This is a genomic window from Anaerococcus obesiensis (assembly GCF_016599815.1).
GTDB classification, from domain to species: Bacteria; Bacillota; Clostridia; order Tissierellales; family Peptoniphilaceae; genus Anaerococcus; species Anaerococcus vaginalis.
This window is the reverse complement of sequence record NZ_CP067016.1, coordinates 1,730,145-1,845,487: the sequence shown is the minus strand read 5'-3', so window position 1 is coordinate 1,845,487 and position 115,343 is coordinate 1,730,145. Positions and strand designations below refer to the sequence as shown.

Annotated in this window: 111 protein-coding genes, 4 tRNA genes, 2 other RNA genes, 2 pseudogenes and 2 riboswitches (1 of these 121 only partly in view); of the genes and pseudogenes, 92 read left to right on the top strand and 27 right to left on the bottom strand. The window is 27.6% G+C overall.

The window, feature by feature from the left end; genetic code table 11:
- Both dnaJ and mtaB read left to right on the top strand, forming a co-directional pair.
- On the top strand, nucleotides 1–967 hold the 3' portion of the coding sequence (gene dnaJ / locus I6H46_RS09305; RefSeq protein ID WP_019117484.1) for a molecular chaperone DnaJ. 146 nt of this gene lie to the left of the window's left edge; 967 of the gene's 1,113 nt are visible here — the last part of the coding sequence; its start codon lies off the left edge, out of view; the stop codon is at nucleotides 965–967.
- Nucleotides 967–2,265 (top strand): tRNA (N(6)-L-threonylcarbamoyladenosine(37)-C(2))-methylthiotransferase MtaB, encoded by a 1,299-nt coding sequence (gene mtaB / locus I6H46_RS09300; protein ID WP_019117485.1) that lies wholly within the window; start codon nucleotides 967–969, stop codon nucleotides 2,263–2,265. Before dnaJ ends, mtaB begins: the two co-directional genes overlap by 1 nt.
- 63 nt (nucleotides 2,266–2,328) lie before the next feature.
- Here the strand turns inward: mtaB and I6H46_RS09295 are convergent.
- Nucleotides 2,329–2,404: transfer RNA gene (locus tag I6H46_RS09295), tRNA-Thr, on the bottom strand.
- A 95-nt stretch (nucleotides 2,405–2,499) separates the two neighbouring features.
- Between I6H46_RS09295 and I6H46_RS09290 the strand changes: the two genes are divergently transcribed.
- Nucleotides 2,500–3,672 (top strand): hypothetical protein, encoded by a 1,173-nt coding sequence (locus I6H46_RS09290; RefSeq protein WP_019117486.1) that lies wholly within the window; start codon nucleotides 2,500–2,502, stop codon nucleotides 3,670–3,672.
- Between the two features lie 93 nt (nucleotides 3,673–3,765).
- Here the strand turns inward: I6H46_RS09290 and I6H46_RS09285 are convergent, their stop codons facing one another.
- On the bottom strand, nucleotides 3,766–4,194 hold the full coding sequence (locus I6H46_RS09285) for a DUF5301 domain-containing protein (RefSeq protein WP_234287356.1): 429 nt from the start codon (nucleotides 4,192–4,194) through the stop codon (nucleotides 3,766–3,768).
- Nucleotides 4,195–4,513: 319 nt separating this feature from the next.
- Here I6H46_RS09285 and I6H46_RS09280 point away from each other — a divergent pair, with 319 nt between their 5' ends.
- The 16 genes from I6H46_RS09280 to I6H46_RS09205 all read left to right on the top strand — a co-directional run bounded on the left by I6H46_RS09280 (nucleotide 4,514) and on the right by I6H46_RS09205 (nucleotide 21,011).
- Complete coding sequence (locus tag I6H46_RS09280) at nucleotides 4,514–6,604, top strand: Tex-like N-terminal domain-containing protein (RefSeq protein ID WP_019117488.1); 2,091 nt, start codon at nucleotides 4,514–4,516, stop codon at nucleotides 6,602–6,604.
- Nucleotides 6,605–7,096 (top strand): PTS sugar transporter subunit IIA, encoded by a 492-nt coding sequence (locus I6H46_RS09275; protein ID WP_200225860.1) that lies wholly within the window; start codon nucleotides 6,605–6,607, stop codon nucleotides 7,094–7,096. It abuts the gene before it with no gap.
- 63 nt (nucleotides 7,097–7,159) lie between these two features.
- Nucleotides 7,160–8,878: a proline--tRNA ligase gene (locus tag I6H46_RS09270; RefSeq protein ID WP_019117490.1), complete on the top strand. Its 1,719-nt coding sequence runs from the start codon at nucleotides 7,160–7,162 to the stop codon at nucleotides 8,876–8,878.
- Nucleotides 8,869–9,168, top strand: a complete 300-nt coding sequence (locus I6H46_RS09265; RefSeq protein WP_004839036.1) for a thioredoxin family protein — start codon at nucleotides 8,869–8,871, stop codon at nucleotides 9,166–9,168. Before I6H46_RS09270 ends, I6H46_RS09265 begins: the two co-directional genes overlap by 10 nt.
- A gap of 9 nt (nucleotides 9,169–9,177) precedes the next feature.
- On the top strand, nucleotides 9,178–10,047 hold the full coding sequence (gene fba, locus I6H46_RS09260; protein WP_019117491.1) for a class II fructose-1,6-bisphosphate aldolase: 870 nt from the start codon (nucleotides 9,178–9,180) through the stop codon (nucleotides 10,045–10,047).
- Nucleotides 10,048–10,099: 52 nt separating this feature from the next.
- Nucleotides 10,100–11,455 carry a transcription termination factor Rho gene (rho, locus tag I6H46_RS09255; RefSeq protein WP_004839032.1) on the top strand — a complete coding sequence of 452 codons (1,356 nt, stop codon included), beginning with the start codon at nucleotides 10,100–10,102 and terminating at the stop codon, nucleotides 11,453–11,455.
- A 58-nt stretch (nucleotides 11,456–11,513) separates the two neighbouring features.
- Nucleotides 11,514–12,104, top strand: coding sequence for a TVP38/TMEM64 family protein (locus I6H46_RS09250; RefSeq protein WP_004839031.1), 591 nt, complete (start codon nucleotides 11,514–11,516; stop codon nucleotides 12,102–12,104).
- A 64-nt stretch (nucleotides 12,105–12,168) separates the two neighbouring features.
- The gene (gene rpmE, locus I6H46_RS09245; RefSeq protein ID WP_004839030.1) at nucleotides 12,169–12,375 is read left to right on the top strand and encodes a 50S ribosomal protein L31; all 207 of its coding nucleotides are present in this window, start codon (nucleotides 12,169–12,171) and stop codon (nucleotides 12,373–12,375) included.
- 35 nt (nucleotides 12,376–12,410) lie between these two features.
- Complete coding sequence (prmC, locus tag I6H46_RS09240; protein ID WP_200225858.1) at nucleotides 12,411–13,202, top strand: peptide chain release factor N(5)-glutamine methyltransferase; 792 nt, start codon at nucleotides 12,411–12,413, stop codon at nucleotides 13,200–13,202.
- Between the two features lie 9 nt (nucleotides 13,203–13,211).
- A complete protein-coding gene (gene prfA / locus I6H46_RS09235) occupies nucleotides 13,212–14,285 on the top strand; it encodes a peptide chain release factor 1 (protein WP_019117493.1) in 1,074 nt (357 codons plus the stop codon).
- Nucleotides 14,286–15,290: a cation diffusion facilitator family transporter gene (locus I6H46_RS09230; RefSeq protein ID WP_019117494.1), complete on the top strand. Its 1,005-nt coding sequence runs from the start codon at nucleotides 14,286–14,288 to the stop codon at nucleotides 15,288–15,290. It abuts the gene before it with no gap.
- Nucleotides 15,262–16,299: an L-threonylcarbamoyladenylate synthase gene (locus I6H46_RS09225; protein WP_019117495.1), complete on the top strand. Its 1,038-nt coding sequence runs from the start codon at nucleotides 15,262–15,264 to the stop codon at nucleotides 16,297–16,299. The genes I6H46_RS09230 and I6H46_RS09225 overlap by 29 nt, the downstream gene beginning before the upstream one ends.
- A gap of 10 nt (nucleotides 16,300–16,309) precedes the next feature.
- Nucleotides 16,310–16,939, top strand: coding sequence for a uracil phosphoribosyltransferase (gene upp, locus I6H46_RS09220; RefSeq protein WP_019117496.1), 630 nt, complete (start codon nucleotides 16,310–16,312; stop codon nucleotides 16,937–16,939).
- Nucleotides 16,940–16,948: 9 nt separating this feature from the next.
- On the top strand, nucleotides 16,949–18,226 hold the full coding sequence (murA, locus tag I6H46_RS09215) for a UDP-N-acetylglucosamine 1-carboxyvinyltransferase (RefSeq protein WP_019117497.1): 1,278 nt from the start codon (nucleotides 16,949–16,951) through the stop codon (nucleotides 18,224–18,226).
- Between the two features lie 2 nt (nucleotides 18,227–18,228).
- Nucleotides 18,229–20,382 carry an SF1B family DNA helicase RecD2 gene (recD2, locus tag I6H46_RS09210; protein ID WP_019117498.1) on the top strand — a complete coding sequence of 718 codons (2,154 nt, stop codon included), beginning with the start codon at nucleotides 18,229–18,231 and terminating at the stop codon, nucleotides 20,380–20,382.
- The gene (locus I6H46_RS09205; RefSeq protein ID WP_070605995.1) at nucleotides 20,379–21,011 is read left to right on the top strand and encodes a ComF family protein; all 633 of its coding nucleotides are present in this window, start codon (nucleotides 20,379–20,381) and stop codon (nucleotides 21,009–21,011) included. The genes recD2 and I6H46_RS09205 overlap by 4 nt, the downstream gene beginning before the upstream one ends.
- Nucleotides 21,012–21,032: 21 nt before the next feature.
- Here the strand turns inward: I6H46_RS09205 and scfB are convergent, their stop codons facing one another.
- From scfB to I6H46_RS09190, 3 genes are all read right to left on the bottom strand, one after another.
- Complete coding sequence (gene scfB, locus I6H46_RS09200; protein WP_019117500.1) at nucleotides 21,033–22,418, bottom strand: thioether cross-link-forming SCIFF peptide maturase; 1,386 nt, start codon at nucleotides 22,416–22,418, stop codon at nucleotides 21,033–21,035.
- Between the two features lie 66 nt (nucleotides 22,419–22,484).
- On the bottom strand, nucleotides 22,485–22,634 hold the full coding sequence (scfA, locus tag I6H46_RS09195) for a six-cysteine ranthipeptide SCIFF (RefSeq protein ID WP_004817312.1): 150 nt from the start codon (nucleotides 22,632–22,634) through the stop codon (nucleotides 22,485–22,487).
- Nucleotides 22,635–22,687: 53 nt separating this feature from the next.
- Complete coding sequence (locus I6H46_RS09190) at nucleotides 22,688–24,028, bottom strand: aminotransferase class V-fold PLP-dependent enzyme (RefSeq protein ID WP_019117501.1); 1,341 nt, start codon at nucleotides 24,026–24,028, stop codon at nucleotides 22,688–22,690.
- 173 nt (nucleotides 24,029–24,201) lie between these two features.
- On the opposite strand from I6H46_RS09190, the gene I6H46_RS09185 reads away from it, so the two are divergent.
- The 13 genes from I6H46_RS09185 (at nucleotide 24,202) to nhaC (ending at nucleotide 37,814) form a co-directional block, all read left to right on the top strand.
- Nucleotides 24,202–26,763 carry an alkaline phosphatase family protein gene (locus I6H46_RS09185; protein ID WP_019117502.1) on the top strand — a complete coding sequence of 854 codons (2,562 nt, stop codon included), beginning with the start codon at nucleotides 24,202–24,204 and terminating at the stop codon, nucleotides 26,761–26,763.
- 93 nt (nucleotides 26,764–26,856) lie between these two features.
- Nucleotides 26,857–27,330 (top strand): COG2426 family protein, encoded by a 474-nt coding sequence (locus I6H46_RS09180; RefSeq protein WP_019117503.1) that lies wholly within the window; start codon nucleotides 26,857–26,859, stop codon nucleotides 27,328–27,330.
- A gap of 8 nt (nucleotides 27,331–27,338) precedes the next feature.
- The gene (locus I6H46_RS09175) at nucleotides 27,339–28,244 is read left to right on the top strand and encodes an LCP family protein (protein ID WP_019117504.1); all 906 of its coding nucleotides are present in this window, start codon (nucleotides 27,339–27,341) and stop codon (nucleotides 28,242–28,244) included.
- Between the two features lie 10 nt (nucleotides 28,245–28,254).
- Nucleotides 28,255–28,773, top strand: coding sequence for an adenine phosphoribosyltransferase (locus I6H46_RS09170; protein WP_019117505.1), 519 nt, complete (start codon nucleotides 28,255–28,257; stop codon nucleotides 28,771–28,773).
- Nucleotides 28,774–28,922: 149 nt separating this feature from the next.
- Nucleotides 28,923–29,411 carry a prolyl-tRNA synthetase associated domain-containing protein gene (locus I6H46_RS09165; protein WP_019117506.1) on the top strand — a complete coding sequence of 163 codons (489 nt, stop codon included), beginning with the start codon at nucleotides 28,923–28,925 and terminating at the stop codon, nucleotides 29,409–29,411.
- A 126-nt stretch (nucleotides 29,412–29,537) separates the two neighbouring features.
- Nucleotides 29,538–30,578 (top strand): hypothetical protein, encoded by a 1,041-nt coding sequence (locus I6H46_RS09160; RefSeq protein ID WP_019117507.1) that lies wholly within the window; start codon nucleotides 29,538–29,540, stop codon nucleotides 30,576–30,578.
- Between the two features lie 9 nt (nucleotides 30,579–30,587).
- A complete protein-coding gene (locus I6H46_RS09155; RefSeq protein WP_019117508.1) occupies nucleotides 30,588–31,070 on the top strand; it encodes a hotdog family protein in 483 nt (160 codons plus the stop codon).
- Between the two features lie 118 nt (nucleotides 31,071–31,188).
- Nucleotides 31,189–31,662: a MarR family winged helix-turn-helix transcriptional regulator gene (locus I6H46_RS09150; protein ID WP_200225856.1), complete on the top strand. Its 474-nt coding sequence runs from the start codon at nucleotides 31,189–31,191 to the stop codon at nucleotides 31,660–31,662.
- Nucleotides 31,646–32,638 carry an ABC transporter permease gene (locus I6H46_RS10160; protein ID WP_234287355.1) on the top strand — a complete coding sequence of 331 codons (993 nt, stop codon included), beginning with the start codon at nucleotides 31,646–31,648 and terminating at the stop codon, nucleotides 32,636–32,638. The genes I6H46_RS09150 and I6H46_RS10160 overlap by 17 nt, the downstream gene beginning before the upstream one ends.
- Nucleotides 32,639–32,648: 10 nt before the next feature.
- A complete protein-coding gene (locus I6H46_RS10155) occupies nucleotides 32,649–33,407 on the top strand; it encodes an ABC transporter ATP-binding protein (protein WP_325100624.1) in 759 nt (252 codons plus the stop codon).
- The gene (locus I6H46_RS09140) at nucleotides 33,400–35,433 is read left to right on the top strand and encodes an ABC transporter ATP-binding protein (protein WP_200225854.1); all 2,034 of its coding nucleotides are present in this window, start codon (nucleotides 33,400–33,402) and stop codon (nucleotides 35,431–35,433) included. Before I6H46_RS10155 ends, I6H46_RS09140 begins: the two co-directional genes overlap by 8 nt.
- 11 nt (nucleotides 35,434–35,444) lie before the next feature.
- Nucleotides 35,445–35,858, top strand: coding sequence for a DUF2871 domain-containing protein (locus I6H46_RS09135; RefSeq protein WP_019117511.1), 414 nt, complete (start codon nucleotides 35,445–35,447; stop codon nucleotides 35,856–35,858).
- A gap of 402 nt (nucleotides 35,859–36,260) precedes the next feature.
- The gene (nhaC, locus tag I6H46_RS09130) at nucleotides 36,261–37,814 is read left to right on the top strand and encodes a Na+/H+ antiporter NhaC (RefSeq protein WP_019117512.1); all 1,554 of its coding nucleotides are present in this window, start codon (nucleotides 36,261–36,263) and stop codon (nucleotides 37,812–37,814) included.
- Nucleotides 37,815–37,880: 66 nt separating this feature from the next.
- Here the strand turns inward: nhaC and I6H46_RS09125 are convergent, their stop codons facing one another.
- The 5 genes from I6H46_RS09125 to I6H46_RS09110 form a co-directional block, all read right to left on the bottom strand.
- The gene (locus I6H46_RS09125; RefSeq protein WP_019117513.1) at nucleotides 37,881–39,071 is read right to left on the bottom strand and encodes a dicarboxylate/amino acid:cation symporter; all 1,191 of its coding nucleotides are present in this window, start codon (nucleotides 39,069–39,071) and stop codon (nucleotides 37,881–37,883) included.
- A gap of 92 nt (nucleotides 39,072–39,163) precedes the next feature.
- Nucleotides 39,164–40,471 carry an ABC transporter ATP-binding protein gene (locus I6H46_RS09120; protein WP_234287354.1) on the bottom strand — a complete coding sequence of 436 codons (1,308 nt, stop codon included), beginning with the start codon at nucleotides 40,469–40,471 and terminating at the stop codon, nucleotides 39,164–39,166.
- Between the two features lie 8 nt (nucleotides 40,472–40,479).
- A complete protein-coding gene (locus I6H46_RS10150) occupies nucleotides 40,480–40,923 on the bottom strand; it encodes a hypothetical protein (protein WP_234287353.1) in 444 nt (147 codons plus the stop codon).
- A complete protein-coding gene (locus I6H46_RS09115) occupies nucleotides 40,920–42,680 on the bottom strand; it encodes an ATP-binding cassette domain-containing protein (protein ID WP_083857209.1) in 1,761 nt (586 codons plus the stop codon). Before I6H46_RS09115 ends, I6H46_RS10150 begins: the two co-directional genes overlap by 4 nt.
- Before the next feature lie 161 nt (nucleotides 42,681–42,841).
- Complete coding sequence (locus tag I6H46_RS09110; RefSeq protein ID WP_019117516.1) at nucleotides 42,842–44,389, bottom strand: NAD(P)/FAD-dependent oxidoreductase; 1,548 nt, start codon at nucleotides 44,387–44,389, stop codon at nucleotides 42,842–42,844.
- Between the two features lie 82 nt (nucleotides 44,390–44,471).
- On the opposite strand from I6H46_RS09110, the gene I6H46_RS09105 reads away from it, so the two are divergent.
- The 7 genes from I6H46_RS09105 to thiC all read left to right on the top strand — a co-directional run bounded on the left by I6H46_RS09105 (nucleotide 44,472) and on the right by thiC (nucleotide 53,072).
- The gene (locus tag I6H46_RS09105; protein ID WP_200225852.1) at nucleotides 44,472–44,933 is read left to right on the top strand and encodes a GNAT family N-acetyltransferase; all 462 of its coding nucleotides are present in this window, start codon (nucleotides 44,472–44,474) and stop codon (nucleotides 44,931–44,933) included.
- Between the two features lie 159 nt (nucleotides 44,934–45,092).
- On the top strand, nucleotides 45,093–46,505 hold the full coding sequence (locus I6H46_RS09100) for an alanine/glycine:cation symporter family protein (protein WP_019117519.1): 1,413 nt from the start codon (nucleotides 45,093–45,095) through the stop codon (nucleotides 46,503–46,505).
- Nucleotides 46,506–46,604: 99 nt separating this feature from the next.
- Nucleotides 46,605–46,774: riboswitch (Lysine riboswitch) on the top strand.
- 85 nt (nucleotides 46,775–46,859) lie between these two features.
- On the top strand, nucleotides 46,860–48,452 hold the full coding sequence (locus I6H46_RS09095; protein ID WP_019117520.1) for a Na+/H+ antiporter NhaC family protein: 1,593 nt from the start codon (nucleotides 46,860–46,862) through the stop codon (nucleotides 48,450–48,452).
- A gap of 250 nt (nucleotides 48,453–48,702) precedes the next feature.
- Entirely contained in the window at nucleotides 48,703–50,115 is a 1,413-nt protein-coding gene (locus I6H46_RS09090) for an alanine/glycine:cation symporter family protein (RefSeq protein WP_019117521.1), read from the top strand.
- Nucleotides 50,116–50,267: 152 nt separating this feature from the next.
- Nucleotides 50,268–51,224 (top strand): L-lactate dehydrogenase, encoded by a 957-nt coding sequence (locus I6H46_RS09085; protein WP_019117522.1) that lies wholly within the window; start codon nucleotides 50,268–50,270, stop codon nucleotides 51,222–51,224.
- Nucleotides 51,217–51,549 carry a hypothetical protein gene (locus I6H46_RS09080; RefSeq protein ID WP_019117523.1) on the top strand — a complete coding sequence of 111 codons (333 nt, stop codon included), beginning with the start codon at nucleotides 51,217–51,219 and terminating at the stop codon, nucleotides 51,547–51,549. The genes I6H46_RS09085 and I6H46_RS09080 overlap by 8 nt, the downstream gene beginning before the upstream one ends.
- Nucleotides 51,550–51,776: 227 nt before the next feature.
- Nucleotides 51,777–53,072 carry a phosphomethylpyrimidine synthase ThiC gene (gene thiC, locus I6H46_RS09075; protein ID WP_019117524.1) on the top strand — a complete coding sequence of 432 codons (1,296 nt, stop codon included), beginning with the start codon at nucleotides 51,777–51,779 and terminating at the stop codon, nucleotides 53,070–53,072.
- Nucleotides 53,073–53,106: 34 nt separating this feature from the next.
- Here thiC and I6H46_RS09070 read toward each other — a convergent pair whose 3' ends face one another.
- From I6H46_RS09070 to I6H46_RS09060, 3 genes are read right to left on the bottom strand one after another with little or no spacing between them, the layout of a single operon-like run.
- A complete protein-coding gene (locus I6H46_RS09070; RefSeq protein ID WP_019117525.1) occupies nucleotides 53,107–53,778 on the bottom strand; it encodes an HAD family hydrolase in 672 nt (223 codons plus the stop codon).
- Nucleotides 53,779–53,782: 4 nt separating this feature from the next.
- Nucleotides 53,783–55,666, bottom strand: coding sequence for a heavy metal translocating P-type ATPase (locus I6H46_RS09065; protein WP_200225850.1), 1,884 nt, complete (start codon nucleotides 55,664–55,666; stop codon nucleotides 53,783–53,785).
- A gap of 9 nt (nucleotides 55,667–55,675) precedes the next feature.
- Nucleotides 55,676–55,894, bottom strand: a complete 219-nt coding sequence (locus tag I6H46_RS09060; protein ID WP_004838994.1) for a hypothetical protein — start codon at nucleotides 55,892–55,894, stop codon at nucleotides 55,676–55,678.
- A gap of 147 nt (nucleotides 55,895–56,041) precedes the next feature.
- On the opposite strand from I6H46_RS09060, the gene I6H46_RS09055 reads away from it, so the two are divergent.
- Nucleotides 56,042–56,377, top strand: coding sequence for an ArsR/SmtB family transcription factor (locus I6H46_RS09055; RefSeq protein ID WP_019117527.1), 336 nt, complete (start codon nucleotides 56,042–56,044; stop codon nucleotides 56,375–56,377).
- 90 nt (nucleotides 56,378–56,467) lie between these two features.
- Here the strand turns inward: I6H46_RS09055 and ypfJ are convergent, their stop codons facing one another.
- On the bottom strand, nucleotides 56,468–57,325 hold the full coding sequence (gene ypfJ / locus I6H46_RS09050) for a KPN_02809 family neutral zinc metallopeptidase (RefSeq protein ID WP_019117528.1): 858 nt from the start codon (nucleotides 57,323–57,325) through the stop codon (nucleotides 56,468–56,470).
- A gap of 132 nt (nucleotides 57,326–57,457) precedes the next feature.
- Between ypfJ and I6H46_RS09045 the strand changes: the two genes are divergently transcribed.
- From I6H46_RS09045 to I6H46_RS08945, 21 genes and pseudogenes are all read left to right on the top strand, one after another.
- Nucleotides 57,458–58,285, top strand: coding sequence for an exodeoxyribonuclease III (locus I6H46_RS09045; protein WP_019117529.1), 828 nt, complete (start codon nucleotides 57,458–57,460; stop codon nucleotides 58,283–58,285).
- A gap of 141 nt (nucleotides 58,286–58,426) precedes the next feature.
- Nucleotides 58,427–59,323, top strand: coding sequence for a diacylglycerol/lipid kinase family protein (locus I6H46_RS09040; protein WP_200225847.1), 897 nt, complete (start codon nucleotides 58,427–58,429; stop codon nucleotides 59,321–59,323).
- Between the two features lie 185 nt (nucleotides 59,324–59,508).
- Complete coding sequence (locus I6H46_RS09035) at nucleotides 59,509–60,315, top strand: C39 family peptidase (RefSeq protein WP_019117530.1); 807 nt, start codon at nucleotides 59,509–59,511, stop codon at nucleotides 60,313–60,315.
- A gap of 11 nt (nucleotides 60,316–60,326) precedes the next feature.
- A pseudogene (locus tag I6H46_RS09030) lies at nucleotides 60,327–61,598 on the top strand (ClC family H(+)/Cl(-) exchange transporter).
- A 199-nt stretch (nucleotides 61,599–61,797) separates the two neighbouring features.
- The gene (gene brnQ / locus I6H46_RS09025) at nucleotides 61,798–63,162 is read left to right on the top strand and encodes a branched-chain amino acid transport system II carrier protein (RefSeq protein WP_200225844.1); all 1,365 of its coding nucleotides are present in this window, start codon (nucleotides 61,798–61,800) and stop codon (nucleotides 63,160–63,162) included.
- 65 nt (nucleotides 63,163–63,227) lie between these two features.
- Nucleotides 63,228–63,569: a histidine triad nucleotide-binding protein gene (locus I6H46_RS09020; RefSeq protein ID WP_019117533.1), complete on the top strand. Its 342-nt coding sequence runs from the start codon at nucleotides 63,228–63,230 to the stop codon at nucleotides 63,567–63,569.
- A 39-nt stretch (nucleotides 63,570–63,608) separates the two neighbouring features.
- Nucleotides 63,609–63,812 (top strand): 30S ribosomal protein S21, encoded by a 204-nt coding sequence (gene rpsU / locus I6H46_RS09015; protein WP_200225842.1) that lies wholly within the window; start codon nucleotides 63,609–63,611, stop codon nucleotides 63,810–63,812.
- Nucleotides 63,813–64,196: 384 nt separating this feature from the next.
- The gene (locus I6H46_RS09010; RefSeq protein ID WP_200225840.1) at nucleotides 64,197–64,448 is read left to right on the top strand and encodes a hypothetical protein; all 252 of its coding nucleotides are present in this window, start codon (nucleotides 64,197–64,199) and stop codon (nucleotides 64,446–64,448) included.
- The gene (locus I6H46_RS09005; protein WP_161600164.1) at nucleotides 64,445–64,609 is read left to right on the top strand and encodes a hypothetical protein; all 165 of its coding nucleotides are present in this window, start codon (nucleotides 64,445–64,447) and stop codon (nucleotides 64,607–64,609) included. Before I6H46_RS09010 ends, I6H46_RS09005 begins: the two co-directional genes overlap by 4 nt.
- A 236-nt stretch (nucleotides 64,610–64,845) precedes the next feature.
- Nucleotides 64,846–65,541, top strand: coding sequence for a LemA family protein (locus I6H46_RS09000; RefSeq protein ID WP_019117535.1), 696 nt, complete (start codon nucleotides 64,846–64,848; stop codon nucleotides 65,539–65,541).
- 156 nt (nucleotides 65,542–65,697) lie between these two features.
- Complete coding sequence (locus I6H46_RS08995) at nucleotides 65,698–66,732, top strand: serine hydrolase (RefSeq protein ID WP_019117536.1); 1,035 nt, start codon at nucleotides 65,698–65,700, stop codon at nucleotides 66,730–66,732.
- A gap of 148 nt (nucleotides 66,733–66,880) precedes the next feature.
- The gene (locus I6H46_RS08990) at nucleotides 66,881–67,618 is read left to right on the top strand and encodes a YwaF family protein (RefSeq protein WP_019117537.1); all 738 of its coding nucleotides are present in this window, start codon (nucleotides 66,881–66,883) and stop codon (nucleotides 67,616–67,618) included.
- Nucleotides 67,619–67,748: 130 nt separating this feature from the next.
- Nucleotides 67,749–68,414, top strand: coding sequence for an L-serine ammonia-lyase, iron-sulfur-dependent subunit beta (gene sdaAB, locus I6H46_RS08985; RefSeq protein WP_019117538.1), 666 nt, complete (start codon nucleotides 67,749–67,751; stop codon nucleotides 68,412–68,414).
- Nucleotides 68,414–69,313, top strand: a complete 900-nt coding sequence (gene sdaAA / locus I6H46_RS08980) for an L-serine ammonia-lyase, iron-sulfur-dependent, subunit alpha (protein ID WP_019117539.1) — start codon at nucleotides 68,414–68,416, stop codon at nucleotides 69,311–69,313. Before sdaAB ends, sdaAA begins: the two co-directional genes overlap by 1 nt.
- A gap of 260 nt (nucleotides 69,314–69,573) precedes the next feature.
- A complete protein-coding gene (gloB, locus tag I6H46_RS08975; RefSeq protein ID WP_019117540.1) occupies nucleotides 69,574–70,260 on the top strand; it encodes a hydroxyacylglutathione hydrolase in 687 nt (228 codons plus the stop codon).
- A 23-nt stretch (nucleotides 70,261–70,283) separates the two neighbouring features.
- A riboswitch (Fluoride riboswitch) is annotated at nucleotides 70,284–70,356 on the top strand.
- 47 nt (nucleotides 70,357–70,403) lie between these two features.
- Entirely contained in the window at nucleotides 70,404–71,594 is a 1,191-nt protein-coding gene (locus I6H46_RS08970) for a cation:proton antiporter (RefSeq protein ID WP_200225838.1), read from the top strand.
- A gap of 52 nt (nucleotides 71,595–71,646) precedes the next feature.
- On the top strand, nucleotides 71,647–72,543 hold the full coding sequence (locus tag I6H46_RS08965) for an alpha/beta fold hydrolase (protein ID WP_019117541.1): 897 nt from the start codon (nucleotides 71,647–71,649) through the stop codon (nucleotides 72,541–72,543).
- Entirely contained in the window at nucleotides 72,533–72,808 is a 276-nt protein-coding gene (locus I6H46_RS08960; protein WP_019117542.1) for a DUF1294 domain-containing protein, read from the top strand. Before I6H46_RS08965 ends, I6H46_RS08960 begins: the two co-directional genes overlap by 11 nt.
- Before the next feature lie 87 nt (nucleotides 72,809–72,895).
- A complete protein-coding gene (locus I6H46_RS08955) occupies nucleotides 72,896–73,423 on the top strand; it encodes an NUDIX hydrolase (protein ID WP_019117543.1) in 528 nt (175 codons plus the stop codon).
- A 95-nt stretch (nucleotides 73,424–73,518) separates the two neighbouring features.
- Nucleotides 73,519–74,457, top strand: a complete 939-nt coding sequence (locus I6H46_RS08950; protein ID WP_019117544.1) for an L-lactate dehydrogenase — start codon at nucleotides 73,519–73,521, stop codon at nucleotides 74,455–74,457.
- Between the two features lie 118 nt (nucleotides 74,458–74,575).
- Nucleotides 74,576–74,881, top strand: a complete 306-nt coding sequence (locus I6H46_RS08945) for a DUF4298 domain-containing protein (protein ID WP_019117545.1) — start codon at nucleotides 74,576–74,578, stop codon at nucleotides 74,879–74,881.
- Nucleotides 74,882–74,959: 78 nt separating this feature from the next.
- On the opposite strand, the gene I6H46_RS08940 is transcribed toward I6H46_RS08945, so the two are convergent.
- Both I6H46_RS08940 and I6H46_RS08935 read right to left on the bottom strand, forming a co-directional pair.
- On the bottom strand, nucleotides 74,960–75,694 hold the full coding sequence (locus I6H46_RS08940) for an ECF transporter S component (RefSeq protein ID WP_019117546.1): 735 nt from the start codon (nucleotides 75,692–75,694) through the stop codon (nucleotides 74,960–74,962).
- A gap of 176 nt (nucleotides 75,695–75,870) precedes the next feature.
- Nucleotides 75,871–75,946: transfer RNA gene (locus tag I6H46_RS08935), tRNA-Lys, on the bottom strand.
- Between the two features lie 173 nt (nucleotides 75,947–76,119).
- Between I6H46_RS08935 and I6H46_RS08930 the strand changes: the two genes are divergently transcribed.
- Entirely contained in the window at nucleotides 76,120–76,620 is a 501-nt protein-coding gene (locus tag I6H46_RS08930) for a QueT transporter family protein (RefSeq protein ID WP_019117547.1), read from the top strand.
- Nucleotides 76,621–76,687: 67 nt separating this feature from the next.
- On the opposite strand, the gene I6H46_RS08925 is transcribed toward I6H46_RS08930, so the two are convergent.
- The 3 genes from I6H46_RS08925 to I6H46_RS08915 form a co-directional block, all read right to left on the bottom strand.
- Nucleotides 76,688–77,107: an Asp23/Gls24 family envelope stress response protein gene (locus tag I6H46_RS08925; RefSeq protein WP_019117548.1), complete on the bottom strand. Its 420-nt coding sequence runs from the start codon at nucleotides 77,105–77,107 to the stop codon at nucleotides 76,688–76,690.
- A gap of 96 nt (nucleotides 77,108–77,203) precedes the next feature.
- The gene (locus tag I6H46_RS08920; RefSeq protein ID WP_004838968.1) at nucleotides 77,204–77,473 is read right to left on the bottom strand and encodes a metal-sensing transcriptional repressor; all 270 of its coding nucleotides are present in this window, start codon (nucleotides 77,471–77,473) and stop codon (nucleotides 77,204–77,206) included.
- Nucleotides 77,473–80,010: a heavy metal translocating P-type ATPase gene (locus I6H46_RS08915; protein WP_200225836.1), complete on the bottom strand. Its 2,538-nt coding sequence runs from the start codon at nucleotides 80,008–80,010 to the stop codon at nucleotides 77,473–77,475. Before I6H46_RS08915 ends, I6H46_RS08920 begins: the two co-directional genes overlap by 1 nt.
- A gap of 115 nt (nucleotides 80,011–80,125) precedes the next feature.
- Here I6H46_RS08915 and I6H46_RS08910 point away from each other — a divergent pair, with 115 nt between their 5' ends.
- Nucleotides 80,126–80,392, top strand: a complete 267-nt coding sequence (locus I6H46_RS08910; protein ID WP_019117549.1) for an acylphosphatase — start codon at nucleotides 80,126–80,128, stop codon at nucleotides 80,390–80,392.
- 47 nt (nucleotides 80,393–80,439) lie between these two features.
- Here I6H46_RS08910 and I6H46_RS08905 read toward each other — a convergent pair whose 3' ends face one another.
- The gene (locus tag I6H46_RS08905) at nucleotides 80,440–80,781 is read right to left on the bottom strand and encodes a phage holin family protein (RefSeq protein ID WP_004838965.1); all 342 of its coding nucleotides are present in this window, start codon (nucleotides 80,779–80,781) and stop codon (nucleotides 80,440–80,442) included.
- Nucleotides 80,782–80,989: 208 nt separating this feature from the next.
- On the opposite strand from I6H46_RS08905, the gene pfkB reads away from it, so the two are divergent.
- The 11 genes from pfkB (at nucleotide 80,990) to I6H46_RS08855 (ending at nucleotide 92,882) form a co-directional block, all read left to right on the top strand.
- Entirely contained in the window at nucleotides 80,990–81,904 is a 915-nt protein-coding gene (gene pfkB, locus I6H46_RS08900; RefSeq protein WP_200225834.1) for a 1-phosphofructokinase, read from the top strand.
- Nucleotides 81,905–82,012: 108 nt separating this feature from the next.
- Nucleotides 82,013–83,386, top strand: coding sequence for an aldehyde dehydrogenase family protein (locus I6H46_RS08895; RefSeq protein WP_019117551.1), 1,374 nt, complete (start codon nucleotides 82,013–82,015; stop codon nucleotides 83,384–83,386).
- Nucleotides 83,387–83,487: 101 nt separating this feature from the next.
- Nucleotides 83,488–85,161: a DNA primase gene (dnaG, locus tag I6H46_RS08890; RefSeq protein ID WP_200225832.1), complete on the top strand. Its 1,674-nt coding sequence runs from the start codon at nucleotides 83,488–83,490 to the stop codon at nucleotides 85,159–85,161.
- Nucleotides 85,162–85,187: 26 nt separating this feature from the next.
- On the top strand, nucleotides 85,188–87,032 hold the full coding sequence (gene rpoD / locus I6H46_RS08885; RefSeq protein ID WP_200225830.1) for an RNA polymerase sigma factor RpoD: 1,845 nt from the start codon (nucleotides 85,188–85,190) through the stop codon (nucleotides 87,030–87,032).
- Nucleotide 87,033: 1 nt separating this feature from the next.
- On the top strand, nucleotides 87,034–87,729 hold the full coding sequence (locus I6H46_RS08880; protein WP_200225828.1) for a tRNA (adenine(22)-N(1))-methyltransferase: 696 nt from the start codon (nucleotides 87,034–87,036) through the stop codon (nucleotides 87,727–87,729).
- Nucleotides 87,707–88,474, top strand: coding sequence for a Nif3-like dinuclear metal center hexameric protein (locus tag I6H46_RS08875; RefSeq protein ID WP_019117554.1), 768 nt, complete (start codon nucleotides 87,707–87,709; stop codon nucleotides 88,472–88,474). The genes I6H46_RS08880 and I6H46_RS08875 overlap by 23 nt, the downstream gene beginning before the upstream one ends.
- A gap of 37 nt (nucleotides 88,475–88,511) precedes the next feature.
- An RNA gene (gene rnpB / locus I6H46_RS08870) (RNase P RNA component class A) lies at nucleotides 88,512–88,846 on the top strand.
- Nucleotides 88,847–89,136: 290 nt separating this feature from the next.
- Nucleotides 89,137–89,877 carry a hypothetical protein gene (locus tag I6H46_RS10145; RefSeq protein ID WP_234287352.1) on the top strand — a complete coding sequence of 247 codons (741 nt, stop codon included), beginning with the start codon at nucleotides 89,137–89,139 and terminating at the stop codon, nucleotides 89,875–89,877.
- Between the two features lie 59 nt (nucleotides 89,878–89,936).
- Entirely contained in the window at nucleotides 89,937–90,764 is an 828-nt protein-coding gene (locus I6H46_RS10140) for a C40 family peptidase (protein ID WP_234287351.1), read from the top strand.
- Between the two features lie 48 nt (nucleotides 90,765–90,812).
- A complete protein-coding gene (locus I6H46_RS08860) occupies nucleotides 90,813–91,604 on the top strand; it encodes a bifunctional 5,10-methylenetetrahydrofolate dehydrogenase/5,10-methenyltetrahydrofolate cyclohydrolase (protein WP_019117556.1) in 792 nt (263 codons plus the stop codon).
- Nucleotides 91,605–91,679: 75 nt separating this feature from the next.
- Nucleotides 91,680–92,882, top strand: coding sequence for a carboxylate--amine ligase (locus I6H46_RS08855; RefSeq protein ID WP_019117557.1), 1,203 nt, complete (start codon nucleotides 91,680–91,682; stop codon nucleotides 92,880–92,882).
- A gap of 200 nt (nucleotides 92,883–93,082) precedes the next feature.
- Here the strand turns inward: I6H46_RS08855 and tpx are convergent, their stop codons facing one another.
- The gene (gene tpx / locus I6H46_RS08850; protein ID WP_004838955.1) at nucleotides 93,083–93,595 is read right to left on the bottom strand and encodes a thiol peroxidase; all 513 of its coding nucleotides are present in this window, start codon (nucleotides 93,593–93,595) and stop codon (nucleotides 93,083–93,085) included.
- Nucleotides 93,596–93,749: 154 nt separating this feature from the next.
- On the opposite strand from tpx, the gene I6H46_RS08845 reads away from it, so the two are divergent.
- The 7 genes from I6H46_RS08845 (at nucleotide 93,750) to uraA (ending at nucleotide 98,862) form a co-directional block, all read left to right on the top strand.
- Nucleotides 93,750–94,397: a 50S ribosomal protein L25 gene (locus I6H46_RS08845; RefSeq protein WP_019117558.1), complete on the top strand. Its 648-nt coding sequence runs from the start codon at nucleotides 93,750–93,752 to the stop codon at nucleotides 94,395–94,397.
- Between the two features lie 194 nt (nucleotides 94,398–94,591).
- A complete protein-coding gene (tmk, locus tag I6H46_RS08840) occupies nucleotides 94,592–95,221 on the top strand; it encodes a dTMP kinase (RefSeq protein WP_004838953.1) in 630 nt (209 codons plus the stop codon).
- On the top strand, nucleotides 95,218–95,547 hold the full coding sequence (locus tag I6H46_RS08835) for a cyclic-di-AMP receptor (RefSeq protein ID WP_004838952.1): 330 nt from the start codon (nucleotides 95,218–95,220) through the stop codon (nucleotides 95,545–95,547). Before tmk ends, I6H46_RS08835 begins: the two co-directional genes overlap by 4 nt.
- 1 nt (nucleotide 95,548) lies before the next feature.
- The gene (locus tag I6H46_RS08830; protein WP_019117559.1) at nucleotides 95,549–96,379 is read left to right on the top strand and encodes a DNA polymerase III subunit delta'; all 831 of its coding nucleotides are present in this window, start codon (nucleotides 95,549–95,551) and stop codon (nucleotides 96,377–96,379) included.
- On the top strand, nucleotides 96,354–97,172 hold the full coding sequence (locus I6H46_RS08825) for a PSP1 domain-containing protein (protein WP_019117560.1): 819 nt from the start codon (nucleotides 96,354–96,356) through the stop codon (nucleotides 97,170–97,172). The genes I6H46_RS08830 and I6H46_RS08825 overlap by 26 nt, the downstream gene beginning before the upstream one ends.
- Before the next feature lie 95 nt (nucleotides 97,173–97,267).
- Entirely contained in the window at nucleotides 97,268–97,444 is a 177-nt protein-coding gene (locus I6H46_RS08820; protein WP_004813856.1) for an indolepyruvate ferredoxin oxidoreductase subunit alpha, read from the top strand.
- Between the two features lie 152 nt (nucleotides 97,445–97,596).
- Complete coding sequence (gene uraA, locus I6H46_RS08815; RefSeq protein WP_019117561.1) at nucleotides 97,597–98,862, top strand: uracil permease; 1,266 nt, start codon at nucleotides 97,597–97,599, stop codon at nucleotides 98,860–98,862.
- A gap of 196 nt (nucleotides 98,863–99,058) precedes the next feature.
- On the opposite strand, the gene I6H46_RS08810 is transcribed toward uraA, so the two are convergent.
- Nucleotides 99,059–99,134 (bottom strand) — tRNA-Thr (locus I6H46_RS08810).
- A gap of 138 nt (nucleotides 99,135–99,272) precedes the next feature.
- Between I6H46_RS08810 and tuf the strand changes: the two genes are divergently transcribed.
- The 3 genes from tuf to I6H46_RS08795 all read left to right on the top strand — a co-directional run bounded on the left by tuf (nucleotide 99,273) and on the right by I6H46_RS08795 (nucleotide 102,450).
- The gene (gene tuf / locus I6H46_RS08805) at nucleotides 99,273–100,469 is read left to right on the top strand and encodes an elongation factor Tu (protein WP_200225826.1); all 1,197 of its coding nucleotides are present in this window, start codon (nucleotides 99,273–99,275) and stop codon (nucleotides 100,467–100,469) included.
- Nucleotides 100,470–100,532: 63 nt separating this feature from the next.
- A complete protein-coding gene (locus I6H46_RS08800; RefSeq protein WP_019117568.1) occupies nucleotides 100,533–101,807 on the top strand; it encodes a putative glycoside hydrolase in 1,275 nt (424 codons plus the stop codon).
- A 13-nt stretch (nucleotides 101,808–101,820) separates the two neighbouring features.
- On the top strand, nucleotides 101,821–102,450 hold the full coding sequence (locus I6H46_RS08795; protein WP_019117569.1) for a transporter associated domain-containing protein: 630 nt from the start codon (nucleotides 101,821–101,823) through the stop codon (nucleotides 102,448–102,450).
- A 33-nt stretch (nucleotides 102,451–102,483) separates the two neighbouring features.
- Here I6H46_RS08795 and I6H46_RS08790 read toward each other — a convergent pair whose 3' ends face one another.
- Nucleotides 102,484–103,329 (bottom strand): helix-turn-helix domain-containing protein, encoded by an 846-nt coding sequence (locus I6H46_RS08790; RefSeq protein ID WP_019117570.1) that lies wholly within the window; start codon nucleotides 103,327–103,329, stop codon nucleotides 102,484–102,486.
- Between the two features lie 174 nt (nucleotides 103,330–103,503).
- On the opposite strand from I6H46_RS08790, the gene I6H46_RS08785 reads away from it, so the two are divergent.
- The gene (locus I6H46_RS08785; protein WP_019117571.1) at nucleotides 103,504–105,144 is read left to right on the top strand and encodes a GlgB N-terminal domain-containing protein; all 1,641 of its coding nucleotides are present in this window, start codon (nucleotides 103,504–103,506) and stop codon (nucleotides 105,142–105,144) included.
- A 25-nt stretch (nucleotides 105,145–105,169) separates the two neighbouring features.
- On the opposite strand, the gene cbpB is transcribed toward I6H46_RS08785, so the two are convergent.
- The 3 genes from cbpB to I6H46_RS08770 form a co-directional block, all read right to left on the bottom strand.
- Nucleotides 105,170–105,637 (bottom strand): cyclic-di-AMP-binding protein CbpB, encoded by a 468-nt coding sequence (cbpB, locus tag I6H46_RS08780; RefSeq protein WP_019117572.1) that lies wholly within the window; start codon nucleotides 105,635–105,637, stop codon nucleotides 105,170–105,172.
- 64 nt (nucleotides 105,638–105,701) lie between these two features.
- An RNA gene (gene ffs / locus I6H46_RS08775) (signal recognition particle sRNA large type) lies at nucleotides 105,702–105,968 on the bottom strand.
- Nucleotides 105,968–106,058 (bottom strand) — tRNA-Ser (locus I6H46_RS08770). The genes ffs and I6H46_RS08770 overlap by 1 nt, the downstream gene beginning before the upstream one ends.
- A 106-nt stretch (nucleotides 106,059–106,164) precedes the next feature.
- Here I6H46_RS08770 and dnaX point away from each other — a divergent pair.
- From dnaX to hydF, 5 genes and pseudogenes are all read left to right on the top strand, one after another.
- Nucleotides 106,165–107,916, top strand: coding sequence for a DNA polymerase III subunit gamma/tau (dnaX, locus tag I6H46_RS08765; RefSeq protein ID WP_019117573.1), 1,752 nt, complete (start codon nucleotides 106,165–106,167; stop codon nucleotides 107,914–107,916).
- Nucleotides 107,917–107,927: 11 nt separating this feature from the next.
- Nucleotides 107,928–108,263: a YbaB/EbfC family nucleoid-associated protein gene (locus I6H46_RS08760; protein ID WP_019117574.1), complete on the top strand. Its 336-nt coding sequence runs from the start codon at nucleotides 107,928–107,930 to the stop codon at nucleotides 108,261–108,263.
- The gene (recR, locus tag I6H46_RS08755; protein WP_200225825.1) at nucleotides 108,263–108,862 is read left to right on the top strand and encodes a recombination mediator RecR; all 600 of its coding nucleotides are present in this window, start codon (nucleotides 108,263–108,265) and stop codon (nucleotides 108,860–108,862) included. The genes I6H46_RS08760 and recR overlap by 1 nt, the downstream gene beginning before the upstream one ends.
- 188 nt (nucleotides 108,863–109,050) lie before the next feature.
- Nucleotides 109,051–110,483, top strand: a pseudogene (gene hydG / locus I6H46_RS08750) ([FeFe] hydrogenase H-cluster radical SAM maturase HydG).
- Entirely contained in the window at nucleotides 110,470–111,612 is a 1,143-nt protein-coding gene (hydF, locus tag I6H46_RS08745; RefSeq protein WP_200225823.1) for a [FeFe] hydrogenase H-cluster maturation GTPase HydF, read from the top strand. Before hydG ends, hydF begins: the two are co-directional and overlap by 14 nt.
- 99 nt (nucleotides 111,613–111,711) lie before the next feature.
- Here hydF and I6H46_RS08740 read toward each other — a convergent pair whose 3' ends face one another.
- Nucleotides 111,712–113,457, bottom strand: coding sequence for an ATP-dependent helicase (locus tag I6H46_RS08740; protein WP_200225821.1), 1,746 nt, complete (start codon nucleotides 113,455–113,457; stop codon nucleotides 111,712–111,714).
- Nucleotides 113,458–113,561: 104 nt separating this feature from the next.
- On the opposite strand from I6H46_RS08740, the gene I6H46_RS08735 reads away from it, so the two are divergent.
- The gene (locus tag I6H46_RS08735) at nucleotides 113,562–114,359 is read left to right on the top strand and encodes a nitroreductase family protein (protein ID WP_019117577.1); all 798 of its coding nucleotides are present in this window, start codon (nucleotides 113,562–113,564) and stop codon (nucleotides 114,357–114,359) included.
- Between the two features lie 17 nt (nucleotides 114,360–114,376).
- Entirely contained in the window at nucleotides 114,377–115,177 is an 801-nt protein-coding gene (map, locus tag I6H46_RS08730) for a type I methionyl aminopeptidase (RefSeq protein WP_019117578.1), read from the top strand.
- Nucleotides 115,178–115,343: the final 166 nt, after the last annotated feature.

The following is a 115,343-nucleotide window of genomic DNA, read 5'->3' as shown; positions in this document are numbered from 1 at the left end:
TGAAGCTTATGAAATCTTATCTGATCCACAAAAAAAACGTCAATATGATACTTACGGAGCAGCTGCATTTGAAAATGGTGGAGCTGGCGGATTTTCTGGCGATTTTGGTGGATTTGGAGATATATTTGGGGACATATTTGGAGATATTTTTTCTCAAGGAAGAAGTCAAAATAGAAAAAGACCAAGAAAAGGTTCTGATATTCAACAAGTTGTAAAATTAACTTTCAAAGAATCAGCTTTTGGAATTTCTAAAGAAATTCAAGTAAGAAGAGAAGTTGAATGTGAAACTTGTAACGGCAAAGGTGCAAAAGATGAAAGTAAAATTAAAACTTGTCCTAAGTGTAATGGAACGGGCGTTATAAATAATATAAGTCAAACTCCATTTGGAACTGTTTCTCGCCAAACAACTTGTGATAATTGCCATGGATCTGGAGAAATAATTGAGGAAAAATGTCCAGATTGTAATGGTAGCGGTAGAAAAATTAAAAATGAAAAAATCAAAATTGATATACCATCAGGTGTTGAAAATGATTCTGTAATTAGAGTTGTTGGCAAAGGAAATGCTGGAGAAAATGGTGGTTCTTATGGAGATTTGTATATAATTTTAAAAGTTGAAGAGCACGAAATTTTTAAAAGAGATGGACTTGATATTTATTATGAGATGCCAATATCTTTTGCAACAGCAGCTTTGGGTGGAAATGTAGAAGTTCCTACTCTTACAACAACTCAAGAATATCACATCCCAGCAGGAACTCAAACAGGAAGTAAATTTAGAATTAAAAATGAAGGAATAAAATCTGATAGATATAAAAGACAAGGAGACCTTTATTTTTATGTAAAAGTTATTACTCCAACAAAATTATCCAAAGAACAAAAGGAAAAATTAAAAGAGTTTGCTGAAATATCTGGCGATGAGGTAAAAGAAGACAAGAACTTTTTTGAAAAATTAAAGGATTTGTTTGATTAATGAAAAAAACATTTAATATAAAAACTTTAGGATGTAAAGTAAACCAATATGAATCAGAGGCCATAGAAGAATTATTTAAAAAAAGAGGATTTGAAAAAAAAGAAGAAAATGCTGATATTTATGTTATAAATACTTGCACAGTAACAAATATGAGCGATAGAAAATCCAGACAAACTATTTCAAAAGCTAGAAAAGAAAACAAAGATGCAGTAATTGCAGTTATTGGTTGCTATTCACAAGTAAAGGCTGATGAAGTAAAAAAAATTGATGGCGTTGATATAATTTTGGGTTCTAGAAACAAAGAAGAAGTGGTTGACCTTTGCGAAAATTTCATTAAAAATAATAAAAAAATGGAAGATGTTGAAGAATTTTCAATAGGAGAAGCTATTGAAGATTTGGAAATTTCAAATCAAAGTGATATGACTCGAGCTTATATAAAAATCCAAGATGGTTGTAATATGTATTGCTCATATTGTTTGATTCCTTATGCAAGAGGAAATATTGCATCAAGGGATTTGGTTTCAATAATTGATGAGGCAAAAAGACTTAGGAATAATGGTTATAAGGAAATTGTCCTTACAGGAATTCATGTTGCAAGTTATGGAAAAGATTTTGATTTGGATATTTCATTAATAGATGTAATCGAACACATTGCAAAAATTGATGGGATAGAAAGAATTAGATTATCATCAATGGAGCCAAGGCATATTGATAGGGAATTTTTACAAAGAATGAAAGATACAAAAAAAGCTTGCGACCATTTTCATTTATCCCTCCAATCAGGTTCTGATGATGTTTTAAAATTAATGAATAGAAAATATACCACAAAAGTTTTTAAAGAAAAAGTAGATTTGATTAGGGAATATTTTCCAAATGCAGGACTTACAACAGATATAATTGTAGGTTTTCCAAATGAGAGCGAAAAAAATCACGAAGAAACTAAAAACTTTGTAAAAGATATTAAATTTTCAAAAACTCATCTTTTCAAATATTCAAAAAGAGATGGAACTAAGGCTGCTAGTATGAAAAATCAAGTTGATGGAAACATTAAAAAACGTAGGTCAAAGGAATTATCTGAAATTGAAAAAGAAATTTCTCATAAATTTTTAGATAAGCAAATTGGAAAAACTCTTTCAGTTTTATTTGAAACAAAAACAGAGCTTGACGGATATAGGTCAGGATATTCTACAAATTATTTAAGGGTTCACAGCAAAGACAATGTAGAAATTAATGAAATAAAAAATGTAAAAATAACTCAACGAATAGATGATTATTTGATTGGAGATATTGTAGATTAAAAATTTTAAAAGGCTATTGCAAAATTATAAAAAAATAATTTTTTGCAATAGCCTTTTTATATTTGGAGCTGGAAACAGGACTTGAACCCGCAACCTTTTGTTTACGATACAATTGCTCTACCGATTGAGCTATTCCAGCATATAAATTTATTATACGAAAATTTAAAATTTATTCAATACAGATAGATTTCAATTTTTTTTTATATTTGGTATAATTATTTCAAAGGTGGTAATATGAATAATTTAAATTATGATGGAATATATGATATTTTGAACAAAATGAATTTGCCATTAGTAATTATAGTTTTAATTTTAGGACTTGCTATTTTGTTTTTAATATCAAAAATTTTAATAAAGGCTGGTTTATTTTTATTAGTAATGACCTTTATTTTCGATTTTTTCATGAGGGTTTTGCCGATAGATATTTACCAAAATTATCCTAGCATAAAGCTTATTATAAATATATTATATGCTTTGGGATTTTTTATTTTTGCCTATAAAAATATAAAAAGAATAATGAAAAATAAGAGAAAAAAAGAACTTTTTAAAGATAAAAATCCAGTAAAAAAACAAAAGTCTGATAAAAATCCTATAAAAAGTTTTTTCGCATACACAGGCTCACTTCCATTTTTGATTATGCTTTTATTAAATGTATTTAATCCTGGAGGTGGAATTTATAAAAATATTTTACACTTACTTACAAGCCTATCTTTTTTATTTATGGTATTTACAACTTTATACAATACATATAAAAGAGTTGATACATTTAAGGGAAATACAGGCAGAATGAGGTTTGATGATTTAAATATTCCTTTTAGAAAAAATTCTCAAAACAAAAGCAAAAATTCAGATAGAAAAGTTTTGAAAAAAGAAGAAAACGAACAAGTAGAGGATGATTTAGAAAAAACTCAAACAAAAAGATTAAATTTGAAAGATATAGATAAAAAACTAAATGAAAATGTAAATGAAGAAATAAATTTATATGATTTTAGAGATAAAATGAATCAAAATGATTTGATTAATCTTATAAATGATAAAAATAGCAAACTTGTCACGATGATTTCTCTTACAAATTTGGCTGATGGAGTGAAAAAATCTTATAAATCAGACAAGTGTAAAGCTGATATTAGACAAGAAGATGAATACAAGCTTGATTTGGAATTTGAAAATTTCAATGATTATGATTATGGTAGATTTATTGATTTGCTTTTAGATTATTCAAAAAATAGGTCAAAATATAAATTTCAACTTGATTTGATTCCACAAAAAGCAAAAAATTCAAAGGTAGTATTTTATGATCCATCAAACCTATATGAGCTTGATAGGTCATTTGGAAATGAATTTCAAGGAAGAACAATTTCTATGAATTTCCCAAAATATAAAATAAATTATATAACAGAAAATTAAATTAAAGCTGGTGAAAATTATTAATCAATAATGGTTTTTGCACCAGCTTTTTTACTTTGTGAAAAATTCTATATAATAAAGGGATAATAATATTTAGAAGTCACTGTATAATAAATCTTCAATATTTACTGAAATATCTTCTTTATTATTTTCTTGGGAAATGTTATCTAACAGTAAATATAAATTATCGTTATAATTTAATTTAAAAATATCATTAAAAGCTTGTTCAAAATAAATACTATTATTTTCTTCATAAATTGAGCTTATAATAAAACCACCATCTTTAATTTTGAAAGTAACTATAATAAATTCTTCTTTATCAGGGAAATTTGAAGTACTTATCTTTTTTGTTTTTTCTGAATCTTTTATTATATTTAAAAATTTATTTATATGTGATTTTTTATAAACTTCCCTTTTCTCAACTCCTCTATCATTAATAACTCTAATAAATGTAATACTACTAATCTTATCAGGTTTAGGTGTCTTTACTTTTTCATTATTAGTTTTATATTTAAAAATCAAACTAAGACTAATAATTATAATAGCTGAAATTAATAAAAATATTTTTTACTTTTTCTTCATAATCTTTCTCCTTTTATATTTTATATTAAAAATTTGTAGTAATTTATATAGTAACCATACTGGATTAAAAGCTAATACAAAAGTTTTAAAGTTATACTACTTTCACAAATTTTAATAATTCTTAAATATTATATTCTATTTTTTCGAATTAATGACCTATTAGGGTATAGTATATTTGTATTTAAAGAAATATATTAATTAAAAAATATAGGAAATCTCCTATATTTTTGTGATTTTAGATTGAATTAGTGAGGTAATAATGGAAATATCAAAAATTCTTTCCGATGAATTGAATATTAATCAAAAAAGTATCGATGAGGTTATAAAATTATTAGATGAAGGCTCTACTGTTGCTTTCATTGCAAGATATAGAAAAGAAAAAACTGGTGGCTTAAAAGATACTGAAATTAGAGATATTGAAAGTGGACTTACAAGGCTTAGAAATTTTGAAAAAAGAAAAGAAGAAATTCTTACTTCTTTGGAAAATCAAGAAAAGCTTGATGATGAATTGAAAGAAAAAATTGAAAAGGCAAAAACTTTGACTGAGCTTGAAGATATATATGCTCCTTTTAAGAAAAAAAGAAAAACAAGAGCTGATAAGGCAAAAGAACTTGGTCTAATGGAGCTTTTGGATGAGATTTTGATGAATGCAACAAGTGAAGAAGAAGGTCTTGAACTTGCAAAAAAATACATAAAAGAAGGCATAGAGGATGAAGTCGATGCTATAAATAAATCTTTGGATATTTTGGCAGAAGATGTTGCAAATAACATTGAGGCAAAAAATATAATTAGAAGAGATGGACTTGTTAGGGCAAGAATTTTGGCAGAAAAAAAAGAAGATGAAGATTTGATTTATGAAAATTATTATGGTTTTGATGAAAAAATTAAAAATTTAAAGCCTTTTCAAATTTTAGCCTTAAATAGGGCAGAAAAAAATGGTGATTTGACTGTAAAATTAGAATTTACAGATAATTACAATCTAACTTTAATCAAAAATCTTTATAAATCCAACAATGATTATACAGAATCTTTGATAAAAAAAGCTATTGAAGATTCATACAAAAGGCTTTTAATTCCTACAATAACAACTGAAATAAAAAATAAGCTTACAGAAAATGCCGAAAATGAATCAATTAAAGTTTTTTCAAAAAATTTGAAGCCATATATTTTACAAAGACCTATCAAAGATAAAAATATAATTGGTCTTGATCCGGGTTTTAGGACAGGTTGTAAGGTTGCTGTTATTGATAAGCACGGAAAATATTTAGATCAGGCTGTAATTTATCCAGTAAAACCTCACTCTAAAGAAAAAGAATCTATTGAGATTTTAAAAAATTTAATTAGTAAATACGATGTTGATATAATTGCTTTGGGAAATGCAACCGCAAGTAGGGAAACTGAAATTGTTGTAAATAAATTATTAAAAGAAGTTGATGGTGTTTCTTATGCAATTGTAAATGAAGCAGGAGCTTCTGTTTATTCTGCATCAAAGCTTGGGGAAGAAGAATTTCCAAATCTTGATGTTACAATTAGAGGTGCAGTTTCAATGGCAAGAAGACTTCAAGATCCTATGGCAGAGCTTGTAAAAATTGATCCAAAACATTTGGGCGTTGGTCAATATCAACATGATATAAATCAAAAAAAATTAGACGATGAGCTTGAAAAAGTTGTAGAAGATAGTGTAAATGAAGTCGGGGTAAATATAAATAATGCATCTTACAAATTATTATCTTATGTTTCCGGATTAAATTTAAATCTTGCAAAAAGAATCGAAGAAGATTTTAAAAATGGTGCGATAAAAGAAAGAAAAGACTTAAAAAAAGTTAAAGGTCTTGGAGATAAAACTTATAAGATGGCAGCTGGATTTTTGAGATTTCCCGACTCTCCAAATTTTTTGGATAATACAGCAGTTCATCCAGAAAGCTACGTTATTGCAAAAAAACTTGTAGATTATAATTTGGATGAAATTGATTTAGAAAAATGTGCTGACGAACTTGAAGTTGGCGTTTTGACTTTAAAAGATATAATTGAAGAATTAAAAAAACCAGGACGTGATCCAAGAGATGAACTTCCAGAAGTTGTTACAAAAAGTGAAATTTTATCAATAGATGATTTGAATGAGGGAGATATTTTGGAAGGAACTGTAAGAAATATTACAGAGTTCGGTTGCTTTGTTGATATTGGAGTAGGAATTGATGGACTTGTTCATATATCAAATATGAGCGATAAATTTATAAAAGATCCAAATGAGATTGTTACAAATTCTGATATAATAAAAGTAAAAGTAATAGAAATTGACAAAAAAAGAGAAAGAATTGGTTTGTCAATGAAAAATTTAAAGGAGAAATAAATGTTTGATTTTTTTAAAAAGAAAAAAAAGGAAGAAAAAATCGTATCTATAGCAAGTCCTGTAAAAGGAAAAGTTGTAAAATTAGAAGAAGTGCCAGATCCAGTTTTTGCAGAAAAAATGGTAGGAGATGGATTTGCAGTAGAACCTGAAAATGGCGAAGTTTTTGCTCCGGTAAGTGGAGAAGTTACTTTACAACCAGAAGGCTACCATGCGATCGGAATAAAAACACAAGAAGGACTTGAAGTATTAGTACATTTTGGACTTGAAACTGTAGAATTAAAAGGCGAAGGCTTTACTCCTCATGTTAAAGTTGGAGATATGGTTAAAAAAGGCGATAAGGTATTGTCAGTAGATATTGAAAAAATAAAAGACAAAGTGCCTTCAATAATTACACCTTGCATTGTCGCAAATTTGGAAGAAAATATTTTATCAGAAATAAATTTTGAAGCAAATTGTGGCGAAGAAGTTCAAAAAGTTACAATCGTAGAATAATTGATTAAAAAAACTAAGTGTGATAATATTTTTAAGGATAAAAATTTAAAAAGTGGAGGATAAATGAGATTATCGAATTATTATATGCCTACATTAAGAGATGATCCTCAAGATGCAGAAACACAAAGTCATAAGCTTTTGGTAAGAGGAGCTTTTATTAGAAAAACTTCATCAGGAGTTTATTCCTACTTACCATTAGGAATGAAAGTTATAAATAAAATTGAAAATATTGTAAGAAAATCTATGGAAAAATATGATTCTATAGAAGTAAGTACATCAGTATTACAAAGTAAAGATATTTGGGAAAAATCTGGTAGATGGCAAAATTTTGGACCGGAAATGTTTAAAATAAAAGATAGACACGACAGAGAATTTTGTCTTGGACCAACTGCCGAAGAACAATTTACAAATTTGATTAAAGACGAATTAAATTCGTATAAGCAACTTCCATTAAATTTGTACCAAATAGTTTCGAAATTTAGGGATGAAAAAAGACCAAGATTTGGAATAAATAGGTCAAGAGATTTTATAATGAAAGATGCTTATTCATTTGACGTTGATATGGAAGGCTTGGAAAAATCTTACCAAAAAATGTGGGATGCTTATGTAGAAGTTTTTGATGCCCTAGGCCTTGATTATAAAATTGTTGAGGGAGATTCTGGAGCTATGGGTGGAAATATAAGCCACGAATTTATGGCACTTGCAGAAACAGGAGAAGGCGAAATTTTTTATACAGAAAATTCAAATTATGCAGCAACTGATGAATCTGCAAAATTTTTCCTAGAAATTGACGAAAATGAAAAAGAAAAGGAATTAGAATTAGTTGAAACAAAAGATGCAAAAACAATTGAAGAAGTTTCAAATTTTCTAAAAATAGATGAAAATAAATGTGCCAAAGCTGTAGATTTATTGGTAAAAGGTGAACCTGTTCTTGTTATTGTTCCAGGAGATAGGGAATTAAATATGGCAAAATTAATTTCTTATTTACAAGTTCCAGAACATGAAATAGAAATGATGGATGATGAAACAATAAGAAAAATCACAGGAGCAGAACCAGGTTTTACTGGTCCAAAAGATTTAAAAGAAGATGTGAGAGTTATTGTTGATAAGTCAATTACAAGATATAAAAATATGGTAATTGGAGCAAACAAAACTGACCATCATTATATAAATGCAAATTATAAGAGAGATTTTGATGGGGAAGTTTGCGAAGATTTGTTGACAGCAAAAGAAGGCGACTTTTCACAAGATGGAAAAGAAAAACTTCAACTTGCTCGTGGAATAGAAGTAGGAAATATTTTCCAATTGGGAACAAAATATTCCGAAAGTCTTGAGGCTTATTTCTTGGATGAAAATGGAAAACAAAAACCATTTATAATGGGCTCTTATGGAATAGGAATTACAAGATCAATTTCTGCAATTATTGAGCAACATTACGATGAAAATGGAATAATTTGGCCAACAAAAGTTGCTCCATTTGAAGCTTGGATAACTCTTGTAAACAAAAACAATGAAGAGCAAAAAGAAATAGCAGAAAAAATCTACAATAAATTATTAGATGCAGGCATTGAAGTAATGCTTGATGATAGAAAAGAAAGAGCTGGAGTTAAATTTAATGACAGAGACTTGGTTGGAGTTCCTTATAGGATTACTGTAGGAAAAGATGCAAAAGATGATATGGTAGAATTTTCAAAAAGATCTGATATGGAAAACTTAAAAATGCCAACAGATGAAGCTGTCGAAAAAATTATATCTTCAATAAAAGACGATTTATGCAAATAGTTGATTATAAAATTTCAAAAGAATTTTTAAAAAAGATATTAGTTGATAATAAAAAAATAATAGCCCTATTTCATGCAAATTGGTCAAGCTCTTCGAATTTAATGAAAAAAAACTTTTTAAAAGAAGAAGAAGACTCATATAAAAATATAAAAAAAATGATTATAGACATTGATAAAAATAGGGAATTAATCAAAAAATTGGGTATTAATCAAATACCATCTTTAGTTTCTATTACTAAAGATAGTCTAAACGAAAATGATTTTATAATAAATTCATTAAGGAGTATTTAAGGAGCAAATATGTTAGTTAATGCAAAAGAAATGTTAGATAAGGCTTATGAAAATGGTTACGGAATTGGACAATTCAATATAAATAACCTTGAATGGACAAAGGCAATACTTGAAGCTTGTGAGGAAAAAAAATCAGCAGTTATTTTGGGAGTATCAGAAGGTGCTGCAAAATATATGGGTGGATTTAATGTAGTTAGTAAAATGGTTGAAGGACTTGATAAAGATTTAAATATCACAGTACCAGTTGCTCTTCACTTAGACCACGGTTCATACGAAGGAGCTAAAAAAGCACTAGAAGCAGGTTTTACATCAATAATGTTTGATGGTTCAAGCCTACCAATAGATGAAAATATAGAAAAAACAAAAGAAATTGTTGAGTTATGTCATTCCAAAAATGTTTCTGTAGAAGCAGAAGTTGGTGGAATCGGTGGAGAAGAAGATGGAGTTGTTTCTGCAGGAGAATTAGCAGATCCTGAAGAATGTAAAAAAGTTGCATCACTTGGCATTGATTTCTTAGCAGCAGGAATTGGAAATATTCACGGAGTATATCCTGAAGATTGGCAAGGACTTAATTTTAAAAGACTTGAAGAAATCAAAGAAGCAGCTGGAAAAATTCCTCTAGTTTTACACGGAGGTACAGGAATTCCAGAAGAACAAGTTAAAAAAGCTATCGAAAGAGGAGTTTCAAAAATAAATATTAATACTGAATGCCAAATAGTATTTACAGAAGCTACAAGAAAATATTTTGAAGAAGGTAAAGATAAAGTTGGCAAGGGATTTGACCCAAGAAAAGTATTAAAACCAGGTTTTGAAGCAATCAAAGATAAGGTTAGAGAAAAAATAGAATTTTTCGAATGTGAAAATTCAGCAGAAAAATAAAAATAAAATCGGAGCCTTTTGGCTCCGTATATTTTTATTGTAAAGGAATAATATGGATATAAATATAAATGATTTAGATAAGCTAAAGTTAGATGAACTAAGAGAAATTGGAAAAAACCTTTCGATAAAATCTCTTTCATCTTACAGAAAAAATGAGCTTGTAGAAATAATTAAAGAGGCATATAGCAATAGTAAAAATTTTGAAAATAATGAAAGTTCTAGCAATGATTTAGATGATTCAAATGAAAATTTTGATCTTGGAGAAAAATTTAATTGCGAAGGACTCTTAGACCTTCACGAAGATGGTTTTGGATTTTTAAGAACTGAGCTTTATGAATCTAGCAATGATGATATATATGTTTCTCCTAAACAAGTTAAAATGTTTAGACTAAAAACAGGTGATTTTATTAAAGGAATTGCCAGAGTAAAAAAAGATAAAGATAAATTTTCTCCCTTAATTTTCGTATCAGATGTAAATGGCTTAAAGGCAGCAGATGCTTTTAATAGGTCAAATTTTGAATCACTCACACCAATATACCCAAATCAAAAATTAAAACTTGAAACAAGCAAAGATAAAATTTCTCAAAGAATAATAGATATTATTGCGCCTATAGGAAGAGGACAAAGAGGTCTTATTGTATCTCAACCAAAAGCTGGTAAGACTACTTTGATTAAGGATATTGAATATGCTCTTGAAAAAAACTTTGATGATTTAAAGATTTTGGTTTTATTGATTGATGAAAGACCAGAAGAAGTTACAGATTTTAAAAGATTTGTAAATCAATACAGGGACAAAGATAATGAGCTTACAAGAACAGAAGTTGCAGCATCAACTTTTGATAAGGCTCCTCAAAATCATATTTATATGCAAGAGATGGTTCTTGAAAGAGCAAAAAGACTTGTAGAAGATAATAAAGACGTTGTAATTTTATTAGATTCAATTACAAGGCTTGCAAGGGCTTATAATATTATGACACCACAATCAGGAAGAACTCTTTCTGGAGGTCTTGATCCTTTGGCTTTAATTGGCCCAAAGAAATTTTTTGGCGCTGCAAGAAATATTGAAAACGGTGGATCTCTTACAATTATCGCAACAGCTCTTGTCGATACGGGATCAAGAATGGATGATATGGTTTATGAAGAATTTAAGGGAACTGGTAATATGGAATTGCATCTTGATAGAAAGCTTGCCCAAAGAAGAATTTTCCCAGCCATTGATATAGAAAAATCATCAACAAGAAAAGATAATTTATTATTGAGTAACAAAGAGCTTGAGGCAGTTTATAAACTTAGAAATTCTGATATGAAAGATAAGATGGATTTCACAAATGAATTAATTAATTTAATGGCAAAATGCAAATCAAATGATGAGTTTGTAGAACTTATAAATAAAACTTACAAAAATTAGCCATAAATTTATTATATAAGTTATAATGAAGATGTAATAAATTAAGTTAGGGATTTTTATGAAAGTTAAAGCAAAAACTATAATAAATATTACAAGTATTCTTATAATTTTAATTTCTATTTACTTAGGCTATAAGGGTTATAAGCTAGGAATATTTACATCAGTTGCAAGTCTTCAAAAATTTTTGCAACAATATGGAATTTGGGCTCCACTAATTTTTATGATTTTACAAATAATCCAAATCATAATTCCAGTTATACCAGGTGGAATTACTACAGCTTTTGGAGTTGTTATGTTTGGACCTTTGTGGGGATTTGTTTATAATTATATTTCAATTTGCCTTGGTTCTATTATAGTATTTTTAATTTCTAGATTTTTTGGAAAAGAAGTTGTACTTGCAATTTTTGGCGAAGAAAATTTTAAAAAATATGATAAGTGGTTAAATCACGAAAAATATGATAAATTTTTTGCTTGGGCTATTTTACTTCCAGTAGCTCCTGATGATTTTTTGTGTTATTTTTCAGGACTTACTGATATGAAATTAATAACTTTTGTAAAAATAATTATTTTTTGTAAGCCTCCTTCAATATTTATTTATTCGATGGGACTTGTTTTGGGAATCAAAACAATATTTAAAAGTTTTGCTTGAAAGATAAATATTCCTATGGTATAATCATTATTGCTTATTGAAAGAGACAAGAAGAGGTGTTTATATGAAAAAAGAACTACATCCAGAATACCACCAAGCAAAAGTTACTTGCACATCATGTGGTAATGAATTCACTGTTGGTTCAACAGAAGAAGAAATCAAAGTTGAAGTATGTTCACAATGCCATCCATTCTATACAGGAAAACAAAGATTTTCTGACCGTGGTGGTAATGTAGAAAAATTCAATAAAAAATATGGAAGAAATAAATAAGGTTAGGTTTCTAACCTTATTTTTTATATGTATTTATGAAAATTAAAGATATTTTAGAAAAGAACAATAATGATTTGATTATTGCGCTTACATATTTATTAAATACAAACAAAAATTTATTGTTCCTTAATAAAGAAGAAATTTTAGATGAAAAAATAGAAATTGAATTAAAAAAAATTAACGATAAGATTAATGAAGGCTATCCACTCCAATATGCAATTGGCAAGTGGAATTTTTATGGTTTAGATTTATTAGTAGATAAAAGAGCATTAATACCAAGGTATGAAACAGAAATTTTGGTAGATCTTATAATTAATGATAATTCAAATAATAAAAAAATTCTTGATATAGGCACAGGAAGCGGAGCGATTTCTCTTGCTCTTTCAAAAAATCTAAAAGATTCTAAAATTATTGGAGTAGATATATCAAAAAAAGCCATAGACCTTGCAAATGAAAATAAGATTAAGTTAAATATTAATAACGTAGAATTTAAAGAAAGTGATATTTTTTCAAATATTGATGAAAAATTCGATATAATAGTTTCAAATCCACCTTATATAAATAAGGAAGATTTTGAAAAATTAGATAAGAAATTATATTATGAACCTCAAAATGCTCTTTATGGTGGAGAAGATGGTTTATATTTTTATAAGAAAATAATAAAAAATGCAAAAAACTTTCTAAATAAAAATGGTAAAATATATCTAGAGATAGGTTATGATCAAAAAGATTCTATAAGTGATTTATTAGAAGAATATGGATATAAACAAATAAAATCCTACAAGGATTTTAATGATTTTGATAGGATAATTAAAGCTTGTATCTAAGGAGGATATATGTTAGAAAATCTAGAACATATGAGAGAAAATTTCAAAGAATTAGAAAAAAAACTTGCTGATCCTGAAGTTTTATCTGATACTGAAAGGTTTAAAAAAGTTTCAAGAGAATACAATCAATTAAAACCAATTGTTGAAAAATACAATCAAATAAGATCTGCAGAAGATATGATTAATGAAAATACTGAGCTTTTAAAAGAAGCTGAAGATAAGGAAATGATTGATCTTTTGAAATCTGAAATTGATGAAAATAAAAAAAATCTTGAAAAATATAATGAAGATTTAAAAGTTTTACTTATACCAACTGACCCTAACGATCACAAGGATGTAATTGTAGAAATTAGAGCAGGAGCTGGTGGAGAAGAAGCTGGACTTTTTGCTGGAAATCTTTACAGAATGTATCATATGTATGCCGATAAACAAAAATATAAAACAGAAGATATTGACGTATCAAGCCAAGGAATCGGCGGAATGAAAGAAGCAACTTTTATAGTAAGAGGTGAAGGCGCTTATTCAAAATTAAAATATGAATCTGGAGTTCACAGAGTTCAAAGAGTTCCAGAAACAGAATCAGGTGGAAGAATTCACACATCAACAGCGACAGTTGCTGTTTTGCCAGAAGCTGATGAAGTTGATATAAAAATTGATCCAAATGATATAAGAACAGATGTTTACAGGTCAAGTGGAAACGGTGGACAAAGTGTAAATACAACAGATTCTGCTGTAAGGCTAACCCACATTCCAACAGGACTTGTAGTAACTTGCCAAGATGAAAAATCTCAAATTAAAAATAAAGACAAGGCAATGAGAGTTTTAAGGGCAAGACTATATGAAATAGAAGAGCAAAAAAGGCAAAAAGAAATTTCAGATAACAGAAAATCTCAAGTGGGAACAGGAGATAGGTCTGAAAGAATTAGAACTTACAATTACCCACAAGGAAGAATAACAGATCACAGGATAAACAAAACTATTTATCAATTAGATGATTTTTTAGATGGAAATATTGAAGAGATGATAGAATCTTTGATAACAGAAGACCAAACTAGAAAATTAAAGACAATGGGAGAAGACTAATTGTTTGAAATTCTTGCAAAAAGATTTGTAAAAGATTATAAATCTACTGATAAACAAAGAGTAAGATTAAAATTAATTTCTTTATCTGGTTTAGTTGGAGTATTAATTAATGTATTTTTGTTTTTAATAAAAATAAGTATAGGAATAATCGCATCTTCTTCAGCAGTAATGGGAGATGCTTTCAATAATATGAGCGATGCCCTTACGAGTTTAATCACTTTGGTAGGTGCAAAAGCAAGTAGCAAACCAGCCGATAGCAACCATCCTTACGGACATGGTAGAAGTGAATACATAGCAAGTTTTTTAGTTTCAATTCTTATTATGTTTGTTGGATTTTTGCTATTTACAAGTTCTATAGATAGTTTTTATAAAGGAAATTTACCAAAACTTTCTAAACTTAGTATAATAATCCTTGTTATTTCTTTAGGATTTAAATTTTACATTTATTTTTTAAATAAAAACTTAGACAAAAAACTAGATTCTAAATTAAATTATGCAGTAATGATAGATGCAAGAAATGACATATTGTCAACAATTTCTATTATTTTTGCTGTAATTATACAAAAATATATAAGTTTTAACCTCGATGCACTTTTGGGTATAATTTTATCCATTATTGTCTTTAAACCAGGTTTAGATTTGTTTATAGATACGATAGATAAGTTATTGGGAAAAGGAATCAGTGAGGACCTTCATAAAAAAATCGAAGAAATAATTCTTTCTGGCGACTTTGTCCATGGCTATCACGATTTAAAAATTCATGAATATGGCAGAGGAAAGCTTGTAGGAAGTTGCGATGTAGAAGTTCCATCAAATATAAGTGTAGGAATAATGCATCAAGCAGTTACAAATATTGAACTTAGACTTTTAAATGAGTTAAATATTTCTATAACCATACACATGGATCCAACTTATTGCTTAATAGAAAATGAAGAAAACAAAAAAATAATTGAGAAATTAAGAAAGTCAGTAAAAAATGCAAACAGAGATATTGAAAATAGATAGAGAAAATATAGATGAAAATATCCTAAACCATGCAGCTGAAATAATCAACAAAGGAGAATTAGTTGCTTTTCCCACAGAAACAGTATATGGTTTGGGAGCTGATGGATTAAATCCAAAAGCAGCTAAAAAAATTTTTAAGGCAAAAAATAGACCAGAAGATAATCCATTGATTCTTCATATAGATGAAGATTATAAATTGGACGAATTGGTTGAAAAGGTTGATGATAGGACAAAATTTTTAATTAAAAATTTGTGGCCAGGTCCTCTTACTGTAATCCTTAAAAAAAGCTCAATAATTCCTGATATAATTACAGGTGGAGGAGATACAGTTGCTGTTAGAAGACCAAAAGATAAACTTGCAAGAGAGTTTATAAAATATTGTAATACACCTATTGCGGCGCCTTCAGCAAATATTTCTGGCAGACCTTCCCCAACAAATGCAAAAGATGTTTATTATGACATGAATGGAAGAATTCCACTAATAATTGATGGAGGAAGTTCAGATATTGGAATTGAATCAACTGTAATTGATATGAGTTTGGAAAATCCTTGTATATTAAGACCAGGATATTACACTTATGAATACATAAAAAAATTTATTCCAAATGTTTGTTTGGATGATTCATTGGTTGATGATTCAAAAGTTCCAAGATCTCCTGGTCAAAAATACAAACATTATGCGCCAAAAGCAGAAATGAAAGTTTTTGTTGGAGATAAAAGTGTAGAAAAAATAAAAGATTTAGCTTTGAAATATAAAAATGAAGGCAAAAAAGTAGGGATTTTAGTTTTTGATAAGGATACTGAAAAATTTTCAGCTTTTACTACACTTTCTTTAGGAAATAAAGATAATTTAATAGAAATGAGCCACGTTCTTTTTGAAGCTTTAAGAGATTTGGATAGAAAAAATGTAGATATAATTCTTGCTGAGGGAGTTAAAGACATTGGGCTTGGAAAGAGTATAATGAATAGGATGAAAAAATCCGCATCTGGAAATATTTTTAATTTGTAAAGGAGAAATAATGGGCAAAGTAACAATTTTGGATCACCCAGTGATCAAACATAAAATTTCAATTTTAAGAGATAAGAATACAGGTTCTAATGAATTTAGATCAATTATAAAAGAGATAACAATTCTTTTAGCTTATGAAGCAAGCAAGGATTTTACTTTAGAAGAATATGATATAGAAACACCAATTTGTAAAACTACAGGTTATAGACTTTCTGGAAAAAAACTTGGAATTATTCCAATTCTTAGAGCAGGACTTGGTATGGTTGATGGATTAATTGAAGTTTTCCCAGCAGCAAGAGTTGGTCATATAGGAATGTATAGGGATGAAAAAACAATGAAACCTATTGAATATTATTTAAAAATTCCTAAAGATTCTAACAAAAGAGATATGTTAGTAATTGATCCTATGCTTGCAACTGGTGGTTCAGCTTGTGATGCCATCCAAAGATTAAAAGAAAAAGGCTGTACTTCTTTAAAATTATTAAATATAATTGCAGCACCTGAAGGAATTAAAAGAGTTCAAGAAGAACACCCAGATGTAGATATTTATATTGCTCAATTGGATGAAAAATTAAATGATGATTGTTATATAGTGCCAGGACTTGGAGATGCTGGAGATAGGTTGTTTGGTACTAAATAAGGGGATAGTATGAGTAAAGAAGAAATATTAGTAGTAAGAAAAAACGGTCCATTAAAAGGAGAAGTTTATATTTCTGGAGCAAAAAATTCAGCTCTTCCAATTCTTGCTGCAAGTCTTTTGGCAAGTGAAGAAGTTATTTTAGATGAAGTGCCAAAATTAAAAGATATAGAAGTTATGGTGGAAATACTAAGAAGTTTAAATGCTAAGGTTGAATATATTACAGAAACAAGTCTTAGAATTGATTCTTCAAATGTAGATAAATTTGAAACACCATTTGAATTGATGGATAAAATGAGAGCATCTTTTATAGTTATGGGTCCATTGCTTGCAAAATTTGGACACGCAGTAACAAAAGCTCCTGGTGGATGTAATATTGGAAAAAGACCAATTGATTTGCATTTGAAAGGTTTTGAAGCTTTAGGTGCTCAAACTACAATGAATCACGAAGAAATATCTTCAAAAACAAAAAATGGTTTAACAGGAAATGTAATTTATTTGGATTTTCCTTCAGTAGGTGCAACAGAAAATATTATGATGGCAGCTACAATGGCAGAAGGAGAAACTGTAATTGAAAATGCGGCAAAAGAACCTGAAATCGTAGATCTTGCATCATTTTTGTCAAAAATGGGTGCAAATATAATTGGAGCAGGTACATCAAATATAATAATTAAGGGTGTGGAAAAATTAAAGGGAACAAGACATACAATAGTTCCAGATAGAATTGAAGCTGCAACTTATATGCTAGCTGCTGCAATTACTGGTGGAGATATTTTAATTAAAAATGTTTTGGGCTCTCACATAAGACCGGTTATAGCGAAATTAATCGAAATTGGTGCTAAGGTAGAAGAAATTGAAGATGATGATATGATTAGGGTAAAAGCTAGTAAAAAATTAAAATCTACAAGTATAAAAACTCTACCATATCCTGGATTTCCTACAGATGTCCAATCTCAATTTATGGCGTTAATGACAGTATGCAAGGGCGAATCATCAGTTGTAGAAACTGTTTTTGAAAACAGATTTATGCACGTTGATGAGCTTAAAAAAATGGGAGCTGCAATAATTACTGAAGGAAATAGGGCTGTAATTGTTGGAGTTGATAAACTTCATGGAGCGGAAGTAAAAGCTACAGATTTAAGAGCGGGAGCTGCTCTTATCCTTGCTGGACTTGTAGCTGATGGAGAGACAAAAATATCTGATATTTATCATATAGATAGAGGATATAGTGATTTGATTGAAAAGTTTACAAAACTTGGTGCTCTTATTGAAAGAAAACAGGTAAATTAATAATGAAATTTGAAGGCATAATTAAAAGTATAATTTATAGAAATGAAGAAAATGGATACACGGTTTTATCCTTACAAACTTCTGACTCGCCTATAACTTGTACTGGAATTATGCCTTTTTTTAATGAAAACGATCAAGTTGTTGTTGAAGGCGAATTAATTTATCATGACAAATATGGGGAGCAAATAAATGTAGAAAGTGCTAGGATAAAAAAACCTTCAGGCAAAAAAGCAATTATTTCGTATCTTTCTAGTGGAAATATTGAGTCAATTGGAAAAAAAACTGCTGAATTAATTTATGAAAAATTTGGGGACAAATCTATTGATGTTGTTTTTAATGAATCTGAAAAACTTTTATCTATACAAGGAATTGGCAAGAAAAAACTTGAAAAAATAAAAGAATCTACTATTGATGCTAGAGATAGTAGGGAGGCTTTGTTATATCTTCAAGGTTTAAATATTTCTTTTAACTTATCAAATAAAATTTACAAAGCTTATGGAGATAATACGATTTCTATTGTGAAGACAAATCCTTATAAATTATCTGAAGATATTTCAGGAATTGGTTTTGTAATGGCTGATAATATTGCCATGAATATGCAAATGAAAAATGATTCTAAATTTAGAATTTCAGCGGCCATTTCTTATATTTTAAAAAATGATGCAGAAATGAGCGGGTCTTGTGCTTTAAAAAAAGAAGATTTGTTGAATAAAACTTTTGATTTGATTAAGGTAGATAAAAATAAAATAAATGAACAGATAAATGAAGATTTACTTAAATCAAAAATTCAAATTATAAAAATTGGAGAAGACGAATTTGTATATGATAAAGATATTTATAAGGCAGAAAAATCATGTGCAATAAATCTTTCTAGGCTTCAAAATGAAAAATATATTTTTGATGTAAAAATAAAAGAAGACTTTGATGCTTTTTCAAAAGAACAAGAAATTGCTATAAAAGAAGCTTTTAATAATATGCTTTTAGTAATTACTGGAGGTCCTGGAACTGGGAAAACTACAATAATAAAGGCTATTTGTAATATTTTAAATGAAAATAATTTGAAATTTAATCTTGCAGCACCTACAGGACGAGCTGCAAAAAGGATGCAAGAGTCTACAGAAAATGTAGCTTTTACAATTCATAGGTTAATAGGAATAAAACCAGAAAGTCCAATTCCAGAATTTAATGAGGAAAATACTCTTGATTGCGATTATGTAATCCTTGATGAGGCAAGTATGATTGATATTAAATTAATGGATAAATTATTGAAAGCTCTCTCATCAAAAACCGCTTTAATTTTGGTTGGAGATCACAATCAACTTCCAAGTGTTGGTGCAGGAAATGTTTTAAAAGATATTTTGGATACGGATATAAAATCAGTAAAACTTAAAAAAATATTTAGGCAGGCCAAAGAGAGTAATATTGTTGTAAATGCTCACAGAATAAATGATGGTCTATATCCAATTTTAAATCAAAAAAATAAGGATTTTTTCTTTATTAATTCAAATTCAAAAAATTTTCAAAACGATTTGTTGGATTTGGTAAAAAATAGACTTCCTAACTACTATAAACTTGATCCTATTAACGACATTCAAATACTTGCGCCTAGCAAAAAATCTTTGTGGGGAATTGTTAATATAAATGATCTTTGTCAAAAAGAATTAAATAAAAATCCTAATTTAATTAAAATTAACAATAGAATTTTTAAATTAGGTGATAAGGTTATGCAAGTTAGAAATAATTATGAACTTGAAAGCTTAAATCCAGATGATTTTGATGATGGCGTTTATAATGGAGATATTGGTAGAATTATTGATATTGATAAAAATATGGAAAGTTTAAAAGTAGAGTTTTATGATGGAAATATTGTCTCTTATAAAAAAGAAGATGTTAAAGATTTGGACTTATCCTATGCAATTACAATTCACAAATCGCAAGGATCTGAATTTGATTGCGTATTAATTCCAATGATGCCAGCATCATTTATGCTTTTAAACAGAAATTTATTGTATACTGCCATAACAAGAGCAAAAAAATTGGTAATTTTACTTGGAGAAAAGAAAATTTTAAAACAAATGGTTAGAAATAATAACGAATCAAAAAGACTTACAAATTTAAGTTTTTGGATAAAAGAATTATCAGAGGCGTTAAAATGATTGGAGATTTTTTGTTTTTGGATGATAATTTGTGTCTTTTTTGCAAGGATGAAGAAAAAGAAAAATTTTCTTTGTGCAAAACTTGTCTTTCAAAGCTTGATTATGTTGACAATGAATTTGAAATTTTAAATTATAAGGCTAGAGTTTTGTATTTTTATAATCCTTTTATGGCACATTTGATTGGAGATTTTAAGTTTAATAGAAATACTTCCCTTTATAAAATTTTTGGTCAAATGATATATGATTATATTAAAGAAAAATCTATAGATGATTTTGATTATATTCTTACGACGCCCTCATCAAAATCTGTTTTAATTAATAGGGGATTTGACCACATAAAACTTATTTGTGATTATTTTATAGATGAAACTAATATGAAATATTTAGAAAATTTTAAAAAAATAAAAAACACAAAGGCTCAACATAAACTGTCAAGAGAAGAAAGGGCAAAAAATTTAAAAAATTCTTTTGAATTTTATGGAGATTTGACTGGGAAAAAAGTTTTGATTTTTGACGATATTATTACAAGTTCCAATACTATGAAAGAAATTATAAGAACAATTGAAAAGGAAAATCCAAAAAATATAGAAATTCTTGCCCTTGCATCAAGTCATAGGGTAAAAAAATAAGGTGCGGGGGCACCTTATTTTTTATGCATTTTCTTTTTCACTTTCTTTTAAAAATTCGTGTATTTTTACGGCAAGTGCCATTTCTATTCTTTTTTTGAAAACTTTACATCCGTAATCATAAATTTTATTTATGTCGCCACCTGCATTATAATTATTTGCTGCACAGCCTCCTGAGCAATACATTTGTGCCCAGCAGTCTTTGCATTTTTCTTGGCTATATAAATTATTTTTTTTGAAATTCTTAATTATTTCTGGTTTTTTGATTCCTTCAAAAACATTTCCTATTTTGAAATCGTCGTTTCCAACAAATTGATGGCAAGGATATAAATCTCCTGTTGGTGTAACTGCCATATATTCTGATCCTGATCCACAACCTGAAATTCTTTTGTAAACGCAAGGCCCATTGTTTAAATCTATCATATAATGGTAAAAAATAAATTTGTCGTCTTTGTCGATTGCATCTATTAACATATCGGCAAGTTTTTCGTATTCTTCAAAAATTCTTGGAAGATGCTCTTCTTTTAGGGCGTAATCCTCTTCATTATTTCCAACAACTGGCTCAAGAGATGTTCTTTTAAAACCTAGATTTAAATATGTATTTATATCTTCTGTAAAATCTAAATTGTTTGCTGTAAAAGTTCCTCTCATATAATATTCTTTATCGCCACGATTTTTTACTAATTTTTGAAATTTTGGAACAATTTTATCAAATGAGCCATTTCCATCATGAGTTTTCCTAAATTCATCGTGTTTTTCTTTTCTTCCATCAAGAGAAAGAACAACATTTTTCATATTTTTATTTAGATATTGGATTTTTTCATCATCCAAAAGCATACCATTTGTAGTAAGGGTAAAATTAAAATGTTTATTATATTTTTTTTCCTTACTTCTGGCATAATCGACGGTATTTTTTACCAAATCCCAATTTAAAAGTGGTTCTCCGCCAAAAAAGTCAATATCCAAATTAAAATGAGATCCTGAATTTTCTAAAAGAAAATCAATAGATTTTTTTGCGACTTCATCTGTCATAATTGCTTCAGGGCCATGGTATCGTCCTTCTTTTGCAAAACAATACTCACAAGAAAGATTGCAAGTGTGACTTACATTTAAGCACATTGCCTTTAGATAAGTTTTTCTTTTATCCAAATCAATGGTTAAATCTTTAAAATCATCATCTGAAAATAAAACTTTTTCGCTAACTAAACTTTTTACTTCATCATAAGCCTCATCAAATTGGTCTTGATTTATATTATGTAAATTTTTAATTTCTTTTTCTATGTAAGATTTGTCTTTATTTTTATTTAATAGGCTTATAATATCGTAAGAAATTTGATCAACTAGATGAACTGATCCGGAATAAACATCCAAAACAATATTATAACCCTTTGCTTTATATTGGTGTATCATTTTTTCTCCTTAATTTATAGTAAAATACTTGGGATTTAATCCAATAAAAAAATAAGGGGCTTGCCCTTATTTATTTTTTGTGTTAACACATTCTTGGTTAGCAACTCCACAAGAAGTTTTGCAAGCTGATTGGCAAGATGTTTGACATTCGCCACAGCCACCATCTTTTTTGCTTTTGTGAAGATTTCTTGTATTTAAAGTAATAATTCTTTTCATATATGTATCTCCTTTTTCCTATAGATTCATAATAACAAAATGGATAATTTTTGTCAATTGATAATAGGAATGTGAGAATTTTCCAAAGATAAATCAATTCCCATAGTTTGAAGATATTTAATCTGGTCAATAATTTTTTTATTAATAATTTCTCCAGGAATAAGAAGGGGAATTCCTGGTGGATAGGCATAAATATATGAGGCAGAGATTTTGCCTTGAGATTTGTCTAGATCAATCAAAGAAATATCTTTGCAAAAAGATTCTTTAATAGATAATTTTTTTTCACATTCAATAAATTCAAATGAAAAATTTGATTTTTTATATTTTAAATTCTTATCAATTTTTAATAAGGCTTTTTTTAATCTCAAAAATCCATCTTTCCTATCAAAAATACTTGCAATCAAAATCACATAAGTTGGGCTTGCCATTTCAATCTCGATTTTTTCTTTGTATAATAAATCAGAAAGCTCATTCCCGTTAATATTTGTATTTTTGCAAGAAATAATAATTTTTGAAATATCTTTAGACTTAGAATTGATAAATTTTAAATTTTTCAAATCAGTTTTATACAAATAAGTTAAATTTTCCAATAAGTTATCCCACAGACCATAAAAATTTGAAAAATTAGAAATCATATCATCAATTGAGCCACTTACTAAATAAGATGGGGAAGATGTTTGAAATATTGCCATATTTCGTCTTAAATTTTTAATATCAATATTTTTATTTTTTATAATAATGCCACTAGCTGGAGTTAAAGCTGATAAATTTTTGTGAAAAGATGTAATAGCTAGGTCGTAGGAAAAATTATTTTCATAATCGGATAAGATTGTATGAGAACCATGAGCCATATCAACAAGCAATAAAATATTTTTATCCTTTATTATTTCTTTAATCTTTTTTAAATCAATCATAAAACCCTCATAAGAAGGAGAAGTAAGAAAAATCAAAGAATAAGAATTTTTTTCGATTTTTTTATTCAAATCTTCGTAATCAATGTCATAAGCCATATCATTTTCGTCTATTTTTACCTTTAAAAAATCTGCATTTAAATCAAAAAGCTCAATTGCATTAAAAACAGATTTGTGGGAATTTCTTTGGACTAGAATATTTTTATTTTTTTGGGTTAAAGCTCTTAATGATGCAAGAATTCCACAGGTTGAACCGTTAGTTGAAATTATAAAGTCATTAGCTTTATAGATATGAGCAAGTTCATTTTCCATTTTTTTGAAAAGCCCTTGGGGATTATTCAAATTATCAAAATTTCTAATTTCTGTTATATCTCTTTCGTAAGAAATTTTTTTATTTAACAAATTTTTATTTCTTTTGTGTCCAGGCATAGCAAATGGATAATAATCTTCTTTTAAATAATCATCTAATTTTTCATTTAACATTTTTAATCCTTTCTTTTATCCAATATTATACTTAAAAAAATTTAAAAATAAATTTTTGAAATTAGACATTTTATTTACATAATCTGTGATATAATGTATAATTGTATTGGAAAATTTACATTAATTTAACATAAAATATATAAAAAATTCACAATTAGAAAAGAGAGGATTAAATGAATAAAAATAAAAAATTAAAAATTACTTCGTTTGTAATTTCTTTGATTGTAATGCTTTTTATTCAAAGCTTTATTGAAGATTTTTCTTACAAAGTTTATACAAACGAAAAAATTGAAATTAGTCAATTGGAACCTAGTAGCCAATATTCGAATAATTTTAAAATTAATTCGATTTATCAAGGCGATAAACTTTTAGACTTAAACAAGGTTGATATTAAAGGATGGACAAAGGCAAATACAAAAACGGGCTATCCAATTCAAACAAATGGTTATAGCAAGGATAATAAATTAAGTATTAAACCTAGTCCAAGATTGATGTTTAATAAATTAACAGTAAATTTTGAAACAAGTCCAAAATATTCTACAGCTGTGATGACTTATTTAAAAGACCATACAATGACAATGTATGCTAGCTCATCTGATAATAGGTCATACGTAGATATTAATTACACAGACTTTTTATCAATTCTTACACAAACATTAATTTTTATAGGCTCAATAGTTCTATTTTCATTTTTTATTTATAATTTAATAAGAAGAATAGAAAAGGCAGAAAATAAGAAAAAAGAAATCTTATACATAGGTAAAGATTATATTTTGAATTTTTTAGTTTTTGGTATATCTGTTTATGGTTTGAGTAAACTAAGAGATCATGTAAATAATGAAATTTATTTTACTTTCTTCCGTGCACCATTTACTTACAATGATTTGGTAGAATTTATATCAATTGTATTTTTAGCATCTCTTGGAATGAAAAGTATTTACAAGAGAAAACAAAACATAAAAGCACTTGATATGACAAATTGGATTTTATTTATCCTAAATCCATTCATGTCATTTTATATATTGGAATCAGCTTACAATCCAAATTTTGCTTCAATGGAAGTAATTTATATATTAATAAATGCTTTAATTTTATTCTTAATCCAAGTTTTAATATATATTGTAATTAGGAAAAAAAGACTTTCAATGATTTTCATTTTAGTTTTATCAATTGCTTTTGGTATTGCTAATGATGCTTTGTATATATTGAGAGATTCTCCGCTTATACCAGCATTTTTGGGATCACTTGGAGTTGCAGCTGATGTTGCAAAAGATACAGTTATTCAACTAAATGGACATTCATTAATGGCATTTTCACTTGCAAGCTTGTGGCTTTTAGTAATTTCTTCTATAAATGAAGGAAAAATTACAATTTCCAAGAAGTCTTATGCAAAACAACTTGTTGGTTATTGTACGATGTTTGGATTGATTACTGTAGTTAGCGTAAATTATTTTATCAAGCAAAATGGAGTTGGAGTAAACTTGTGGAGACCATCAAGAACTTATTATGTAGAAGGTTCCCCATATAGTTTTTATAGAATTTTTGCAAACCAAATTCTAACAGCACCAAGAGGCTATGATGAAAAAGAAGTAGAAAATACATTAGAAGAATATTACAACAAAGATATTGGAACAAAAGATAACAAAAAACCAAATATTGTAATGATTCAATCTGAAGCTCTTGCTGATTATTATGGAAAAGGAAATTTAAAATTAAGTGAAAATCCAATTGCTTTCCAAAGATCTTTAGAAGAAAATGCAATTCAAGGAAATGCTTATGTTTCAGTTCTTGGTGGAGGAACAGTAAATTCAGAATACGAAACTTTAACTTCAGTTCCTTTGACATTTTTCCCACTAGGAGCTTATCCATTCCAACAATATGTAAAAGAAGGTCACACATCAGTAGCAAGAATTTTGGAAAATCAAGGTTATGAAACATTTATAACTCATCCAAATAAACCAACAAATTATTCAAGACAAGAAGTATGGCCAAATTTAGGATTTAAAAATATTGCATTTTTACCAGATTATGACCAAAACCCAAATAATTTTGAATCAACAAATGGATTTTTAAAAGATTCAGTTGCTTATGACAAAATAAAAGAGCAATTTGAAAATAAATCTGATGACAAACCTCTTTTTGCATATCTTGTATCAATGCAAAATCATGGTGGTTATACATCAAATATTCCTGGAGGCATCAAAGTTTTAAATGAAAATAATGGAGATGATCAAGGGGCAAGCCATTATGTAAACTTGCTTAAAAAATCTGATGAGGATTTAAAAAATCTAATCGAATACTTCAAATCTTATAAGGAACCAACAATACTTTGTATATTTGGTGATCATCAACCACAAAACTACGATGTATTTATGAAGTTGATAAACTCAAATGACAACTATACAAATAAGGATGTTTTCCATACGCCTCTTACTATTTGGGCAAATTATGATATTGAAGAGGATAAGGATGTAAATATATCAGTAAATTACTTAATGCCATATTTATTAGAAAAAGCTGGTGGAATTAAATTATCAGCATATCAAAAATATATGTTAGATATGCACAAGGATTATCCAATTATTTCAACTAAACAAATATATAATAATGAAGGTCAAGAAGTAAGCAAAGATGAAGAATTTATAAAGAGAAATAATAAATTAAATTCCTTAATTTATTATGAAATGAAGCAAGATACAAAATCAAATAAATATTTTAATGAAGCTTCAAAATAAAATTTTCCGAAACCAAGTAAATCTTGGTTTCGGTTTTTTCATGTTTAATTAATATGATATAATAGCTACATAAGAATTTAAAAAGGAGAATCAATGCAAAGTCTAATAGATTTTATTAGATCAAGTTTTTCAAATGAAATAGCCCTAATAATTATTAGCATGCTGCCTTTAATAGAATTAAAAGGTTCAATTCCTATTGGTCTTGCAATGGGATTTAAACCAGTTAAAGCTTATATGTACTCAATTATTGGTTCAACTATTCCAGCAATTTTTATACTCTTATGGATTACGCCAATTTTTGCATACATGAAAAAAAATGCTAAACTTAAAAAAATTGCAGCTTGGGCTTTGAAAAAAGCTGAGAAAAAAGAAGGAAGAATAAAAAAATATGAATATTTAGGTTTATTTTTATTTGTAGCAATTCCTTTGCCGGGAACAGGAGTTTGGATGGGATCTTTGATTGCATCAATTCTTGGCTTAAATAAAAAAAGATCTTTTATTACAATAGCAGTTGGAAATGTAATTGCAGGAGTAATTATTTATACTTTTTCTAGTTTTTTCTTTTAAGGAGTTATATGAATATAAAAAAAAGAATTATAAAAGCAATACTGATTATCTTAATGGGATTAACAGTTTTATTTGCAATTCAACTTGTAAGAGGATTTATAGGATCACAAATAATAAAAGATGAAAATAATTTTACAGGAAGTGATCTTGGAGAAGGTAACAAGATTGAGCAAAAAAATAAAGATGAATTGTTATTTGTTTTTGCAGGTGTAGATGCAACTGGGGAAAAACTTGGTACAAGAACTGATACACTTATGCTTGTTTTGATGAATAAAGAAAACAAAACCATAGATATAATTTCTATTCCTAGAGATACAAGGGTTGATGTAGATGGGAATATGGATAAAATAAATGCTGCTCATTCTTATGGTGGTATGGACGATACAATAAAAACTATAAGAAATTTCTTGTCAATAGATTTAGATTATTATGCAGAAGTTAGTTTTCAGGCAGTAGAAGATGGAGTAGATGCACTTGGTGGAGTGGATATAAATGTTCCAGACCAAATTGCAACAGCTCAAAATATTGAACCTGGTCTGCATCATTTTAATGGAAAACAAGCTCTTGATTATTGTAGGTTTAGAAAAGGCTATGCAAATGCTGATTTGGGAAGAATTTCTTGCCAACAAGATTTTGTTGTTCAATTTATCAAAAATATGACAAGGCCAAAAAATATAATAAAAATTCCTGGTGTAATTTCAAAAGTAAGCTCAAACATGGATTCAAATATAAGTATGACAACTATTTTATCTTTTGCTTGGGCATTTAAAAATATTGATGATGCTCAAATAAATACACAAACAATTCCAGGATACCCAGATATGATTGATGGAATATCTTATTATATTCCAGACAATGAGGCAACAATAGATTTAAGAAATAAAATATTATATAATTATTTATTAGAAGAATAAAGGAGAAATTATGGACATCAAATCAACAATAAGAGTAATTGAAGACTACCCAAAAGAAGGAATATCATTTAAAGATATAACAACTCTTTTAAAAAACAAAGAGGCTTACAAAGAAACAATTGACCTTATGGCAGAAAAATTAAAAGATTTAGATTTTAATTATATTATTGGAATAGAATCTAGAGGATTTATTTTTGGAGCAGCCCTTGCTGACAGATTAAATGTAGGATTTATTCCAGTTAGAAAACCAGGAAAATTGCCAGGAGAAATAAAATCTTTATCTTATGATTTGGAATACGGACAAAGCACAATAGAAATTCACGAAGACGCTTTGAAAAAAGGGGATAAGGTTGTAATAGTTGATGATTTAATAGCAACAGGTGGATCTGCAAAAGCTTGTACAAAATTAGTAGAATCATTAGGTGGCGAAATAGTTTGCTTAGAGTTTTTAATAGAACTTACAAGCCTTAAAGCAAGAGAGGAATTAAAAGATTATAAAGTGATTTCATTAATTGAATACGATCATTAAAACCAAACCTTCATTAATTTGAAGGTTTTTATTTTGGTATATTTAAATAGATTCATAACTTTTAAGTTTTTAATAAATTTTCATAATGTTTGCCTAAAATTTTAAAGGGTATAGTATGTGTAAGGGAAAATAATTATTAGGAGGAAAAAATGGATCAATATAAGATGGTTGAAAATAAATTAAAGGAATTGGAAATAGATTTCAAAATAGTTGATCATCCACCTGCAACTACAACAGAGCTTGCTGACAAATATATAGAAGGGCATGAGGGTGTTCGTACTAAATCTATGTTTTTAACTGATAGAAAAAAGAAAAATTTTTATTTGGTTATATTGGATGATTATAAAAGATTAGATATGGATCGTTTTAAAGATATAGTTGGAGAGAAAAAAGTAAAAATGGCATCTGAAAATTCTTTGATGGAAAAAATGAAACTTCCAGCAGGAACAGTTTCTCCTTTTGGTTTGTTAAATAATGAAGACCATGATATAAAATTTTTCATGGACAAAGAAATTGCAGATGAAGAAATAATGACTTTTCATCCAAATATAAACGAAAAAACTTTATTTTTAAAAACAAAAGATTTGTTCAAATACTTGGATAATATAGGATATGAAGTAAATATTATAGAATTATAACTTTAGGGCATCTAAATTTAGATGCTTTTTTATTTCTTTATTTTAAAAAATTTTGATTTTTTTGTGGAATTTTTGTAATATAAAATAGGTTTTAACAAAGCTAAGTCTTAAAAAAAGGAAGAAAAAATGAAAAAGAAAGAAAAAAAATTTAAAAAATTAAAATATATTTTGATAATTGTTTTTATAGGTTTTATTATAAGTTTAGGGACAAATAAATTTTTGAAAACTGATTTTGATAATTTGCCAAAACTTGATAGACAAGTTATAGAAGAATACGATAAATTTCAAAAAAGTGATGAAAAATTATGGAAAGATTATAGGCTTGAAGATAAGGATATATTGATAATAAATAAAAATGTTGTCGGGAATTTTTATTTGCTTACTAAGGATAAAAATATAAAGTCGATTTTTGCTAAAAAAATAAAGACCAAAGAAGATAAAATAAATATTTATAGGATTTCTAAATTGTATCCAAAAAGATTTGAGTATTTAATTGGAAATTTTAATACTAAAGATAAAAATTATAAAATTTTGGGAAAGGATAATATTTTTTATGTAAAATATGACAAAGATTCAATAAATAAAAAATTTTCATCTTTACATTTTTTGCCTTTCCTAAGCCATGAGGCTTTGCATTATTATATGCAAAAAGATTGGGATAATATTACTTTTAGGGGATATTCTTACAGTGATAAGGAATTGGATTTGTTGGATAGGGAGTATAAAATTTTAGGAAAAATTAAAAATGCTCTTGATGAAAATGCTGATGTAAATACTTTAAAAAATTTGGGTAAAGAATATTTAAAGGTAATGGATGAAAGATTTGAAAAAACTAATCCTGAAAAAATCCAAGCTGAAATTTTTGAAGAAACAATGGAGGGAGCTGCAAATTATGTATCGATAAAAGCAGCAAAAATTGTTGGATATGATTATGGGATTTTGTATTTTGATAATACAAAAAATGTAAAATTTGATGAAATAGTTCCAACAATAAAAAAAGGACAAATTAATCAAAGTATAATCGGAGAAAAAATAGTTTATGAATCTGGATCACTTTTGTGCCAATATTTGGATAAGATTGAAGTTAAAAATTGGCAAGAAAAATTAAATAATAAGGGCAAAAAAGATACAAGCTTATATAGCATTATAAAAGAAAATTTAAATTAAGGAGTTTTTATGAAAGATGCAAAAAAAATTTCTATACAAGAAACTTATGGCGAAAGATTTCAACATTGTTGGGGTTGTGGACCAAAAAATGATAAGGGATTGCATTTAAAATCTTTCCCAAGTGATGATAAAAAAACTGTAAGAGCAAAAATTATTCCAAATGAAATGTATACGGGTGGAGTGCCTAAAAATCTTTTTGGTGGAATGATTGCAATGATTTTTGATTGTCATGGCACAGCTTCAGCTGCTTATTTTGCTCATATCAACAAGGGATTGGAATTTGATGAAAATACATTAATAGGAAGATTTATAACAGCAAGACTTGAAGTTGATTTTAAAAAACCAACTCCAATGAATGAAGAGATTGAAGTAATAGCAAAACTTGAAGAAATTAGCGAAAGAAAAGCAATTATTAATATGGAATTATTAGCAAAGGGAGAAATTAGAGCAAAGGCAAAAATGGTTGCAGTTAAAGTAAAAGATAATATGTAAAATTAATCCAGCTATATTTTTAAATTAAAAATATATAGCTGGAATTTTTTTATAAATAATGTTAGCTAGTTGACAATTAAAATTCTCAAAGTATAATTTTTTCGTCAAGGAGGAAATTTTGCAAAAAGGAATTTTAAAAAAAATAAAAGATTTGGATATTTGTATGATTAGAAAAATGTCGGAACTAAAAAACTGCGCAGGACATGATCATTCTAATGTAGCAAATCCAACTCAAGTAAAAATTTTTTCGTATTTGATAGAAAATAAAGATAGGGATGTTTTTCAAAGAGATTTGGAAGAAGTTCTCAATCTAAGACGAGCTACAATATCAAATATTTTGAAAAAAATGGAAGCAAATGAATATATTGTAAGAGAAACTGATAAAAAGGATTTGAGATCAAAAAAAATTATTCTTACAGATTTAGCTATCAAAAGATATCAAAAGGGTTTAAATCACTTGAGAGATATTGAAAAGATAGCGACGAAAAATATAGATAAGAAAGATTTAGAAATATTTAGTAATGTTATTGATAAGATGATTATTAATATTGAAAATTATAATGGAGATATGAATAATGATAAAATTATTTAAAAATTTGAAAAAAATAGATGTGATTTATGGTTTGATAGCCATAATTTTTATTGTCTTTCAAGTTTATTTAGATTTGAAAATGCCTGATTATATGTCAAAAATCACGGTGTTGGTTCAATCTGAAGTAAGTGAGCTTGATGAAGTTTTAAAATATGGTGGCTACATGATGGCTTGTGCCTTTGGTTCAATGATTAGTGCAGTTATTACTGGTTATTTGATTTCTACAGTTTCTGCCAGATTTTCTAAAAATGTTGGAAGAAAATTATTTGATAAGGTGACAAGTTTTTCGAGTGAAGAAATACACGAATTTTCTACACCAAGCCTTATTACAAGAAATACAAATGATATAACTCAGGTACAAATGTTTTTGGCTATGGGCTTACAAATGTTAATAAAATCGCCAATAACTGCAATTTGGGCTATAAATAAAATTCTTGATAAAAGTTGGCAATGGTCAGCTGCTACAAGTGTAGCTGTAGTATTTTTGTTGGTTGTTGTAGGAATAATAATGGCTATTGTAGTTCCAAAATTTAAATTAGTTCAAAATTTAATTGATAAATTAAATAGGGTTACAAGAGAAAATTTAATTGGAATTAGAGTTATTAGAGCCTTTAATGCTGAAAAATATCAAGAAGAAAAATTTGAAGAAGTAAATACAGATTTGACAAATTTACAAACTTTTAACCAAAAAATGTTTGCTTTAATGATGCCAATTATGTTTTTTGTAATGAATTTTTTGGCTTTGGCAATTTATTTTATTGGCTCAAGATTAATTGATGGGGCAATGATTGCAGAAAAAATTGAATTGTTTGGAAATATGGTTGTATTTTCATCTTATGCTATGCAAGTTATTATGTCATTTTTAATGTTAGCCTTTATTTTTATGATGCTACCAAGAGCAAATGTTTCAGCAGATCGTATTAATGAAGTTTTAAATACAAAAATTAAAATAGAAGATGGAAAAGGAGTAGTATAAAGATAATGGTATAAAAGGAAAAGTAGAATTTCAAAATGTATATTTCTCATATCCTGATGCAGAAGAAGCAGTTTTAGAAAATATTTCTTTTACAGCAAACAGGGGAGAAACTGTTGCCTTTATCGGCTCAACTGGTTCAGGAAAATCTACTTTGATAAATCTTATTCCAAGATTTTACGATGTAAGTGGCGGAAAAATTTTAATAGATGGGATTGATGTTAGAGATTATCCATTAAAAGATTTATATAATAAATTAGGCTACGCTTCACAAAAAGCATTTTTGTTTAATGAAAGCATAGAAAATAATATAGATTTTGGAGAAGGACTAAAAGAAATTAGTGATAAAGATATAGAAAAAGCTTTGGACATTGCTCAAGCTAGCGAATTTGTAAATAAAATGGACGATGGCAAAAAATCTATGATAGCCCAAAGTGGTACAAATATTTCAGGAGGACAAAAACAAAGATTATCTATTGCTAGAGCCATAGCAAAAGATCCTGAAATATTTATCTTTGATGATTCATTTTCAGCACTTGACTACAAAACAGATGCGATTTTGAGAAATGAATTAAAAAAATCTACAGAAAATTCTACCAAATTAATAGTTGCTCAAAGGATTGGAACTATTATGAATGCAGACGAAATAATAGTTTTAGATCAAGGAAAAATAGTTGGAAAAGGACGCCACAAAGAATTATTAAAAAACTGTGATGTTTATAGAGAAATTGCTCTATCCCAACTAAGTGAGGAGGAATTATACAATGGCTAGACATGGAAATGCAAGAGGGAAAATTGAAAAACCAAAAGATTTAAAGTCATCAATAAAAAGATTAACAAAAGAATTAAAAGATTTTAAATTATTAATAGGACTTAGCATTGTACTTGCTATCGTTGGTTCAATTTTAACAATAATTACTCCAAATAAATTATCCGATATGGTTGATGAAATTTCTCTTGGAATTAGACCAAGAGTAGAAAATATTGAACCAATAGCTAAAAATATTCAAAAAGGAATGAAAAATAGAAAACTTGATCCAATAACAATAGATGGAGTTGAAATTAGCGTAGAAGATCAAATGGAATTTGCAAAAATAATGCAAAAAAACCAAGGAAAAAATATGGATATGAAAAATTTATCCAAAGAAGATCAGCTAAAAGAGCTAAAAAAATTGGAATCATTCCCAAAATCAATAAAAAAAGTAATTGAACCAAAAATGGATTTGGAAAAAATAAAAAATATCGCAATTGTAATTGCACTTTTATATTTTATAAGTTCATTTTTTACATTTATCCAGTCCATTTCAATGACAGAAGTTGCAAATAGATTTGCAAAAAAACTAAGAAATTCAATTTCTGAAAAAATTAATAGACTGCCATTGACATTTTTTGATAAAAATTCTGTTGGAGATATTTTATCAAGAGTTACAAATGATATTGATACAATTGCCCAATCAATGAACCAATCGTTGGCAAGTCTTTTCTCATCAATCGTTCAATTTTTAGGAACAATTATAATGATGTTTTACACAAATTGGCAAATGGCAGTAACTGCTATTGTTTCAAGCACATTTGGTTTTATATTTATGTTTTTGATAATTGGTAAAAGTCAAAAATATTTTTCAATGCGACAAAAATCACTTGGAAAATTGAATGGACACATTGAAGAAGTTTATTCGGGTTTAAATATTGTAAAATCATACAATGCCAAAAATTATGTTCTAGATAAATTTGATAAGGCTAATTATGATGTTTATAAAGCAAGTCAGATGAGTCAATTTTTGTCAGGATTAATGATGCCTTTAATGATTTTTATTGGAAATTTGGGCTATGTTGCAATTTGTATTGTAGGAGCTGTTTTGACAATTAAAGGGAAAATTACTTTTGGAGTAATTGTTGCTTTTATGTCTTATGTCAGATTATTTACATCTCCACTTTCACAAATCGGACAAGCTATGACATCAATTCAATCAACAGCAGCAAGTAGTGAGAGAGTTTTTGAATTTCTTGATGAAAAAGAAATGGAAGATGAAAAAGAAAAAAAAGAATATTTAGATCCACAAAAAGCCTTCGGAAATATTGAATTTAAAAAGGTAGAATTTACTTATGATGGAAATAAAAAACCAACTATTACAAATTTTTCAGCTGATATTAAAAAAGGACAAAAAGTTGCAATAGTTGGGCCAACAGGAGCTGGTAAAACAACTATGGTAAATCTTTTAATGAAATTTTACCAAATAAATAAGGGAGATATTATTATTGATGGAAAATCCATAAATGATTTAAAAAGAGAAAATATCCATGATTTATTTACCATGGTTTTGCAAGATACTTGGTTATTTAAAGGAACAATTAGAGAAAATATTTTATTTAATAGAAAAGATATTTCAGAAAAAAGATTAAATCATGTAATAAAATCTGTAAGCTTAGATCATTTTATAAAAACTTTACCAAAAGGACTAGATTCAAAAATTGATGATGACGATTCAGTTTCACAAGGACAAAGGCAACTTCTTACAATTGCAAGAGCTATGATTGATGATAAACCATTTTTAATTTTAGATGAAGCAACATCAAACGTAGATACAAGAAGTGAAGAATTAGTTCAAGAAGCTATGGATAAATTAGCACAAGGAAGAACGTCATTTATAATTGCCCACAGATTATCAACAATCAAAAATGCAGATTTGATTTTGGTAATGGATGAAGGAAATATAATTGAACAAGGAAATCATGAACAATTAATGGAAAAAAATGGATTCTACGCTGATCTTTACAATTCACAATTTAGTTTATAAAAGGAGAAAAAATGAAAAAAATAATCAACACAGCAATGTTTTATATGATTTATGGCTTAACAGCAGGAGCTTTTTATAGAGAATACACTAAACTTAAGGGATTTGAAGGACTAACAAGTCTTTCAAAAGTCCATCCTTACGTTTTAGTTTTAGGTATGTTAGTATTTTTGGTAATAGGAGCTTACGTATATAGCAATGATGATTTAATAAAAACAAAAAGTTTTTCTAGATTTTATAAAGTTTATAACCTTGCTCTAGTAGGAACAAGTCTTACAATGTTTGTAAGAGGTCTAACACAAGTAAACGCTAGCCAATTGACAAAAGCAATGGATATGTCAATTTCAGGAATAGCAGGAGTATTTCATATATTGATGGCAGTAGCATTTTACTTTTTCTTTAAGTCTTTAAAATCTATTGTAAAATAAAAATTACAAATGAAAATTAAAAGGGACTGTAGGTAAATTATGATTATTAATAATTTTTCTATAGCCTTTTTTTTATGTAAATATTCAAAAAATAAAATAAATTGAAAGCTTTTAAGAATTTTTAAAATTTTTAAAGCCTACTGAAATTTTTAAGAGAAAAAAATTAATTCTTATTTATATTAAAAATTTAACTTAGCTGTTAAAATAAAAATATTTTTAAGCCATTTATTTTAATGGGGTATGATTTAATTATTTTGCTTTATCTAGATAACAAAATAAAATAATTAAAATCAAAATTGACAATAAGCTCTTGATATTGTAAAATAAATATACGATAAAATTTAACATATAATTTTATCAAGGCATTATAATAAAATATAATTTACTATGAAAGGAATTAATATGGAAAAAGAAAAATCAATTAGGCTACCTAGTTTTTTTGAAGCGATTTTGCCGATTATAACTATGGTGTCTTTGATGATTTATGTATTTGCTTTTGCAAAAGAAAAAGTTGATGGAAAATTTGAATCTATTTATGATGGGGCACACATGCCTTTAATTTGTGGAATAATTGTTGCTTGTTTGGTTGGAATGATTTGCGGTCATTCTTTTAAAGAGATGATTAATGGAATGATTAATAGGATTAGCACAACTCTTGATGCAATTTTAATTTTGCTTACTGTTGGGCTTTTGGTTTCTTCTTTTATGATAAGTGGAACAATTCCAGCTCTTATTTATTATGGGCTTGATTTATTAAATCCAAAATTATTTTTGCCAATTGGTTGTATCATAACGGCGATTGTAAGTCTTGCTTGTGGATCTTCTTGGACTGCAACAGCAACAATTGGAATTGCATTTATGACAATAGGAAAGGGAATGGGAATTAATCCAGCGATTAGTGCTGGTATGGTAATTTCTGGTGCTTATATTGGAGATAAATTTTCTCCTTTATCAGATACTACAAATCTTGCAGCTGGTGTTTCAAAAACTGGTTTGTTTGATCACGTTACTGCAATGATTTCTACAACTGGTCCAGTTTTTATAATTTCTTTAATTTTATATACGATTTTGGGACTTAGGGCAAATGTTGTTAATTATGATCCAACAATTGCAGAAGGCATAAAAACTTCTCTTGCAAATAATTTTAATTTAAATCCTTTGGTCTTACTTCCGATTGCAATTATAATTTTAGTTTGTGTATTAAGAATTGAAGGCTTGGCTGGTGTAATGATTTCTGTTGTAGTTGGAATTATTTTTTCTTTAATTTTTCAACAGCCAAGATCTCTTGCTGAAATTTTTTCAATTTTACACTATGGTCCAGATATTGAAACAGGAAATGCTTTTGTTGATCAAGCTTTGGCAAAGGGAGGAATGGATAATCAAATGTGGACTATAAATTTAATTTTATTAGCTGTATCTTTTGGAGGAGCTTTAGAAAAATCTGGAGTTGTTGAAAAATTATTTGCTCACTTAAAAGAAAAAATTAATTCAGTTGGTGGACTTGTTTTTACAACAATGGCAACTTCAATTTTTTGCGATGCAACTATGTGTGATCAATTTTTAGGCATTGGAGTTCCAGCTCCACTTTATGAAGATAAATATGATGATATGGGTCTTTCAAGAAATTTTTTATCGAGAACTTTAGAAGATGCAGGCACTTTGTGGGCAGTTATGTTTCCGTGGACAGCCTGTGGAGCTTATCAAATGAAAACTTTGGGAGTAAATCCTCTTTATTATTTCCCATTTGCATTTGTAAATTTAATAAATCCAATATATGCTCTAGTAACAGCGTATTTTAAAAGAAATATATTTTGGGCAGATGGTTCATACACAAATATTTTTGGAAAAACAAAAATGAAAAAGAAAGCACACGCACCAAAAGAAGTAGAAATTTATGCAACAAATCAATTAGATAAATTAAGAAAAGAAGGAAAAGCTCCAAAAATTTCACTTTAAATCCTCCATTTAAATAAGCTTTTCTTTCAAAAAAATAATGCTATACAAAAAGTATAGCATTATTTTTTATTCTTCAATTTCTTTATGATCTTTTGGAACTCTATCAAAAATTCCTGTAACCATAAGAGCTATTGCTCCATCGCCTGTTACGTTACAAGCTGTTCCGAATGAATCTTGGAGGGCAAATATTGAAAGCATAAGAGCTGTTCCTGTATCATTAAATCCTAAAACAGAAATAATTAATCCTAAACTTGCAACTACTGTTCCTCCAGGAACTCCTGGAGCTGCTATTGCAAAAATTCCAAGTAATGCAATAAATACAATCATATTTGCATTTGATGGAACTTGTCCTGTTAAAATTTGTGAAACTGTCATAACAAAAAATACTTCTGTTAAAACTGAACCGCAAAGATGTGTGTTAGCACAAAGTGGAATTACAAAATCTCTTATTTTTGGATCTAATGTTTTTGATTTTCTAGCACATTTTAAGGCAACTGAAAGGGTTGCTGCTGATGACATTGTTCCTAAGGCTGTAAGGTAAGCTGGTAAATAATGACCAAAAACTTCTTTTGGATTTGTTTTTGAGAAAAGTCCTCCCAAAGAATATAAAAGTGTCATCCAAATAAAATGTCCAACTATTACTATTAAAATTATTTTCAAAAATACAGGCAATTCTTGTAACACTACTCCTTCATAAGCTAAAACTGCAAAAGTTGAAGCAATATAAAAAGGTAGCATATTAATTACGACAACGTCTACGATTTTTAAAACAATATTATTAAGTTCTAATAATAAATTTTCCCATGTTTTTGATTTGGTAAGGATAACTGCTATACCAAAAATAATTGATGTTACAAGAGCTGTCATAACTGGCATTATTGGATCTATTGATAATTTAAAAATAGATTCTGGAATTTCTTTTGCTCCTGCCACATTGGATGCAATATTTAAATGAGGAATAATAGCTTTTCCAGCCAAAAAACTAAAAGTTCCTGCACCAATTGATGAAAGGTAGCAAATCAATAAAGTTACAGTTAGAATTTTTCCTGCATTTTCTTTTAATGAAACAATAGCAGGTGTAACAAAACCTAGGATAATCAAAGGAACAATATATCCTATCAAATCTCCAAGAATTGTTTTTATCGAACTAACTACCAAAATTGCAGATTCATTTGAAATTTGTCCAATAATAATTCCTACAATAATTCCCATCACTAGCTTAAAAACTAATGAATTGAAAAAGCTTTTCTTTTTCATTTTTCATACCTCTTTCATTTATTTTAATAATATTCTACATTAATTCGACAAAATTACAATACTATAATAGTCTTTTATTGTAATAAATTATATTAATCATAAAGTTTTGCTTGGCTTAAATACATTTTTTTATAAAGTCCATCATCTTTCATTAATGTTTCATGATTTCCATTTTCTGTAATTTTTTTATTATCACAAACAATAATCCTATCAGCATACTTTGTTGATGAAAGCCTGTGAGAAATAAAAAGCGAAGTTTGTCCTTTTGAAATATCTAGCATTTTCTCAAAAATTTCTTGTTCACTTCTTGGATCAAGAGCACTTGTTGGCTCATCCATTATAAAAAATTTCCCTTCATGAACAATTGATCTTGATAGAGCAAGTTTTTGTCCAATTCCACCAGAAGGTTCGACAGAATTTTTTGAAAAAAGGAAAGTTAAGAATGTATCTTCTTTATTTACAAGACCATCTATCCAAGATTTCAAATTTAAAAGATAAAAAGATTCATCCATTTTTTCTCTTTGATAATTTGTAATCTCATCTAATAAATTTGCTGAAATATTTTCAGAAATTCTAAAAGGAAATAATCTAAAATCTTGAAAAGTTGGGGAGAGGATTTTGTAATATGTTTTTGTATCAATATCATTTATATTAATCCCATTCAAATAAATATTTCCTTTTGTGGGCTTATAAAATTTGCACAAAAGTTTTACAATTGTAGATTTTCCAGCACCATTTTTCCCCACAAGAGCTACGGTTTCTCCATTTTTAATTTCAAAAGAGCAATTTTCCAAAATCTTTTCCTTTGATTTTGGATATTTAAAGCTTACATTATCAAATTTAATAGTGATTTTTTCTGTGTTTATTTTTTTGATTTTTCCTTCATCAAAATTTTCTTCTTTTTGATTTAAAAAATCAAATAAGCTTTGAAGTTGCTCATTAAAGGCAATTACTTGGGCATAATTTTTTTGTATTTCCTTACTTGCATTTATTAAACTTATTAATGAGTTAAAATATAAAGTAAAATCAGCAAGGCTTATGGCTTTTTCTATAAGCTTAACTACAAGAAAAAACAAAGATCCAAGTATAGAAAAATTAGAAAATACATTCATAAGCCCAACATAAATCCCATTTTTTGTATAATATGCGCTGGAATTTTTGACCAATTTTTGGTGAAAAATTTCAGATTTTTTTAAAATAAAATTTTCTCCATTATAAATTTTTATATCTTTAAAATATCTATGGTCTTGAGAAAAATTTATAAAAAATCTGTAAGCCCTTAGTTTTGGTATATCATTTTTTTGATAGTCTAATTCATTTTTCTTTATTAATTTTACAATTTTTTTATTTAAAAGTATTAAAATAAGTACCACAAGTACAACCAAAACTGATAATTTCATTAGAATTATTAAAGAAAAATACCTGTAATTGTAGAGTTTATTGTTATTGCAAATAAATCATATATTTTAAAAATTTCGAAAATTGCAAAATGAGATTTTTCCATTTCATCTTGAATTTTTTTGCTATCAGATTTTTCTATTGGAAGCTTAATTGCCTTTTCACTTAACTTAAAAGTATAAATATCAATAAATGACTCAAAAGTTTCAGTAATTAAATTAGCATTTAACCTATTAACTAATCCTCTTATTAAATCAAAAATTAAAACTAGAAAAGCAATTATAAAAATTATTTTTAATCTTTTTTGTCCATATATTTCATCAATTATTAATTTTGGTGCAATAATGGAAAATATAGGAAGTATTCCCATAATAAGGGAAAATATTACAAATTTTTTGATAAAATTTTTGTGTATTTCATTTATTTTTTTTAATAATTTTAAAATATTTTTCATACTTTCTCCTTATAATTTTTTGCTTGAAGATTGTATAAATCTTTGTAATCAGAATCGTTTTTCATAAGTTCTTCATGACTTCCTGTAGATTTTATTTCTCCATCTTTTAGATAAACTATCCTGTTGCAAAATTTTGTTGATGCTAGACGGTGAGATATGAAAATTGAAGATTTGTTCTTGGTTAAATCATTATATAAGGTATATAATTCTCTTTCTGCAAGAGCATCAAGTTGGGCGGTGGGTTCGTCTAAAATTAAAAGTTCTGAAGAACTTTTTTCAATACTTCTTGCCAAATATAATTTTTGCTTTTGTCCACCAGAAAGATCAACTCCATCATCATCTAAAATTCTAAGCAAAGTTTGATTATCTTTTTTGTCATAAGATTCTATAATTTTATTCAAATGAGTAAGCTCATAAGTTTTTTCTAGATTTTTATTAGAATCATTTAACAAAATATTTTCTTTAATAGAAAATGGAAGAATTTGAGAATCTTGGAAGACAGCTGAAACCAAGCTATTATAATCATAATCTAGTTTTTTGAAATTTTTACCATTAATAAAAATTTCCCCATCATAAGATTTATAAAAACCTGCAAGAATAAGAGCAAGAGTAGATTTACCTGCTCCATTTTCTCCGACTAAGGCTATTGATTCATTATTGTTTATGGTTAAATTTATATTTTTTAGGACATATTTATCAGAGTTTGGATATTTAAATGATAAATTTACTAGGTCAATTTTTAAAATTTTTGGTAAATTTTTATTTTCAAAAGATTTTTGATAAGGATTTATAATTTTAAAAAACGGTTTAAATCTTGTAAGATTATCAAAAAAATCATTAAAAATCCACATAAACAAATTGTTAAAATTTACAAAGGCTAAAATTGCTGTAAAATAAACATAAAAATCGCCAAGGTCAAGCTTTTCACTCATCAAATTTGTAATAAGCCAATACATAATAAGAGCATCTCTAATAAAATTTATAAGTCTTACAAGGCTATAAATTTTAAAGGTTTTTTTATCTGTTCTAACTAGATAGGCTATCCTATCTTGGTTGGTTTTTTTGTAAAAACTTTTAAAGACATTTATAAAATCAAAAATAAGTATATCTTGTTTTGATAAGGGAGATCTTAGCTCATTGTTTAATTTTGTAAATTTATTGTAGTTTTCATTTTGGTCATTCCAAAATTTAGAAAATTCTCTAGGAATTTTATTTGCAATATAAGTTGAAATTATTGTCAAAATAATTATCAAAAATAAAATGATTCCGCCAATTTTTAAAAAAATCCACAAAAATCCTGCAATAGAAGTTAGGGATGCTAAAAATTCTGGCAAAGTCATCATTACAGCACCTGCTCCTAGATAGGGACTGTCGACAGCCTTATTTGCACTATTTATTTTTTCAGATTCAGATTTTTTCATTTTTTCTTCATAGGGAAGGTAGAGGGCATATTTTGTTACCATATTCATATATTTATATCTGATATTATTCATTTTCATACGGTAATTACCCATGATAAAAGATTCAAAAAAACTTATAATCGTTGATAGGACTAATAATAAAATAAAAAAGCCTAACATAAAATCAAGTCCATTTTGATAATTTTTCAATATGTAGGCAGGCGAAATAATCCATATAAATGGTTTTAAGCCGATAAATATGGAGTAAAGTATGATTAATAAATACATGCTTGGCTCATACTTAGCCATTGATTTAAAAATATATTTTAATTCTTTCATAAAAAGCCTAAACGGCATCCTCCTTGTTGTAGTAAGTCAAGGAGCTTTTCCTCACTTACAAGTTACAAATTACCTCTTTATTTTTAATATTATTGTTCATTTTTCTTCTCCTTTCTTTAAACTAATTTAATATTAACAATTTAATTTAATGAAGTCAAAAAAAGATGGTAAAAACCATCTTAATTTTCTAATATTTCAATTGCACATTTTAAACCATCAAGAGCTGATGAAATTATTCCTCCAGCATAACCTGCTCCTTCACCGATTGGTCTTAGATTTTTAAATTTTAAAGTTGAATAATTTTTATTTCTTTCAATTCTAATAGGACAAGAAGTTCTTGTTTCAACTCCTGTTAATATTGCATCTTCATCGGAGAAAGCTTTCATTTTTTTTGAAAAATCAATTAAGGCAAGTTTTATAGCCTCATTTATTTTTTCAGGATAAATTTTATTTAAATCAGCAAATTTATAAGATGGTTTGTATGTTGGCTTAATTTTTCCCAAATCTTTTGAAACTACTCCATTAATGTAATCACAAACTTTTTGCACAGGAGCAGTAAAATTTCCTCCACCAAGCATATAAGCTTTTTCTTCTATTTCTCTTTGAAATTTAATACCACTAAGATTATTATTTCCCAAAATTTCTGGTCCAATAGCACAAACAACAGCAGAATTTGAATTATAATTTCCCCTGTCATGATAGCTCATTCCATTTACACAAAGACGATTTTCTTCACTTGATGCAGGAACGACATAGCCGCCTGGGCACATACAAAAAGTATATACAGAAATATTTTTCTTTTTATCAAAATATTTAAGGGCGTAGGAAGCCTGTGGAAGTCTATCATCAATAATTTTATATTGGCTAAAATTAATATCTTTTTGCAAGTGTTCAATCCTAAATCCAACTGCAAAATTCTTTTGACTAATGTCAATATATTTATCCAGCATAATAAAAGTATCGCGAGAAGAATTGCCCAAGGCAAGAACATATTCGTCAGCTTGGTATTCATTTTTATTTGTAATAAGAGATTTTATTTTACCATTTTCAATATTTAAATCCGTAAAAATTTCATTAAAATGAAAATCTCCGCCCATTTCAATTATTTTTTTCCTAATATTTATAATGACTTTTCTTAAAAGATCTGTTCCAACATGGGGCATTTGGGTATATAAAATATCTTCAGGTGCGCCGTTTTCAACTAAAATTCTAAAAATTTCCCTAGATCTTTTATCTTTTGACCTAGAAGTTAGTTTTCCATCAGAAAAAGTACCAGCACCACCTTCGCCAAATTGAATATTTGATTCGGGATTTAATTTTAAATTTTTAATAAAATTGTCGATAGTTTTTACCCTATCTTCAATTTTTTCTCCTCTTTCAATTATAGTAACTTTAACACCATTTTTACAAAGAGCATAGGCACAAAAAAGTCCACTGGGACCAGATCCAACAATAATAGCAGAATTTATTTTATTTTTATTTCCTAAAACTAAATCCTCTTCAACAAATTCCCCAATATCATTTTTTAATTTTTTCCTAGTTTTTTTATCAATTTCACAATCAATCAAAACTTGATAAACATAAAAAATACCACGCCTTGCATCGATTGATTTTTTATAAATTTTAAAAGAATCAATTTTTCTATTAATTTTTTCTTCAATAGCCTTTTTTAAATTTTTATCATTATCCAAATCGTATGGAATTTTAATATTTCTAATTATATACATAAGACATCCTTTCTTATTAATTTTAACAGATTTTCCATGTTAAATAAATTTAAAATAATATATAATTGATTAGGAGGAACTTATGAAAGTTAGTTTAGTTGAAAATAAATTAGAAAAAGAAAATATTTCATCCTACATATTAAATGATTTAAATTCATGGTTTGAAGATGATGATGCTGTAAAAAATTATATAGAAAAATCTAAAGAATATATTTTTTTCAAAGCAAGTGAAAATGGAAAAAATTTTGGTTTTATCGTTTATAAAGAAACTTCGGATTATACTATTGAAATATTTGTAATGGGAGTTTTGAAAAAATATCACAGAAATCATATAGGAAGATATTTATTTGAAAAATCCATTGAAATTTTAAAAAAGTATAATTATGAATTTGTCCAAGTAAAAACTTTAAAAGAAGGAATAGACGATGGATATGATAAAACAAATAAATTTTATCAAGCTTTGGGATTTAGAAAATTTGAAGTAATTGAAGAAATTTGGTCACGAGATAATCCTTGCCAAATTTATGTGAAAAGTATTAATTGAATTAAAAATGTTTTTAAATTTGAAAAGAAAAATGAACTATTTTAATATATTTATTAATTTTATCGTAAATTTACTTAAAATATTTTTATGATATAATTTTACTAAATCATAGAACTTTAATACATTTTCGTATTATTGTACTAAACTAAAGGAGGGAATATGTTAACAAAAATTAGTAATTTTATAGGACCTATAAATGAAATTCTTTATTATCCGATATTAATAATTTTGTTGCTTTTGATAGGTCTTTATTTTACATTTAGGACTAAATTTTTACAAGTTAGGTTATTGAAAGAATCAATTAATGTTGTAATGGAAAAACCAGAAGAGGAAGGTGCTGTTTCTTCATTTCAAGCTTTGATGGTTTCTACTGCATCTAGAGTTGGTTCTGGAAATATTGTAGGAATTTCTACAGCAATTTGCCTAGGAGGTTATGGTGCAGTTTTTTGGATGTGGATTGTTGCGATAATTGGTGGAGCAAGTGCTTTTATTGAATCTACTCTTGCACAAATTTATAAAAAAAGAGATGAAAATAATAAATCTTACGGTGGACCTGCTTATTATATTGAACAAGGTTTAAAATCTAGAACACTTGGAATTATTTTTGCTAGTAGTTTGATTTTGACTTATGCAATTGGTTTTAATATGCTTGCATCTTTTAATCTTCAAACTTCTTTTATTGCTTATGATTTTTATGATCCAAACAAAACTCCATTTATTATTGGATTAATTCTTGCAATCATTACTGGAATTTGTATTTTTGGTGGCGGGGATAGAATAATTAAATTTACATCAACTTTAGTTCCTTTTATGGGAATTATTTATATTTTGGTGGCTATTATTATGATAGTTGTAAATATTTCTTATATTCCAACTGTTTTTTCAAATATTTTTAAGGATGCTTTTAATTTTAGAGCGATTTTTGCAGGCCTTGCATCTTCTTCAATGATGTATGGAATAAAAAGAGGGCTTTATTCAAACGAAGCTGGTATTGGTTCAGCACCAAACGCTGCTGCAAGTGCAAATATTTCTCATCCAGCAAAACAAGGTCTTGTTCAAATGCTTTCAGTTTTTATTGATACACTTTTGATTTGCTCAGCTACAGCTTTTATGTGTCTTTCTTCTGGAATTGAACCAAGCGAGGCTTTAAGTGGAGCTCCTTATGTTCAAGAAAGTCTTTCAACTTTGTTGGGTAGCTTTGGAAATTATTTTATTTCTTTTTCCTTAGCTTTATTTACTTTTACAACTTTGATTGGAAATTTATTTTATGTAGATAGTAACCTTGCTTATATAAATAAAAAAACACCATCAAAAATTTTTATGATAATATTTAGATTGTTTGCAGTAATTGTAATTTTATTGGGAGCTATGAGCAAAGTTAAACTTGCTTGGGATATTTCTGATTTGTTGATGGGAATAATGGCTTTAATAAATTTACCTTCAATTCTAATTTTATCTAAAAAAGCTATTGATTGTTTAAAAGATTATGAAATTCAAAAAGCAAGTGGAAAAAATCCAATATTTAAAGCAAAAGATATTGGTATGAAAGAAAAACTTGATTATTGGAATTAATTACAAAAAAATAAATAAATTTTAACCGTTAGCTTGTTAAAGATTGTTGCAATTTGACAAAACAACTCATTAATGGTAGTATTCATAGTGCAATTGAACAAGCGTGATAGAGGTGCGGAAAACATTAGTAAAATATTTTTTTGGGAATCGAAAATATTTGAAAGGGTAATCCACCGAGGGATTTTGAGTCTGCCCAAGACTTAAAGTTGCCGGGACGATTGGAGAATATCTGTCGTACTGCCATATTTTTATGGAGAGCTGTCGTGGTTTATAATTATTTTATATAGTTTAATATTTAAGTCATGGCATGCGTCATGACTTTTTTTGCAATTTAAATTCGAGAGGAGTTTTAAAATGAACAAAAAAAGAAAATTACCATTACTTTTGGTAATTTCTTTAGCACCGATAATTGTTTCGATATTTATTGTAGAAAGTGGTATTGAAACTTATGCTAGTATTTGGGCGTTATTACCCCCAGTTGTGGCAATTTTAATGGCACTTATGACAAAAGAAGTATATTCTTCTTTATTTTTGGGGATTGTAATAGGAGCAATATTAGCATCAAAAAGATCTTTGGCAAAATTTTTAGATAATATTGTTGTAAAAGGTCTAACTAATTCTATTTCACAAACTTCAGGAATTTTTATTTTCTTGATAGTTTTGGGAATTTTGGTAGTATTAATAAATCATTCTGGAGGATCAAAAGCATTTGGGCAATGGGCTGACAAAAAGATAAAATCAAGAAAAGGATCACAACTTGCAACATATTTTTTATGCATTATGCTTTTTATTGATGATTATTTTAATTGTTTGACATCAGGTTCTGTAATGAGACCAATTACTGATTCTCACAGAATTTCTAGAGCAAAACTTGCTTATCTTATAGATGCAACAGCAGCTCCAATTTGTATGATTGCACCAATTTCATCATGGGCTGCTGCAGTTTCTGGATATGCACAAGGAACAGGTCTTTCGGGAATAGAATTATTTATAAAGGCGATTCCTTATAATTTTTATTCTATTTTAACTTTGTTTTTTGTAATATCTCTTATTCTTTTTGGAAGAGATTATGGTCCTATGAAAGATTTTGAAGATAGGGCAATTAATGATGGAGACTTGGGAAATATAGTAGAATCAGAAGTTAGTGCAGAAGATGGTAATCCTGAAGGAAAAGTTATTGATTTAGTTTTTCCAATTTTAAGTCTTATTATAATTTCTGTTTTGTCTTTAGTTCATATTGGTGGATTTTTTGATAAATCTAGTGAATTTTATATGGATTTTGTAAATGCTTTTGCAAATACTGATTCGACAGTTGCTCTTCCAATGGGAGCAATTATAGCTTTAATTATTACGATAATTTATTTTCTGATAAGAAAAGTTATAAGTTTTGAAAAATCTATGGATGCAATCCCAGAAGGTTTTCAATCAATGGTTCCTGCAATTTTGATTTTAACAATGGCTACAAGCTTAAAAAATATTTCAAATGATTTGTTAGGCTCAACAAAATTTGTCGGAAATCTTATGACAAATGCAGCAAGTGGACTTAGCACATTTTTGCCAGCTGTTATATTTGTTGTAGCAATTTTATTAGCGTTTGCAACTGGAACAAGTTGGGGAACTTTTGGAATTTTGATTCCTATAGTAGCATCAATGTTTGATCCAACTGATCCAATATTTTTTATAGGAATTTCAGCTTGTCTTTCAGGAGCAGTTTGTGGAGATCATATTTCTCCAATTTCTGATACAACAATTATGTCATCAGCAGGAGCAGGATGCGTTCACGTCGATCATGTAAGAACTCAACTGCCTTATGGAATAACTGTTGCATCAATAGCTACAATTTCTTTTATAATAGCAGGCTTTACACAATCAGCTTTAATTTCAATAGCTTTTGGAGCAATTGTAATTTTTATTTTTATGTTGTATTTAAATAAAAGTAAAAAATGATTTTGTGATTTTTGTAAAGGTATAAATACAATCGTCCTTAGTTAGAATTTTATCTTAAAAATTTAAAAATTAAGATTTACTTCTAATTAGGGGCGATTTTTTATTTTGTAAGAGATTTTTTTACTGTAATTTATTTTTTGAAAAAATTAATTAAAAAATAAATTATTTTACATTAAAGATTAAGTCAAGTATAATTAGAAACTAACATAAAAAATATGGATAAAAATGATATTTAAGAAAGAGAGGATTTATGTTTTTATTAGATAACATAATTGGTATTGCAGATTTTTTGTGGAGCAATATTATTGGTTATGTTTTATTAGGAGTAGGTCTTTATTATACAATAAGATTAGGTTTTCCTCAGATAAGATATGCTAAAGATATAAAAGATGTTTTGAAGAAAAATTTAAAAAGTGATGATAATGTTTCAGGCTTTGGAGCTTTGGCTGCTGCTGTTGGTGGACAAGTGGGAACAGGTTCTTTGGTAGGAGTTGCTTCTGCTCTTGTAGCTGGTGGTCCTGGTGCGATTTTTTGGATGTGGGTTACTTCAATTTTAGGTATGGTAATCACTTTTGCCGAAACAGTTTTAGGTCAAGTTTATAGGGTTAAATTATCTGATGGAACTTATAGGGGTGGTCCAGCATATTATATTAGAAATGGTTTGGGCAAAAGAGTTTTATCAATTATAACAGCATTTTTATATATAATTGGTGTAGGATTATGTATAGCCTTTATGCAAACAAATTCAATAGCAAATGGATTTAAGGATGTTATTGATTTTAATCCAATTATAGTAGGGGTCATTGTAACAATTCTTGCAGGAATAATTACTATTGGTGGAGTAAAAAGACTTACAAAAGTTACAGGATTTTTGGTGCCAATTATGGCAGCTTTTTATGTAATAATTGTTTTTATAATTATAATTACAAATATTAGTAAACTTCCTTCTGTTATTGCATTAATTTTTAAATCAGCTTTTAGTCCACAAGCAGCTGTTGGAGGAATTGTTGGTCATAGTGTAATGCAAGCTTTTAGAAATGGAGTTGCAAGAGGATTATTTTCAAACGATGCAGGTAATGGAATTGCAGGAATTATGCATTCATCAGCTGACGTTGACCATCCAGCAGAACAAGGATTTTTGGGAATGTTTGGAACCTTTGTAACAACTTGTATAATTTGTTCGCTTACAGCTTTCGCGATTTTATTAACTGGTGTTTTGGGAAATGGATCTGACGGAATAAATCTTGTTCAAGATGCTTTTTCTGCACAAATCGGGCTAGTTGGAAGATGGGTTGTTGCTTTTGCTATGGCATTTTTTGGATTTACAACATTAATTGCAGATTTATTTTATGGAGAAGCTAATGTAATTCATATATTCAAAGAAAATTTTAAAATTCCACTTTGGATTTATAGAATTTTTGCAGCTGTTATGTTTATAGTTTCTACAAAAATGTCCCTTGATAGAGTTTGGGGGTTGATTGATGTTTTTGTAGGAATTTTGGTATTTATAAATGTAATAACATTAATATTTTTGTTTAAATCCGTAAAAACTGTTTTAGATGATTATGAAAAACAAAAACAAGAAGGAAAAAAGCCTGTTTGGGATAAGGAAAATAATAGTCTTTATTCTGATGAGGGAGAATATAAAAATTTTAAAATATAAAATTCTAAAAATCTTAGCTTGTGCTAGGATTTTTTATTTTCCAAAATATTAACAAATATGTTAAGTAAAATAAGCTAGAAATTTAAAAAATATTTCATTTAAAAAATAAAATCGTATAATCAAAAAGTAAAGTTAAGTACATGGAGGTATTTATGAATAAGTTAGGAAGAAAAGTTGTTTTGATTGGTAGTGGATTTGTAGGATCTTCTTATGCATTTGCTTTGGTTAATTCTGGACTTGCAAGTACTCTTTCAATTATTGATATAGATAAGGACAAGGCGATTGCAGATGTTAATGATTTGATGGATGCAAGTTGTAAAACACAATCTCCAACTTTGGTTAAGGAAGGTTCTTACGAAGACTGTAAAGATGCTGATTTGGTTGTTTTGTGTTATGGAAATAGCCAAAAAAATCTTACAAATAGACTAAATGATATAAAAATTGCAAGTAGGATGGTTGTTGATACAATTCCAAAAGTTATTGAAAATGGTTATGATGGAATAATTTTGCTTGCAACAAATCCAGTTGATGTTATTTCAAAAGTTGTTCAAAAAGTTTCAGGTCTTCCTTATAATAAAATTGTAGGAAGTGGAACAAATCTTGATACAGCAAGATTTATCCAATATTTGGCAAAAGAAGTAACTTGTAATCCAAAAGATGTTGAAGCTTATGTAATAGGTGAGCATGGCAATTCATCAGTTGCTTTGTGGTCAAATGCAAGAATTAAGGGGATTTCTATTGATAAATTTTTAGATAATATTGACAATGAGGATAAGTTTAAAGAAGAAGTTTCTGAAAAAATTAGGGACAAGGCTTTTCAAATTATAAAAGGAAAAGGTGCAACTCATTTTGGAATTGCAAATTGCTTGCTTGATTTTACAAGAGCAATTTTATTGGATGAAAAGAAAATTATAATGACATCAGCATATCTTGATGGAGAATATAACAACAAGGGTTTATACACAGGAGTTCCAGCAGTAATTGGGGCAAATGGATGTGAAAAAATTCTTGAGATGGACATTTCTAAAAAGGAACAAGAAATGTTTGATAAATCATGCAAGGATCTTGAAGAAAATTATAAACTTGCCCAAGAGGTTTTGGATGAATAAATTATATTATAAATATTTTCTTTTTGGAATTTGTGATATTATAATTTGCTTTGCTCTATATAAAATGATAAATATTTATGCTGGACTTCTTGGCTTATTTTTATCTAATATGTCTAAGGCATTTTTTGAAAAATCTTTTTATAAAAGTATAGATAAGTTTAAAAAGCTAGCAAAAAATTCTAATTTAAGTTATGAACAATTATCAGATATTTGTAAAATGGATGAAAATGATATAAAAATTCTTATTGGAAATGAAAACAAGGGATTTAAAGCTGAAAATATTAAGCTGGCTATTAAAAATTTAGAAAATTATTTAAATAAATAATTAGTATAGAGTCATATTATTATGGCTCTATTTTTTTGCAAAAATTTAAGCTTTATTTTACTTAATTTCTTTTTTCTACTATAATGATAATTGTAAATTAATGATCTATGGGAGCTATGTGCTGAGAGGAAGTTCGACTTCGACCATCAAACCGGACAGGATAATGCCTGCAAGGGATGAAGCATATTTATTCTCCTATAAGTAATTTTAGGAGGTTTTTTTAATTTATGAAATATAAGACACAGATGGAAGCTGCAAAACATGGTTTTGTAACTGAAGAGATGAAAATTGTTGCCAAAAAAGAAAATGTTAGTGAAGAATTTCTTTTAGAAAAAATAGCAAAGGGCGAAATTGTAATTCCTAGAAATAAAAATCACAATTCCATTTCTCCAGAAGGAATTGGCACAGGATTAAAAACTAAAATCAATGTAAATTTAGGAATTTCAAAAGATTTAAATGACCTTGATCTTGAGATGCAAAAAGTTGATATGGCACTAAAAATGGGGGCTGAATCAATTATGGATTTATCAAATTATGGTAAAACTCAAGAATTTAGAAAAAGATTAATTGAAAAATCTACAGCGATGATTGGGACTGTTCCTATGTATGATGCAGTTGGATTTTTGGATAAGGGTTTAAGTTTTATAAAAGCAAAAGAATTTTTGGATGTTGTAAGAAACCATGCAGAAAATGGAGTTGATTTTGTTACAATTCACTGTGGAATAAATAGGGCAAACGCTGAAATTTTTATGAGAAATAGAAGGGTAAATGAAATTGTATCTCGTGGTGGATCACTTTTATTTGGTTGGATGAAAATGAATGATAAAGAAAATCCATTCTACGAATATTATGATGAACTTTTAGATATTTTAAGAGAATATGATGTTACCTTATCACTTGGAGATTCTTTAAGACCAGGTGGAATTCACGATGCAACAGATCCTGCCCAAATTGCAGAACTAATTACTCTTGGAGAGCTTACAAAAAGAGCTTGGGAGAAAGATGTTCAAGTAATAATTGAAGGACCAGGACACGTTCCAATAAATGATATTGAAATGAATATGAAACTTGAAAAAAAATTATGCCACAACGCACCATTTTATGTTTTGGGACCTTTGGTTTGTGATGTCGCTCCAGGATATGACCATATTACAAGTGCAATTGGAGGAGCAATTGCAGCAAGTTATGGAGCAGATTTCCTTTGTTATGTAACTCCAGCAGAACATTTGAAACTTCCAGATGTTGATGATGTAAAAGAAGGAATTATTGCAGCAAAAATTGCAGCTCATGCTGGAGATATTGCAAAATTAAAAGACGCAAGCAAATGGGATCTTGAAATGAGCAAGAGAAGGCAAAAACTTGATTGGGAAGGAATGTTTGAACTTGCAATTGATCCTGAAAAATGTAGAAGATATAGAGCTTCATCAAGTCCAGAAGAAGAAAATACTTGCACCATGTGTGGGGCAATGTGCTCAGCTAGAAACATGAATTTAATTCTTGAAGGAAAAGATATAAAATTATAAAATTTAAAAAAGTGCGAAAAGATTTCGCACTTTTTTACAATATTTTTTTAATTTCAGATAAATTTTTTACTTGATAAGTGAAATTTTCATCTGAAATTTTTTTGTCTTCCTTATTAAAATAAATAGATTTGATTTTTGAATTTTTTGCACCAATTATGTCTGATTTTATGCTATCTCCAATCATGATTAAATCATCATTTGAAAATTTTGTAAGATCCATTATTTTTTGGAAAAATTTCTTATCTGGTTTTTCAAAACCGATTTTATCTGATACAAAAATTTTATCAAAATACTTATCAAGATTTGATTTTTTTAACCTATTTTCCTGCATTTTATATATCCCATTGCTTGCAGTAAAAATTTTGTATTTATCCGATAAATATAATAATAAATCCTCAATTCCGTCGACCATTTCAATTTCATAATATAAAAAATTTACAAATAAATCATTGAAAAGGCCTTTTTCTATATCTAGATTAAAATATTTACCCATCAAATAATCTCTTTTTATAAAAACTTCTTTTATATTAATTTCTCCTAATTTTTGCTTGGTCCATAAAATATCATTAACCTTATTAAAATAAGAAAAATCTTCTTCTTTAAATTTTAAATTGAAATTTTTTAAAGTTTTTAAAAAAGAATTTTTGGAACATTTTTCAAAATCAAAAATCGTATCATCTATATCAATTAAAACTGCTTTAATCATTTTACTATTTTAAATACATACATCTCATAGCATTTAATACAGCTATAATTGTAACACCAACATCTGCAAAAATTGCAGCCCACATTGAAGTAAGTCCCAACGCTCCAAGAATTAAAACTATAATTTTCACACCGATTGAAAAATATATATTTTCTTTTACAATTCTTAGACATTTTTTTGAAACTTTTATGGCCGTTGGAATTTTTCCTGGATCATCATCCATCAAAATCACATCAGCAGCTTCAATTGCTGCATCTGAACCCATAGCTCCCATAGCAATTCCTACATCTGCTCTGGTAAGTGATGGGGCATCATTAATTCCATCTCCAACAAAGGCAATTTTTTTATTTACATCATCTTTTTTATCTAAAATTTCTTCAAGGATTTTTACCTTGTCTTGAGGGAGAAGTTCACAATAATAATCGTCCAATCCTAATTCATTAGCCACATTTTCTCCAACTTCTTTAGAATCTCCAGTAAGCATTATTGTCTTGCTTATATTATTTTTTTTCAAATCAGATATAGCTTTTTTAGAATTTTCTTTTATTGTATCTGATATTACAATGTGACCTTGGTATTCATTATTTATTGCAAGATGGATAATGGTTCCAATTTTTTCACAAGCTTTCCATTCTATATTTAATTTATCCATTAATTTTGAATTTCCAAGGTAAACCTCATCATCATTTACTTTTGCACTTATTCCATAGCCTGAAATTTCTTTTATATCACGAATTTGACAATCATCTTTTTCGTTTGGATAGGCTTTTCTCAAAGAATCTGCAATAGGGTGGGTTGAATATCTTTCAACGTGACTTGCTATATGAAGAAGTTCTTCTTTAGATAATTTTTCTGGATGAACAGCTGTTACTTCAAAAGTTCCCTTTGTTAAGGTTCCGGTTTTATCAAAAATGATTTGGTCAACATTTGATAAAATTTCCATATAATTTGATCCTTTTACAAGAATTCCCTTTTTGCTTGCAGATCCAATTCCTGCGAAAAATGATAGGGGAATAGAAATTACCAAAGCGCAAGGACAAGAAATTATTAAAAATATCAAGGCCCTATAAATCCAAGAAGAAAAATTTGGACTTTGACCTATTAAAAATAAAAATATTCCTGGTAAAAACGCTAAGGCTAGTGCAAGATAAACAACTACTGGTGTATAAATTCTTGCAAATTTTGTAATGAAATTTTCAGATTTTGATTTTCTTTCAGACGCATCCTCAATTAATTCTAAAACTTTTGTAACAGTAGATTCTCCAAATTCTTTTGTAGTTTTAACTTTCAACAATCCATTTAAATTAATTGAACCTGAATATATTTCTGAATCCTTTTTTACATCTTTTGGAAGAGATTCTCCAGTCAAAGCTTTTGTATCAAGAGAAGATTCTCCATCAATTACAATTCCGTCCAAAGGAACTTTTTCTCCTGGCTTAATTATAATTATTGAGCCAATTTCTACTTCATCTGGATCAACTTCAATTATATTTCCATTTTCATCTTCAATATTTGCATAATCAGGAGCAATGTCCATTAAATCAGCAATAGATTTTCTACTTTTACCAACAGCGTAAGATTGAAAAAATTCTCCGATTTGATAAAAAAGCATAACAGAAACAGCCTCTACAAAATCATTGCTTTTTGTATAAATTGCAAGAATAATTGCGCCAATGGTTGCAATCGACATCAATAAAGATTCATCAAAAGCTTGTTTATTTTTAATTCCATTAAATGCCTCAAGCAAAACATCATAACCTACCAAAAGATAAGATATTAAATACAAAAAGAGATTAACAATTCTATCAAAATTTGTAAATTGAAGAATAATTAAAATCACAGCAGATAAAATAATTCTGCTTAAATTTTTCTTTTGTTTTTTACTCATAATTTATCCTTAAAAATAAATCTCACAATCTTTTTCAATTTTTCTACAATTTTTCAAGACATTTTCCATAACTTCTTTATCATCTACACCATCTTCAAAAGTAACTTTCATTTTTAACATCATAAAATTTATGGTGCAATCTTTTACACCATCAGTATTTTTAGCTTCAATTTCCATTTTATTTGCACATGAAGGGCAATCCACTTCAATTTTGTAAGATTTTTTCATAAAATTCTCCTTTAATTAAAAATTTACGATTAAATAATTATTTAATTGTATCTAAGTTCATAATACAAGATTATTTATGTAAAGTCAATAAAAAAATTTAAATTAAATTTTATTTTTGTGGTAAAGTATAAATAAGGAGAGAAATAAATGAAATTACCACATAAACATTATAAAAACGACGATAAAATTGATTTTTTATTAGAAGAAGAAAAGGCATCAGATATTTCAAAAGCTTTCAGACATTTGGGAGATTCAAAAAGATTACAAATTTTTTGGCTTTTATGCCATAGAAAAGAATGCGTAATAAATATAGCAGCAATTATGGGAATGTCATCTCCAGCGATAAGCCATCATCTAAAAATTTTAAAAACAGCAGGACTTATTTCATCAAAAAGAGAAGGCAAAGAAATGTTTTATAAGGCAAACGACAATAAACTAAGCGAATTTATGTTTAATGTAATTTTAGATACTAAAAATTTATAGGAATAAAAAAGATAAGCTAAAAAATGAAGTGAACTACTCAATCCGTATTCCGGATTTTTAGGTTCACTTCAAAAGCTTATCTTTTTTATTTTAAATATTAATTTTAATTTCATAATCCAAATTTTTGTAAAATTCCATGGAATGTTCAATGTCATGATATTTGTATCCCATATCGAAAGCATTTTTTCTATCTTTGCTTGAGCCGTGAGTAAATTTATCTGGATTTATGCTTGAGCCAGACATTTTTTGAATTTTGTCATCTCCAATTGATGATGCAGCTTTCATTGCTTCTTCAATATCTCCTTTTTCTAAATATCCATTTTCTTTTGAAAAATATGCGTAAACTCCAGCAAAATAATCGGCTTGCAATTCTTGAGCTACTGAATATTTATTGTAATCTTTTTCGGATAATTCTTTTTGAAGTTGTTGAGTTTGATTTAATATTCCTAATTCATTTTGAACGTGATGACCAACTTCGTGAGCAAGGACATAAGCAAAAGCAAAATCTCCACCAGCTCCAAATGTATTTTTTAATTCATCGTAAAAAGAAACATCAATATAAATAGCTTCATCAAGGGGACAATAAAATGGTCCCATACCAGATTGAGCTATTCCACAAGATGACTTTGTTGTTTTTGTATAAATAGTCATGCTAGGCTCCTTGTAAGTCAAATTATATTCAAAAAATTTTTCATGCCACATATCTTCTGTATCAGCAAGAACAACAGAAAGAAAATCTTCCAATTCTTTTTGATTTTCAGAAATAGTTTCTTCATACCTATTTTCTTGTGTTTCATTTACATTTTTATTATTTATAACAGAAGGATCTGCTCCAAGAAAATATAAAATAAGAACTAAAATAAGTCCACCAATTCCACCACCAAAAACAACTGGTGCACCAGAGCCTCTATTTACATTGGAACTTTTTCTCCTATTTTTCCATTTCATATTAACCTCCAATTTTTTCTATTAAATTAATACCCTAATTTAAACAAGTTAATATTTATTTTTGATAATAAATTGGTAATATTTTAAAGTTTTGGTAAAATATTTTTAATAATATAAATTAAAGGAGATACAATGAAGTTTATTTCATGGAATATAGATTCCCTAAATGCTGCTCTTACAAGTGATTCAAATAGAGCTGTTATGTCTAGGGATGTTTTAAAAACTATAATTATTGAAGATGCCGATGTGATTTGTCTTCAAGAAACAAAATTACCAAGAACTGGTCCTAGCAAAAAACATCATAAAATTTTGGAAGAATATTTTCCATCTTATGATTACGCATGGGTAAGCTCTCAAGAGCCTGCAAGAAAATCATACGCAGGATGTTTAACGCTTTATAAAAAAAATCTTCAAACAAAAATTACTTTTCCAGTTTTGGATGCACCAGATACAATGGATCAAGAAGCAAGAATTATTACTTTAGAGTTTGAAAATTTTTATTTGACACAAGTTTATACACCAAATGCAGGAAATGGTCTAAACAGACTTGAGTTAAGACAAATTTGGGATGAAAAATTTGCAAATTATTTGGAAAATTTAGACAAAAACAAAGCAGTAATTGCTTGCGGAGATTTTAATGTTGCACACAAAGAAATTGATTTGAAACATCCAGAAAATAATCATGAATCAGCTGGCTTTACAGATGAAGAAAGAAATGGATTTACAAATTTATTAAACAAAGGTTTTGTAGATACATTTAGACATATTCATGGAGATGTTGAAGGAAAATATACTTGGTGGGCACAAAGAGTAAAGACAAGTAAGATTAATAATTCTGGCTGGAGAATAGATTATTTTATAGTATCAGACAGAATAAAAGATAAAATAAAAGAATCTAATATGATAGATTCTGGAGACAGACAAGATCATACACCAATATATTTATCAATAGATATATAATTTTAAATTTGCAGAATAAAATATTTAGAAATTGAAAAATTTTTAAATGTTTTATTCTGTTTTTTAATTGATTTAAATTTGGGTATATTTTAAAAGTAGAAGGAAATAAAAAATTTAAATTAACTCACACTAGGAGATATTATGAAAAAATGTATGCTAATTGAAAATCCAAATTCAGGCGATGGAAAAAATGATGAATTTATGGAAAAATTAAAAGAAAAATTACAAGATGAATTTGATGAAATTATTGATAAAAAAACACAAAAAGAAAATGACGGCGAAAATTTTGCAAAAACAGCTTGCGAAGAAAAATTTGATTCAATATTTGTAGTTGGAGGAGATGGAACATTTAATGAAGTAATAAATGGGGTTTCCAAAATGGACTACAGACCAAAAATTGGCTTATTGCCAGGTGGAACAAATAACACCTATATGCAATTAATAGGTGGTTCAAATGATCTTTGTGAGGCGATTGAAAAATTATCATTTGAAAAAACAAAAAAAGTTGATATAGGAAAATGCAACGACACATATTTTTCTTACTATGTTTGTTTTGGAAAATTAATAGAAGCAACAACATCAACAGATTCAAAAGAAAAAGAAAAATTGGGAGGATTTGCTTACGTTAAAAATGTTCTAAAAACATTACCAAAAGATGAAACAGTAGATATAAAAATTGAATACGAAGATAAATCTTTTGAGTGCAAAGCATCTTTGGTATATGTTATGACAGTAAATAAAATTGGTAATTTAGAATTTTCCAAAGATAAGGCAGACCTTAGCGATGGATATTTAAATGTATTTGTAATGACAGACGAAGGAATAATGTCAAAAGTAGATGCAGCTAAAGATATGCTATTTGGTAAAGTAGACGAAAATGAAAATATAAAATCATTTACCTGCAAAAAACTTTCAATAAAAAATTTGGAAGATAAAAAAATAGAATTAGATATGGATGGAGAATTAAACGAACAACTTCCATGCCAAATAGAAATATTAGAAAAACACGTAGAAATTTATATGCCTAAAAATAATTAGATTCAAATAAATAAAGATTAGAAATATTTTATAATTTTAAATAGTAATTAATGAAAAGAGGGGTAACACCTTCTTTTTTATTTTGAATTTCAAATGTCATATAAATTTTTAAAAATAAAAAATTAGAATTAAAACAATTATTATGTCTACTATTAAATTTTATGTGCTTATGATATAGTAATAATATGAAAAAATTTTTAAAATTTATTTTTCTTATTTTTTTAGTTTCAATTATTTTTTCATTAGTTAAATCAAGTTCGATTACGGGAGGGGTTGATGATTTGATTGGCCTTATTTTTAATAAGGAAAAAACTGATGATATGGATGAATTATATAAAAATATTGAAAAACACAAAGATGATAATGAAAAAATTAATTGGCTTTATGAAAATTTTGATAGCTTAACTGACAGTGAAATTTATCTTGTTGGAAATGATATAGATACTTGTGAGTTTGTTTATAATTTGAAAAATGGAATAGTTGATTTTGAATATTATCCTGGTGAAAGTGTAAATTATGGAAGACTTACTCCTTATTTTTTACAATGGGATAATAGGTGGGCCTATAATAATTTGGGAAATTCTAATATTGGATTTGCAGGTTGTGGTCCTACTTCTATGGCTATGGTTTTAAAAAGATTAAATCCAAATTTGGATATTAGTCCTTCAAATATTGCTCAGGATGCTCAATCTTATATGGGAAGTGAAGGCATTGAGTGGAAATTTTTTGCTGATGAGGCTAATAAATATGGCCATAATATTGAAAATATTGAAAATGATAAAGACGCTATGATTAATGCTCTTGACAGGGGAAGCCTTATTGTTTCTGTGAATAAGGGATATTTTACTTTGTTTGGACATATTTTGGTTATTGATTCTTATAAAAATGGAAGATTTGTTATAAATGATCCAAATTCTATGAAAAATTCTGAGAAATCTTGGTCATATAATAGCATAAAAGATCAAATTGCAAATATTTGGTTGGTTTATTAAATGAGGTTAGAATGAAAAAATGTATTTCTTATAAATTATTGTTGATTTCAATTATAATTGGTTTATGTGCAGGCCTTGTAGTAAGTTTATTTAGACTTTTAATTCCAAAAGTTATGTTTGTAATTTCTAATTTAATAATTTTTGGTCAAAAAAATTTATTAAATGCTATAATTTTTGTTTTTGCATTTATATTTATTGGTTTTTTGGTTTCGATTTGTGTAAACAAGGAGCCTATGATTGGTGGGAGTGGAATTCCTCAAATTTCTGGTAAATTGAATGATAAATTGGATTATAGTGCCTTGTCTTGTTTGATTAATAAAATTATTGGAGGCTTGCTTGCTATTGGTTCTGGTTTGACTTTGGGAAGGGAAGGACCTTCTGTACAAATAGGAGGCTCTCTTGGTGAAGTTATGGCAAATATTTTCAAATTAGATGACGATGATAAAAAAATAATGATTATTGGTTCATCTGCTTCTGGAATTACGAGTGCTTTTACAGCACCAATTTCTGCCATTGCTTTTGCCCTTGAAGAACTTATGAAAAAAACTTCTCGAATTAATTTTATTTACATAACATCAACAATTATTTCATCAAGCATTGTAACAAGTTTGATTATAGGAAATGATCCTGTAATAAAAATTAAAAATCATTTAAATTTATCTATGAGATTTTGGATTTATTTGATTTTTTGAGGAATTTTAGTTGGGTTTTCTTCAATTTTATTTAATAAGGGGATTTTGTTTGGAAAAAAATTATATAAAATATTGCCTATTTCTCAAAGTATAAAATCTATAATTCCATTTTTTATCACAAGTATTTTTTTACTTTTTGATAGTAGATTATTGGGAAGTGGAGAAAATTTTATTTCTCTTGCCCAAGGAGATAATTATGAAATTTCAACTTTAATATATTTTTATTTTATGAAATTATTGCTCTTGTTAATTGCTTTTTGCTCTGGAATTCCAGGCGGAATATTTTTTCCTTTGCTTGCTATGGGTTCATTAATTGGAAATTTTTATGGCTGTATTTTATTTGAATTTAATTTAGTTGGCGAAAATGAAATTATAATTTTTTCAATGCTTGCAATGGCTGCTCATTTTGCATCAATTGTTAGAGCTCCTCTGACAGGAATGTTTTTAATAATTGAAATGACAGGAGGAAGGATTGATTTTTTCTTGCCAATTATAATTGTAAGTCTTGTGGCTTATTTACTAACAGAAAATTTCAATAATGAACCAATATATGAATCTCTTCTTGAGATTATGATAAAAAATAAATCATAAATATTTGTAAGATTTAAAAGAGCTTTTTGATAGCTCTTTTTTATTTTTGATTTTTAAAATTTTTTTGGAAAATTTGCTAGAAATATGTAGATTTGCTTTTATAATTTTTTTTCTTGTGTTATAATTCATCTAAGTAATATTTTGTATAAAATTAGGAATATTTATATAAATATTAATTTTGAAAAGATAGGGGAATTATATGAAAAGAAAACTTAGTTTTAATCAAACTTTATTAGTTGGTTCTTTGTTGTTTGGCTTGTATTTTGGAGCTGGAAATTTAATTTTTCCAATTGAGCTTGGACAAAATTCTGGAACTAATCTTTATAAAGTTGTTTTGGGATTTATAATTAGTGGAGTTGGACTTCCAATTTTGGGAGTTGTAGCAAGTGCTATCTCAAAAAATGATAGTTTGTTTGAAATGGGAAAGACTGTAAATGATAAATTTGCATATTTTTTTACAACAGCTTTGTATTTGACGATTGGACCATTTTTTGCAATTCCAAGAACATCAACTGTAGCTTTTGAAGTTGGAATTGCTCCAAATATTTCTGAAGATAAAATAAAATTATTTTTATTTATTTTTTCATTAATATTTTTTCTTGCTGTCTTAGCTTTTGCATTAAAACCTGGCAAAGTTATGGATAATATAGGAAAAATTTTGACACCAACTTTTTTGATTTTATTGTCAGTTTTGGTTATTTTTGCAATCATTAAACCAATGGGAGATTTGGCAAAAAATCAACCTACTAAAATTTACCAAAAAAATCCATTATTTACAGGAATTCTTGATGGATATAATACAATGGATGCTCTTGCAAGCCTTGCTTTTGCAATAATAATTATTTCAAGTATTAGAAAACTTGGAGTAAAAGATTCAAATCAAATTGCTAAAGAAACTTTAAAAAGTGGAGTAATTTGTTTGATTGCTATGAGCACAGTTTATATTTCTTTATCTTTTATGTCATCATCTTCTGTAAATATAATGAAATTAGGCAATAACGGTGGAAGAATTTTATCTAATATTTCATTTTATTATTTGGGAAATTTCGGCAAGATCTTATTAGCTGCAATAGTAATAGTAGCTTGTTTAAAAACAGCTATTGGACTAATCATTGCCTGCTCTGAAATTTTTATACAAATGTATCCAAATACACTTTCATACAAAGCTTATGCTGTAGTTTTTACCTTAATATCATTTTTGATAGCAAATTTGGGACTTCAAAAAATAATTAGCTTGTCAATACCAGTTTTGATGTATTTGTATCCGCTTGCAATAGTTTTAATATTTTTATCATTGGCATATCCAATAATTGGCAAAAACAAGAGAATATTTTCTTTAACTATTTTCTTTACAGCTATATTTTCAATTTTTGATTTGCTTAAAGCTTTGCAAAAAAATATTTCAAGTACGGATTCTATAAGTAGAATTGTAGATTTTGCAAAAAATTATCTACCAGCTTTTGAATTAGGATTTGGCTGGTTGATTCCAGCAATATTTGGAATTATTTTAGGATTATTAATAAGTATTATAAAAAAAGAAAAGATAAAAGAAATAAATTTGTAAAAATTATAAAAAAATTTTACCTTTTTATTAAAATATGATATTATATTTATCAATGGGGGTGAAGTATGGACTGTGTATTTTGTAAGATTGCTGACGGAGAAATACCATCAGATATAATCTATGAAGATCAAAAAGTAATTGCATTTAATGATCTAGATCCACAAGCACCTATCCATTTTCTTGTTATACCAAAAAAACACATAGAAAGTTTGGCTAAATTAGATGAAGAAGATAAGGATATAATTTCTCATATCTTTATGGTTATAAAAAAAATAACAGAAGATCTAAATGTAGCAGAAGATGGCTACAGAATAGTCAACAATACAGGAGAAGATGGAGGACAAAGTGTTAAACACATGCACTTTCATGTTTTAGCACAAAGATCCTTACAATGGCCACCAGGTTGATTTCAAACTTATTTGTGTGATACGAGAGGGGGGATAGAGATGACAGAGATCAAAGTTGGAGAAAACGAATCAATAGATAGTGCAATTAAAAGATTCAAAAGACAATGCGCAAGATCCGGTGTTCTAACAGAATATAGAAAAAGAGAACACTACGAAAAGCCAAGCCTAAAGAGAAAAAAAGAAGAAAATAGTAATTTAAGACCCACTTGGGTCTTTTTTATTTCCAATAATTTTTGGAATTAAAAACTAATATGGATTTATAAAGTGGAAAAATAAAAATGATTTTATAAAAAAAATTTTATTTTTATATTGTGTTTTGTCAATTAAAGTGCTATAATATTAAAAAATTAATGCTTTTTGAGAGGTTAATTATGCTCATGGCGAATTTATGTAAAATAAGAAAATTTAAAGTAAATTATTTTATCCGAAATTTTGAGGATATTTTTTAGAGTGCCTTTTTGCGATTTTTGCAGAAGGCGCTTTTTGTATCTAAAATTTTTCATTAGAATTTATTTTAAATTTTTAAAAGTTTTATTGGTAAGTATTTTATAAATTTTCGTGTATTAATCTGAAAATCTAAGGGGAAAATTGTTTTATGAGTATTGCTTTTTATCTTGGTACATTTATTTGAAAAATAAAATTATAAAAGGAGAAAATTATGAAAAAATTTATGCTAGCCAAATTTTAGTAATTGTATTTGGCGTTCTTGTTTGTATTTCTACTGTAATTCCTGCGGCAGAATTTTTGGGTCAAGAAATAAATTTATTAAAACCTGATGATAGCTTTGGCTCTGGAATTATCTTGATTGGTCTATCACTTTTGGCAATTCTTTCATGTTTATTGAAGAAAAAATTCTTACTATTGTATTTTCTGTTTTGAATTTAGCTATAGCTATTTTTCAATATCAATCATTTGAACAATACATGGAATTTGCCACAACGGGTTTGTATCTTATGATTATTGCAAGCGTACTTCTTTTTGCTGGTTCAATTTTTATGGCTATACAAGTTCCTAAAAAAAATAAGCAAGAAATTAAATGAAAATTATGATTTCTCCTTAGATGAATAGCTTATTAAAATGTAAAATGAAAAGTAATTTTAAAAATTATTTTTTGTTCGATTTTTAAAAACAAGATTTTGAAATAATTACTCTCATTTCAAAATCTTGTTTTATTTTGAATTTTTTCTTTGATTTAGTTTTTACATTTATACATAATTTTATTGACTATAATAAGTATTTTTTGTATATTTATAGTATAAAAATTTGAGGAGATATTATGAAATCAAAAAGTGTATTTAAATCTGTATGTGTGTTCGTTGGATTAGGATTTTTATTAACTATTGTTTGGCTTATGATTTTTTCTATGACAATTACTCCAGAAGATGCTGAGATGACAGTAGAGCCTTTTAGTGGTGCAAGTGTGACTTTTGGATTTGCGTGTGCTCTTATTGCAAATTTCATTTATCAGTATAATGCTGCTAAGTCTTTGGAGCAAAGAATTTATAGTAATACAAGCAGTCTTGAATCTATAAAAATTAGAAATCGTGATTTAATTGATAAGGCAAATCGTTTGATAGATAAACATCAAAAAAACGAAAAAGAATCTTATATTGATATTGCAAAAGCAAGTTATACAAAAAAAGAAGAACGTCACGAAAAAAATACTAAAGATCGTTTGAAAACTTATAGCGATGAAGATGTGCTTGTAACAAGTTCACAAGAGTTTGGAAATTTTATTAATGATTTTCCAGAACTTAGCAACAATCAAAATGTAAAAACTTTATTAGATGAAATTATTAATAGCGAAAATTATTTATCTAATAGCAAAATTGAACTAAATAGGTGCATTGAATCTTACAATAGCTTAATTCATCAATTTCCTTTGGTTTTATTGCGTAAACCATTAAAATTTACAGATAAAGAATTTTATCGTGAAGAAGTTCAAATAACAGATGAAATGCTAGGAATTTAATTTTATAATTTAATAGGCAATAATTAATTCTTCTATATTTGATAGGAGAATTTTTTATTTTAAAATTACAAATTATATAAAAAGACGCTAAAAATTTGACACTAATTTGCAAATGGGCTAGCATAAAATTAGAAGTACATATTTATTGGGGGAACTATGAGAAAAAATAAGAAAAATATTCCTAGTTTTGCCTTGGCTATTATAATTCTTTTTGTTTTAATTTTTATTATTAAATTATCTAAGTCAGACAAAAAACCAGAAAAAATTAAACCACATCCTGCAAAAAATAGTATGGTTGGATTTAAATCTGATAGGTATTTAAATGATATAGAAAAATTATATGATTCAAATGATACTTTTGCTGATGAAAAGGATAAAGATGATTCTAATGAATATAAAAATAAAAGAGTGACTGATGATTATCTTTATACAAAAATTGAAAAAATAATTGATGAAGAAACTGAAGATTTAAAGGGCGATTGGCAAGTAGCAGTTGATACAATTAGTGGAAAATCTAATATATCTATTGAGAAAAAATCTTCTGACGAAAATGAGGCACAAGTTGCGGCATCAACTATTAAAATTTTTATCGCACTTGAAACTTATAGACAAGTTGAAGAAGGAATTTTGGATGAAAAAGATGTGGAAGATGATATTTATTTAATGTTAAGAGATTCCAACAATGAAGCTACAGATAGGCTAATAGATAAAATTGGCGATAATGATATGAAGACTGCACGTTTAAATGTAGGGAGAATGATAAATAAAGTAACTGGAAAAAATAGATGTGCCTTATATACAAAAATGCATGGAAGAGGCAAAGCCAATCTTGTAAATGCAAAAGACCTTAATAAGGCATTGATTGTAATTTATGATGGAGAAATTATTAGCCGTGAGCATTGCGACATAGCAATGAAAGCAATGTCTGAAAATACTACAACATCAAAAATAAAATTGTTGGCAGATTTGCCAAAAAAAGCTAAGGGACTAAATAAGTCTGGAGAATATCCAGATGGTGGAATAGAAAATGATATTGCTATAATAGATGTTGGCGATAGTGTTTTTGCAATTTCATTTTTGAGTGATTTTGATGAGCCAGTAAGTCATGGGGGTAGTCCACAATTTGAATCAATGCATAATTTAGGAAGACGAATTTCTAATGCATTTATAGCATTTGATAAGGATAATTAAAAAATTTAATATAAAAATTAGCCAAAAGAAAAAATCTTTTGGCTTTTTTTATTGAGAAATTTAAAATTTATTTTATTAATTGATAAAAATCAATAGACTAAAAATAAAAATTATTATATGCTAGTAGCTAGAAAATTTAGGAGTAGTAATGAATAATTTTATGGATGAATTTTTTAGAAGAAAAGAAGATGGTTTTGTCTTTGATTCATATAGTTTTTTGCATTTAATTTTATTTGCCTTTATGGTAATTGTAGCAATTTTATTATATAAATACAGAAGAAAAATCAGGGAAAATAAAAAAATATATAAATATGTAAGATTTATTTTTATTTTTTTGCTGGCATTTCAGCAGATAAGTTTTTTATATTTTATTTGTTTTGTAAGAAAAGATACAATAAATGAAGCCTTGCCCTTATACACTTGTAGGATAAGTATTTATAGTGGATTTTTTGCACTTATATTTAATTCAAATAATTTAAAAATTCTTACAATTTTTTGGGGACTAATAGGTGGAATAATTGGCTTAATTTTTCCAGATTTAATGCCATATTCATGGCCTCATATTATGTATGTAAATTTCTTTTTGACACATTTTTTAGTATTTTGGGTTTCGCTATTTTTCCTAATAGTCGACAAAATTAAAATAAAAAAAGAAAATTTGAAATTTTTATTTATATTTGTAAATGTATTTTTGCTAATAACTGAAATAATAAATTTGAAATTTAATTTAAATTATGCTTATCTTTCTTATAGTCCAGTTTTTACAAATTTATTAAATAAACTACCATCAATAATTTATTTTTTATTGGCTGCAATTTTATATAATTTTTCTATCTATTTAAATTTTTATATTTTTAAAAAATTAAAACTAATCGAAGCCAATTGATATTATTTTGCAAAATTTTAGCAAAATAATATCAATTGGCTTTTATTTTTTTATCAAAAAGTGTAATATAATATTAGATGTAAGTTTTTGTAATATAATGCAAAGGTTTTTATAATTAAATGGAGGTATTATGAAAGAGTATGGAGTTTTTGATATAATTGGACCAATTATGATAGGACCTTCGTCTTCTCATACTGCAGGAGCTGCAAGAATTGGACAAGTTGCTATATCAATTGTAAAAGACGGTTTTACTAGGGTAGATTTTCATCTTCATGGATCATTTGCTCAAACTTATAAGGGACATGGAACTGACAAGGCACTTCTTGCAGGAGTTTTAGGTTTTAGACCAAATGACAAAAGATTAAGAGATTCATTTAAAATTGCCGACGATGAAGGTCTTGAATATCATTTTATAAAAGATGATTTGGGACCGGTTCATCCAAATACTGCAAAAATTGTTTTTTATTATCCAGATGGAACAAAATCATCAGTTACTGGCTCATCAATTGGTGGTGGAAATATAGAAATAATTGAAATTAATGATGTGTCAATTTCCTATAATGGAAAATTCCCAACAATTATTTTAAGATACAAAGAACAAAAAGGCGTAATTTATGAAGTAAGTAAGCTTTTAGCAACTAATGATTACAATATTGAAAGTATGAAAACAGTAAAAGCTGACGATGAAGTAACATTAATAGTTGAATTAAATGAAAAATTAGAAGTAGAAATTATTGACGAGATTATAAATAATAAGAGATATGATTACGCAAATTATATAGAAGGGGTTAGATAATGTTTAGAAAAGCATCTGAAGTTATAGAAGAATGTGAAAGTAGAGGAGTCCACATCAAAGATTTAGTTCTTGAAGAAGAATTAAAATCATCGCAAATCAATAAAGATGATATTTTATTTAATTTGAAACAAATGTTTAAGGTTATGGAAGAATCTGCAACAGGAAATTTAAATCATGAAACAAAAACTGCAATGGGTATGATTGATGGATTTGCAAAAAAAATGAACGCTTATTCAAAAGAAGGAAAATCCATTACAGGAAATTTTGTCACAGAGGCAATGGCAATGGCATTTTCAACTCTAGAAATTAGTGCAGCTATGGGAGAAATTGTTGCAAGTCCTACTGCAGGATCTTCTGGAATTTTGCCAGCAATTTTATATTCTCTTAAAAAACGTGAAGGATTTTCTGATGAAAAAATGGTTGATGCCATGCTAACAGCTATTGGAATTGGAAAAATAATTGGATATTATGGATCTTTTGCAGGAGCTGAAGGCGGTTGCCAAGCAGAAACAGGATCAGGAGCAGCTATGGGAGCAGCTGCAGCATGTTTTCTTTACGATCAAAGCCCAGAAGTTTGTTTTCACGCAGCAAGTTTTGCATTTTTGCATGTGTTAGGTCTTGTTTGTGATCCAATTGCAGGGCTTGTAGAATATCCTTGTACTTTTAGAAATGCATCTGGAGTTGTAAACGCATTTATTTCTGCTGATATGGCAATGGCAGGAATCACAAGCATAGTTCCATTTGATGAAGTTTGTAAAGCAGCTGGAGAAGTTGGATCTACTTTACCAGAAGCTTTAAGAGAAACAGGAATAGGTGGAATAGCAGGAACAGAAACAGGAAGAAAAATTAGAAAGAAATTTTTCGCACTTGGAAATGACTCTACAAAAGAAAATAAATAAATTAAATTAGTAGGCTTTTACTTACTCAGACTGTTGATAAACTAAGGAAATTCCCATTTCGACCGAACGTAGTGAGCGGAGAAATCTCATGAGATCTCTCCGTGCGTTCGCTTCACTCACTTAGTCGAGATGGGTTTTAGCTTAATTTTATTTTTGAATTAATAATGAATTACTAAACTGACTTTGTATATGATCTAGTAGGCTTTTGCCTACTTTTTTTATTTTGATTTTTGGGTATAAATTTTTTGAGAGGAGTTTTTATGAAAATAAATTTTATTAGAGCTTTTGAAGATAATTATATTTGGACAATAGAAAAAGAAAATGAGGTAATTTTAATTGATCCTGGCGAGGCAAATCCTTGTTTTGATTATTTGAAAGATAAAAATTTGTGCGCAGTATTATTAACTCACAAGCACATGGATCATGTTGGTGGAGTAAAAAAATTAAAGGAAAAATTTAAAGATGTAAGAGTTTATGGGCCAGCTGAAACGAAAAATTTAAATGATATTACTTTAAAAGATGAAGATGAGTTTGAAATTTTTGGATATAAATTTATAGTTTTAAAAACTAATGGCCATACTGAAGAACATATTTCTTATTTGGTAAATGGAAATTTATTTTGTGGAGATACTATATTTTCTTCGGGTTGTGGAAGAGTTTTTACTGGAGATTATCAAAGTTCTTTTGATTCCGTTCAAAAAATTAAACAATTGGATAAAAATATTTTAATTTATCCAGCTCATGAATACACTATTGATTGCATAGAATCATCAAAAAGAATTATTAAAGATAAAATTATGGACGATGCAATAAGTGAGGCCAAAGAAAAACTTTCAAGATCTCTTCCTAGCCTACCAACAAGTGTTGAAAAAGAATTTTTAATCAATCCATTTTTTATGGCAAAAAATTTAGAAGAGTTCAAGGAATTTATAAAAATTAAAAATTGACATATTTTTTCAAAAAATTTATAATACTAAAAGGGAATGAAGTTCTCCCTTAGATTATTTCTAAAACCGCATTTTGCTGATGACTTCTGTTACTTATTTGGGGACAGATTTCATCAGTTTTTTTGTCCCAAAAAGGAGGATTTATGTTAGTTTCTTTTGGTCTAATTATTATTTTTGGATTAATATTTGGATTTTTTTGTAAAAAATTAAAAATACCTGCTCTAATTGGTATGCTTTTTACTGGAATTATTTTAGGACCTAATGTTTTAAATTTAATTGATTCAAAGACTTTGAATATTTCATCAGAGCTTAGGCAAATTGCTTTGATTGTAATTTTAATTAAAGCTGGTCTTTCTTTGGATATTTCTGATTTAAAAAGAATAGGAAAATCTGCAATTTTATTGTCATTTTTGCCTGCAAGTTTTGAAATATTAGCCTATTTTATTTTTGCAAGAATATTTTTCAAAATAAGAAGTGTTGATGCACTCTTAATGGGTTCGGTTCTTGCAGCAGTTTCGCCAGCTGTTGTTGTGCCAAGAATGGTAAAATTAATTGAGGAAAAAAAGGGAGTTGAAAAATCAATCCCACAAATGATTCTTGCTGGTGCATCTTGTGATGATATATTTGTTCTTGTTTTGTTTTCATCATTTTTGTCAATGGCAAAGGGAGAAGATGTAAGTTTGGTTTCTTTGGTAAATGTTCCAATTTCTATAATTTTGGGAATTATTGTAGGAGCTATTATTGGCTATATTTTATATATCGTTTTTGAATTTTTTTATAAAAAAGGCGATATGATAAGAAATTCTACTAAGCTTATAGTAATTCTTGCTATTTCATTTTTGTTAGTTGCAATGGAAAATATATTAAAAGATAAAATTGCTTTTTCATCTCTTTTGGCAGTTATAGCTATGAGTTGTGTTTTCAAAATTAAAGCGAATTATGAAGTTTCTTTAAGACTTTCAGAAAAATTTGGAAAATTATGGATTTTTGCGGAAGTTTTATTATTTGTTTTGGTTGGAGCTGAAGTTAATATTTTTTATATAAGAAAACTTGGATTTATTTCAATTGTTATGATTTTTTTGGCGCTTATTATTAGGTCTTTGGGAACTTTGCTTTCAATTTCGACTTCAAATTTAAATAAAAAAGAAAAATTATTTACAGTTTTTTCTTATATGCCAAAGGCAACCGTTCAAGCAGCCATTGGAGCAGTTCCACTTGCAAATGGACTTTCTAGTGGAGAAATAATTTTATCGATGGCAGTTTTGGGAATTTTAATTACAGCTCCTATAGGTGCGATATTTATTGATAATTTTAACCAAAAATTATTAGATTGAAAGACATATTTTTGATAAAATATCAGTATATTATATAAAAACAGAGGAAAAAATGAGTGAAATTGAATTTAAAAAAATAAAATTGGATAATGGCGAGACCATGGCTTATAGGCATGTGGGCTGTGGAGAAAATAAAGTTATTTTGATTCACGGTTTTCAATCATCTTCCCAATTTTTTGAAGATTTATTGGAAGGTCTTGATGAAAACATTGAAGTATTTGCTCCAGATTTAATTGGATACGGGGAAAGCTCTTATGAAAATAAGCATAAGGAAATGAGAGAGTGGGCAGAGGATTTGAAATATTTTGCTGATTCTTTGGATATAGATAGTTTTTCTCTTGTAGGCTGGTCTTTGGGAGGACTTGTTGCCATGGATTTTGCAGGAATGTTTCCTGAAAAAATAAAGCAATTAATTTTGATAGCTTCTGTTGGAGTTAAGGGTTTTGTTATGCCAAAAGATAAAGATATAAATGATGACGATAAAAAATTAAAACTTCCTAATTTTTTGAAAAATTTTAACATTAAACACGATCATTCTTTTACGGTTCCTATTTTAAATGGAATAAAAGATAAGGATATTGATTTTTTTGAAGATTTATTTAGGCAAACAATTTATAATGTCAACGATCCAAATCCTGATGATTTAAGGAAAATGGCTGAAGATTTTCTAAAACAAAGGTGTTTTTTGGAATCGCTCCTTGCTATGGTAACCTACAATAACACCAAGGAAAAAGGAAGTGGCTTGATTGAAAAAATAAATAAAAAAGTCACATGGATTCATGGAAACAAAGATATGGTTATACCAATTGACGATGTTTTAGAAAGTATTGAATATTTTCCAAACAAGGTTAATTTTATAAAATTTGAAAATTCTGGTCATGCTGTATTTGTAGATGAAAAAGAAAAATTTGTAGAAATTTTTGAAGATTTGATTAAAAATGAAAATTAAATATTTAATAATTTATTTTATATTTGTTTCCTTAATTTCGATTTTTCTTGTGATTTATGATAAAATTGCTTCAAAAAAATTTAAAAGGAATAGAATAAGGGAAAATATTCTTTTGCTATTTGCCTTTATGGGAGGAGCGTTTTTTATGTATATTACCATGAAATTAATTCATCATAAAACTCGTCACAAAAAATTTATGATAGGCATTCCAATTTTTATAGGATTACATATTTTTCTTGGATTTTATTTATTTAATAGAATTTAAAATAAAATTATTTAAATGCGGCAATTATTTGTCGCTTTTAAATTGTCAAATAGGGTAAGAATAAATTAATGTATAAAGGAGAGATTGATGAAAGAGTATGTAGATTTGTACGATAATTTTAGAAATAAAACTGGAGAAATTATAGAAAGAAGAGATATTGTGCCAAGAGGTCTTTATCGACTTATCATCCATGTTTTAATTTTTGATAGAAAGGGAAGACTTTTGATTCAAAAAAGAAGTAAAATAAAAAAATCTTGGCCAAATTTATGGGACTTGACAGTCTCTGGAGCTGTATCAAGCGGAGAAAGTTCACAACTAGCTGCATCTAGAGAATTATTTGAAGAGCTTGGAATAAAATATGATTTTTCAAAATCTTATCCAAATATTTCGGTAAATACTGGATTTAGAATTGATGATGTCTTTATAATAAGTAATAAAAATATAGATTTAAATAAATTAAAATTGCAAAAAGAAGAAGTTTCTGATGCAAAATTTGTAAGTTTAAATGAGCTAATTAAAATTATTGACGAAAAAGAATTTGTTCCTTATCAAAAAGATTATATTAGTTTGCTATTTTATTTAAGAAATAATTCGAATTTATTTGTTAATGATTAAATGATTAAGAATTATTATCATTTTCCTCGCAAAGGTGTATAATAATTTTATAAATCCTAGTAAAAAGCTAGGAATAAAATTTTTAGGGAGGAATAATGAAAGACAGTAAAATAATTTTAGTTGGCGATGGAGCTGTAGGAAGTTCTTTTGCTTATGCCTCTACAATTCTTGGTATTGGAAGAGAATTGGGAATTATAGATATAAATGAAAAAAAAGCAGAAGGAGATGCCATGGATCTTTCCGATGTGCTTTCTTTTACAAATCCAAAACACATTTACAAGGCAGATTATAGCGATTGTAAAGATGCAGAAGTAGTAGTTATTACTGCTGGAATTCCACAAAAATCTGGAGAATCTAGACTTGATTTAATAGAAAAAAATCTTAAAATTTTTAAAGATATGATTGGACAAATTGTAGATAGTGGTTTTGATGGAATATTTTTAGTTGCATCAAATCCAGTTGACATTTTGACTTATGCAACTTGGAAATATTCAAAATTTCCAGCAAATAAAGTTATAGGCACAGGAACTACTCTTGATTCTTCAAGATTTAAAAAAGAAATTGCAAATTTAATAGGAATTGATCCAAGAAGCGTTGAAGCTTTTATAATGGGAGAACATGGAGATAGCGAATTTGCAGTTTGGTCACACACAAATGTAGGCGGTATGCCTTTGTATGAATGGGTTAAAAGCCACAGCGAAACTGACGAAAAAGAATTATTAGATACTTTTGAAAAAGTAAAAAATGCAGCTTATGAAATAATTGATAAAAAAGGCGCAACTTTTTACGGAATAGGTATGGCACTTGCTAGACTTGTTGAAGCAATTATAAATGATCAAAATTCTGTATTTTCTACTTCATCATATCTTGATGGGGAATATGGTTTAGAAGATATTTTTATTGGAGCTCCATCAGTTATCGGAAAAAATGGAGTAAAATGGGTTCTTGAAGTTCCACTTACTGATACAGAAGATGAAAGAATGAAAGAAAGTGCAAAAACATTAAAAGAAATAATAAATAAATCAAATATATAATAATTAGGAGCTGTTGTAAAATTATAGATAATTATAACTTTGCAACAGTCCTTTTTATATTAAAAAATTCAAATAGGGTAATAATATAAGGAATAATTTATTATAAGGAAGGTAGAAAATGGCAGATATAAATAAAATAAAAGAAATGGAAGAAATTCTAAACAAAAACACCAAAGAAGTAGAAGATTTTAGAAAGGCACTTGAAAAATTTAAGAACAGCCAAAAAGATTATAAAAAATTATCCGATTATTATTCGTCAGAAGAATATATGAAAGACTTAGAAGAATCAAATCAAGGAAAAATTGATCCGGAAATTAGCCAAGGAATTTTTTCAGAAGATTTGGTTTATGATCTATTAGGAGATAATTATTATTTGGCAGTTGATATGCTTGAGCTTGCAACAGAAATAATAAAAAATAATTAAAAAAAATCCCTCAGCTTTTTAAAATTTTTACTGGCAAAGCCAATAAGAAAAATATAAAAGCTAGGGGATTTAATTTTATTATCTTCTAACAGCTTTTACAATCGCAGAAACCAAAACTATTGACATAATAGCTTCTGGAAGTCCGTTTGTAATTATTGCGCCAAAAATTGTATTCCTTGCAGCCTCAACAGAAATACCCAAGGCTGTTACATATTTTTCTGCATAAAACAAATAAATAAAGCCCATAACAAAAAGAGTATTAGTCATTGTTCCAACAAAAGATGCAATAGCTACAGAAAGATTTGAATTTTTATTTTTATAAGTTAAATAAAGCATACAAATAGCAATTATAGTTATTACTATAGAAATTACAATTTGATATATTTTTGCTTGATGAGTTAAATTATAAAAAACCAAATAAATTAAAAATCCTGTAAGAATTGTCCACAAAATCAAAGAAATTTTTCTAATTTTTTCATTATTTTTGTCTTTTAATCCTTTAAAAGTTAGTCCTGCAAAAATTCCTATTAAAATTCTTGGCAAAACTGAAATTATTGGATTATAAAAAACAAATGAAATTGGACCAGGTCTAAGCATAGCATTTGCTATCGAAGATAGACCAAAAATAAATCCCACAAGACAACCAACGATTGGTCCTTCTAAAATTGCAGCTATAATAACTGGTATGTGCATGGTCGTAATATTAATTAGACCTAGGGGAATGTATCCCATCGGAGTGAATCCTAAAACCATAGTGATTGCTCCAAGCATAGCAACAGTTACCATTTTACGAGTTTTTTCTTTATTATTCATATTACCTCCTGATACAACTCCTTTCGGATGTCGTTCATTATACAATTATTATATACCAAAAAATTAAAATGTCTAAAAATTAACTAAGAAGTTTGCAAAAATAATTTTTGAAACAATAAGAAATGAAATAAAAAAATTAAAAATAAAAAAACGCAGATAAAAATCTGCGTTAAATTTGGTGCGCCATCAGGGATTCGAACCCTGGACACCCTGATTAAGAGTCAGGTGCTCTACCAACTGAGCTAATGGCACTAACTTGCTGACTTATTAATAATACCATTTTATAAATTTTTTGTCAACAAGGGGAAATTTTTAATAGTGAAATTATAAATCTTTTTATTTATTTCATTATTAAGTTTGTATATGCTATAATGTGTAGTGGATGTTTACTTGGGACCCATCCGAAAAAAATCAAGGAGGTATTTATGTCTAGTCAAGGATATAATTTTAAGGATACAAATTTTTTAGTTAAGTCAGCTGCGATCGCGGCTTTGTATGCAATAATCACTTTAATGTTCCCATCTCTTGCGTACGGACCTATCCAATTACGTTTTAGTGAAATTTTAGTTCTTTTGGTTTTTTATAACAAAAGATTCATTCCGGGACTTTTATTGGGATGTTTTTTGGCTAATTTTGCGTCTGATATTGCTGTGTTTGATGTGATTTTTGGAACTTTCGCATCTTTTTTGGCTTTTATGATGATAATTAGACAAAAAAATTTGTTCATAGCATCTTTGTTTCCAGTTTTATCTATGGTTATTCCAGCTATTGGAACTTATATTTTGTTAGATTCATCAACTGCTTTCATTATTATGCTTGGACAATTTATGATGAGTGAATTTATTGTTGTATCTATAATTGGCATTTTTATTTTTAAAATTTTAGAAAATAATTCTGCTTTTATGAATATGATTAAAAATTTCTAAGAAAAAGGGACTGTTGTAAAAATTATAAATAATCATAATTCTACAACAGTCCCTTAAATATTTTTAATTATTTTTCTTCTTTATCTTTTGAATTTTTTTCTTCGTATTCTTCTTTTGTTAAAACATCAACTATTTCTGCTTTAACTGCTTGTACGTTTATTCCTGTTAGGCTATAAACTTCTTTTTTGATATTTCTATCTAATGATGCGAATACTTCTTGAGCTTTTTTGCCGTATTCAAGAATTATTTTTGTGTGAACTACAGCATTTTTTGCATCGTCAACGTCGATTGAAATTCCTGATGTATTTTCTCCGTCTGTAAAGTTATCAGCTATTGATGAAAAAACATTTTTTTTCAATTCTAAAATTCCGTCTGTTTTTGTTAAAACTTTTTTTGCGATTTTTGCTATTACATTGTCGTTAATTGTATATTCACTTACTTCGTTTGCGTATTCTGCTTGAATTTCTTTGTTTTCAATTCTATCCATAATTTTCTCCTTTTAAATTTCAACTTATTAACTTGTTTACCTTATATTGTTACCCGAAGTTTTTCGAAATAAACAATTTTTAACAAAGATTTTAAATTATTTGGATAATTTTTTTATTATTTTTTCAATTTCTTCGATTTTTTCTATTCCATCTTCATTATTTTTATCAAGTGCCTTGTAGACGCAATGTTCAAGATGGGAAGAGAGGACATCGGAATTTATATTTTTCAAAATTGAAATTGATGCCATTATTTGATTTGAAATATCTATACAATATCTGTCATCTTCAACCATTTTTATAAGTCCGTCTAACTGCCCTCTGACTGTTTTTAATTTTCTTAGGGTTTTATCTTTGTCAGCTTGCATTATTTATACTCTATGCCGACAAATTCATATCCAGCATCATTTATTTTTTCTTTTATTTCGTTTTCATCAATTGCTCCAAAGTAATCGACTTCTGCTAATTTTTCATCTAAATTAACTTCGGCATTTTCGATTCCAGAAATATTTTTAAGAATTTCTTCTACACGATTTTTACAGTGGTTACAGCTCATTTGATTTACTTTTACTATCATTTTGTTTAATTCGTTCATTTTTTTCTCCTTTATATTTTTATTTTTTTCTTTTTGAATTTCTTCTTTTATTTTTTCTTCGTTTTCAAAATTTGCTTTAAATTTTCTAAGTCTTAGTGAGTTTAAACAAACAAATATTGATGAAAAACTCATGGCAAAGGCTCCAAACATTGGGGAAAGTTTTAATCCAAAAGCAGGATAGAGAAGACCTGCTGCAAGTGGGATTCCAATTATATTATAGAAAAATGCCCAAAAAAGATTTTCTTTAATAATTTTTATGGTTGATTTTGAAAGTTTTAATGCTGATACAATATCCAAAATATTATTGTTAATTAAAATAATATCGGCAGATTCTATGGCTACATCTGTTCCATTTCCTATTGCCATTGACACATCGCTCCTTGCAAGTGCTGGCGCATCATTAATTCCATCTCCAACCATCAAAACTTTTTTTCCTAGTTTTTGCAAATTTTTAATTTCTTTTTCCTTGTCTTGGGGTAAAACTTCTGCGTATTTTTCGTCAATATTTAAGGCGTTTTTTATTGCCTCAGCAGTTTTTTCATTATCGCCTGTAATCATCCTAACTTCATAGCCCATTTTTTTCATTTCATCAATTGCAATTTTTGATAAATTTTTTGGTTTATCTTGAACGGCTATTATTCCGATTACATTTTTTTCATCAGCAAAATACATAGAAGTTTTTCCTTCATTTGAAAATTTATCAGCTTTTTTCTCATAGGATTTTAAATCTATATTTTTTTCTTTCATCAAGGAAATATTTCCACCATAATAAATTTTGTTTTCATATTTTGCTTTTATTCCTTTACCAGAAATCGCCTCAAAGTCTTCTATATTTTTTGCTTGAATATTTTTAGCTTTTGCATATTCGCTTATGGCGTGTGATAGGGGATGCTCGCTATTATTTTCGATTGAGCTTGCAATTTTTATAAATTCATTTTCATCAATTTCTGAAATTATATCAGTAACTTGTGGTTTTCCTTCAGTTATGGTTCCAGTTTTATCTAGTAAAATTGTATCAACTTTGTGAAGATTTTCTAAGCTTTCTGCATTTTTAAATAAGAGTCCAAATTGGGCACTTTTTCCTGTAGCAACCATAATTGCCATTGGAGTTGCAAGTCCCAAGGCGCATGGACAAGAAATTACTAAAACAGAAATTGCAAAATTTAAAGAAAATTCGAATCCATATCCTAAAATCATCCAAATTACAAAAGTAAATAAAGAAATTATCATTACAGTTGGTACAAAAATTGCAGAAATTTTATCGGCAAGTTTTGCTATCGGTGCTTTTGTTTCATTTGCCTGATTTACAAGTTCAATTATTTTTGAAAGCGTAGTATCTTCTCCAACTTTTGTAGCTTCAAATATAAAAGAGCCTTGTTTATTTAAAGTTGCAGAAATAACTTCATCTCCAATATTTTTATTTACAGGAATTGATTCGCCGGTTATTGCAGATTCATCAACAAGAGATGAACCTTCTTTTACAATTCCATCAACAGGAATTGCCTCTCCTGGTCTAACTAAAATCAAATCTCCTTTTTTCAAATCTTCAACCAAGATTTCTACTTCATTTTTATCTTTTAAAATTCTAGCTTTTTTTGGAGCAAGATCCATCAAAGATTCCAAAGATTTTTTTGTTTGACCTTTAGATTTTTTTTCGAAATATTTTCCCAAAGTAATCAAAGTCAAAATCATTGCTGATGATTCAAAATATAGGTTATGCCTATAATTTTCTACAATTTCAAATTTTTCAAAGCCAAGACCATAAGCCATTCTCATTATGGCAAATATTCCATAAATCAATGCGGCAAAAGATCCAAGTCCTACTAAAGTATCCATATTAGATGCTTTGTTAAAAAGAGCTTTAAAACCGGAAATATAAAAAATTCTATTTACAAAAACTATTGGCAAGGTTAATAAAAATTGCAAAAAAGCAAAGTTTACACTGCCACGCGCTCCCATTAAAAAATGAGGAAGTGGAAGATTTATCATGTGTCCCATAGAAACATACATAAGTGGAATCAAAAATATAAAAGAAATAATTAATCTGTTTTTGACAATTTTTTCTTCATCAAAAGTTTTATTATTTTCTTTTAAATTTTTTTTATTTTTTGGCTTTGCTCCATAGCCAATTTTTTCAACAGCTTTTATAATATCATTTTCAGAAATTTTTCCATCATCATAAGAAACAGTCATGGTTTCCGAAATAAGATTTACATTTACAAAATCAACGCCGAGTTTTTCGACAGCTTTTTGAACATTTGCCTGACAAGATGCACAAGTCATTCCACTAACATCAAAGCGTTCTTTCATTTTACCTCCTAACTAACACCGTGTGGGGGTGTTATTTTTATTATATGCTTATAATAATTTTTGTAAAGAAATATTTTTTAATTTTGATGGGTAGAAAATAAATAAGGAGTAAAAAATGAAAAGATATAATATGATTTTTAAAGGGAGAGTACAAGGAGTTGGCTTTAGATATAAATCTTATTTGCTTGCAAATGAACTTGGCTTAACTGGAGATGTAAATAATTTATATGATGGAGATGTTGAATTAAATATTCAAGGAGATAGAGAAAAAATAGATTTATTTTTGGAAAAATTGGCTAAGGATAGATTTATAAGAATTGATGATATAGAAATTAAAGAAAAAGAATTAATAAATGATGAGGAAAAATTTAAATTGTCATAAAAATTAAATTGTAACCAAAAAAGGCTCTTGTAAAAAATACAAGAGTCTTATTTTTTGTCGAAAAAATTGCTTATTGCAGGATTTATTATTGCAAGAATTATTGATGCAATTAAAGCAGTTCCAAATGAATTTATGCTTGCACCACTTGCAAGATTAAATGTAATTTGTAAAACAATTGCGTTTACTATAAAAGAAAATAAACCAAAAGTTACAATTGTTAATGGTAGAGATAATAATTTTAAAATTGGTTTTATAATTGCATTTACAAACATCAATATTAAAGCTGTAATTATTATTGCCTTATTTTCTGTAAAAGTTATTCCATCAAATAAAATATCAAGAAGATAAAGACTAATTGCGTTTGCAATCCATTGAATTAAAAATGTCATTATTTTCACCTCGATTCAAATGATTTTTGTATATTAACTGTACAAGTTGAAATGAAAAAATCAATATTTAAAGTAAAAAGCTCCATTTCTATGTGAAATGTACTATAATAATCTTGACTCATTTTTTTGGATAAGAGTTGATATTAAATTAAAAATATTTATTTTCTAAAATAAATAAAAAAGTAAATGAAATTATTGAGGAGGAGAAATGATTTACACACTTACCTTAAACCCATCAATTGATTATGTTCTAAGAATAGATGAATTTTTGGACGGAGAAACTTTAAGAAGTAATAGTGAAGAAAAATATCCTGGCGGAAAGGGAATAATGGTTTCAAAACTTTTGAAAAATCTTGGAGAAAAATCTGTAAATATTGGTTTTCTTGGAGGGTTTACAGGAGATTTTATTAGAAAAAAATTAAATGATTTGGGAATCGCGGAAGATTTTACAAGGATAGAAGATGATTCTAGAATAAATGTGAAATTAAAATATGAAACAGAAACTGAAATTAATGCCCAAGGTCCTCAAATTAAAGAAGAAGAAATTGAAGAATTTTTAAATTATTTAGACCAATTGCAAGAAGATGATTTTGTAATAATATCTGGTTCAATTCCGAAATCTTTGAGAGATGATTTTTATAGGGTTATTGTAAATTTACTTGAAATGGATAATGTAAGATTTGCTCTAGATACTTCTGGTAAAAAATTATATAAACTCTCATCTTATAAACCATTTTTGGTAAAGCCAAATAAGGATGAGCTTTCTGAAATTTTTGATGATGAAATTGATAGTGATGAAAAAATTGTAAAATATGCTAGAAAATTAATTGACCAAGGAGCTGAAAATGTAATTGTTTCACTTGGAAAAGATGGATCAATGTTTATTGATAGTAATATAGTTTATAAAGCAAAACCTATTGAAGGAAAATTAATTAATTCTGTAGGAAGTGGGGATAGCATGGTTGCAGGATATATTTTCGGTTATATGAAAGGACTTTCAAAACTTGATTCATATAAACTTGCAATAGCTTGTGGAAGTGCAACAGCCTTTAGTCCTGATATTGCTGAAAAAGAACTTATAGATGAAATTTTTAAAAAAGTTGAGCTTGAAGAATGGGAATAAAGCTATATGATTAAAAATCAAAAAAATAATTTTCACTAGCCTAATAATTTAAGCTGGTGTTTTTTTATTGTTTGAAATTGGGTATAGGTAAAATAAGCGAGGTAAGATATGAAAGAATTAGAAAAAATTATAAATGAACAAAAAATATTTTTTAAAACTGGCTTAACCAATACAGAAGATTTTAGAAAAAAAGCTTTAATAACTTTAAAAAAATCTATTGATAAGTATAAGGAAGAAATTATTTATGCCTTAAAAATGGATTTAAATAAATCAAGCACAGAATCTTATATTTCAGAAATTGCAAGTGCCTATGCAGAAATTGATTTTTCTTTAAAAAATTTATCAAATTGGATGAAAGATACAAGAGAGATTACAAATATGGAGGCAATGCCTGCAAAATCTTTTACAAGATATGAACCTTTGGGTGTAACTCTAGTTATTTCTCCATGGAATTATCCGTTTTTGCTTGCAATAAATCCAATTGTAAATGCAATTTCAAGTGGTAATACTGTAATTTTAAAAACTTCAAAAAAATCTTCTTATACATCAAAAATAATAAAAAAATTATTGGATGAAAGTTTTGATAGGGCGTTTATTTATTGCGTTGATAATGAAAAAGTAAGTCATGATGAACTTTTATCTTACAAATACGACCATATATTTTTTACTGGCTCTCAAAAAGTTGGAAAAATAATTATGAAAAAAGCAAGTGAAAATTTGACAAAAGTTACGCTTGAGCTTGGTGGCAAATCTCCTTGCATAGTTGATGAAAGTGCAAATTTAAAATTTGCCGCAAAAAGAATTATTTGGGGAAAGCTTTTAAACAGCGGACAAACTTGTGTAGCACCAGATTATTTGTTGGTTCATAAAGATGTTAAAAAAGAACTTTTAAGATTGATGAAACAAACAATATTAGAATTTTATGGCGATAGAGCATTGGAAAATCCTGATTATCCAAGAATAATTGACAAAAATTCTTTTGAAAGACTCATTAATCTGATGGAAGGTCAAAATATTTACACAGGTGGTTTGTATAATTCAAAAACTTTAAAAATTGAGCCTACAATAATTGATAATGTAGATTTTTCAAATAAAATTATGCAAGAAGAAATTTTTGGACCAATTCTTCCAGTAATAGAATACAATGATATTTTTAAAATTATAGAAAAATTAAAATTTATGGATAAGCCTCTTTCAATGTATATTTTTAGTGAAGATAAAGAACATATTGATAGACTAACTTATGATTTATCATCTGGTGGAGTTTGTATAAATGATACGATAATGCATTTGACAAATCCTAATTTAGAATTTGGAGGAGTTGGAGAAAGTGGAATGGGTGGTTATCATGGGAAATTTGGTTTTATGAATTTTTCAAACAGAAAATCTATAATGATTAGGTCGAACAATATTGATATAAAAATAAAATATCCACCATATTCAAAAGGTCAAGAAAAAATAATTAAAAAAATTTTCAAATAAGAATCCTAATTTATCTAGGATTCTTATTTTTTATTTTATTTTAATTTATTGAATAAAAAAATTACAAAAGTATAATAGCTTTTATATCAAGAGGTGGTTTTATGGTGTTTATATCTGATGAAAAGAAAAACGAAATTTTAGAAAATTCAGATATTGTAGCAATTATTGGAGATTATGTAGATTTAAAAAAATCTGGAAACTCTTATAAGGGTTTGTGTCCTTTTCACAACGAAAAGACACCATCCTTTACAGTTGATGACAGGAAACAATTATTTCATTGCTTCGGTTGTGGCGAAGGTGGAGATGTTGTTTCTTTTATTATGCACAAAGAAGGACTTTCCTACATTGATTCTATGAAATATTTGGCTAAAAAAGCTGGTATAAAACTTGATGATACAAAATCTTCTAAAGAAAATAAAATTTTAAATAGATATTACGATATTAATAAAGATATAATGATGTATTTTTACAAAAATTTGTTGACTGATAAGGCTTGTCAAATTTATTTGAAAAACAGAGGATTTAGGTCAAATATTGTAAATACTTTTATGCTTGGTTTTGCTAAAAATTCTTGGGATGATTTATTATCTTATGTAAAAAAGAAAGATTATCTTTTGGATGATATTGAAAATTTGGGTTTAATTAAAAAATCTCAAAATGGAAAATATTATGATAAGTACAGAAATAGATTGATTTTTCCAATTATAAATCACTATGGAAAAGTTATTGGATTTGGTGGAAGAAGTATTGATTCTACTATGCCAAAATATTTAAATTCACCAGAAAGCCAAGTTTTCAAAAAAAGATACAACCTCTATGGTTTAAATATTTTCAAAAAACAATCTAATAAAGATATTATCTTGGTTGAAGGATATATGGATGTAATTGGTTTAAATAATCAAGGTATTGACCAAGCTGTGGCAAGTCTTGGAACATCACTTACAAGCGATCAGGCAAAACTTTTAAAAAGATATGCAAAAAATGTTTATATTTGCTACGACGAAGATAATGCTGGAATAAAAGCTACAGATAGGGCAATCGAAATTTTATTAGATGAAGGAATAAAACCAAATATAATTAGCCTTGAAAAAGGTCTTGACCCAGATGATTTTGTAAAAAAATATGGCAGAGATGCTTTTATAAAAAAGATGGATGAGGCTAGTGATGTTTACAATTACAAGTATAATAAAATTCTCGACTTATATGCAGAGAGTAAGGACAATGAAAAATTTGAAAAATTAAATTTATTTATAGAATTTTTATCTTCAATAAAATCAGATCTTACTAGAGAAATTTCTATAAATAATGTAAGCAAACTTTTTGATATAGATAAATCTACTTTAAAAGAATCTGTCTTAAAGTATAATGATAACTACAAAAAGACTTACAAAAATCAAAATAAAGATAGTTTTTATAATAAAAATGATTTTAAAAATTTTAACACCAATCAAAGCACAATTATTGAAAGAAAAAAATATTCTGTTTCCACAAATGAGCTTGAAACGTTAAGATTATATCTTAATCAAAAAGATGAGTATGATAAAAATAAAGATTTTTTTGATCAAGTAATAGTGGATGAAAAATTGCTTGAAATAAAACAATATATTGACAAAAATGGTTTTGATAAAATAAGCGAAAATTTTTCAAATGACTACCAATTTATTATAGATTACATCAAAGATAAGTCCAATAAGATTGTAGGAAATGAATTAATAGAAAAAATAAATTTAGAAAATAGAAAAAAACTTTTAAAAAAGTTAAGAAATAGAGACTAATCACTTCAAAGCTGGAGGGGAGACTTATGACTAGTGATAACGAAAAGATGCTAGAAGATGATCTTCTAAGGGAAATAATAGATGAATTTAAATCTATTAGTGAATCTCAAGATGGAGTTGTAACTTACAAACAAGTTTACACTTTTGAGACCTTTAAAGAAATGGAAGATGAAAGCAAAAAATATGTTATAGGCCAAATTATATCCAATGGAATAGAGATTGTTGAAGAACAAAGAACTGTTTTGGACGAAGATGAAGATGACGAAGAAATCAGAGAAGATCTTGATAATGATGACGATGAAGATTTTTCAGATGAAAAACTTGAAGATCACATGAAAAAAGCTTCTAACAAGCAAAAGTTAGAAAAAAAGTTTATACAAGATGAAGCTATCACTGGTATAAAGTTGGATGACCCTGTAAAAATGTATTTAAAAGAAATTGGAAAAGTTAAGCTATTAGATGCTCACGAAGAAATATTTTTGGCAAAAAAAATGGAGCTGGGAGATATTGCGTTCAGGAGTAAAAGTGGCAAAAAACTTACCAAACAAAATAAAGTAAAACTTGCTTTAGACATATTTTATGGAGACCTTTCATTAACTATACTTGGTGCAAATCAATCGATTTTAGAAAATAAAGAATTTGATGATGAAACAAAAACAAATCTTGAGTCATTGATTGAAATTGGAAATCAATTTGAAAATATGTTAAATCAAGAATTAACAGATGAACAATTGGAAGCAATAAAATCTAAAATATTAATTTGCAATATTGCACAAAAATCTATAGCTGACAAAGAATTAAGTGAAAAAGAAGCAAATATTTTGTGTGATTTATTTGATAATTTTGGAAAATTAGTTGCAACAAAAGAATCTGACGATATAGTTTCACTAATTTATTTAGCTTTTTCAGACCTTTACAAAAAGGGAGCTGAAAATGAAATTTTAAAAACCAATGATAGGCTGATAATTAACGATTTAATAAATTTTTCAAACAAAGCCAGGCAAGTTTATGAATATAAGCCGCTTTCAGAATCAAGTATAAAAGATTTGGAAAGATTTACAAAAACCAAAAATCTGTGCAAGAAAATTTTTGAAGATCAAGGATTTGATGCAGACGATGTAAAAAGATTGAATAGGGCAATATTTGATGCAAATAGGGCAAAACAAAAATTAGCAGAGACAAATTTAAGGCTTGTTGTATCAATTGCAAAAAAATATGTAGGTCGTGGAATGAGCTTTTTGGATTTGATTCAAGAAGGAAATATGGGACTTATGAAAGCAGTTGATAAGTATGATTACAACAGAGGATTTAAATTTTCCACTTATGCAACTTGGTGGATAAGACAAGCTATAACTCGTGCTATTGCCGACCAAGCTAGGACAATTAGAATTCCTGTTCACATGGTTGAAACAATAAATAAATTAGTTAGAATTCAAAGACAATTAGTTCAAGATTTAGGACGTGATCCATCAAACGAAGAGATTGCTGAGCAAATGGGAATTGAAGTTGAAAAAGTTCAAGAGATAAGAAAAATTGCTCAAGAACCTGTTAGTTTGGAAACACCAATCGGCGAAGAAGAAGACAGCCATTTGGGAGATTTTATAGAAGATGATACAGCCATAAATCCTGATGATGCAGCAAACTATTCAATGCTAAGAGATCAACTAAATGATGTTTTATCTTGTCTTGGAGCAAGAGAAAAAAGAGTTTTACAATTAAGATTTGGACTTATAGATGGAACTCCAAGAACATTAGAAGAAGTTGGAAAAGAATTTGATGTAACTCGCGAGAGAATTAGACAAATAGAAGCAAAGGCGTTAAGAAAATTAAAATCGCCTAATAAGAGTGAATTATTGAAAGACTTTTTATAGAATGAAAATTACTAAACGACTAGAAAAAATAGCAAAGCTAGTTGATGAAGGTAAAAAAGTAATTGATATTGGGACTGATCACGGATTAGTCCCTTTATATTTAGCAAAAAATGAAATATCAAAAGAAATTCTTGCAACAGATATTTCAAAAAAAAGCCTTCAAAAACTAGAAGAAAAGCTAGATGATAATTTAAAAAAAATAATAGAAACAAAAGTTTGTGACGGACTAAATGATATAGAAATAAAAGACAATCAAATAGCCATAATTGCAGGAATGGGTGCAGTTACTATAATTGAAATTATTTCTAATAATATAGAAAAGATAAGAAAACTTGATTATGTAATTTGTGAGGGAAATATTGGCAATGAAAAGTTAAGAAAATTTTTAAATGAAAATAGTTTTTTTATTGACAAGGATTTTCTTATTAAAGATGGAAGAAAACACTACGATATTATTAGATTTAAAAATGGAAAAGATAGAAAACTTTCTTTGGGAGAAATTTATTTTGGTAAATTTATCTACAAAGATTTCAATCCATTATTAAAGAAAAGACTTGAGCAAATTTATAAGAAAAATATAAAATTTAAAGAAAATATAGAAAAATTTTCAGACAATAAACAAGGATTAGACCTTATTGAAGAAAGATTACAAGCAATAGAAGAGGTTAAAAATTATGAAGATAAAAGATATAATTAAATTTTTGGAAGAAAGATTTCCGCTTTCACTACAAGAAGAGTGGGATAATTCTGGACTTCAAATTGGAAATATTGAAAATGACTTAACAAATATAATGATTTCTTTGGATCTTGACGAACAAACAATACAAAAAGCAAAAGAGAAATCTTGTAATTTGATTATAAATCATCATCCATTTTTATTTTCTTCAATTAAATCAATAGACTTAAACGAAGAAAAGGGAAAGATTATTAAAGATTTAATTAAAAATGATATTACAGTTTTTGCCATGCATACCAATCTTGATATAGGTAAAGGCGGAGTGAATGATAATTTGGCAAAACTTTTAGAGCTTAAAGATATTTCAAATTTAGATACAAATAATGAAAATCCTATGGCAAGATTTGGATATACAGATGAAATAACAGCTTATGATTTTTCTAAATTTGTAAAAGAAAAATTAAATTGCAAAGGACTTATACTTTATGGAGATAAAAATAAAAAAATAAAAAAAGTTGCTCTTTGTGGAGGAGCCGGCAGTGATTTTATAAGTGATGCAATTAAAAAAGACTGTGATCTTATTGTAACAAGTGATGTAAAATATCATGAGGCCATAGATAATTGTAAAAAAATAAATATAGTCGATCCAGGACATTTCGCAAGCGAAAATCATATTATTTATATGATAAAAGATTTATTAGAAAAAAATTTTGCAACGGGAATATACACTTGTGCAAAAAAAGATTCATATAGAGAATTTATATAATCTTTACAAATACAAAAATTATGATAAAATAAATAACGGAGTAAATTGAATAATCGCGTCAATGACGAGGAAAGTCCGTGCACCACAGAGTAAGGATGCTAGATAACGTCTAGTAAGGGTGACCTTCAGGCAAGTGCAAAAGAAAGTATACCGCCAAAATTTTTGGTAAGGGTGGAACGGTGAGGTAAGAGCTCACCAGATAATTAGTGATAATTATGCTGTGTAAACCCCATCCGGTGCAAGAACAAAAGGGACAATAGGATTTCTACTCGAAACGGTCCAGTATGGTAGTTCGCTTGAGCTAATTGGCAACAATTAGCCTAGATAGATGATTATTTTTAACAGAACACGGCTTATAGATTTACTCTATTTTTATTAAATTTAACTATCCTAATTTAAAAGGGTAGTTTTTTTATTGAAAAATTTAAAAATAAATTGTAACAAATAAGAAAAAAATATAAAAAAAGTTACGAAATAAAAATTATTTTTCAAATATTTTAAATAAATTGGGTTTATACAAGTGTTTTCACAAATAAATATAAAAAATATGTCAAAAAGTGTAATTTTTTTGTAACTTATTATTGACTATTTTGTTAAAAAGTTATATTATTATTCTAGATTTCATAACAGATAAAAAAAACAAATTTTAAACGGAGGAAACAATGAGTAAGAAAAATATAGGATCGACAATAGGAGTGTTAGCCGCAGTTACAATAGGTGCTTCTGCTTATGCTTCTACGATTAATAATTTAGATAAAGAAGATCAATCAAAAAAGGTATTAGAAAATAATGTATCTTATATTGAAAAAGAATATGCATCCAAAGTTAATTCTGTAAAAAAAGATTATTCTAACGAAGTTAAAAATACTAAATTTGCAGAAAAAACAGAGACAAAAAAAGATGCAAAAATATCTAAAACAAGAAATTTGGCTGATCCTACACTTTTTGAATCATCAAGTGAAGATGCTATAGTTAAAGCTGTAGATGAAAAAATTCAAGAAAATAAAGAAGAAGATCAAAATAAAAATCAAAATACAGTTGAACAAGCTTTAGAACAAAGCCCTGTAGTTGAAAAGTTTGTAGCTGTAGAATCATTAAATGTTAGGTCTTCAAAAAATGATCAAGAAAATAACGTAATAGACATATTAAATAAAAATACTAAAGTAAGTGGACAAGTTGAAGATGGTTGGTTAAAAACTGATAAAGGATACATAAAATTAGACTTTTTATCTGATCAAGCTGTAGAAGATACTAACCAAGAAGATTTAATAGCCCAAGAAGAGGCAAGAAAAGCTGAGGAAGCTAAAAAGCTGAAGAAGCAAGAAAAGCTGAGGAAGCAAGAAAAGCTGAAGAAGCTAAAAAAGCACAAGCTAGCCAAGCAACAAGTTATACTGGATGGGTAAATGTTAGTGCATTAAATGTAAGAAGTGGAGCAGGAACAGGTTCTAGTATTATTGGATCATTGTCAACTGGAGATAAAGTTTCAGGAACACTTCAAAATGGTTGGTTAAAAATCAGTTATAATGGACAAGTTGCTTATGTATCTGCAAACTGTTTATCAAATACAGAAGTTAAAAAACCAGTTGTTGAGAAAAAACAAGAAAACAATACACCAGCAAAACAAGAAAATACAGTTCAATCTCAAGCTTATACAGGTTGGGTAAATACAGCTGCATTAAATGTTAGATCAGGTGCATCAACATCATACAGTATAATAGGCTCTTATACTATGGGAGATAAAGTTAGTGGACAATTAGCTAATGGATGGTTGAAAGTAAACTATAATGGAAGAACTGGATATATAAGTGCAAATCTACTTTCAAGCAAAGAAGTTGCTAAACCACAACAAGTTGTAGAAAATAATAAAACAAACAATAATTCAATAGGACAACAAACTGCAACACAAACACCTCAAGCTTCAGCAAGTGGACAAGCTGCTGCAAATATTGCTAGACAATTTGTTGGTTATCCTTACGTGTGGGGAGGAGCATCTCCAAGTGGATTTGATTGTTCAGGTTTAGTTTATTATGCTTATAAACAAATTGGAGTTAATTTAAATAGAAATTCTGCTGCACAATTTTCTAATGGATATTCAGTAGGTATCAATAATTTGCAACCAGGAGATCTTGTATTCTTTAATCAAAGTGGATCTATTGACCATGTAGGAATGATTGTTGATTATAATGGTAATTATGTTCATGCAGTAAGTCCAGGAGTTGGAGTTCAAATTGGAAATATCTATAATTCATGGAGTCAAAGAGTATTTGCAGGAGCAAGAAGAATATTTTAATTAAATAAATTAAAAACACCCTTAGGGGTGTTTTTTTAGGATTAAATTATGAAGATTATTAAGTCAAATGAAATAAAAAATGATATATTAAAAAATATAAAATATTGCAATAAAAAGAAAAGCTTATTAATAATATCTCAAAATAATGATTTAGCTGTAAATCAATATAAAAATGCAATTATAAGAAGATGTAATGAATTTAATATTGATTATATTGATAAAGAATTTAGTAAAGAAGATAATCATTTAGATATAATAAATTATTGTAATAATTTAAAAAATATTGATGGTTTTATAGTTCTCCAACCTCTCTTAGAGTCGACAGATTTAGATTATTTAAGAGAAAATATTCCTTTTAATGATTTAGATGGCTTTAAGTATGATTCTTTAGGAAAAATAATGAATAAAAAATTTGAGAATTTACCACAAACAGTAAAATCTATTATAAAATTTATTAATTATATGAATTTGGACTTGGAGGGAAAGGATATAATAATAGCTAATTCAACTAATATTATTGGAAAACCATTAGCTATGTATTTAAATTATAAAAAAGCTTCAGTAACACTCTTTAATTCAAAAACAAAAAATCAAAAAGAAAAAATTAAGAATTGTGATATATTTATATCTGCAATTGGAAAAGCAAATTTTTATAATAAAGATTATTTTAGAAATGGACAAATAATAATTGATGCAGGAGTAAGTTTTGTAGATGGAAATATGTATGGCGATGTTGATTATGAATATATAAAAGATTTAGATATAAAAATTGTTACTTGCAAAAATGGAGTAGGTTCTATTACAACCTTATCGTTATTAGAGAGTCTTTTATATAGTTGAAAAGCATTTATTTTTCTTTATGGTATAATTATAAAGTGATTTAAAATGGCAAAAATTTAATAAAAGGCGAAGTATATGAAAAAATTTAAATTAGTAATTTTGGGTACAGATTTAAATGCTTATGGTGTTGCAAGAAGTGCCCATGAGCTTTATGGAATAAAATCTATTTGTATGGGAATAAAAAATTTAAGAGACACAAGAGATTCTAACATATGTGAAGTACATACAAATGAAAATTTTGAAGACGATAATGTTTTTGTAGAAGAGCTGATAAAATTAAAGAAAAAATATAAAGATTATGAATTGATTCTGATTTCTTGTTCCGATGGTTATTCATCTTTGCTTGTTAATAATAAAGAAAAATTAAAAGATTATTATCTATTTAATTACGTTGATAAATATATGCAAGAGAAATTGGAAAATAAAATTGATTTTTATGAAATTTGCGAAAAATATGGTCTAGATTATCCTGATACAGTTATTACAAATGATAACACAGATGAATCAATTAAAAAAATTGAATTAGAATTGTCTTATCCTATAGCATTAAAGGCAAATGATTCAATTGAATTTTATAATACTCATTTTGAGGGTAAGAAAAAAGCTTATAAAATTTACAATAATGAAGAATTAGTGAAAATTTTAAATCAAATTTATAATGCTGGATATACTGGAAAAATGATAGCACAAGATTTTATTCCAGGAGATAGTTCAGATATGTATGTTTTAAATGCTTATGTAAATACAAGTTCACAAGTAAAAATGATGAGCCTTGGTAAATGTTTGTTAGATGAAGTCTTACCTTTAAATATTGGTAATTATAATGCTTTGGTAACAATGGGAGATGACAATATATATAAGCAATATAAGAAATTTTTGGAAGAAATTTCTTATATTGGTTATGCAAATTTTGATTTAAAATATGATAAGAGAGATGGAAAGTATAAGGTATTTGAAATAAATATAAGACAAGGCAGGTCAAGTTTTTATATGAATGCAGCCAATAATAATTTTATTAAATATCTTGTAGATGATTTAATTTTTAATAAAGATGAACCATGCTATTATGAATATGAAAATGGATTATGGTTGTATGTTGATCCATCAGTTTTGAAAAAATATGTTAATAGAAAAGATAAAGACTTGGCTTTAAAAATGTTAAAAAAAGGCTATGTTTTTACAACTTGGTATGAGAATGACAAAAATTTTAAGAGATTCCTTAATTATATGAGAAGAAGATTTTCAACTATTAAATACTATAAAAAATTTTCTAATTAAATAAATTGCATAGGATTTTAATGTAGGTATGCATAATTTTATTTTAAATTTTTAGATTAAGAGTATAAAATAATTTTTTGTAATTAGATAATTGTAAATTTATTTTTAAAGGCAAATTCAATTTTGAGTTTGCTTTTTTATTTTAGATAAAAAATAGCTAGATTTCTCTAGCTATTTTTGTGATTTTAAAGATTTTATTTTTATACTAATTTTTTTGCGGCTTCTAGGGCAGCTTTATAATCAGGCAATTCTGTGTTTTGTTCTAGGTATTCTACGTGAACTAATTTGTTTTCTTTATCTACAACGAAAACTGCTCTGTTTTGTAGTTTTAATTCTTTGATTAGTGTTGCGTATTTGTCTGCAAAATCTAAGAAATTGTAATCTGATACTGTTTTTACTTGATCTATTCCTTTTGCTGAGCAAAATCTTGCTTGGGCAAATGGAAGGTCGTTTGATATTGTTACGATTGAAACATCTGGGCTTATATCAGCTGCAGCCTTGTTGAATTTTGTTGTTTGTATTTCGCAAACTGATGTATCAAGTGATGGTACTACTGATATAATTTTTATTTTTCCTTCTTCTTCTTTATAAAAATCATATTCTGACAAGTCGTTATTTATTGCCTTAAAGTTTGGAGCGCTATCTCCTACTTTTAGTTCTTCGCCTATTACTGTGATTTCTTCTTCACCGAATTTTTTCTTTCTTTCTGTCATTTATACCTCCTAAAATGTATAATTGTTTCTATATTAATATACCCATTTTTTTTATTTTGTAGGAGAAATTTTAAATAATTAGATTATTATTGTCAAATGCTTTTAAATAAGGTATAATTAATCAGTATGAAAGTTAGAAAATAAGGAGGAAGCAATGGCAGATATAGTTTTAAATTCAGAAAAAAGAGAAGCTGTCGGAAAAAATAAAGTTAATAAACTTAGACAACAAGCTATTGTACCAGGTGTTGTATATGCTAAAGATAAAGAAAATATAAATGTACAATTTACTTCTAGAGATTTTGAAAAAGTATTGTCTCAAGCAGGTACAACTACAATTATTGACTTAGATATTGACGGAGAAAAGGTACCGGTACTTATTAAAGATTATCAAATGCACCCATTTAAATCTCAATTTTTCCATGTAGATTTCCAAGCAATCAATGCTAAGGAAGCTATCAGAGTTTCTGTTCCAGTTTACTTAAATGGAAGAGATGACATTAGGGTTGAACCTTCTGTATTGGTTCAAAATATTGATACAGTTGAAGTTGAATGTTTACCAATGTATATTCCACAATATGCAGAATTGGAAGTTACTGATATGCAAATTGGGGATTCATTCACAGTAGCTGATTTTGATATTGCAAAAGATGAAAATATCAATATTTTACTTGAAGCTGATGAAGTTGTTTGTTCACTTCAAGAACCTCAAGAAGAAGTTGTTGTTGATGAAGATAGCGAAGGCGAATCAGCAGCTGACGTACCAACTGTTAATGAAACTGAAGAAAAAGAAGACGAAGAATAAGTCTAAGAAACAAAGACCTTTACTGGTCTTTTTTTTTGCAAAAAATTATTTTTGATTTTAAATTTTTCTATTAGAATTTTTTAAAAAATTTAAAATTTTTTTACGAATTTTGTTTTTAAATTTATAAAATTTTTTTAATCAAGGAATGTTTTATAAAACTATTAAATGTTTGAAGTATTTGATATAATAATATTATGAATGGATTATTAATTGTATTTGAAGGTCCTGATGGTTCTGGAAAAACTACTGTCTTGGAAAAAGTTTATAATAAGCTTTTGGAAGATGGGTATGATATATATAAGTTTAGGGAACCTGGTGGAACTGATATTTCAGAAAAAATTAGAGAAATTATTTTGGATAATGAAAATATAGAAATGAATCCAAGGTGTGAGGCCTTGTTGTATGCAGCAAGTAGGGCTCAATTGGTAGGGGAGAAGCTTAGACCTTTGTTGGAGAAGGGTTCTATAATTCTTTGTGATAGATTTGTTCTTAGCTCTATGCTTTATCAAGGAATTGGAAGAGGTCTTGGTGTAGACGAAGTTAAAAATATTAATGATTTTGCCATTGGAGAAATTAGGGCGGATTTAACTTTGTTTTTGAATATTGATTATAAAACTGCCATTGATAGAAAAAGGAAAAATTTCATTTCTGATCGTTTGGAAAATGAAGATGATTCTTTTCACAAAAAAACTTATGATGGCTATATAGAATTATCCAAAAGATTTAAGGATGAAATTATTTCAATTGATGCTAACAAAAGTATAGATACGGTTGTAGATAATTGTTTGGCTACTATAAAAACATATTTAAAGGAGAAAAAATGAAACTTTTAATAGCTATAGTTCAAGATGCGGATGCAAATTTTTTGATGGATTCTTTGACAGACAAAAGATATAGGGTAACAAAGCTTGCAACAACTGGTGGGTTTTTGAGAGAAGGAAATACTACTCTTCTTATTGGTATTGAAGAGGAAAATCTTGATGAAGTAAAACAAATTATTGAAGATAATTGTAAAAAAAGAACAACTCAATCATCAGTAATTAATCCGACAGCAGATTCTCCACTTTTGGCAACAAGCGCACCAGTTGATGTGAATGTTGGTGGAGCTACTGTATTTATTTTGGATGTTGACCAATATATAAGAATCTGAAATGATAGAAATTTTAGAAAATCAAATAAAAAATGATAAACTTTCCAATGCCTATATCTTTGAATCAAAAAATTCTTCTTATAATCTAGATAAGGCATTGGAATTTTCTAAGAGCGTTTTTAATAATTTTGGTATAAGTACCAAGCTTGAAGAAAATCCTGATTTTGAAATAATAAAAAAAGATGACAATGAAAAAAATATAAGCATAAAAACCATTAGACTTTTGATAAAAGATATGTATCTTAGGCCTACAAATGGAAAAATTAAAATATATATAATTAAAGATAGCGAAAATTTGAGCATTGAAAGTTCAAATGCTCTTTTAAAAAGCATAGAAGAGTCAAAAGATTATATAATTTTAATTTTTACAACTAATAATGCTTATAGTCTTTTAAAAACCATAAGATCAAGATGTCAAATCATAAGTTTTAAAAGTCAAATAGAAAATGAATTTGTAGATAGGGAAAAACTATCCTATATATTAAGTGAAATAATTTCTGGAAATTTTTCTTTTTATTACAAAAATAAAGATTTCTTTTCAAAGGCAAAAGATTATAAGGAAGAATTATTTGTAGAAATTTTAAATTTTTTCAATAATTTGATAAAATTAAAATATTACAAGAATAATGCAAAAGAGAACAAGAAAGTTTTATTTTACTTTAGAAAAATAGAAAATTTACCTTTTGATTCTATTGATAGGATAATAAGAAAAGCCGAACAAATAACAAAAGGATTTAAAAATAATGCAAATTTCGACATGGCAGTTGAAAATTTCCTTATTTTTATATATAGAGAGGGGAGAAATATTGAAAGTAGTAGGGATAAGCTTTAAAAAAGCAGGAAAAATATATTATTTTAATCCACTAGATTTTGATTTACACATTGGAGATAAGGTCATAGTTGATTCTAATTCATGTCTTGAAATGGGAATAGTTAAAACGCCAATTAAAGAAATAAATAAAAGCGATTTTGACCGTGAACTAAATGAAATTATTAGAAAAGCCAGCAAAGAGGATCTAGTTGAAGAAGAAATAAATAGAAAAGATGCCCTTGAGGCTGTAGAAATATGCCAAGAAAAGGCAGACAATCTTGGACTTAATCTTCATGCCATTGAAGCAGAATTTACTTTCGATAGAAAAAAATTACTCATTTATTTTTCATCAAATAATAGAGTGGATTTTAGAAAACTTGTAAAAGAACTTGCATCAATTTATAGAAATAGAATTGAACTTAGACAAATCGGAGTAAGAGACCATGCAAAATTGGTTTCAAGTGTAGGAATTTGTGGACAAAAATGTTGTTGTGCAAGATTTTTGAGCGATTTTCAACCCTTATCAATAAAAATGGCAAAAGAACAAGATATAACCCTAGATCCAAATAAAATTTCTGGTTTGTGTGGAAGGCTAATGTGCTGTTTATCTTACGAAAATGAAAGCTACAAAATAGCAAAAAAATCTATGCCAAAAGTAGGCGAAAAAATTCAAACAGAAGATGGAATTGGCGTTGTTGTAGAAAACAACTATGTAAAAGAAAAATGCAAAATCAGAGTAAGAATAGAAGAAGATGATACAGAAATCGAAAAATCTTATTGCCCAAAGGATATAAGAAGAATAGTTGACAAATAATTGATAAAAATAAGAAAATCTTGAGATTTACTATCATTTGACATTAGTTAATTTAACTAATATAATATTAATATAACAAATTAGGAGGTAAAATTATGGCTTATAGAATAGATGAAAATACATGTATATCATGTGGATCATGCGAAGGTGAATGTCCAGTTCAAGCAATTGAACAAGGAGACGCAGCTTACGAAATCGACGAAGATGCTTGCATCGATTGTGGATCATGTGCAGCTGTATGTCCAGTAGAAGCAATCTCACCAGCAGAATAAGATATATACATAAAAAAAGTAAGACTCAGTTTTTGCTGAGTCTTTTATATTGCTTAAAATCTTTAAAAATTACAAAATTAATAATTACAAAAAAAATTGACAATTTTTACATTTTTTGCTAATATATTTTTTGATGTAAACAAGGAGGCATTATGAAAAATTCTAAAAAAATTTACCACGTAGAAGATAAGTTACCATTTAAATTATTGTTACCACTTTCAATCCAACACACATTCGCAATGTTTGGAGCTAGTGTCTTAGTCCCTATTTTATTTAAAATAAATCCAGGAATAGTACTTTTTATGAATGGTATCGGAACATTATTATTTATATTAATTACCAAAAAGAAAGCACCTGCTTATTTGGGATCATCATTTGCATTTTTAGCACCAGGAACAGCTATTATTGCAAGTCAAGGATTTCAATATGCGCAAGGTGCTTTTATTGTGGTTGGAACTCTAGGATGTTTTTTGGCATATATAATTTATAAATTTGGAATAGGATGGATAGATGTAGTATTGCCACCAGCAGCCATGGGTTCAGTCGTTGCCCTAATAGGCTTTGAGCTTGCAGGAAATACAGTAACAGGCGGTTCAATCGGAGCAAACTTGATGACAGATACTGCAAATTATAAAGATTTTATAATATTTGGAATTACACTTTTTACAGCCATAATCGGTTCAGTATCATTCAAAGGATTTTTATCAACAATTCCAATCCTAATAGCAATAGTAGTAGGATATATTTGTTCAGTTTTCTTTGGAATGGTAGATTTTACACCAGTATTAGAAGCAAAATTATTTACCCTACCAAACTTTTCAGCACCAAAATTTTCGATAGAAGCAATTTTATCAATGCTACCAGTAATATTAGTAATAACAAGCGAACACATCTCCCACCAAGTTGTAACAAGTAATATTATAGGAAGAAATTTATTAGAAGATCCAGGACTACACAGGTCAATATTTGCAGATAACTTCTCATCAGCCCTTTCAGGATTAGTTGGAGGAGTTCCAACAACAACTTATGGAGAAAATATAGGAGTTATGGCAATAACAGGAGTATATTCAGTCCAAGTAATAGGAGCAGCAGCAATTATTTCAATATTAATGGCATTTGTAGGACCATTAGCAGCATTAATCCAAACAATACCAGGAGATGTAATAGGAGGAGTAACCTTCTTGTTATACGGAATGATAGGAACAAGCGGAATAAGATTATTAGTAGACCAAAAAGTAGATTATTCAAAATCAATAAATTTAATCCTAACATCAACAATATTTATAGCAGGACTTTCAGGATTATCAATAAAATTTGGCTCAATCCAATTACAAGGCATGGTACTAGCATCAGTAGTAGCAGTCCTCTTATCAGCTTTTATGACCTTGCTTAGAAAATTAAATTTAATAAATCAATAAAAATAAAAATCAAGCTGTAAATTTATGGCTTGATTTTTTTAGTAATAAAAATTCAAAAAGAGACTAATAAAAAATGAAATAAATTTATTTTTAAAAGTCTCTTTATTAAAATTGGATAAACAAAAAAGAAATAAATTTATTTAATAATGTAAAATTATAAAATTTAAAATTTTAAAATTAAAAATGGGCAAAAAAATGGAGCCACTTCCCAGGATCGAACTGAGGACCTCATCCTTACCATGGATGCGCTCTACCGACTGAGCTAAAGTGGCACATAATGTAATATACCACAGAAAAAATATTTTTGCAAATAATTTTAAATTATTCAAAAAAAACGGTATAATATGAGTAATTGTAGTAAATTTATGAAATTTATGGTATAGTAAGCTTATAATATTTAGGAGGAAATAATGAGTAAAGCACAATTTGAAAGAAGCAAACCACATATTAATATCGGAACAATAGGTCACGTAGACCACGGTAAAACAACAACAACAGCAGCAATCACCCAAGCATTAAACAAAAAATATGGAACAGGTGAATTCGTAGACTACGATAAAATCGATAAAGCACCAGAAGAAAGAGAAAGAGGAATCACAATCAATACCTCAGTAGTAGAATACGAAACAGAAAAAAGACACTACGCACACATCGACGCCCCAGGCCACGCAGACTACGTTAAAAACATGATCACAGGAGCAGCCCAAATGGACGGAGCAATCCTAGTAGTAAGTGCAGCAGACGGTCCAATGCCACAAACAAGAGAACACATCTTGTTAGCAAGACAAGTAGGCGTACCAAAAATCGCAGTATTCCTAAACAAAGAAGACCAAGTAGACGATCCAGAACTAATCGAATTAGTAGAAATGGAAGTAAGAGATCTACTATCAGAATACGAATTCGACGGAGACAATGCCCCAGTAGTAGTAGGAAGTGCATTAAAATCCCTACAAGAAGGCGGAGAAGGCGAATGGTCAGACAAAATTCTACAATTAATGGACGAAGTAGACGAGTTCTTTGACATACCAGAAAGAGACAATGACCAACCATTCCTAATGCCAGTAGAAGACGTAATGACAATCTCAGGAAGAGGAACAGTAGCAACAGGAAGAGTAGAAAGAGGAACCCTAAAACTAGGCGGAACAGTAGAAATCGTAGGCCTAACAGACAAAACAAGAGAAGTAGTAGTAACAGGAATCGAAATGTTCCACAAATCCCTAGAAACAACAGAATCAGGAGACAACTGTGCATTACTACTAAGAGGAGTACAAAGAAACGAAATCCAAAGAGGACAAGTAATAGCAGCACCAGGCTCAGTACACCCACACACAGAATTCGAAGGTCAAGTATACGTATTAACAAAAGAAGAAGGCGGAAGACATACCCCATTCTTCTCAGGCTATAGACCACAATTCTTCTTCAGAACAACAGACGTAACAGGAGATATCCAACTAGAAGAAGGAACAGAAATGGTAATGCCAGGAGACAACGCAACATTCAAAATCAAATTACAAAAACCAATAGCTCTAGAAGAAGGATTAAGATTCGCAGTAAGAGAAGGTGGAAGAACAGTTGCATCTGGAGTTGTTTCTAAAGTAATTCAATAATATAAATTTAGGGCGGGTCTTTTAGACTTGCTCTTTTTTTATCTATTTTAGCTAGGAGTTTATATGAAAAATAAAAAAATATTTTTATTGCTTTTGCTCATATTATCTATTAATTTTTCTTCTTGTTCATCAAGTAAAAATAATAAAAAAATGAGTGATAATAGTTCATCTTCAAATATAACTTCTAATTTAAGTGAAAATAATAAGAAAGATAAGAAACCAACAGGAGAGGCTTATCTTGTTGGAGTTACACCTGATGATTATAATATGGATTATGATACATCTAGACTTAAATCTTTAAATGAAAAGAAATCTAAATATTATCCTAAAGATGGTGTTAAGGGAATTTATATTAATGCTTATTCAATAAATAATCCAAAGTCCTTTAAGAAAAATCTTGATTTGATTGATAGCACTAAGTTAAATACTGTTGTTATTGACATAAAGGATGATTGGGGAAATATTACTTGTGATTTTAAATCTGATAATAAAGATATAAAATATGCTACTGATAAAGTTATTGATGCTGAAGATTTTATAAATAAAATGCATAAAAAAGGCATATATGTTATTGGTAGGATTACCACTTTTAAGGATTCTGTTATTACCGAAAAACATCCTAATTGGGGATTTAGTTTGGGTGATGGTTCTTTGTGGACAAATGGACTTGATGAAGCTTTTATGAATCCTTATTTGGATGAGGTAAGAAATTATAATTTGAAAATTGCTGAGCTTGCAGCAAATGTAGGTTTTGATGAAATTCAATTTGATTATGTTAGATTTGCAGAAGGTTTTGAAACTTTTAATGATAAATTGGATTATTCAAAAGGAAAATGGGAAAAAATTCAAAAAAAAGATGAGGATAAGAGGGTTGATGCCATTACTAGCTTTGTAAAAGAAGCAAGGGAGATGCTCCAAGCTTATGATACTCCTTGTGGAATTGATGTTTTTGGTTATTCAATGCAAGTTGGAAAAGCTGGTGGTATTGGACAAGATTTTAAAGAAATATCTAATCAAGCTGATGTTATGAGTTCTATGATATACCCTTCTCATTGGGGACTTTATTCTTTTGATATAGAAAAACCTGATCTTGAACCTTATGAATTAGTTAAAAGATATTTAAAAGAAGAACAAGAAGAATTATCTAAGATTGAACACAAACCAAAATCAAGACCGTGGATTCAAGATTTTACTGCATCTTGGATTGGTAAAGGAAATTATATGGTTTATGATGCTAAAGCTGTTGAGGCTCAAATAAAAGCAATTTACGATAGTGGTCAAGATGAATTTTTAATTTGGAATTCAGCGTCTAAATATACTGAAGGTGTAAGTTACTAAAAAGTAGGATTTTATGGGAAAAAAAATAAAAGATATAATAGACAAGGGCATAAAAATAATTGAAGTTTTAATTTGTTTGACTATTTTGCTTACTTTATTATTGTCTGTACCAAATTTAATTAGATATTCGATTGATATTGTACAAACTTTACAATTAAGGCAAAATTATGAGCTATTAAATGAATTTTTGAAGTATGCCCTTCTTTTGGTAGTAGGTATTGAGCTAATAGAGATGATAATTACTAGATCTCATGAAGCTATTTTAACTTTGATTTTGTTTGTAATTGCAAGAAAAATGCTTTTGTATTCTGTTGATTTAATTGATATTTTAATTGGATCTATATCAATTGGTCTTATTTTTGCTATTATTAAATTTGTTGTAAAAGATGATAAATTGATGGCGAAAATCGACAATACTTATTCTGCAGCAATGACTGTAAGGCAAATTAAAAAAGAATACAAATTAGATTTACCTCAAGATATGTCAAATACTTTGGGCGGTTTAGTTTATGAAATTGCAAAAATCGAAGGAATTGACGAGGTAAAAGAAAACACAAGATTAATTTATGGCTCTTATAAATTTAAAATTATAAGCATGAAAGATGGAGTAATTGAAAGAATTAGAATTGAAGAATTGAAATAAAAAATCATTAGCCTGAATGTGGCTAATGATTTTTTAAATTCTGTGATTTTTTCTAAATTGTGATGGAGTTATACCAACTTTTTTTCTAAAAACTTGGTTAAAATAAGATTGTGAATTGAAACCAACTATTGATGAAATTTCTTCCATTGAATGGTTCGTGCTTGTTAGTAAATTTTTAGTTACTTCTATTCTTTTTAAAATTAAATAATCAATAGGTGTAACCCTGTATGATTGCTTAAATTCTGCAATCAAATGGAACTTATTCATAAAGGCCATTTTTGATAGGCTTTCTAGTTTTATATCTTCAGAATAATTATTGTCGATGAAATTTTTAATATAATCAATTTGTTTATTTATTTTTATATCATTTGTTATTTCAAAATCATTTTTATATTTTCTAAGTAAGGAGATAACAAATTCGCTAGCCTTGGCGTTTGCCATTGATTGGGCAAACATATCTCCAGAATTAAATTCATCGTGAATTGTATTAAAAGAATCTATAAAATAATCCTTATTTTCTTCTATATTTTTAAATATGTATTTGTCTTCTTCTAAGCTTTCATCATTTTTGATATTTTTTACAAAAATACTATCAACACCAAAAGAAATAAAAGTTAAATTTTCATTTTCATTTGAATAAATGCTATGACCAACATTTGAATTAATTATAAAAAAGTCGTCTTTGCTGGTATCGATAATCTTATCTTCAATTGAAAATTTTCCCTTCCCATCTAAAATATAATAAAACTCAGTAAAGGGATGAAAATGAATCCTAGAGTTTATTTTATCAGAAGAAGAAAATTGTTTTGCATAGAGTACTTTTAGGTAAATACTTTGCACTGTTACACTTTCGTTTTCATTTTTATCTAAAATTTCCATAAATCTTGTCCTTTTTAATTTATTTATATATACATTATACAGAAAAAAGCCTTTTACTACAAGATAAATTTTGCTATAAGCTAAGAATTTAACTTTGTGATATAATATATTAAATAAATCATTATTAAAAATATAATTAATAATGTGTGCAATAATATATAGAAAGGAAGAATAATGGATACTAGAAAATATTTGGAAGGTAAGGGATACGATGGTTACAAATTTTTTGGAAATCATAAAAAGGCGAATAACTCATATATATTTAGAATCCTTGCCCCAAATGCAAAAAATGTTTATATAATAGGAGATTTTAACTCCTGGACAGAAGAAAAACTTAGAAAATATTCTACGGGTGTTTTTTCAAAAACTATTAAAAATGTTAAAGAATTTGATAAATATTTGTACGTAATAGAAAATGAAAATGGGAAAAAATTTTATAAATTAGATCCATACGCAAAATTAATTGATAAGGAAAATGAAAATTCAATCGTCTATGATAAATCTTACAAATTTTCTTACAAGTACAAAAATAAAAATAATCTAAATATATACCAAATGAGTGCAAAAAATTTTGATAGGAAAATTTTTGAAGATGAAAAATATATGGATAAATTTATCCGATATTTAAAAGAAAATAATTTTTTCCATGTTGATTTTATGCCTATTTTTGCAAATAGATTTAAAGAAGATTTTTCTTACGGCTCAAGTTTTTATTTTTCTATAAATGAAAACTGTATTGAAATTGAAAAAATAAAATTATTTATAGATTTGTGCCATAAAAATAAGCTTGGAATTATTTTTGAAATTGATATAAGCAGTTTTGCTCCCTTTGGAAAATATTTAAATAAATTTGATGGCTCAAATATGTACAATTATGATTACGATGATATTTTGTATAATTATAGTGGATTAATAAACATAGATCCAACAAAAAATCTAGCAAAATCTTTTATTTTATCATTTGTAACTTATTTGATTAAAGAATTTAATATTGACGCAATTGCAATTGCAAATTTAGAAAATCTTATATTTTGGCAAGGGGATAAGTCAAGAGGATACAATGAAAATTGGCTAGGTTTTATAAGAAATATTAATGAATATATAAATGATTTAAATAAAATATCTATTGGTTTTTATAATTCAATTTGGAAAAACGACATAAAGGAAGATTTGGGATTTGATTTGATTTATGATAGAACTTTTGCAAAAATTATAAAAATCAACCAAAAAAATCCTTTTGAAAGAGCTAATTATTCTTATATAGTCAAAAATATTATAGAAAATGATTATAAGAATTATCTACTTGGATTTAATTATTTTGATAGCCTTAGTGAAGGGGCATCTCTTGCAATGAAAATGAATTCAAATGATAAAAAGTATGATCAATTAAAAACTTTGTTTTTATTAGTTTATACTTTGAATTCCAATAAAATGATTTTTTCATCAGATGAATTTGGCTCCTTAGAAACTTTTAATTTTGATAAGAAAATAAATATTTTCAAACAAAATGAAAGTGAAAAAGATTTTAATGAATTTTATAAAAAATTGAGCGATTTTTATATAAGAAACAAAAATTTATACGAAAATGAATCAAAGACAAAAATTCTTGAAATAGAAGGATACTCTTTGTATGCATTTAAAAGAATATATAAAAACGAAGAATATCTGATAATAGTTAATTTGACAGATTTGGAATATAAAATAGATTTGCCAGAAAAAATAGAAAAAATTTTAACAAGTTATAATGAAAATTATCACAGTAAAAATAAATTATATATACCAGCTTTTGGCTCAGGAATTTTTAAAATAAAATAAAAAAGGGAGAATATTTCTCCCTTTCTTATAATTTCTTAATTAATTTGTACTCATTTTCTAAATTATGAGCTATATTTGTAAATCTTTCCAAAATAGTTTTTCTTGTAATTATTCCAACAAAATATCCATTTCTATGAGTTATACATATAAAATTATTATTTATTATAAGTCTTAAAACATCTTCAAGATCAGAATCATCAAATAATATTGGAACAATTTGGTCCATAACTTCGCTAACTTTTGTTTGTGTTAGTATATCTTCATTAAAAAATGTTACATCTTCTGATGAAATTACAATTTTTGAAATAGAAATAAGCCCTCTAACTCTGTCATTTTCATCAAGAACAGGAATTGTTTGATAAGATCTATTTGATAAAACAATAATCGCATGTAAAAGTGTATCATTTTCTCTAACAACTGCAACTTCGCTAGCTGGAGTTATAATGTTTGCCGTAGGTTGATTAAATAATTTTTTTAGATTTTCTCCAATCATTTTTACTCCTTCTTTAAAAAATAGCCTTTTGTCAAAACAAAAGGCATTATAGAGTATATTATGTAAGCACACCCAAGCTCGTAAATTAAAATCTATACGTTACTCAAACAGCCAGCTCATGATAGGTGACCTTACGGCACATAAGAAGATCCACTTAATGCTGCTACGTTCCCGTCCTGACATGGTTCATAGTTTCCTATTGCGTAAGACCCATCAATCAACACCGCTTATTTAAGGCAGACTATATATTTTAAAATCCTAACTTGGGAATTCAATCCTGCTATAGCGGATTGCAGGTTACAAGGCACCGCTAACTCCCCATCTAGTGCATGGCGGAGAGCAAGGGATTTGAACCCTTGATACACTATCAATGTATACACGATTTCCAATCGTGCTCCTTAAGCCACTCGGACAGCTCTCCATGCTTACAGATTAAAACTATACTTTAAAAATGAAAAATTTCAAATAAATTTAAAAATTAAAAAAATATTTTCACTATGGTATAATCTTTAGGGAAAGGAATTATTATGGCAAAAGCTTTATATAGAGAATATAGACCCCAAAAATTTTCTGATGTTTTGGGACAAGATAGGGTTGTAAATGTTTTAAAAAATCAAGTTAAGTCTGGGCAAATATCTCACGCATATTTATTTGCAGGAGAGAGAGGATGCGGAAAGACAACTTGTGCAAAAATTTTTGCTAAGGCAATTAATTGCCTTAATCCAATCGATTCATCTCCTTGTGGAGAATGTGAAAATTGTAAATCAATAGAAGAAGAATCAACAATGGACGTTGTTGAAATGGATGCAGCAAGCAATAGAAGAATTGACGATATTAGAAATTTAAAAGAAACAGTTGTTTATCCACCAAATAATTTAAAATATAAGGTTTATATTATTGACGAAGCTCACATGATTACAAGAGAGGCTTTTAATGCCTTATTAAAAATTGTGGAAGAGCCACCAAGTCATTTGGTTTTTATATTAGCAACAACAGAAATTGAAAAAATTCCAAAGACTATTTTGTCTAGAGTTCAAAAATTTGAATTTAATAAGATTGGTAGAGAAGATATAATCAAACAAATTGATATAATTTTATCCGATAGAAATATTACAATCGAACAAGAGGCAAAAGAGCTTATTGTAAAAAAAGCAAAGGGCGCTATGAGAGATGCTCTTTCGATTTTAGATCAAGTTTTGTCTATTGACAAAAATAATTTCACTTTGAATGATGTAGAAAATATCTTAGGACTTGTTGATTTTGAATCTTTGGATAAATTAATAGCTAATATAATTTCATATAATCAAAAAGATTCCTTGGACTTGCTTTTTGATTTAAGAAATAATAACAAAGATGACAAAGATATTTTAGATGGGCTTGTAGGATATTTTAGAGATATTATGGTCTATAAGACAAGTCAAAATCAAAAATATATTGAAAATTTAGATTATTTGGATTTGATAAAGGAAAAAATAGAAAAAATTTCATCTGATAGGCTAGTATCTTACTTGGAAATTTTAAATGATTATTCAAATAGGATGAAAATATCTGATAATTCAGCCTTGCTTATGGAAATGGCGATTTTAAGGCTAATTAATTTAAAAGATGATGAAAATATTTTATCAAGATTAAAAAAATTAGAAGAAAATAATTCTTCAAATTCAATAGACATTATAAACAAATTAGTGGATAAAAAATTTGAAAATATTAATCTGGATAATTTTATAAAAAATTCTAAACCTAGCCTAGATTATGAAAAAAAAGAAGAAAATAATATTGAAAAGCTTGATGAAAATGAAAAAATATTTGAAGAAAAAAATAAGGAAATAGAAAATAAAGAAATTGATAATAAAATAGAAGAAAATTTTAAAAATAAGCATAGTGATAATGAAGACATAGAAAGTGAAAAAACATTTGAAAATGTAAGTTTAGAAAAAGAAGAAGAAAATATATTTTTAAATGAATTTACCTCATCTTGTTCGCCAATTTTAAAAGTTTGGATAAGAGACGAAGGATTTAATTATGACATAAATGGTGACATTTTTACAATTTATTTTACTAATAATTTATATTATCAATTTTTAGAAGGCGCAAAAGCAAAAATTAAAGAAATTTTAAAAAATGTAAGTGGAAGAGATTTTACCATAAAGGTATCAAGTATTGACAAAAAAAAATCTAACAAGAATAATAGTATAAGAGAATCAAAAAAAGATTCGAATGATGATGTGATGAAAAAACTAGAAAAAGTTTTTGGAAATAATTTAATAATTGAAGAATAAAGGAGTAAAAAATGGCAAGAGGCGGATTCCCAGGCGGCGGAAATATGAATAGTATGATGAAAAAAGTACAAAAAATGCAACAAGAAATGGCAAGAACCCAACAAGAAATTGAAGAAAAAGAATTTTCTTCAACAGCTGGTGGTGGAGTAATAGAAGCTGTTGTTAATGGAAAAAAAGAAGTTGTCAAAATTAAAATTGATGAAGATGTTGTAGATCCTGAAGATACAGAAATGTTAGAAGATCTTGTTGTTGCAGCAATAAATGATGCTTTGAAAAAAGCAGATGAATATAGTCAAAAAGAAATGGGAAAATTAACAGGAAATATTAATATTCCTGGACTAATGTAATGAGTTTATATCCTGAAAGTTTAAATAAATTAATAGAACAATTTCAAAAGTTACCAACTATCGGCAAAAAAAGCGCAGAAAGACTTGCTATGAGTATTGTTGGAAGAGATTTAGAAAGCGTAGAAGAATTTTCAAAATCTTTACTAGAAGTAAAATCCAAAATTCATCCTTGTAAAATTTGTGGAAATTTAACTGAAGATGAAATTTGTGGAATTTGCAAAGATATTTCGAGAGAAGAAAATACAATTTGTGTAATAGAAGATGTTAGAAATCTTTATGCAATTGAAAAATCCTCAGTATATCATGGAAAATATCATATTTTGGGCGGTCTTATTTCTCCTTCTGATAATGTAAAAGCTGAAGATTTATCAATCGATAAATTATTGGATAGGATTGATAAGGAAAACATTAATGAAGTGATCTTGGCAATTTCATCTACAATTGAAGGTGAAACTACATCTTTATTTTTGGCACATTTATTAGAAGGAAAAAATGTAAAGGTATCAAAAATAGCATCAGGAATTCCTGTTGGATCAAATTTAGAATATTTTGACCAATTGACATTGGAAAGAGCTTTGGAAGATAGAAGAGAGATTTAATTATATTAGAAATTTCTAGATAATTTGTGATATAATATAAAAAGAAATAGAGATAAGTTTTTAAATGAAATTTATCTAATAATTCTTTGAAAAACTTATAAAATTTAGTGGAAAAATTTAAAGCTGAATATAAAACTTAACAAAACCATCCTTATTAGGGTGGTTTTTAAATCTTAAAGGAGAAAGAAATGGCAAAATATGATGTGAAATCTAATAATGCAGAAGAATTTATTAATCACGAAGAAATCCTTGAATCACTAGATTATGGAAGAGAACATAAAAATGACAGGAAATTAATTAAAGAAATATTAGAAAAGGCGAAAAAAGCTCACGGACTTAGTCACAGAGATGCCTTTGTTTTGCTTTCTTGTCAAGAAGAAGATTTGAATGAAGAAATTTTTTCATTAGCTAAAAAATTAAAGGAAAAATTCTATGGAAATAGAATAGTTTTATTTGCACCCTTATATTTATCAAATTATTGTGTAAATGGATGTTTATATTGTCCTTATCATGCAAAAAATAAAACTATTCCTAGAAGAAAATTAAGTCAAGATGAAATTAGAAAAGAAGTTATTGCTCTTCAAGATTTAGGACATAAAAGACTTGCTCTTGAAACTGGTGAAGATCCAGTAAATAATCCTATTGATTATGTGTTAGAATCAATTAAGACAATTTATTCTATAAAACACAAAAATGGTTCTATTAGAAGAGTTAATGTTAATATAGCAGCTACAACAGAAGAAAATTATAAAAAATTATTAGATGCAGAAATTGGCACATATATTTTATTCCAAGAAACTTATAATAAGAAAAACTATGAATTGCTGCATCCAACAGGCCCTAAACATGACTATAATTATCATACAGAATCTATGGATAGGGCTATGAGTGCTGGAATTAATGATGTTGGTTGTGGAGTTTTGTTTGGTCTTCAATCTTATGAGTATGAATTTGTTGGTCTTTTAATGCATGCAGAACATTTGGAGGCTAGATTTAATTGTGGGCCACATACAATTTCTGTTCCAAGGGTTCAACCAGCAGATGATATAGACCCTAATGAATTTGACAATTCTTTGAGCGATGAAATGTTTGAAAAAATCGTAGCTTGTCTTAGACTTGCTGTTCCTTATACAGGAATGATAATATCTACAAGAGAATCTAAAAAGTTAGAGAAAAAGTATTGGATCTTGGAATAAGCCAAATTTCTGGAGGATCAAAAACTACGGTAGGTGGTTATTCAGAAGATATTGGAGATGTAGAAGGTTCAAATCAATTTGAACTTGCAGATAATAGAACCTTGGATGAAGTTGTTGATTGGCTATTAAATATGGATTATCTACCATCATTTTGTACAGCTTGCTACAGAGAAGGTAGGGTTGGAAAAGATTTTATGAAAATTGTAAAAGATCATGGAATAGGAAATATGTGCCAACCAAACGCCATTCTTACCTTGGATGAATATTTGACAGACTATGCAAGCGAAAAAACTAGAAAAGATGGTAGGGCTTTAATAAATAGGGAAATTGAAAAAATTCAAAATCCAAATCTTCGTGCCAATACAAAAAAATGGCTAGATGAAATTAGAGATGGAAAAGAGATATACACGTATGATAGCATATAATTCGGAAAGATTTAGTATTATTCTTTTGGGCAAAACAAATTCTGGCAAATCTTCATTTTTAAATTATATAAGTGACCAAGATGTTTCTATTGTTTCAAGTCAAAAAGGAACTACTACAGATCCTATAAAAAAATCAATGGAAATTCATGATTTTGGTCCGGTATTATTTTTTGATACAGCAGGATTTGATGATGATACGAATTTGTACGAAAAAAGAATAGAAAAAACAAAAAAAACAATAGAAAAAGCTAATCTTATTTTGTATTTTTTGTCTATGGAAGATGAGCTTGATGATATTTTTAAATTAAAAAAGGAATATACAAATATAATTTTTATTGCAAGCAAACAAGATTTGGATATTGGAGAAAAAATATTTGAAAAATTTGAAAGCATAAATCCCTTAAAAATTAATTTAAAAAATAAAAATGATAGGGACAAATTTTTTGATAAGATTAGGTCGGATTTTAAATTTGAGGATAAGACTATTACAAAAAATCTTGTTAAAGAAAATGATTTGGTTTTGCTTGTGATTCCTCAAGATGCTGAAGCTCCAAAATTTAGGCTTATCAAGCCGCAAGTTATGACTATAAGAGAAATTATAGATAAAAATGCAACGGCAGTTTCTACAAATTTAAAAAATCTAGAAAATACCTTAAATTCTTTTAATAAAAAACCTGATCTTGTAATAACGGATTCTCAATATTTTAAAGAAGTTTATAATATTTTGGATAAGGAAATAAAATTAACTTCTTTTTCTGTTTTGTTTTCTGCTTTTAAGGCAGATATAGATTATTATATAGAATCTGTAAAAAAATTAGATGAGGGAGCAAGAAAAATTTTAATTGCTGAAGCTTGTTCTCATCCTCCAATTAGTGAAGATATAGGAAGGGTTAAAATTCCAAAATTATTGAAAAAAAATTATGATGATATAGAAATTGAATTTGCAAGGGGCGATGATTTTGAAAATATTGAAAAGTATGATTTGATAATTCAATGCGGAGCTTGTATGTTTAATGAAAAATATGTAAAAGAAAGAATTAAACTTGCAAAAGAGAAAAATATTCCAATGACAAATTATGGAATAGTAATTGCTTATTTAAATGGAATTTTAGAAAAAATTTATATATAAATATGATGATAGCCTTGGCTCAAAGATTTATTACTTTGAACCAAGGCTATTTTTTATTATTTCTTGACTATTTTTATAAAAAATTGATGGTTCAACTTTTTAGTTATTTCTGTTTTTTAGTGATAAAAGATGTAGGCTATTTTTTGCTCTAGTAATTGCAACATAAAAAATTCTTCTTTCTTCTTCCAATCTTTCAAAATAATTTTCTTCATCTAATATTATAGGAAATTCATTTTTAATTAAATCTATTACAAAGACTGTGTCATATTCAAGTCCTTTGGAAGAGTGGATAGTTGAAAGTTTTAAATTATTTTCGCTTAAAGACTTAGATTTTTTTTCTATAATTTTAATTTTTTCATATACTTGGTCAAGATTTTCGCATGATTTTGTAAAATATTTTAGGCTTTCTATATAAATATCTTTATTTACAGTTTCTTCCTTGTATTTTCTACTTAACATGTCAATATAATCTTTATAAGAAAGGCTTTGGTATATAAAAGAAATTTTTTTATCAATGTCTAATTTTCTAAGGTGATTTAGCTTTTTTTCTATGTTAAATAAGGCGTCTTTTTTGAAATCTTCTATATCAGAATTTTCAAAAAAATCGAAAATATTCTCATTTACTGGCTTATATATAAGTTTTTCTATGTCATCTTTTGATAGGTAGGATGAAATCTTATAGTAAATTTCAGAAAATCTTTCTACATCATTAAAATCATTTGAAAAATTTATTATATTAATCATATCTAGGAAAATTTTTGATTCAAAAAAATCCATTATTTTAGAATTTATTGAAAAATCAATATTATTTTCTAATAGGTAAGAAATTAGAGAAATTGCTGAAATATTATTTCTAAATAAAATTCCAGTATTTTCGTTTTTATCTATATTTTCAAGTATATAAGCATATTCTTTTGAAGAATTTTTGAAAGATTTTATTTTTATTTGGCTTGGATTTTTTCTATTTACTTTAAAATCTTTTTTGTACCTATTTTTATTTTGTTTTATAAAAGTGCTAGCCAATTTTATAATTTCTTTACCAGACCTGTAGTTTGTATCAAGAGTAATTATTTTTGCATCTTTGTAAATTTTTGTAAAATTTAACAGGTAAGTAGGATTTGATGCCCTAAATGAATAAATTGATTGGTCATCATCAGCTACTACTAGAATATTATTTTCTGGATATACAATTTTTTCTAAAATTTTAAATTGTAAGAGGGAAGTGTCTTGACCTTCATCAAGTTGAAAATATTTATATTTATTTTTTATTGATCTTAATAAAGACTCATCATTTAATAATTCTAAGGCATAAACTTGCATATCATCAAAATCTAGAAGGTGTTTTTGTTTTTTTATTTTTTCATATTCCAGATAAATTCCTTTTATATTAGAAATTTCAACTTTTTTCAGATAAGAAATATCAAGGAGAGAATTTTTCATAAATGATACTTTTTGGAAAAATAAATTTAAATCTTCTTTGGACATTTTTTTATTATTAATGCTTTTATAAATTTCTCCAACAAGATTATACTTATTGTAAATTTTCTCATCTTCTATTAGATTTACTTGTCTATTATATTTTTTTAAATAATTTCTAATTATAAGATAGCAAAAAGCGTGAATAGTCATAAAATTTGAATCCTTGCTATCAAATCTTTTTTTCATATCATTAGCTTGGATTCTAGAAAAAGTTAAATTCAAAATTTTTGAAGAATCAATATGTTCTGACAAAAATTTTATTCTTTCTAAAAGCATGGTAGTTTTTCCAGAACCTGGAATTGCCAAAACTAAAAGAGGACCATCCAAATGTTTTGCAGCTTGTAATTGTTTGCTTGTAAATTTCATATTTATATTTTATCATATAAGTATAAGAATTTAATTATAGAGGATTTAATAAATTTATTTATTAACTGACGATTTAAGGTATAATATTTAAAACGGGAGGAATTATGTTAACTACAAATTTTTTAAAAACAAGAACTTCTACTAGAGATTTTAAAGATGAAAAAGTAGATGATGAAAAAATTAAAAAGATTTACCAAATTACAAGAGAATTAGAAAATAAATTTGGTGAAAAGGATCTTCATTACCAAGTAAATAATAAGGGAGAAGAAGTTTATTTTAAATTAAAAGGAAACGCTGGCTACAAGGGAGTTATGATAAAAGCACCTTTGTATGTTGCCCTTGATATTACAAATGATAGCAAATCTGCTCTTGTTAAAGGATCTTATGGTCTTGAAGAATTAATTACAAAATTAGATGAACAAGGACTAGCTTCTTGTTACATTACAGTAAGCGGAGTAAGCGATGATATTTTAAAATCAGCTTTTGTAAATGCTGAAGGAAAAATTATGTCAATTCTTGCAATTGGCGAAGCTACAAAACAAGAAGTTAGAGAACACAGATACGATGATAGAAAAGGAATAAATGAATTTGTATTTATTGATGATTTAGATCATAAGGCAAGCGTAGAAGAACTTTCCCAAAGAGGACTTGATGATTTATTCTCATACCTAAGATTTGCTCCATCATCATACAATTCACAACCATGGAGATTTGTTTTAAAAGATAATTTTGTAAATTTATATTTAGAAGATTACAAAGACGAAGCAAATTTAGTTGATGCAGGAATTGTAATGTATTATTTTGATCAATTAACAAAAGAAATATCAATAAATTCAATTTGGGAAGTTGAACCAAAATTAGACGGCTCAAAATTCCAATTTATTGCTCAAAAAGAATTATAAAATTTTAAGGAATTTTAATGATAAGACTTTATACAGAAAATGATATAGAAAAAATGTATGGGGCTTCAGAAATTCTTTGCCAAACACACCTTGCCATAAAAGAAGTAATAAGAGCTGGAATAACAACAAAATTTCTTGACGATTTTGCAAATAAATTTATAAAACACAAAAATGCAAGACCTGCCCAATTAGGCTATCAAGGATTTCCATATACACTTTGCATATCTGTAAATGATGAAATTTGTCACGGATTTCCTTCAGATTATGTACTAAAAGAAGGCGATGTAGTTTCAATTGATAATGTAATTGATTACAAGGGAGGACTTGCAGATTCTTGTTGGACTTATAAAATTGGAAAATTGAGCGAAGAAAATGAAAAGTTAGTTGATGTGAATTTAAAAGCTCTTTACAAAGGAATTGAAGCTGCAAAACCAGGAAACAGAATTGGAGATATAGGTTATGCAATTCAACAATACGTTGAGGGCGAAAATGGATTTTCAGTTATAAGGGACTTTATAGGTCATGGAATTGGAAAAGAAATGCACGAAGATCCACAAGTTCCACATTATGGAAAAAAAGGATTTGGTCCTAGAATAGAAGAAAATATGGTATTTACAATTGAGCCAATGATAGCAGTTGGCGATTGGAAATCAAAAATGGACTCAAATGGATGGACAGCAAGAACAAAAGATGGTTCCGTTTGTTCACAATTTGAACACCAACTTGTCATAAGAAAAGAAGGAGCAGAAATAATAACTGACCAAAATAATTTTTCTTTGACAGAAGATGACAAAAAATTTATAGAATCATATAAATAGGAGAGAAATCTCCTATTTTTTTCGTTAAAAATAGCTTTTTAAAAAATGGATAATTTTACTTATTTCATTGGAAATATATGTCAAATCTTATAAAAATTCATAATAAAATGTTTTCAAATTTATAAATAAATATATTTCTCAAAGAAAAATATTAAAATTTAAAGAA

Bases quoted from the DNA above. Each gene is read 5' to 3' on its own strand.
- mtaB (WP_019117485.1), top strand. From the start codon at position 967: ATGAAAAAAACATTTAATATAAAAACTTTAGGATGTAAAGTAAACCAA.
- I6H46_RS09290 (WP_019117486.1), top strand. From the start codon at position 2,500: ATGAATAATTTAAATTATGATGGAATATATGATATTTTGAACAAAATG.
- I6H46_RS09280 (WP_019117488.1), top strand. From the start codon at position 4,514: ATGGAAATATCAAAAATTCTTTCCGATGAATTGAATATTAATCAAAAA.
- I6H46_RS09275 (WP_200225860.1), top strand. From the start codon at position 6,605: ATGTTTGATTTTTTTAAAAAGAAAAAAAAGGAAGAAAAAATCGTATCT.
- I6H46_RS09270 (WP_019117490.1), top strand. From the start codon at position 7,160: ATGAGATTATCGAATTATTATATGCCTACATTAAGAGATGATCCTCAA.
- I6H46_RS09265 (WP_004839036.1), top strand. From the start codon at position 8,869: ATGCAAATAGTTGATTATAAAATTTCAAAAGAATTTTTAAAAAAGATA.
- fba (WP_019117491.1), top strand. From the start codon at position 9,178: ATGTTAGTTAATGCAAAAGAAATGTTAGATAAGGCTTATGAAAATGGT.
- rho (WP_004839032.1), top strand. From the start codon at position 10,100: ATGGATATAAATATAAATGATTTAGATAAGCTAAAGTTAGATGAACTA.
- I6H46_RS09250 (WP_004839031.1), top strand. From the start codon at position 11,514: ATGAAAGTTAAAGCAAAAACTATAATAAATATTACAAGTATTCTTATA.
- rpmE (WP_004839030.1), top strand. From the start codon at position 12,169: ATGAAAAAAGAACTACATCCAGAATACCACCAAGCAAAAGTTACTTGC.
- prmC (WP_200225858.1), top strand. From the start codon at position 12,411: ATGAAAATTAAAGATATTTTAGAAAAGAACAATAATGATTTGATTATT.
- prfA (WP_019117493.1), top strand. From the start codon at position 13,212: ATGTTAGAAAATCTAGAACATATGAGAGAAAATTTCAAAGAATTAGAA.
- I6H46_RS09225 (WP_019117495.1), top strand. From the start codon at position 15,262: ATGCAAACAGAGATATTGAAAATAGATAGAGAAAATATAGATGAAAAT.
- upp (WP_019117496.1), top strand. From the start codon at position 16,310: ATGGGCAAAGTAACAATTTTGGATCACCCAGTGATCAAACATAAAATT.
- murA (WP_019117497.1), top strand. From the start codon at position 16,949: ATGAGTAAAGAAGAAATATTAGTAGTAAGAAAAAACGGTCCATTAAAA.
- recD2 (WP_019117498.1), top strand. From the start codon at position 18,229: ATGAAATTTGAAGGCATAATTAAAAGTATAATTTATAGAAATGAAGAA.
- I6H46_RS09205 (WP_070605995.1), top strand. From the start codon at position 20,379: ATGATTGGAGATTTTTTGTTTTTGGATGATAATTTGTGTCTTTTTTGC.
- scfB (WP_019117500.1), bottom strand. From the start codon at position 22,418: ATGATACACCAATATAAAGCAAAGGGTTATAATATTGTTTTGGATGTT.
- scfA (WP_004817312.1), bottom strand. From the start codon at position 22,634: ATGAAAAGAATTATTACTTTAAATACAAGAAATCTTCACAAAAGCAAA.
- I6H46_RS09190 (WP_019117501.1), bottom strand. From the start codon at position 24,028: ATGTTAAATGAAAAATTAGATGATTATTTAAAAGAAGATTATTATCCA.
- I6H46_RS09185 (WP_019117502.1), top strand. From the start codon at position 24,202: ATGAATAAAAATAAAAAATTAAAAATTACTTCGTTTGTAATTTCTTTG.
- I6H46_RS09180 (WP_019117503.1), top strand. From the start codon at position 26,857: ATGCAAAGTCTAATAGATTTTATTAGATCAAGTTTTTCAAATGAAATA.
- I6H46_RS09175 (WP_019117504.1), top strand. From the start codon at position 27,339: ATGAATATAAAAAAAAGAATTATAAAAGCAATACTGATTATCTTAATG.
- I6H46_RS09170 (WP_019117505.1), top strand. From the start codon at position 28,255: ATGGACATCAAATCAACAATAAGAGTAATTGAAGACTACCCAAAAGAA.
- I6H46_RS09165 (WP_019117506.1), top strand. From the start codon at position 28,923: ATGGATCAATATAAGATGGTTGAAAATAAATTAAAGGAATTGGAAATA.
- I6H46_RS09160 (WP_019117507.1), top strand. From the start codon at position 29,538: ATGAAAAAGAAAGAAAAAAAATTTAAAAAATTAAAATATATTTTGATA.
- I6H46_RS09155 (WP_019117508.1), top strand. From the start codon at position 30,588: ATGAAAGATGCAAAAAAAATTTCTATACAAGAAACTTATGGCGAAAGA.
- I6H46_RS10160 (WP_234287355.1), top strand. From the start codon at position 31,646: ATGATAAAATTATTTAAAAATTTGAAAAAAATAGATGTGATTTATGGT.
- I6H46_RS09140 (WP_200225854.1), top strand. From the start codon at position 33,400: ATGGCTAGACATGGAAATGCAAGAGGGAAAATTGAAAAACCAAAAGAT.
- I6H46_RS09135 (WP_019117511.1), top strand. From the start codon at position 35,445: ATGAAAAAAATAATCAACACAGCAATGTTTTATATGATTTATGGCTTA.
- nhaC (WP_019117512.1), top strand. From the start codon at position 36,261: ATGGAAAAAGAAAAATCAATTAGGCTACCTAGTTTTTTTGAAGCGATT.
- I6H46_RS09125 (WP_019117513.1), bottom strand. From the start codon at position 39,071: ATGAAAAAGAAAAGCTTTTTCAATTCATTAGTTTTTAAGCTAGTGATG.
- I6H46_RS09120 (WP_234287354.1), bottom strand. From the start codon at position 40,471: ATGAAATTATCAGTTTTGGTTGTACTTGTGGTACTTATTTTAATACTT.
- I6H46_RS10150 (WP_234287353.1), bottom strand. From the start codon at position 40,923: ATGAAAAATATTTTAAAATTATTAAAAAAAATAAATGAAATACACAAA.
- I6H46_RS09115 (WP_083857209.1), bottom strand. From the start codon at position 42,680: ATGCCGTTTAGGCTTTTTATGAAAGAATTAAAATATATTTTTAAATCA.
- I6H46_RS09110 (WP_019117516.1), bottom strand. From the start codon at position 44,389: ATGTATATAATTAGAAATATTAAAATTCCATACGATTTGGATAATGAT.
- I6H46_RS09105 (WP_200225852.1), top strand. From the start codon at position 44,472: ATGAAAGTTAGTTTAGTTGAAAATAAATTAGAAAAAGAAAATATTTCA.
- I6H46_RS09100 (WP_019117519.1), top strand. From the start codon at position 45,093: ATGTTAACAAAAATTAGTAATTTTATAGGACCTATAAATGAAATTCTT.
- I6H46_RS09095 (WP_019117520.1), top strand. From the start codon at position 46,860: ATGAACAAAAAAAGAAAATTACCATTACTTTTGGTAATTTCTTTAGCA.
- I6H46_RS09090 (WP_019117521.1), top strand. From the start codon at position 48,703: ATGTTTTTATTAGATAACATAATTGGTATTGCAGATTTTTTGTGGAGC.
- I6H46_RS09085 (WP_019117522.1), top strand. From the start codon at position 50,268: ATGAATAAGTTAGGAAGAAAAGTTGTTTTGATTGGTAGTGGATTTGTA.
- I6H46_RS09080 (WP_019117523.1), top strand. From the start codon at position 51,217: ATGAATAAATTATATTATAAATATTTTCTTTTTGGAATTTGTGATATT.
- thiC (WP_019117524.1), top strand. From the start codon at position 51,777: ATGAAATATAAGACACAGATGGAAGCTGCAAAACATGGTTTTGTAACT.
- I6H46_RS09070 (WP_019117525.1), bottom strand. From the start codon at position 53,778: ATGATTAAAGCAGTTTTAATTGATATAGATGATACGATTTTTGATTTT.
- I6H46_RS09065 (WP_200225850.1), bottom strand. From the start codon at position 55,666: ATGAGTAAAAAACAAAAGAAAAATTTAAGCAGAATTATTTTATCTGCT.
- I6H46_RS09060 (WP_004838994.1), bottom strand. From the start codon at position 55,894: ATGAAAAAATCTTACAAAATTGAAGTGGATTGCCCTTCATGTGCAAAT.
- I6H46_RS09055 (WP_019117527.1), top strand. From the start codon at position 56,042: ATGAAATTACCACATAAACATTATAAAAACGACGATAAAATTGATTTT.
- ypfJ (WP_019117528.1), bottom strand. From the start codon at position 57,325: ATGAAATGGAAAAATAGGAGAAAAAGTTCCAATGTAAATAGAGGCTCT.
- I6H46_RS09045 (WP_019117529.1), top strand. From the start codon at position 57,458: ATGAAGTTTATTTCATGGAATATAGATTCCCTAAATGCTGCTCTTACA.
- I6H46_RS09040 (WP_200225847.1), top strand. From the start codon at position 58,427: ATGAAAAAATGTATGCTAATTGAAAATCCAAATTCAGGCGATGGAAAA.
- I6H46_RS09035 (WP_019117530.1), top strand. From the start codon at position 59,509: ATGAAAAAATTTTTAAAATTTATTTTTCTTATTTTTTTAGTTTCAATT.
- brnQ (WP_200225844.1), top strand. From the start codon at position 61,798: ATGAAAAGAAAACTTAGTTTTAATCAAACTTTATTAGTTGGTTCTTTG.
- I6H46_RS09020 (WP_019117533.1), top strand. From the start codon at position 63,228: ATGGACTGTGTATTTTGTAAGATTGCTGACGGAGAAATACCATCAGAT.
- rpsU (WP_200225842.1), top strand. From the start codon at position 63,609: ATGACAGAGATCAAAGTTGGAGAAAACGAATCAATAGATAGTGCAATT.
- I6H46_RS09000 (WP_019117535.1), top strand. From the start codon at position 64,846: ATGAAATCAAAAAGTGTATTTAAATCTGTATGTGTGTTCGTTGGATTA.
- I6H46_RS08995 (WP_019117536.1), top strand. From the start codon at position 65,698: ATGAGAAAAAATAAGAAAAATATTCCTAGTTTTGCCTTGGCTATTATA.
- I6H46_RS08990 (WP_019117537.1), top strand. From the start codon at position 66,881: ATGAATAATTTTATGGATGAATTTTTTAGAAGAAAAGAAGATGGTTTT.
- sdaAB (WP_019117538.1), top strand. From the start codon at position 67,749: ATGAAAGAGTATGGAGTTTTTGATATAATTGGACCAATTATGATAGGA.
- sdaAA (WP_019117539.1), top strand. From the start codon at position 68,414: ATGTTTAGAAAAGCATCTGAAGTTATAGAAGAATGTGAAAGTAGAGGA.
- gloB (WP_019117540.1), top strand. From the start codon at position 69,574: ATGAAAATAAATTTTATTAGAGCTTTTGAAGATAATTATATTTGGACA.
- I6H46_RS08970 (WP_200225838.1), top strand. From the start codon at position 70,404: ATGTTAGTTTCTTTTGGTCTAATTATTATTTTTGGATTAATATTTGGA.
- I6H46_RS08965 (WP_019117541.1), top strand. From the start codon at position 71,647: ATGAGTGAAATTGAATTTAAAAAAATAAAATTGGATAATGGCGAGACC.
- I6H46_RS08960 (WP_019117542.1), top strand. From the start codon at position 72,533: ATGAAAATTAAATATTTAATAATTTATTTTATATTTGTTTCCTTAATT.
- I6H46_RS08955 (WP_019117543.1), top strand. From the start codon at position 72,896: ATGAAAGAGTATGTAGATTTGTACGATAATTTTAGAAATAAAACTGGA.
- I6H46_RS08950 (WP_019117544.1), top strand. From the start codon at position 73,519: ATGAAAGACAGTAAAATAATTTTAGTTGGCGATGGAGCTGTAGGAAGT.
- I6H46_RS08945 (WP_019117545.1), top strand. From the start codon at position 74,576: ATGGCAGATATAAATAAAATAAAAGAAATGGAAGAAATTCTAAACAAA.
- I6H46_RS08940 (WP_019117546.1), bottom strand. From the start codon at position 75,694: ATGAATAATAAAGAAAAAACTCGTAAAATGGTAACTGTTGCTATGCTT.
- I6H46_RS08930 (WP_019117547.1), top strand. From the start codon at position 76,120: ATGTCTAGTCAAGGATATAATTTTAAGGATACAAATTTTTTAGTTAAG.
- I6H46_RS08925 (WP_019117548.1), bottom strand. From the start codon at position 77,107: ATGGATAGAATTGAAAACAAAGAAATTCAAGCAGAATACGCAAACGAA.
- I6H46_RS08920 (WP_004838968.1), bottom strand. From the start codon at position 77,473: ATGCAAGCTGACAAAGATAAAACCCTAAGAAAATTAAAAACAGTCAGA.
- I6H46_RS08915 (WP_200225836.1), bottom strand. From the start codon at position 80,010: ATGAAAGAACGCTTTGATGTTAGTGGAATGACTTGTGCATCTTGTCAG.
- I6H46_RS08910 (WP_019117549.1), top strand. From the start codon at position 80,126: ATGAAAAGATATAATATGATTTTTAAAGGGAGAGTACAAGGAGTTGGC.
- I6H46_RS08905 (WP_004838965.1), bottom strand. From the start codon at position 80,781: ATGACATTTTTAATTCAATGGATTGCAAACGCAATTAGTCTTTATCTT.
- pfkB (WP_200225834.1), top strand. From the start codon at position 80,990: ATGATTTACACACTTACCTTAAACCCATCAATTGATTATGTTCTAAGA.
- I6H46_RS08895 (WP_019117551.1), top strand. From the start codon at position 82,013: ATGAAAGAATTAGAAAAAATTATAAATGAACAAAAAATATTTTTTAAA.
- dnaG (WP_200225832.1), top strand. From the start codon at position 83,488: ATGGTGTTTATATCTGATGAAAAGAAAAACGAAATTTTAGAAAATTCA.
- rpoD (WP_200225830.1), top strand. From the start codon at position 85,188: ATGACTAGTGATAACGAAAAGATGCTAGAAGATGATCTTCTAAGGGAA.
- I6H46_RS08880 (WP_200225828.1), top strand. From the start codon at position 87,034: ATGAAAATTACTAAACGACTAGAAAAAATAGCAAAGCTAGTTGATGAA.
- I6H46_RS08875 (WP_019117554.1), top strand. From the start codon at position 87,707: ATGAAGATAAAAGATATAATTAAATTTTTGGAAGAAAGATTTCCGCTT.
- I6H46_RS10145 (WP_234287352.1), top strand. From the start codon at position 89,137: ATGAGTAAGAAAAATATAGGATCGACAATAGGAGTGTTAGCCGCAGTT.
- I6H46_RS08860 (WP_019117556.1), top strand. From the start codon at position 90,813: ATGAAGATTATTAAGTCAAATGAAATAAAAAATGATATATTAAAAAAT.
- I6H46_RS08855 (WP_019117557.1), top strand. From the start codon at position 91,680: ATGAAAAAATTTAAATTAGTAATTTTGGGTACAGATTTAAATGCTTAT.
- tpx (WP_004838955.1), bottom strand. From the start codon at position 93,595: ATGACAGAAAGAAAGAAAAAATTCGGTGAAGAAGAAATCACAGTAATA.
- I6H46_RS08845 (WP_019117558.1), top strand. From the start codon at position 93,750: ATGGCAGATATAGTTTTAAATTCAGAAAAAAGAGAAGCTGTCGGAAAA.
- tmk (WP_004838953.1), top strand. From the start codon at position 94,592: ATGAATGGATTATTAATTGTATTTGAAGGTCCTGATGGTTCTGGAAAA.
- I6H46_RS08835 (WP_004838952.1), top strand. From the start codon at position 95,218: ATGAAACTTTTAATAGCTATAGTTCAAGATGCGGATGCAAATTTTTTG.
- I6H46_RS08830 (WP_019117559.1), top strand. From the start codon at position 95,549: ATGATAGAAATTTTAGAAAATCAAATAAAAAATGATAAACTTTCCAAT.
- I6H46_RS08820 (WP_004813856.1), top strand. From the start codon at position 97,268: ATGGCTTATAGAATAGATGAAAATACATGTATATCATGTGGATCATGC.
- uraA (WP_019117561.1), top strand. From the start codon at position 97,597: ATGAAAAATTCTAAAAAAATTTACCACGTAGAAGATAAGTTACCATTT.
- tuf (WP_200225826.1), top strand. From the start codon at position 99,273: ATGAGTAAAGCACAATTTGAAAGAAGCAAACCACATATTAATATCGGA.
- I6H46_RS08800 (WP_019117568.1), top strand. From the start codon at position 100,533: ATGAAAAATAAAAAAATATTTTTATTGCTTTTGCTCATATTATCTATT.
- I6H46_RS08795 (WP_019117569.1), top strand. From the start codon at position 101,821: ATGGGAAAAAAAATAAAAGATATAATAGACAAGGGCATAAAAATAATT.
- I6H46_RS08790 (WP_019117570.1), bottom strand. From the start codon at position 103,329: ATGGAAATTTTAGATAAAAATGAAAACGAAAGTGTAACAGTGCAAAGT.
- I6H46_RS08785 (WP_019117571.1), top strand. From the start codon at position 103,504: ATGGATACTAGAAAATATTTGGAAGGTAAGGGATACGATGGTTACAAA.
- cbpB (WP_019117572.1), bottom strand. From the start codon at position 105,637: ATGATTGGAGAAAATCTAAAAAAATTATTTAATCAACCTACGGCAAAC.
- dnaX (WP_019117573.1), top strand. From the start codon at position 106,165: ATGGCAAAAGCTTTATATAGAGAATATAGACCCCAAAAATTTTCTGAT.
- I6H46_RS08760 (WP_019117574.1), top strand. From the start codon at position 107,928: ATGGCAAGAGGCGGATTCCCAGGCGGCGGAAATATGAATAGTATGATG.
- recR (WP_200225825.1), top strand. From the start codon at position 108,263: ATGAGTTTATATCCTGAAAGTTTAAATAAATTAATAGAACAATTTCAA.
- hydF (WP_200225823.1), top strand. From the start codon at position 110,470: ATGATAGCATATAATTCGGAAAGATTTAGTATTATTCTTTTGGGCAAA.
- I6H46_RS08740 (WP_200225821.1), bottom strand. From the start codon at position 113,457: ATGAAATTTACAAGCAAACAATTACAAGCTGCAAAACATTTGGATGGT.
- I6H46_RS08735 (WP_019117577.1), top strand. From the start codon at position 113,562: ATGTTAACTACAAATTTTTTAAAAACAAGAACTTCTACTAGAGATTTT.
- map (WP_019117578.1), top strand. From the start codon at position 114,377: ATGATAAGACTTTATACAGAAAATGATATAGAAAAAATGTATGGGGCT.